Here is a 111,389-nt window from a genome sequence, read left to right on the forward strand (position 1 = left end):
CTGCGCGACGGCCCCGGCTGGTCGTCGTGGCGCACGCCCACCTGCCAGTCCCAGAAGTCCGCGACCATGCGCTGGTAGAGCAGTTGCACCTCGTTGTCGGTGGTCGGGCCACCGGCATCGCGCTCGCCCTCCAGCTTCAGGCGCAGCTTCTGGTAGTCGGTGCCGTACCAGCCCTGGGCCTCCCAGCCCAGGGCCTGGTCGTTGCCGTGGAAGCGACTTTCCAGGCGCTGGATCAGCAGCGAGCCCAGGGGCATGTCGTCCATCTCGGCGCCGTGCGCGGGCAAGGCGAGGCCCAGGGTCGCCGCGCAGGCCACCGTTGTCATGCGTTTCATGGCGGTTCCTCAGAGGCTGGCGCTGGCGGGAGCCGGCTCGACGATGACCTTGCGCATCATCCCGGCGGCCATGTGGTAGATCAGGTGGCAATGGAAGGCCCATTCGCCCAGGGCGTCGGCGGGCACGTCGACATCCAGGGTGCTGCCCGGCGCCACGCTGACCACGTGCTTGAGCGGGTTGAAGCGGCCGTTGCCCTTGTCCAGTTGCATCCACATGCCGTGCAGGTGCATGGGGTGGGTCATCATGGTGTCGTTGACGAAGCGGATGCGCACCCGTTCGCCGTAGGTCAGGCGGATCGGCTCGGCCTCGGAGTACTTCTTGCCGTCGATGGACCAGAAGTAGCGCTCCATGTTGCCGGTCAGGCGGAACTCGATCGTGCGGTCCGGCGCGCGGTAGTCGGCGTACGGGCGCATGGCTTTGAGGTCCGCATACACCAGCAGGCGGTTGCCCGGCTCGGCCGGCTGCGGCGTCAGCCCGCTGCCGGGGGCGTAGTCGGACTTCGGTGAGGACATGGCCGAATGATCCATGCCAGCCATCTGCGAATGGTCCATGCCCTGCATCTTCGAGTGATCCATTCCCGCCATGCTGGAGTGGTCCACCCCGGCCATGTCCGCCCCCGCCGCGTCAGCGCCCTGCCCCGCCATCGCCATGCCACCGTGGTCCATGCCCTCATGGCTCATGCCCATGTCGGCCATGCTCAACAACGGCCGTTCGCGCAGCGCCGGTACCTCGGCCTGCAAGCCGGCGCGCGGCGTCAGGGTGGCTCGGGCATAGCCGCTGCGGTCCATGGCTTCGGCGAAGAAGGTGTAGGCGCGGTCTTCCTGCGGCTGGACGATCACGTCATAGGTCTCGGCCACGGCGATGCGCAGCTCGTCCACCGTCACCGGCTGCACGTCGTTGCCGTCGGCCTGCACCACGGTCATCTTCAGGCCGGGGATGCGCAGGTCGAAGTAGCTCATGCCGGAACCGTTGATGATGCGCAGCCGCACGCGTTCGCCAGGCTTGAACAAGCCGGTCCAGTTCTGCTCGCTGTCCTGGCCGTTGACCAGGAAACGGAAGCCGGCGATGTCGGCGATGTCCGTGGGCGTCATGCGCATGCCGCCCCAGTCCAGGCGGTCGCGCAGGGTCGCCATCACGCCATTGGCGCTGGCATCGGCGATGAAGTCGCCCAGGGTGCGCTGGTTGCGGTTGTAGTAGTCGCTCTGTTTCTTCAGGTTGGCGTATACGGTTTCCGGCCGGGTGTCGTGCCAGTCGGCCAGCAGCAGGGTGTACTCGCGGTCGTAGCGGTACGGCTCGCGCGCCTTGGGCTCGATCACCAGCGGGCCGTAGAGCCCCTCGATTTCCTGGAAGTCGCTGTGGGCGTGGTACCAGTAGGTGCCCGACTGCTTCACGGTGAAGCGGTAGGTGAAGGTTTCGCCGGGCTTGATGCCGGGGAAGCTGATGCCCGGCACGCCATCCTGGGTATAGGGCAGGATCAGCCCGTGCCAGTGCAGCGAGGTGTCGCGATCGAGGGTGTTGGTGACACGCAGCTCGACATCCTCGCCCTCCTTGAAACGCAGCTCCGGCGCGGGCGTGCGGCCGTTCACCGTGAGCGCCTTGCGGGCGCCGTCGGACAGCCTCAGCTCGCCTTCGCCGATGGTCAGGTCATACACGCCCGCCTGCACCGTCAACGGTGCCAGCAGCAGCGCCCCCAGAACCCATTCCCTTGCGCGGTTCATCGTCTACGCGCTCAGGGCTTGACGGTCAGTTTGCCGACCATGCCGGCCTGATAGTGCCCCGGAATGTTGCAGGCGAACTCCAGGCTGGTGGCCTTGCTGAAGGTCCAGGTCAGCTCGGCGGTCTTGCCCGGCTCCACCAGCACGCTGTTGGGGTCGTCGTGCTTCATCATCTGGCCCATCGGCTGGTCGCCATGGCCCATCTTGCTGTGGTCCATCTGGCTCATGTCGTGCTGCATGCCGGTGGGGGTGAGCATTCCCGAGTCCATCATCTGCTGCATTTCCTTCTGGTGGCCGGCGTGCATGGCGGCGCTGCCCAGGTTGAATTCGTGCAGCAGGCTGCCGGTGTTGTGGATGACGAAGCGCACGGTCTCGCCCGGCTTGACGTCGATGCTCTCGGGTTCGAAGAACATCTCGCCCAGCTTGATCTCCACGGTGCGGGTGGCCTGGGCGGCCTTGGCCGGCTTGCCGAAGTCGTAGGCATGCCCGGCATCAGCCAGGGCCGGCAGGCTGATGGCGGCGGCGAGGCCGAGGACGGAAGCGTGCAGCAGATGACGCAGGGACATGGCGAATCTCCTCTCTAAGACGATGACCATGGTCGCTGGCGGCGCCTGAGGCTTGGCTGTCAGGAAGATTACAACTCTGTCAGCTTGGCGCCGGCGCGCCCGCGGCGGGGTATAAGGAGGGCGAAAAAAAGCCCGCCAAAGGGCGGGCAAGGGGCACCACAATGAAACGGATTCAGCAGGCCTGGCGCGCCTTGGCGGCCTGTTCCTGCATGCGCTGGAAGGTGATGTCCCCTCCGCCGTCGGCCAATGCCGGCGCGGCGGGGAACAACAACACGGCAAACAAGAGGGAAATGATCAGGTGCATGGCGGACTCCTCGATGGCGCTGGACAATGAACACGCCGCCAGAGTGCAACCCCGAGCCTGTCAGCGCGCTGACCGCCCCATTACCCTGATGACAGCTGCGCCCCGTGCGCGCCCATGGATACCCGGATGAAACTCCTCATCGTCGAAGACGAACCGCGCATCGGCCATTACCTGCAGCAGGGCCTGAGCGAGGCCGGCTTCGCCGTCGACCTCAGCGCCGACGGCGACGAAGGCCTGCAACTGGCGCTGGCCGGCGAGCACGACCTGCTGATCCTCGATGTGATGCTGCCCGGCCGCGATGGCTGGCAGATCCTCCAGGCGCTGCGCCAGACCGGCAGCGCTGTGCCCGTGCTGTTCCTCACCGCCCGCGATGCCGTGGAAGACCGCGTGCGCGGCCTGGAGCTGGGCGCCGACGACTACCTGGTGAAGCCTTTCGCCTTCGTCGAACTGCTCGCCCGCGTGCGCACCCTGCTGCGCCGCGGCGGCCAGCAACTGCAGGAAACCACCCTGCAACTGGCCGACCTCGAGCTGGACCTGCTGCGCCGCCGCGTGCAGCGCGCCGGCAAGCGCATCGACCTGACCGCCAAGGAGTTCGCCCTGCTGGAACTGCTGCTGCGCCGCCACGGCGAGGTGCTACCCAAGTCGCTGATCGCCTCCCAGGTGTGGGACATGAACTTCGACAGCGACACCAACGTCATCGAAGTCGCCATCCGCCGCCTGCGCGCCAAGGTCGACGACGACTTCCCGCAGCGTCTGATCCATACCGTGCGCGGCATGGGTTACGTGCTCGAAGAGCGCGACGCATGAGCGCGCGCCTGTCCCTGGGCCTGCGCCTGAGCCTGCTGTTCGCCGCCTGCACCGCCGCCGTGTCGCTGCTGGCCGGCGTCCTCTTCAGCCGCGCCAGCGAGGCGCACTTCATCGAGCTGGATCAGCAGTTGATGGCCGGCAAGCTGGCGATCTTCCGCGACGTGCTGGGGGACGTTCGCGGCCCGGCGCAACTGGCACCGCATACGGCGGAACTGCGCCGCGAGCTGGAGCGACACCCCGACCTCGGCCTGCGCCTGCAAAGCGCCGACGGCGCCGTCTGGTTCGAGCAGCGCCCGGCAATGAACATGGCCAACGGCGAGGAGCCGTCCTTCCGCGAATTGCAGGCGCCGCTGGATGCCCGGCAAGGCGACGGCGCGCAACTGACGCTGATCCTCGACATCACCCATCACCAGCACTTCCTGCAACGCATGCAGCGGCTGATCTGGCTGACCATGGGGTTCTCCGCGCTGGCCACCGCCCTGCTCGGTGCCTGGGCCGCCCGCGCCAGCCTGCGCCCGCTGCGGCGCATGACCGAAGTGGCGGCGCAGGTCAGCGCGCACTCGCTGACTACCCGCCTCGACGCCGGGCAGATGCCGCAGGAACTGCGCGGCCTGGCCGGGGAGCTGAATGCCATGCTGGCGCGCCTGGAAGAGGCCTTCCAGCGCCTGTCGGCCTTCTCCGCCGACATCGCCCACGAGCTGCGCACGCCGCTCACCGGGCTGCTGACCCAGACCCAGGTGGTGCTGTCGCGCTCGCGCGGTCTGGAGGACTACCGCGAGGCGCTGCACGGCAACCTGGAGGAACTGGAGCGGCTGACCGCGATGGTCAACGACATGCTGTTCCTGGCCAAGGCCGACCACGGCCTGCTGACGCCCAGCAGCCAGCCCCTGGCGCTGGCCGGCGAGGTGGACGAGCTGCTGGAGTTCTACGCGCCGCTGGCGGAGGAGAAGGCGATCCGCCTGGAGCGCGACGGCGAGCTCACCGTGCAAGGCGACCGCGCGCTGCTGCGGCGGGTACTGGCCAACCTGCTGGACAACGCACTGCGCTTCACCCCGGACGGCGGATTGATCCGCGTGCGCCTGGAGCCGGGCCGCCTGAGCGTGGAGAACCCCGGCCGGGAAATCCCCGCCGAACGCCTGCCGCGCCTGTTCGACCGCTTCTACCGCGCCGACCCGGCCCGCCGCGAAGGCCAGGGCGAACATGCCGGGCTGGGCCTGGCGATCTGCCGCTCCATCGTCCGTGCCCATGGCGGGGAGATTCGCTGCGAATCGACGCAGGGGCGGACGCGGTTCGTCATCGAGTTTCCCGTTTAAGAGCCCCTCACCCTAACCCTCTCTCAGAGGGAGAGGGGACTGTACGGCACAGGTGGAAACCAAGGTATCAGCCGGCACGCGCGGCTCCCTCTCCCTCCGGGAGAGGGCTGGGGTGAGGGCAAGCCAGTGCAGCGAGGTTCCAGCTGACCAAGAAAAGGCCCCAACCGGGGCCTTGTTCATCCGCGCAACGCGCCGCTCACTGGCGCATGCCGCGCCCGCTCACCAGCAGGCGCACGCAGAAGACGTACAGCACCACCGTCGCCACCAGCATGAAGATCACCGCCGTGCCGATGCGGATGTCGGACACGCCGAGAATGCCGTAGCGGAAGGCGTTGACCATGTGCAGGATCGGGTTGGCCAGCGACACGGTCTGCCAGAACGGCGGCAGCAGGCTGATCGAGTAGAACACCCCGCCCAGGTAGGTCAGCGGCGTCAGCACGAAGGTCGGGACGATGGAGATGTCGTCGAAATTGCGCGCGAACACCGCGTTGACGAAACCGCCCATGGAGAAGATCGCCGCGGTCAGCACCACCACCAGCACGGTCACACCGATGTGGTGGACCTGCAGGTCGGTGAAGAACAGCGACAGCAGGGTGACGATCAGTCCCACCGCCAGCCCGCGCAGCACGCCGCCGCAGACGAAGCCCAGCAGGATGGTGTGCGGCGACACCGGCGAGACCAGCAGTTCCTCGATGTTGCGCTGGAACTTGCTGCCGAAGAAGCTCGACACCACGTTGCCGTAGGAGTTGGTGATCACCGACATCATGATCAGCCCCGGCACGATGTACTGCATGTAGGTGAAGCCACCCATGTCGCCGATCTGCCGGCCGATCAGGTTGCCGAAGATGACGAAGTACAGAACCATGGTGATCGCCGGCGGCAGCAGCGTCTGCGGCCAGATGCGCAGGAAGCGGCGGACTTCGCGGTAGACGATAGTGTTGAGGGCGACCCAGTTGGCGCGCAGTTCGCTGCTCATACCGCCACCTTCGACAGATTCTTCTCCACCAGCGACACGAACAGCTCCTCCAGCCGATTGCTCTTGTTGCGCAGGCTCAGCACCTGGTGGCCCAGGGCGTTGAGCTGGACGAACAGGCCATTGATGCCCAGCGACTTGTCCACCTGCACTTCCAGGGTGTGGTCATCCACCAGCCGCACGGGGTAGCCGTCCAGCTTCGGCGCCTCGCTCAGGGTGCCCTGCAGGTCGAGGTAGAAGGTCTCCACGTGCAGCTTGCTCAGCAGCTTGCGCATGCTGGTGTTCTCCACGATGGTGCCGTGGTCGATGATCGCGATGTTGCGGCACAGCTGCTCGGCCTCCTCCAGGTAGTGCGTGGTGAGGATGATGCTGATGCCTTCGCCGTTGAGTTCGGTGAGGAAGTTCCACATCGAGCGGCGCAGCTCGATGTCCACCCCGGCGGTGGGTTCGTCGAGGATCAAGAGGCGCGGCTCGTGCACCAGCGCGCGGGCGATCATCAGGCGGCGCTTCATGCCGCCGGAGAGCTCGCGGGAGGCGGAGTTGCGCTTGTCCCACAGGCCCAGCTGGGTGAGGTACTTTTCGGCGCGGCCCTTGGCCACGCTCATGGGGATGCCGTAGTAGCCGGCCTGGGTGACGACGATGTCGAACACCTTCTCGAACTGGTTGAAGTTGAATTCCTGGGGCACCACGCCCAGGCAGCGCTTGAGGCCGTAGGGGTCCTTGTCCAGGTCATGGCCGAACACGTTGACCGTGCCACTGGTCTTGTTCACCAGGGTGGAGAGGATGCCGATGGTGGTGGATTTGCCGGCGCCGTTGGGGCCCAGCAAGGCAAAGAAATCGCCCTCGGCGACGTCCAGATCGATGCCCTTGAGGGCCTGGAAGCCGTTGCCGTAGGTCTTCGTCAATTGACGGATGGACAGCGCGGAACTCATGGGTATTCCCGTTGCAAGTCGGTGGAAAGACAGCTGTCTTTGGAAAAAAGGCCTGCTTGATAAGGGTATGCCGCGAGGATTGCAACCGCCGCGGCGCGCGCAGACAGGTCAGGTCAGTGCGGTCATCACCGCGTCACGGTAGGCCGGGCGCGCCTTCAGGCGTTCGTACCAGGCCGCCAGGTGCGGCTGCGCCGGGCGCTCGATGGGCATTTCGAACCAAGCATAGATGAAGCAGCCCAGCGGAATGTCGCCGATGCCGAATTGTGCGCCGGTGAGGTAGGGCTGCTGCGCCAGGGTCGCTTCGGGAATGGCCAGCAGGTTGGCGCAGGTGTCGATGGCCGCCTGGATGGCCGCCACGTCACGCTGCTCCGGCGGCGTGCGCACGGTTCCCCAGAACACGGTGCGGAACGGCGTCGCCAGGGACGAGGTGGTCCAGTCCATCCATTTCTCGGCGCTGGCGCGTTGTTGCAGGTCCTGCGGGTAGAGCTGCGGCGCGTAGCGCGCGGCGAGGTAGCGGACGATGGTGTTGGACTCCCAGAGGACGAAGCCCTCGTCCTCCAGGGTCGGCACCACACCGTTGGGGTTCAGCGCGCGGTAGGGCGCGTCGTTGACGACGCCGAAGGCGCCGCCGGCGTCGATCCGCTCGTAGGCCAGGCCCGCCTCTTCCGCGCACCAGAGCGCCTTGCGCACATTGGAGGAATTCTTCCTGCCCCAGATCTTGAGCATGCTGCGCCTCTCTTGTCGTTGTCATCGAATGAAGGCACGACCTGAAGGCGTGACTTCGGATGACGGCACCCTACCGACAACAGCGCCAGGAAAAAAGACTCATCGACTGATGGTCACTATCGATTGCGTTCATGTGGGCGCTGGCGTTCACGCCTGGACCGCTTCGCTGCGCAGGTCACCCGCGGGCAGCGCGTCGTCGCCGGTGAACAGGTGCGGGTAGCACTGCTTGAGGTAGCCGAAGAAGAACGCCTCGGGCACGTCGGCGAACTGGCCGTGGTCGCGCAGGTATTCCATGTGCCGCTCGCCGTCGCGGTTGAACGGGTGGAAGACGCTGTCGGTGCGCCCGTCGAACTCCAGCGGCAGCACGCCGAAGGCCTCGCACAGGCCCAGGTCGAAGGCCGGCGTGGCCTTGACCCAGCGCCCTTCGAGGAACAGCTCGGTGTAGCCGTGCATGGCGAACACCTCGCTGCGCAGCAGCTCCAGCAGGCGCGGCGTGGCCAGGTGGTTCTTCACATCGGCCAGGCCGATGCGCGCGGGGATGCCGCAGTGCCGGGCGCACGCCGCCAGCAGCGTGGCCTTGGGCACGCAGTAGGATTGCCCGGCCTGCAGCGCGTGGCTGGCCTTGAGGGTCTGCGGGTCGCGGCTGAACACATAGGGGTTGTAGCGCACCGTGTCGCGCACCGCGTAATACAGCGCCACCGCCTGCTGCAGCGGCGTGGCACCGTTGCCGCGGTGATTTAGAGCGAACTCGATTACCCCGGGGTGGTCACTATCCACGAAGCGGCTGGGTGTGAGGTATTGCTGCATGGCGTTGTCTCCGGGCGGTCATCCGTGATGGCGCCCACAGTCTAACCAGCGCCGGCATCCGCCCGACACGGCGATCCGGCCAAGCTGTCCGGCCATGCGGCCATCGGTCCGATTCGCCCAGCTACGCTTTGGGTGCATGGTGAAGGGAGTTCCCGCTGGAAATACCTGCCGCTGTGTTCGCGCACGTTCGTCACCAAGCCCGCCGCGGCCTGCGGTCGCCGGGGCTGGCTGTCATGGAGGAATCCGCATGCTGCTCGTCTGGTTACTGGTTCTGATCCTCGGCGTCGCCTGGCTCGCGCATCGCCGCGCCGCGCCTCTGAAAGCACTCGGCATCGTCGCCGTGTACCTGGTTCTGATGAGCCTGTTCAGCCATGCCCATGGCTGGATGGTGCTGTTGTGGCTGCTGTGGGCCGTGGTCGCGGTAACCCTGCTCGCCACCGACCTGCGCCGCAGCCTGTTCACCTCGTGGCTGTTCGCCTGGTTCAAGAAGACCCTGCCGCCGATGTCCGAGACCGAACGCGAGGCCATCGAGGCCGGCACCGTGTGGTGGGACGGCCAGCTGTTCAGCGGCCGTCCGGACTGGCACACCCTGCTGGCCTACCCCCGCGCACAGCTGACCGAGGAAGAGCAGGCCTTCGTCGATGGCCCCACCGAACAGCTCTGCGCGATGATCAATGACTATCAGGTCGGCAAGGACATGGACCTGCCGCCCGAAGCCTGGGCCTACATCAAGAGCCAGGGCTTCTTCGGCCTGATCATTCCCAAGGAATACGGCGGCAAGGGCTTCTCCGCCTTCGCCCACTCCCAGGTGGTGATGAAGCTGGCCACCCGCAGCGGCGACCTCGCCTCCACCGTGATGGTGCCCAACTCCCTCGGCCCGGCCGAGCTGCTGCTGCACTACGGTACCGATGCCCAGCGCCAGCGCTACCTGCCGCGCCTGGCGACCGGCGAGGAGATTCCCTGCTTCGCCCTGACCAGCCCGCAGGCCGGTTCCGATGCCGGCGGCATGACCGACGTCGGCGTGGTCTGCAAGGGCCAGTGGGAAGGCGAGGAAGTCATCGGCCTGCGCCTGACCTGGGAGAAGCGCTACATCACCCTCGGCCCGGTGGCCACCCTCCTCGGCCTGGCCTTCAAGTGCCATGACCCGGACCACCTGCTGGGCGAGCAGGAGGACCTGGGCATTACCCTGGCGCTGATTCCCACCAGCACCCCCGGCGTGCAGATCGGCCGCCGCCACGTGCCGCTGGGCGCTGCCTTCATGAACGGCCCGAACTCCGGCCAGGACGTGTTCGTGCCGCTGGACTGCATCATCGGCGGCCAGGAGATGATCGGCAAAGGCTGGATGATGCTGATGAACTGCCTGTCGGTGGGCCGCTCCATCTCCCTGCCGGCGGTGGGCACCAGCGCCGCCAAGGCAGGCAGCTACGTCAGCGGCCGCTACGCCCAGGTACGCGAGCAGTTCAACGTGCCGCTGTCGGCCTTCGAAGGCATCCAGGAGGCCCTCGCACGTCTCGGCGGCAACGCCTGGATGATGGACAGCGCGCGCATCCTCACCGCCAACGCGGTGGACCTGGGCGAGAAGCCCTCGGTGCTCTCGGCGATCCTCAAGTACCACCTCACCGAACGCGGCCGCGAGTGCATCGCCCACGCCATGGACATCCACGGCGGCAAGGGCATCATCCTGGGCCCGAATAACTACCTGGGCCGCTCCTGGCAGGCCGCGCCGATCTTCATCACCGTCGAGGGTGCCAACATCCTCTCGCGCAACCTGATGATCTTCGGCCAGGGCGCCATCCGCTGCCATCCGTACGTGCTCAAGGAGATGGAACTGGCCCGCCGCGAGGATCAGGACCAGGCCGAACGCGAGTTCGACGAACTGCTGCTGAGCCACATCGGCTTCGCCGTCAGCAACGCCGCCAGCAGCCTGCTGCTGGGCCTGGGGTTGGGCAGCTTCGACCAGGTGCCGGGCGACCGCATCAGCCGCCCCTATTTCCGCGCCCTGAACCGCCTCGCCGCGTCCTTCGCGCTGCTCGCCGACTTCAGCATGATGCTGCTCGGCGGCGAGCTGAAGCGCCGCGAACGCCTGTCCGCGCGTCTGGGCGATGCGCTGAGCCACCTCTACCTCGCCTCCGCCGCGCTCAAGCGCTACCACGACCTCGACAACCCGGACTACCTGCACCCGCTGCTGCACTGGGCCATGGAGGAAAACCTGGAGAAGGCCGAAGCCGCGCTGGCCGACCTGATCGACAACTTCCCCAACCGCGCCTTCGCCTGCCTGCTGCGCGTACTGGTGCTGCCCCTGGGCCGTCGCCACCGCGGCCCGAGCGACGCGCTCGACGCCGAGATCGCCCACATCCTCGGCCGCCCGCTCAGCGACCCGGCGCTTCAGGCCATCCTCGCCGGCGCGCACCTGCCCACCGGCGAGGACGATCCGGTGGCCAAGCTCACCTACGCCTACGACCAGCTGGCGGCGGCCGCCCCCCTGCAGAAGAAACTGCACAAGGCGCTCAAGGAGCACGGCGTGCATCCCAAGCCGGGGCAGTCCTCCATCGATGCGGCCCTCGAGGCGGGCGTGCTGGAAGCGGCGGAAGCGCAAACCCTGCATGCCGCCGAACGCGCACGCCGCGCGGTGATCGACGTGGACGACTTCTCCAAGGAAGAACTGGCCGGCAAGGCCGAGTGACGAGCCGCTTTCACGCACGGGGCGCCTTCGGGCGCCCTTTTTTTCTCCGACGCACAGCCATGCCGGCGCGGGCGTTCGGGTGCACACTGAAGGCATCACCCCGCGGAGATGCGCACATGCGTCGAGTCCTTCTCTTCCTGCTCGCCCTGCTGGCCGGCAGCGCGCAAGCCGACCCCTGGCTCTACCCCAGCCGGCCGCGCCCGGCGCCGGCGCCCAGCCCGGTCATCGACCCGATCCAGCAACAGCAGGACAGCCTGCGCCGCCAGCAGCAGTTGCGGCAGAACCAGCTGGACAGCCAGCGTCTGAACTACGAGGACCAGCGCCTGCAACGGCAGCAGCAGGACCTGCAGCGCCAGCAGGATAACCAGCAGCGCTGGAACGCACAGCGCCGCCAGAGCGACCAGATGATCCAGCGGCAGAAGACCGAGCTACAGCAACAGCAGCTGCAACAACAGCAGCGCCTGCTCGACCAGCAGCGCCAGCAGATCGACAACCAGCGCCGGCAGATCCAGATGCGCCCACTCCGCTGATCGCGCCGGCGGCAGCAGCGGCGAAACCCGATATACTCCCCGGCCGTTCGTACACAGCTCCAGAGGAATCCCATGGCCAGCGCCTATCTCGACCACCACATCGCCCTGCTCAACCACCTGCGCATGATCCTTGGCGCCCTGGGCGAAGCCGAGCAGGTTCCCGAGGACAACCACGGCCTGTTCCTCGAACGTTTCGACGAGCTGCTGGTGGAACTGCCCCGCGACCCGGAAGGCGCGCAGTACCTGGGCCAGGATCTGATCAGCCAGATCTTCCACCGCTACCCGCAGATCGCCCACTTGATCCCGCGCGACCTGCTGTGGTTCTTCGGTGGCGACTGCCTGCACTACATGCCCGACGAGGAGCTGCAGATGTACCAGCAGCTGGACGAACGCCGTTTCGAGGCCGAGGAAAATGGCGAGGCCTTCGACTGGAACCGCGAGAAGCAGCTGCTCGCCCTGCCGGACGACACGCCCAAGCACTAACCCCGCACCAGCATTCAAAAAGCCCGCAGATGCGGGCTTTTTCATGGGCGATCGCCAGCATTTCGCGGCTGAGCGCCTGACGCCTCCGCAGCAACCTCCCGTCGCCAGGCGACCCGCGCAAACCCGCACCGCGCCTGTGCTGCGCGCTCCACCTGGGCCGAAACTCCCAGGCTGCCTGGGAGTATCGGCCGATGCGCGTTCCCCGGGCCGTCCTCATAGTCGTGGCATGTAGCAGTAAAAGGCCAGCAGTCGAGGGCTGGCCGCCACGCATGGACATGCTCGGGAGAACATCATGACCCTCCATAAGAAGATTGCGTCGCCAACGCGCCCCACCGCAGATGACAGCAGCACCCTCTTTGTCACCACCGACCAGAACGACTATGCCCCCGGCAGCACCGCCATCATCACCGCCAGCGGCTTTGCCGCCGGCAGTACCGTGAAGATCGAGGTGGACCACGCCACCAGCCCCGGCGCCGACGGCGTGTGGGGCACCGCCGATGACGTGCTCAATACCAGCGCGGGCGCCGGCCACGACCCGTGGTACGTGACCGACGGCGGCGCCGGCGACCTGGACGGCCAGGCCAACGGCAGCATCACCACGTCCTGGTACGTGGACCCGGACGACTCCGCCGGGGCGCGCTTCCTGCTCTCCGCTTCCAGCGACAACGCCTCCACGACCGCCACCTTTACCGACGCCGGCCCCACCGTGACGGCAACCGGCGTCAGCGTCTCGCTGGACGAAACCGCCGGCCTGCAGAACGCCACGGCCACTCCCAGCCCGGCGGGCGACGCCGATGACAACGACATTCTCCTCGCCGCCCTGCCTGCCGCGTTCACCGCGCGCCTGTCGGCCCTGGGCGCCGGCACTGCCTCGGGCGCCGCGCTGAGCGGCTATACCGGCGCGGTCGGCAACACCGGCAGCAACGCCTTCACCATCAGCTCCGCGCCGGGCGGCGCCATCACCGACATCCTCTTCACCGGCAGCGGCGGCGCGCCGCTCAACGGCCTCGACAGCGGGCTGGACACCCTCGCCGGGCAGGACATCCTTCTGTATACCGACACCACCAACAACAACGTCCTCGTCGGCCGCGCCGGCGGGCCCGCGGGCCCGCGGGCGCCATCGTGTTCGCCGCCTACATCGAGGAAACCGGCTCGCCCGTCAGCGGCGGCAAGATCTGGACCGTCGAATACCAGCCGCTCAAGCACCCGGACGGCAGCAATGCCGACGACGCCCTGAACCTGCTGAACAAGGTCTACATCGGCACCAGCCAGGACCTGACCTTCAGCCTGGCCAACGCGCCGTCCGGGCAGAACCTGTTCCTGATGTTCACCACGGCGACGCCGACCACGGTGAATGACAACGGCGTGGTGCGCATCACCGACCCGACCATCATCGCCACCGGCAAGGACCCGGCCAACCAGTCCACCGGCGCCAACATCACCACCGGCGACACCATCAACACCAGCCAGGCCGGCGGCCCGACCACCTTCGGCACCAACAACCAGATGATCGTCGAGCAGGAAGGCATCCGCTTCACCTTCGTCACCGGCGCCCGGCAGGACGTGACCATTCCCAACCTGGACCAGAACGAAGCGGACGTCGAAGCCAACGTCGACTTCACCCAGATGTTCAACGCCAAGACCGCCAGCTTCGATGTGGTGCAACTGCAGAGCGGCAAGAGCGCGGTGGTCAAGATCAGCGCCTTCAGCACCGCCGTCGAGTCCGGCACCGCCTTCATCGACGGGTATGGGAACGATGCGCCCATCGCCATCACCAATGTCCGGGTCCTCAACAGCAGCACCGGTGCGGTACTGGAGAACTCCAACGGTTCGGCCAACGATCCGGGCATCGTCATTACCATCACTGGTGGCGTGGCGACCATCACCGGCGTGCTGGCCGGCTACAAGATCGAGTACACCACCACGGCGGAACACAACCGCGTGCTGGTCGAGAACGGCGCGGCGGTCGGGGCCAAGGGCAATGACCACGCGGCCTTCGACATCGGCGGCTTCAAGCTGCTGCAGGTGTCCACCGCCACAGCGGAGATCGGCTCGAAGATGGTCTTCGAGGATGACGGCCCGAGCATCGGCACCACCGGCACCGAGCCCACGCTGACGGTGGACGAATCCGCCCTCGGCACCGATGCCTCGCAGAGCTTCGCCGCCAACTTCACCTCGTCCTTCGGCGCCGACGGCGCGGGCACCCTGACCTACGCGCTGAGCGTGATCGCCGGGGCGTCCGGGCTGGTCGACACCGCCACCGGTGAAGCCGTGAACCTGTCGATGAATGGTGCCGTGGTGGAAGGCCGCACGGCCTCCAGCAATGACCTGGTGTTCACCGTCAGCGTGGCCGCCAACGGCACCGTGACGCTGGACCAGATCCGCGCCGTGGTGCATCCCGATGCCAGCGACCCGGATGACTCGAAAACCCTGGCCTCCGACGACCTGGTGAAACTCACCGCGACCAAGACCGACGGCGACGGCGACAGCGCCCAGGCCACGCTGAACATCGGCCAGAACCTGGTGTTCAAGGATGACGGGCCGACCGTCAGCCCCGCTGGCACGGAGCCGGTGATGACGGTGGACGAGTCGGATCTCACGACCAACTCGCTGCAGGGCTTTGCCGCCAATTTCACCTCCTCGTTCGGCGCCGACGGCGGTGGCACTGTCACCTACACCCTGGGCTGCGTCTCCGGGGCCTCCGGGCTGACCGACACCACCACCGGCCAATCGGTGGTCCTCTCGCTCAACGGCAACGTGGTGGAAGGCCGCTGCGCCGTGAGCAACGACCTGGTATTTACCGTCAGCGTGGCCGCCAATGGCGACGTCACCCTCGACCAGTTGCGCGCCATCGTCCACGCCAACGCCAACGACCCCGATGACTCACGCACCCTGAGTTCGGACAGCCTGGTCACCCTGACCGCCACCGTCACCGACAAGGAAGGCGACAGCACCCAGGCCACGCTGAACATCGGCCAGAACCTGATCTTCAAGGATGACGGACCGACCATCGGCACCACCGGCACCGAGCCGACATTGACGGTGGACGAAAGCGACTTCACCACCAACGCGACGCAGAACTTCGCCGCCAACTTCAGCCCCAGCTACGGCGCCGACGGGGCCGGCGCGACCCCGGTGAGCTACGCCCTGAGCGTCATCGCCGGCGCCTCCGGGCTGGTCGACACGGCCACCGGCCAGGCGGTCAACCTGTCGCTCAACAACGGGGTGGTGGAAGGCCGCACGGCCGTCAGCAACGTGCTGGTGTTCACCGTCAGCGCGGCCAGTAATGGCGACGTCACGCTCGACCAACTGCGCGCCGTGGTTCACGCCAATGCCAGCGACCCCAACGACAGCCGCACCCTCAGCGCGGACAACCTGGTGAAACTCACTGCGACCGCCACCGACAAGGATGGCGACACCGCCCAGGCGACCCTGAACATCGGGCAGAACCTGGTGTTCTACGATGACGGCCCGTCGCTGGCCTTCGGCAACATCGTCGGCACCGGCAGCACCCTGGCGCAGACCGGGTACTGGGACCACGGCTTCGGCGCTGATGGCAGTGGCGCGGCGGGTCTGGATATCGTCCTGAGCAACGGCCAGTTCACCCTGGTGCGGCCCAACGGCACGACCACAACCGGCACCGGCACGCTCACCGAGCAATCGCCGTCGCCGGACGTCAACGGCGCCTACCACTTCGCCGGCACGCTGACCGGCGACTTCGACAACAACGCCGGCACGCCCAACACCAGCGTCGACTACACCCTGACGGCCCTGGCCGATGGCACCTACACCCTGGACCTGGTGCAGGGCTTCAGCTCGACCCTGGTGCTGAGCACCGCCAACGGCTCGCTCGGCGCCGGCGGCCCCGACCCGGTGCAGACGCTGACCATCGGCACTGACGCCGTGGTCTTCTTCGCGGCCAAGGCACTGGCGCCACAAACGGGCGCCAACAGCATCCTCACCGGCATCGGACAGGGCGCGACCGACCCGACCGAAGCACAGTTGCAGACCAACCCCCTGCCGTCCTACATCGACGACCAGAAGGCCCTTAACGTCAGCACCTCCGGCATCGGCGTGAAGAACAACGTGCTGCAGGGCAGCGGCGCCGGCATCACCGCCGGTGACGACAGCTTCGTCGCCAACCCGCAGACGTTGCTGACCTCGGTGAAGGTGTTCATCGACAACTCGGTGGGCGGCTACGATCCGACCTCGGAATCGCTGTACTACGTCGCCTACTACGACGACGGCACGACGTCCGGCGCACCGATCAAGGTGCTGGCGGGCAACCTGCAGAGCGAGGCCGGCGGGCAGAAATCCTTCACCGTGCAGACGGCCGCCGGCAAGATGATCGACGCCATCCAGCTGACGATGGCCGAGGGCATGGTGAAGATCCCGACCATCCAGTTCATCCGCCAGGTCGAGAACCTCGCCAGCGACGTCAAGCTGGCGTTCAACGCCACTGTGACCGACAAGGACGGCGACGCGGCGACCAGCGCCTTCACCGCCAACCTGTACGCCAACAAGGCCGCCGGCGGGACCTTCGACTACGTGCTGGCAGGGCTGAGCGGAACCCGGGAGGCCTTCAACGTCGATCTGGCGCGCACCGAGAACAAGTACCAGGTCACCGGCTTCGACACGGCCGGCCAGCGTGACAAGCTGGTCCTCAATGGCGACGCCGGCTCCACCGTGCAGACCATCGACAACAGCGGCGCCGACAGCGTCGTGAGCATCCACGAGACCGGCGGGCAGATCACCACCATCACCGTGGTCGGGGTCGACATCCTCAACACCGACATCGTCCACGGCAGCGCTACCTGATTCGCACGCGGGAAAGAGGCGGGGGCGGTGTGGAAACCGCCCCCGCCTCGTTTTTTTCCGCTGCATGCCCGCCACCCCGGCAAACGGCCGCTCACTCGTTGCGCAGCGCCGTACCGTTGCCCTGCGGCGCCCGGTCCAGTTCCACCCAGGCGGATTCCGGCGGCTCCTCGCTGCTGGCCAGGCCGTGCTTGAGGGCATACATCAGCAGGTCCATGCGGTTGATCAGGTCGAGCTTCTGGTAGATGTTGCTCAGGTGGTTGTGCACCGTGTGCTCACTGATGCCCAGGCGCTCGGCGATGCTCATGTACTTGGCGGAGGGGTCTTCGACGATGGCGCTGATCAGTTCCCGCTCGCGCAGCGTCAGCCGGGCCTGCTTGGCCTGCTCGCGGTTGCACCGAAGCGGCACATGGCCGTTGGCCGCGTAGCCGGAAAGCCCGCCGGCCCAGGCGCGATCCAGGCCGATATCGCGATGGTGGACGTTGACGATGGCCTGGATGATCGACTCGGTCGGGTCTTCCGCCAACACGATGCCGCGGGCGCCGGCGTCGATCGCCTGGGCGACCGGCACCGACTCGTACAGCCCCTTGAGCACCAGCACCTTCATCCGCGCGCTGCGGGTCAATTCGCCCACCACCTCCAGCGGGTCCAGGGCATCGGGAAAGAAGCTGAAGAACACCACGTCGGGGCGCTGCTGGTCGGCCAGGTCCAGGGCGTAGGTGTAGGTCGTGGCCTGGCCGCTGACCTCCATGTGCGGTTTTCGGGCATTGATCAGGTCGTGCAGGCCGATGAGAACGAGTGGGCGGCAATCGATCAGCATCACCCGTATCGGTTTCTTCTGGTCAGACATGGCGTGCTGCCCCCCTCTGCAAACGAACGCGCGCTCCTTTGCCTGGACGTCTTCACCACCGGGCTACGGCGGTTGGCAGCAAGACGGAAGCGGCGACAGGTGTGAACGGTGCCAGCCGCGGAGCTGGCCGATGAGGACTGCCTTGGCGCGGGGCGATCTTCCGCCGCCCGCCCGACGGCCATTTCCCGTGCTCGGGAACTGCCCGTGAGGCGGCCTGGACAGGAATGAACAAGACCACGTTGCACATGACGCTGTGCTCCCTCGCCGGTCACCTGAGTCTAGGCCAGGCCGCTGCGCTTCCCGCCGTGCCGCCTGTCGATCAGCGGTTCGATTTCACGGCGAGCGGTCACCTGCGCCCTCCCCGAGGAAACCTGGAACTTCAGCAAAATCATAGGCCTGGCGGCGTCGGTAGCGGGACGTGAGCCCTGCCCCGCTGCGGCCGGGCTCGTCAATTAAACGACGAATGGACAGGAGGCCGCCAGGCATAGCCAAAATACCGTCACACCAGGCACATCAAGGCGAATACCCGCGCGCAAGGACGCCCGCGCCCGAGCCAACCGCTCGGGTGCGGGAACCAGGAAAGGGAATGCTCGGCTGAGGCGCGCAAAAGGCCCCCGCGCCCGCTCAGGGGCGCGGGAAATCCTCGCTGGCACTGCCAGCGCCCAGCCAGCCATTGACGCTCTGCACGCTCTCGATCGGGGGCTTGCCCGCCCAGCGATTGAGGGTGAACACATTGCTGAGGAACTCGTACTGCGTCTTGAGCAGATCCCGCCGGGCACGGAACTCGTTGCGCACCGCAGCCAGCACATCCACCGCATTGACCATGCCGTAGCCCAGGGCCTTTTCCGCCGACTCCCGCGACGTGTGCGCCGAGGCCAGCGCCAGGCGGTTGGCCTGGATCTTCTCGCCGTTGGAGTTGGCCGTGAGGTAGGCGCTGGTGATCTCCTTGACCACCCGCCGACGGATTTCCTCCAGTTGCTCCTCGGCCACCAACTGGTCCTGGTACAGGCCGCGCACCCGCGCGGAGGTGGAGCCGCCGCTGTAGATCGGCACCTGCAGGCCGACCCCGGCGACGTAGCTGTCGGTGCGCGGCGCCAGGGAGTTGTTGTAGCCCTCGTTGGTCTGCTGCGCGCTGAGGTTCAGGCTCAGCGTCGGATAGTGCCCGCCCTTGCCGCTGCGCAGCGCCGCCTCCGCCGCTGCGACGCTACTTTCACGCGCCTTGAGCGCCGGGTTCAGGGCGATGCCGTCGCGCACCCAGTTGTCCAGGCTCCGCTCGGTCATCTGCAGGCGCACATCGTTGCGCACCCGGCTGAGTCGCTCCTTCACCGGTCGGCCGACGATCTCCGCCAGCGCCTCGCGACTGATGATCGCCTGGTTGCGCGCCTCCAGTTCCTGCGCGGCCAGCAGGTCCACCCGCGCCTGCAGATCGAGCTGGTCGGTGACCAGGGCCAGTTGCCTGGCGTACAGCGCGTTGACCCGATCCAGGCTTTCCTGGGTGGTACGGCGTTCGGCGATCACCAGTTCGAGCTCGTCCTCGGCGGCCAACGCGGTGAAGTAACGCCGCGCCAGCTCCACCGTGGCTTCCGCCTGGGCGTCCAGCGCCTCGGATTCGGACTGCAGGGCCATGCTCTTGAACTTCTGGTAGTTCTCCCAGGCCGCCTTGTTGTACAGGTACTGGCGCAGCACCAGGCTGTAGTTCTCGCTGTCGTAGCTCTCGTCGATGAAGTCGTTGCGCTGGTGGATCTGGTTCGTTCCGGCGTTGAGCGACAGCTGCGGCAGGAGCACGCCCATGGCCTCGCGCTGGTACTCCTTGCCCGCCTGCGCATGGGCGAAGGACGCCAGTATTTGCGGGTCTTCCAGCCGCGCCTCGTGGTACAGGTGCAGCAGGTCAGTACCGTCTTCGGCCATGCTGACGCCGCCGGGCCCCACCGCAGAGGTCTGCGCCAGCGCGACGCTCGCCGCCAGCATCAGCGCGCCGACCAGCCCACGTGAAGATGCACCCATGGTCACTCCTCGATCATCGATTGGGAGAGGGCGTTGCGCGCCGGCTGCATCAGGTACTGCAGCAAGGTGCGTTGCCCGGTGATAATCAGCACGTCCGCCGGCATGCCCGGCAGCAGCTTGCGCTCACCCAGCGCGCGGGCGCCTTTCTCGGTGACCCGGACCCGCGTCAGGTAATAGGCCGCGTTGGTCTTTTCGTTGACCAGGCGATCGGCCGACACATTGATGACCTCGCCCTCGATCACCGGCGTGGTGGCACTGTTGAAGGCGCTGAAGCGAATATCGGCGCGCTTGCCGATGGCCACGCGGTCGATGTCTACCGGCGGCACCTGGGCCTCGATGACCAGCTCGGACACCGACGGCACGATGTCCAGCAGCGGCGTCGCCGGCCGCACCACCCCGCCCACGGTGTGCACCGTCATGCCGATCACCATGCCGGCATCGGGCGCGCGGATGACGATGCGGCCAAGACGGTCCTGCAGCGACGAGCTTTTCTCCCGCAGGTCGTAGAGGCGCGTCTGCACCTCGGCCAGTTGCTTGGCCACCTCGGAGCTGAAGTCCTTGTCGATCTGCAGGATCTGCAGCTGCGTTTCGTTGATCTGCAGGCGCGTGCGGTTGATGGTGGAGCGGTGATCGGCGATTTCCGCGCGAATCATCCCCAGCTTGCGCTGCTGCTCCAGCAGGCGCTGCTTGTCGACATAGCCCTGCTTGAGCAGGTCGGACAGCTCGCCGATCTCGGCGCTGTAGGAACTCGCCAACTGCTGCTTGGCGCCGATCATCGATTCCAGCCCGTCGATCTGCTGGTTCAGTTGGCCGATGCGCTCGCGCAGCACCGAAATCTGCCCCTGCCGCGAGCCCTGGCGGGCGTTGAACACCTGCGTTTCGCTCTGCCGCGCCTCTTCGCCACGCGGGCTGGCCAGGTCGCCGACACCGACGAAGTCGATCGCCGCCCGGGCGTCGCGCTCGGCCTTCAGTCGCGCCTCCATGGCCTGGGCGGCAAGCAGCTGGCTGCGGGTCATGTCGAATTCGAAGCGCAGCTGGGCGTCATCGAGCACGATCAGCGGGTCGTCGCGTTTGACGATGTCGCCGTCATGCACCAGCACCTGTTTGACGATACCGCCCTCGGGGTGCTGCACCGTCTTGCGGTAGGCCTGCACGGTGACCACCCCCGGCGCGTACACCGCGCCGTCCAGCGGCGCGAACGCCGCCCAGGTGCCGAACAGGCCGAAGGTCAGGGCGACGATGGCCAACCCCAGGCGGCGGACCTTGAGGTCCGATACCGGCAGGTCGGCGAAGCGTTCAACGGGGAGACTGGGCATCGGCGTCTCCCTTGTGGGTATCGACCGGCGCGATGCTCGCGCCGGCCGGCATCGGCCGTTGCGGCACCTGGGGCTGCTGCCGGGCAGTCAGCTCGGCCAGCACCTGGTCGCGGGAGCCGTAGAGCGTGACGGTGCCGTCGTTCATCAGCATCAGACGGTCGAGCTGGGACACCAGGTTGGTGCGGTGGGTGATGACGAAGACGGTCGCGCCGCTCTGCTTGATCTGGTGGATCGCCGCCGCCAGGGCGCGGTCACCGACGTCGTCGAGATTGGAATTGGGCTCGTCGAGCACGATCAGCCGCGGGCTGCCATACAGCGCACGGGCCAGGCCGATGCGCTGGCGCTGCCCGCCGGACAGCATCAGCCCTTCGCTGCCGATGACGGTGTCGTAGCCATCGGGCAGCAGCAGGATCATCTCGTGGACGCCGGCGATCTTCGCGGCCTGGATGACCTTCTCCGCATCCACCTCGTTGAAGCGGGCGATGTTCTCGCCGACGGTGCCCTCGAACAGCTCGATGTCCTGGGGCAAGTAGCCGACGTGGGGGCCGAGGTCGTGCTTGTTCCAGGTGCTGATGTCCGCGCCGTCCAGGCGGACCACTCCGTGCAGCGGCGGCCAGACGCCCATCAGCGCCCGTACCAGGGTGGACTTTCCCGCCGCGCTCGGCCCGATGATGCCCACCACGCAGCCGGCCGGCACGCTGAAGCTGATGTTCTTGATGATCGGCGTCAGCGAGCCGGGCGCCGCCACCACCAGGTTCTCCACCTGGATATGTCCCTGGGGCGCCGGCAGCGGCATGCGCTGCGGTTGCGCCTGCTGCTTTTCGAGGATGTCGTTGAGCCGGTTGTACTGCGAACGGGCCGAGATTAAGCCCTTCCAGCTACCGATGATCAGGTCCAGTGGCGCCAGCGCGCGCCCCAGCAGCACGGCGCCGGCGAACACCATGCCCGGACCGACCTGGTGGTCCACCGCCAGGTAGGCGCCCAACCCCAGCACCAGCGACTGCACCAGCAGGCGGAAGGTCCGGGAGATCGTGCTGATCACCGCGCCCTTGTCGCTGGCCAGTGACTGCAACAGCAGCACGCTGCGCTGCCGCGCACCCCAGCGCTCCATCAGCGTTTCCAGCATGCCCATGGACTCGATGACTTCGGCATTGCGCAGGTTCTTGGTGGTGTGGAGCGTCGCCGCGATGTGCTCCTTGTTGGCCTGCGCCAGCGCGGGTGCGGTGAGCTTTTCGTTGATCACCGCCAGCACCAGCAGCAGCACGGCGCTACCCACCGCCACCCAGCCCAGCCACGGGTGGAAGACGAACATCACCGCAATATAGATGGGCAGCCAGGGCGCATCGAAGAAGGCGAACAGACCGCTGCCGGCAAGGAACTGGCGCAGGCCGGTCAGGTCATTGAGCGGCTGCGCCGAGGCATCCATCCCGCCGCTGTGCAGGGCGCGCTGGAAGCTGGCCTTGTAGACCTGGCGACTGAGCAGCACATCCAGCCGCGTGCTCACCCGCACCAGGATGCGCGAGCGTACCCACTCCAGCGAGCCAAGCGTGATCACCAGCAGGCTCATGATCAGCGTCAGCATGGTCAGCGTGGTCAGGCTGCCGCTGGTGATCACCCGACCGTACACCTGCAGCATGTAGAAGGTCGGCACCAGCATCAGCGCATTGATGAACAGGCTGAAGAAACCCACGAACAAAAAGCTCTCGCGGCAGGCCTGCAGCGCGCTTCGGAGGCTTTGTTGGGGAATGCTTAGCATGGAAACCTCTGCGGGAGAGGCCAACCTGAGTGGAGCTTAGATCACCGCCAAGGCGGCTGTGCGGCCAATGGCCATGCCACCTCCGATGCGGCGCAACGGGTGTGAAAAACGTGTGAAAAAACGGCCGCCGCCACGCCTCGACGCCGTCGAATAACGGGCAGCGCAGCGCTCTGCGACAAGGGTTCACCCTATCCAGGGCGGGTTCGGCTCGCGCGCGCAAAAATCCGATCACCGGTTTGCCGGCGGCACGTGCCCTGGACATGAAAAAGCCCGCGTGGCGCGGGCTTTTTTTCAGCGGGTGGCCATCAGCGTTCGCTGGCCTCGCCTTCTGCCTCTTCCTTCTCCGGGAACAGCAGGCTGGCGACGATCCCCGCCGCCAGGACCACCAGCACCACGACCAGGCTGGTATTGGCATCGATGCTGTAACCGTGGTGGAACAGCTGGTCGGTGGCGTTCAGCGCCAGCTTCGCGGCGATGAAGAACAACAGCACCACCACGGCCTTCTCCAGGTGCACCAGGTAGCGCTTGAGCGCTTCGAGCACGAAGTACAGCGTGCGTAGGCCGAGGATGGCGAACAGCATGGCGGAGTAGACGATCAGCGGCTCGCGGCTGACGGCGATCACGGCCGGCACCGAATCGAAGGCGAACAGCACGTCCGACACCTCGATCACCACCAGGCACAGGAACAGCGGCGTGGCGAACAGCGCGCCCTTGGCAGCCAGGCTGATGCCCTGGTTTTCCGGCTTGCGTGCCTCGCGCTCGAGTTGCTGGCGGGCCACGAAGAAATGGCCGCCCAGCAGCTTCGGCCACACCGGGAAGAGTTTCTTGGCGAAGCGGTAGGCCAGGTGTTGGGAGTAATCCTCTTGCTCGTCATCATCGCCGCCGCCGCGGAGCATCATCACGCCGGTCCAGGCGACGATCAGGCCGAAGACGATTTCCACCCAGGGGCCGAAGGTCAGCAGGCCGGTGCCGATGGCGACGAAGATGGCGCGGAACACGATGGCGCCGAGAATGCCCCAGTACAGCACGCGGTGGCGCAGGCCATCCGGCATCTTGAACCAGGCGAAGATGGCGATGAAGACGAACAGGTTGTCGACGCTCAGCACCTTCTCCAGCGTGTAACCCGTCAGGAACAGGCTGGCCACCTGGGCGCCGTGCTGGATATAGAGGAAGCCGGCAAAGCCCAGGGAGATCGCCACCCAGAAGATCGACCAGACCACGGCGTCCTTGAGGCTGATCGGCTTGTTGTCGCGGTGCGTCGCCATGTCCAGCAGCAGCGCGGCGAGCGCCAGCCCGACGAAGACCGCCATGGTCAGCGGAGGGAAGCCAATGTGTGTCTGTTCCATGATTACGGTTCTCGAAAAGTAAAAGGCAGCCGGACCGAGCCGGCGATGAGTCGGGTCAGGCGGCCGGGCGGGTCGGCTTGGAAAGTCGTCGCCAGCGCGGATGGAAGGCCCGCCAATGCGGGTCCTGGGCAGCGTGCAGGAGCGCGTGGTCGCCGGCGGTGTCGCCCCAGGCGCGCAATTGGTAGGCGCTCAGCGGCCCGTACTTGGCCTGCAGGCGCAGCACCTTGTTCTCGCCCCGGCAGTTGCCGCCGAGCAGGCGACCGGTGAGCTGCCCATCGACGACCTCCAGTTCCGTGCCGATCAGCCTCACGCCCAGGCGCGCGGCGAAGGGCCGCAACACCAGAGCCGGCGACGCCGAGCAGAGCGTCACTTCGGCGCCCGTGCGCAACTCGGCGGCGACGCCGCGGACGCCCTTGGCGCGCAGCAGGTAATCCCAGATGAACCGGCAATAGGCGTCGGCCTGGCCGGCCAGCCATTGCACATCGACGCCGCGAAGAAAGACCTCGATCAGACGGGCCTTGAGCTCATCGCGACTGAGTCGGCGCAACACAAATGCCAGGCTCGGCAGCGTGAGAAGCGCCAGGCGGCGCAGGAAGCCGAACGTGCCGAAGGCGAACCACAGGAACGGCAGGAAGCTGTCATGCCGCGTCAGGGTGCCGTCGAAGTCGAACACCGACAGCACGGCGGCCTTGCCCGCCGCCGACAACCGATCCTGGCAACCCGACTGAGGGCGATTCAGCAACTCCAGCATCCGCGTAACCACCTCACCGGCGCGATCACAACTGCTCACCTGCGCCGCCAGGCAGCGGCGCGATGAGCCCCTCTTCCCCGCAGCGCGGGGGAGCGCTGGCATTCTCGGTTGCCCGTGCGGGCAGACAAACGGGATTAACCTCTGCGCGGCGTCGGAATTTTCTTTAATTCCGGCGCGCGAAGGACTTCGCACCGCCGTGGCGAAGCGCGATCAACCGACGTAGGGACACACGGCCGGCAACGGCCGCCGGTTTGGCAGGGTGGTATTGGAGAAGTCGGAACGTGGCGGCGGGATTTTTTCCGCACAAACGAAAACGCCGTCCTGATGGACGGCGTTTCGATTCTGGAGCGGGAAACGAGACTCGAACTCGCGACCCCGACCTTGGCAAGGTCGTGCTCTACCAACTGAGCTATTCCCGCATTGACTTGCTGTAGCCTTCGGCGCTCGCCTCAGGCTAACGAAAACGCCGCCTTGACAGGCGGCGTTTCGATTTGGAGCGGGAAACGAGACTCGAACTCGCGACCCCGACCTTGGCAAGGTCGTGCTCTACCAACTGAGCTATTCCCGCAGTAACTTGTTGCAACCTTCAGCTTTCGCCGAAGGGTAACGCCATTTCATCTTTCGTTCACCGCCGTGGCGATGATCGAGAATCTGGAGCGGGAAACGAGACTCGAACTCGCGACCCCGACCTTGGCAAGGTCGTGCTCTACCAACTGAGCTATTCCCGCAATGGCGTCCCCTAGGGGACTCGAACCCCTGTTACCGCCGTGAAAGGGCGGTGTCCTAGGCCACTAGACGAAGGGGACGCGGCCCGGAACTTAACATCTTTCCGACTTCGACGTTCCGGCAAGTTCTGCGTTTCGCGTCGAAGTGGCGCGCATTCTAGGGACGCTTTGAAAGGTCGTCAACCCTTCAAAGAAATATTTTTTAAATCAAAGACTTCTGAGTAAAAACTGAGCTGGCGCTATCAGCAGTATCACTAAGACATTACACTCGGGGAAAAACATCCGGAGCACTCCACGGTGTCGCCAATCGTCATTACGGTCCTGGTTCTTGTCGGTATCGCCCTGCTGGTCGCCATCGGCTACATCAACCACATGGTGGAAAACCGCAAGCTGGAGCAGGCACGTCTGAAGGCTGATCTTTCAGACCGCTGCCGTCGCTGCGCAGATGTTTCCGAATCCCTGCCCGGCCAGTTCATGTCGCCTGCGCTGAAGCTTCTGCTGAGCAGTTTCGAGCTGAGCCTCAGCGAGCGCCTGCTCGCCGTCGATAAACAGAACGCCGGGCTGAAGCAGCGCATTGCCGAATTGCGCCCGCTGGTAGCCAAGGGCGAAGCCATTCCGGTGAAGAACCCGCCGCAGCCGATCCTCACCGAGGCCAAGGCCAAGGACGTGCGCTTCCTCTTCGAAGCGCTGCACGCCCAACTGACCCGCTGCGCCCAGGACAACATGCTGCCGCGGGTCGAGGCGCAGAAGTGGGTGAAGGAAATCCGCCACCTGCTCACCCTCCTCCATATAGAGTTCTTCGGCAACCTCGGCCAGCAGGCGCTGCAGCAGGGCCAGCCACGCCAGGCGCGCCTGGCGTTCGAGCGCGGCGTGCAGTACCTGCAGAAGCAGCCGGAAATCGGCCGCTACCAGGCGCAGTTGCGGCAGATGGAAGCCCAACTGGCCCAGGCCAACGCCCTGGTGCTGGAAACCTCGCAGCCTGCCCCGGATGAGCAGAGCGAACTGGGTGACGGCCTCAAGGCGCTGGACGAAGACGATATCTGGAAGAAGAAGAACCTTTACGACTGATCCACCGTCGAACCCACTCCGGCCACCTTCGCCCCAGGAGCCTTGCATGAGCCTCGTCGTCTTCGGCGCCCCGCTGTCCCCCTTCGTTCGCAAAGTCCGCCTGTTCGCCGCTGAAAAAGGCTTCGACTACCAGTTGGAGAACGTCAATCCGTTCAACCAGCCGGAGTGGTACCGCGAGCTCAACCCGCTGCGCCGCGTGCCGGCGATCCGCGATGGCGACTTCACCCTCGCCGACTCCAGCGTCATCTGCCATTACCTGGAGGACCGCGACCCGCCACGCCCGCCGCTGTGTGGCGAAAGCGCCCAGGCCCGGGCGCGGATCAACTGGCTGGAAAAATACGCCGACTACGAGCTGGCACCGCTGACCACCTTCACCGTGTTCCGCAACCGCCTGCTCAAGCCGCTGATGGGCAAGGTCTGCGACGAAGTGGCGGTGAAGGGCGCGATGCAGGAAAAGCTGCCGGAGCACTTCGACTACCTGGAGAAGTCCCTCGGCGAGCAGCAATGGTTCGTCGACAACCGTTTCAGCCTTGCCGACATCGCCATCGCCTGCCAGTTGGTAAACCTGCGCCACGGCGAGGAACAACTGGACGCCCAGCGCTGGCCCCGGCTGGCCGCGCACTTCGAACGCACGCTGGCGCGCCCTGCCCTGGCCGAGATCGTCCAGGGCGAATTGCAGATCATCGCCAAGATCATGGCCAAGCGCTGAGCGGATCCCACGCCAACAGCCGACGGCGTCATCCGCTCCTGCAGGGACTGCACGGCGTTACAGAAGGCGTAGGAGCGGACTCCGTCCGCGATGGTTCGCATCGCTCCGGCCACCCGCGCGACCCCATGAAAAGCCCCGCCGAGGCGGGGCTTTTGCTTACCGGCACACCCTCAGCAGTCGGATAGACGCAGGAATATCTCCGCCAGGCGCTCGATGCCGGCCTGGTCCTCTTCGCTGAAACGGCCGACCTTCGGGCTATCCAGGTCCAGCACGCCGATCAGGCGGCCATCCTTGACCAGCGGCACCACCAGCTCGCTATTGGACGCGCTGTCGCAGGCGATGTGCCCAGGGAAGGCGTGCACGTCCTCGACGCGCTGGGTTTCACGGGTGCGCGCCGCGGCGCCGCACACGCCCTTGCTGAAGGGGATGCGCACACAGGCCACCTTGCCCTGGAATGGGCCGAGCACCAGCTCTTCGTTGCGGTTCAGGTAGAAGCCGGCCCAGTTCAGGTCCGGCAGCTCATTGAACAGGAACGCGGAAAACTGCGAGGCGTTGGCGATGAAGTCGTGCTCGTCGGCGAACAGCGACTCCGCCTGGGCAGCCAGCAGCGCGTAGCCACCCAGGCCGGCGCCGGCCTGTTGCAGATCGATCATGGGGTATCTCCTTCCAGCAATTGTCGGCCCACCCAGTAGCGGGCGAATTGATAGGCACAGCGGCCATTACGGTTGCCGCGTCCGAGCGCCCAGCGGATGGCTTCCTTCTCCAGCGTCTCGTCCCAGGCCAAGGCGGCAAGGCCGGACTTGTGCGCGAGCACCTCGACCCAGTGGCGCACCACCTCGAGGAAGTGCTCCTGGGTAAAGGGATAGAAGGACAGCCACAGGCCGAAGCGGTCGGACAGGGCGATCTTGTCTTCGACGGCTTCGCTGGGGTGCAGTTCGCCGTCGACCATCTTCCAGTTCTCGTTGTCGCTCTGCTTCTCCGACACCAGGTGGCGGCGGTTGGACGTGGCGTACAGCAGGACGTTGTCCGGCGCCTGCTCCAGCGAGCCGTCGAGCACGCTCTTGAGAACGCGGAAATCCCCCTCGCCGGCATCGAACGAGAGGTCGTCGCAGAACAGCACGAAGCGCTGCGGCAGGCCCTGTATCTGTTCGACCACACGGGGCAGGTCGGCCAGGTGGTCGCGCTCGATCTCGATCAGGCGCAGGCCCTCGCCAGCCAGTTCGGCCAGCAGCGCGCGCACCAGGGAGGACTTGCCGGTGCCGCGGGCACCCCACAGCAACGCGTGGTTTGCCGGCTGGCCAGCGACGAACTGCCGGGTGTTGCGCGTCAGCTGCTCGCGCTGGCGGTCGACGCCCAGCAGGTCATCCAGGCGCAGGTCGAGGCTGACCTTCAGCGGCTGCAGGTAGCCGCTGCGGCCGTCCCGGTGCCAGCGCGCGGCCAGGCAGTGCTGCCAGTCCAGCGTTTCACGCACGGCAGGCAGCAACGGCTCCAGGCGCGCCATCAGTGCTTCGGCGCGGGCAAGAAAATCGTTCAGACGGGAATCCACGCGAGTCTCCAAGTTCTCTGGGGCAATTCGCCAGGTACGGGCCGGGAATGACTTCGCCTACGGGCTATCCCGACAGACGGTTCCGATGGGCTATGCTACGCCGCAGGAAAGCTTCCGCGAGGCGACACTCCGCACCCATGGATATTGCGCTCACACATCGCCTCTCGTTCAAGCAGGCCAGCCTGACGGTGCTGGTGGCGTTCATCCTGGGCACCTTGCTGAGCCTCATCCAGGTAGGCGTCGATTATGCCAGCCAGGACGCCTCCATCAACCGCGAAGTGCGCGCCCTGCTGGACGTCAGCCACAACCCCGCGGCGCGCATCGCCTACAACATCGACGCCGAACTGGCCCAGGAACTGGTGGTCGGACTGTTGCGCTCGCCCGCGGTGATCCGCGCCGAGATCATCGACAACGCCAACGTGCCCCTGGCCAGTGCCGACCGGCCACCGGCGCAAAGCAGCCTGCGCGGGCTGAGCGACTTCCTCTTCGGCCAGCAGCGCACCTACGAGGAACCGTTGTTCGTCGACCATGCGCCAGCCGAATCCCTGGGCGTTCTGCGCCTGGAGATCGACACCTTCGTCTTCGGCAATGACTTCCTGCGCCGCGCCGGGGTGACCCTGATCTCCGGCTTCGTGCGCAGCCTGATGCTCTCGCTGATCCTCCTGGTGCTCTTCTACGCGCTGCTGACCAAGCCGCTGGTGAGCCTGATCGAGGCCCTCTCCCGCCATGACCCGCGCTCGCCATCGCGCCTGCGCCTGCCCTGCCCGCGCGGCCACGAGCGCGACGAGATCGGTGTGCTGGTGGAGGTCACCAACCGCCAGCTCAACCGCATTTCCGTGGAGATGGAACAGCGCCGCGAGGCCGAGGACCGCCTGACCCAGTACCTGGAAGAGCTGGAAAGCATCGTCGCCGCGCGCACCGCCGAGCTGAAGGCGGCCAACGCGCGCCTGACCCTGTCCAATCAGGAACTGGAACAGGCGCGGCAGACCGCTCTGGCCATGGCCCAGGCGCGCGGCAGCTTCCTGGCCAACATGAGCCATGAGATCCGCACGCCGCTCAACGGCCTGCTGGGGATGCTCGGCCTGGCGCTCGACGGCCCGCTGACCGCCGAGCAGCGCCAGCAGCTGTCCATCGCCCACGACTCGGGCAAGGTGCTGGTGGAGCTGCTCAACGACGTGCTCGACCTGTCCAAGTTCGAGGCCGGCCAACTGGAGCTGGAGCAGATCCCCTTCGACCTCGGCACCCTGGTGGAAGACACCGCCAGCCTGCTGTCGCAGAACGCCGGCCCGGCCGTGGAACTCACCTGCCTGATCAGCCCGCAGCTGCCCGCCCAGCACTCCGGCGACCCGACACGGGTGCGCCAGGTGGTCAGCAACCTGCTGTCCAACGCGCTCAAGTTCACCCGCTTCGGTCGCGTGGACGTGCGCGTAGAACCCCTGAATCAAGGGGTGCGCATCAGCGTGCGCGACACCGGCATCGGCGTGGCGCCCGAAGCGCTGCAGAAGATCTTCCAGCCCTTCACCCAGGCCGACGCCGGCATCGCCCGCCAGTACGGCGGCACCGGGCTGGGCCTGGCGTTGACCCGCAAGCTCTGCGAAGCGATGCACGGCGAGCTGAGCGTGACGTCGGACCCGGGCCTGGGCAGCGAATTCGTCGTCACCCTGCCCTTGCAGACACTGGAGCCTGCTCAACCGTTGGCGAAGCTCAATGGCAGGCTGATCGTGCAATGCGCCGCCAGCAGCGGGCTGGCGGCGCTGCTGCAGAACTGGCTGCCGGAATGGGGAGTGGACTACCAGCGCCTGGACATCGACGCCAGCCTGGCCGGCGTAGAGCTGGACGCCCTGCTGTCGGACTGCCCGGATTGCCTGGTGGTGCTGCGCCAGAACGTCACCCGGCCGGTGCTGCTGGTGACGGCCTATGGCAACTTCCTCGAACCGGAACTTGCGCAGCGCCTCGCCCCGCTGCGGCAACTGGCACGGCCGTTGTCCCGCGCGGTGCTCTACCAGGCGCTGAAGCAGGCCTTCGAACACCAGCCGCTGCCCTCGTCGACCAGCGAGGGCGCCGCCGCGCAGGAACAGTTCTCCGCCCGCGTACTGCTGGTGGAGGACAACCCGGTCAACCAGCTGGTCGCCCGCGGCCTGCTGCAGAAGCTGGGTTGCCAGGTGGGCATTGCCATCAACGGTGAAGAGGCGCTCAAGCAGCTCGACGGCGCCGAATTCGACCTGGTGCTGATGGATTGCAATATGCCGGTGATGGACGGCTACCAGGCCACCCGGGCGATCCGCGAGAGCGGCCGCTGGCCGGAGCTGCCGGTGGTTGCGCTGACCGCCAATGCCCTGCCGGAGGAACGCGAACGCTGCCGCGCCGCCGGCATGGACGACTACCTGGCCAAACCGTTCCACCGCGACGAGCTGGCGGCCATCCTCGAACGCTGGGCCGGGCCGCGCGCGCGCGCCTGAGTCAGGCGTCCAGCTTCGACAACTGCAGCAGCAGGCTGTCCAACTGCTCGCGCAGGCCGTCGGTGACGCCCAGGTCAATGCCGCTGCGGCAGAGCAACTCCTCGCGCAGTGGCAGCACCTTCTCGCGCAGTGCAACGCCGTCCGGCGTCAGCCCCAGGTGCACCTCGCGCTCGTCGTGCCGGGCGCGGCGGCGCTGCACCAGGCCCAGTTGCTCCAGGCGCTTGAGCAGCGGCGTGAGGGTGCCGGAGTCGAGCATCAGACGCTCGCCGAGCGCCTTCACCGACGGCTGCGACGGCGGCTCGGCCTGCCATTCCCAGAGCACCAGCATGGCCAGGTACTGCGGGTAGGTCAGGCCGAGCGCCTCGAGCATCGGCCGGTAGCCACGGATCACCGCGCGGGACACGGCGTACAGGCGGAAGCACAACTGGTTGTCCAGGTGCAGCTCGGCCGGCAGGGATACAGCGTCGTTCATCACAGCAGCGCTTCGATCTCGGCGGAAAGTTGCTCGGGCTTGGTGGTCGGAGCGAAACGCTTGACCAGCCTGCCGTCCTGGCCGATCAGGAACTTGGTGAAATTCCACTTGATGCCCTGGCTGCCCAGCAGGCCGGGGGCGCGCTTCTTCAGCTGCACATAGAGCGGGTGGGCGTCGGCGCCGTTGACGTCGATCTTCTTGAACAGCGGGAAGCTCACTCCGAAGTTCAGCTCGCAGAACTGGGTGATCTCCCCTTCATTGCCTGGCTCCTGCTTGCCGAACTGGTTGCAGGGGAAGCCGAGCACCACCAGGCCCTTGTCCTTGTATTGCTGCCAGAGCTTCTCCAGCCCCTTGTACTGCGGGGTGAAGCCGCACTGGCTGGCAGTGTTCACCACTAGTAGGGCCTTGCCGCCGAAGTCGGCGAGGGTTTTCTGTTCGCCCTTGATGGTGGTCACGGGAATGTTCAGCAGTGCGTCGCTCATCGGACATGGCTCCGGGAAGTGGGAAACCCAAGAGTAGTGATCAATTAAATTGCACGCAATTCAATTGATCACGAATCACCCAGCAAAATGACACGACATGGATTCCCGTGTAGGAGCGGGCCATGCCCGCGACCGGCCGGCAGGCCGGCATCAACTCGCGCCGACAGGTATCGTTCATGGATTTCAGCGGACTTTGTCCGCTGATCGCGGGCATGGCCCGCTCCTACAGTGGAATGCCACGCACACCAAAGAAAAGGCCCGCTCGGTGGCGGGCCTTGGGATCACGCTTTGGGCACCAGCTTCAAGGATGCCGAGTTGATGCAGTAGCGCAGCCCGGTCGGCCGCGGGCCGTCGGGGAAGACGTGGCCCAGATGCGCATCGCACTTGCCGCAGCGCACTTCGATGCGGTGCATGCCGTGGCTGAAGTCTTCCAGCTCGCGCACCACCTCACCGTTCACCGGCTGGAAGTAGCTCGGCCAGCCACTGCCCGAGTCGTACTTGGCATCGGAGTCGAACAGCGCGGTGCCGCAGCACACGCAGTGGTAGATGCCGGGGGTCTTGGTGTCGTGGTATTCGCCGGTGAAGGCGCGCTCGGTGCCCCCCAGACGGCAGACATGGAACTGCTCGTCGGTCAGCTCTTCGCGCCAGGAGTCCAGGGGTTTTTCCAGCTTTTCCATCGATCTGCCTCCATTAGCAAAAAAATGCCCACTCCCTCTCTTTTCCGGGAATCGGGCCGCACGTATGATGCGCGTGGTTAACGTCAGGTTCAGAATCTGCCGCACAGAGACGTTCTCGCGATAGAAAAGCCTTAAAAACTCTACCTTTTCGAGAAATACACTGTTTTCCTGCCGATTTTCAGGATCGATACCAGGGAAAAGCACTTCCGAACCCACTATTTGACGCCAGTCTGTCACCCGCGTTACAGCCTGCCAAGTCGCCGGCCGCGGACTATTTCGGAATCCCAGATCATGCAGGTCACCAAATCGAACAAGCTCGCCAACGTCTGCTATGACATCCGCGGGCCCGTGCTCAAGCACGCCAAGCGCCTGGAAGAGGAAGGCCACCGCATCCTCAAGCTGAACATCGGCAACCCGGCGCCGTTCGGTTTCGAGGCGCCGGACGAAATCCTCCAGGACGTCATCCGCAACCTGCCCACCGCCCAGGGCTACAGCGACTCCAAGGGCCTGTTCAGCGCGCGCAAGGCGGTGATGCAGTACTACCAGCAGAAGCAGGTGGAAGGCGTCGGCATCGAGGACATCTACCTGGGCAACGGCGTATCCGAGCTGATCGTCATGGCCCTGCAGGCCCTGCTCAACAACGGTGACGAGGTGCTGATCCCGGCGCCGGACTACCCGCTGTGGACCGCCTCGGTCGCCCTCTCCGGCGGCAAGCCGGTGCACTACCTGTGCGACGAGCAGGCCGGCTGGTTCCCCGACGTTGCCGACATGCAGGCGAAGATCACCAGCAACACCAAGGCCCTGGTACTGATCAACCCGAACAACCCCACCGGCGCGGTCTACTCCAAGGAAGTGCTGCTGGACATCGTCGAACTGGCGCGCCAGCACAACCTGGTGATCTTCTCCGACGAGATCTACGACAAGATCCTCTACGACGAGGCCCAGCACATTTCCACCGCATCCCTGGCGCCGGACGTGCTCTGCCTGACCTTCAACGGCCTGTCCAAGTCCTACCGCGTGGCCGGCTTCCGTTCGGGCTGGATCGCCATTTCCGGTCCCAAGCACAAGGCGCAGAGCTATATCGAGGGCCTGGATATCCTGGCCAACATGCGCCTGTGCGCCAACGTGCCGAGCCAGCACGCCATCCAGACCGCGCTGGGCGGCTACCAGAGCATCAATGACCTCGTGCTGCCGGGCGGCCGCCTTCTGGAACAGCGCAACCGCGCCTGGGAACTGCTCAACGACATCCCCGGCGTCAGCTGCGTCAAACCCATGGGCGCGCTCTATGCCTTCCCGCGCATCGACCCGAAGGTCTGCCCGATCCACAACGACGAGAAATTCGTCCTCGACCTGCTCCTGTCCGAGAAGTTGCTCATCGTTCAGGGCACCGCGTTCAACTGGCCCTGGCCGGATCACTTCCGGGTCGTTACCCTGCCCCGTGTCGATGATCTGGAACAGGCCATCGGGCGCATCGGCAACTTCCTGAAAAGCTATCGCCAATAACTCATCGCCAGTGAAACCCAGCGCATCAATGGACCTGCAGATCGACGATTTCTGCATTTAGCACTCTGAAAGCCCTGTAACCCTTGTTTTACGGGGATTCTCCCCTTGGTTTGCGTAGAGTATTTGCGTAGAGTGGTGCGTGGACTAGCCCCTTTACGCAAGGCTTTACGCAGATGCCCAAGCAGCCCCCGAAGTACAACCCGCAATCGAACAACCTCGTCCTTCGGGGCACGATTTGGCATGCACGCATGGATGTGCCGTCTGATGCCCGCAATGCTTTCGATCCTCCCCGCAAGGTTCTCTGCAAAAGCCTAAGGACTGGCGACAGCCACGAAGCCAAGAAACGCGCTCGACACCAGCTTTCGGCATGGTGGCAAAAGATCGACACCTTCCGGGCAAGCCGGAAATCCACTGATGAGTGGCATATGGAAGTCGCGGGCAAGGTCGCCAACCTCACGGAGCTGACAGACAAGCTATTTGCAGACGTTGTGCTTCGTGGAGACCCCAATCCAGCAGACCAGTTGATCGACCTGGGATTAGATGGCGTTCGGGAGAAGTGGCTTGAGCATCCCGTTCTCAATCACGTCTACCGTCACATAGTGCAAGCTGGTCGGTACTCAGAAGACGATTCAATTCGTGCACCTGCGCTTTGGCTGTCTGTAGAGACCGACCCAGTTAAGCGCTTGCGGATGCTGCTTAGCGTGCTGAAAGAAACGTTCCTCGACCTCTACCCTGATCGAACAACGACAGAGAAGAATCAAGCTGCCTTCATCGTAGAGGACCCAACATCCTATAAGCCAAAGTCGCCCATCACGAAGAAATTGCAGGAGGAGTTCAAGGCCCACCTTCTCCTGAAGGTGAAGGCATCTTCTGTAACATCCTACACTTTGAAACTTCAGACGTTCTCAGAGTGGCTAACCGCATCCGGTAAACCTATTACGTTCCTATCGGTTGCTGAGTTTCTTAACGCAACGTCTGATAACGCCAACACCCGCCGCTCTTACGTCTCTGCGCTATCTAAGTTCCATAAGTGGGCACTGAAATACAGTCCACAGTACAGCTCCCAATTCTCTGCCAATGACAAACCTTTTGCGGAGCACGAACACGATGACCGTGGAGACGGAAAGGGCGATAAATGGAAAGTGTTCACGAAAGAAGAAGTAGAGAAACTACACGCTGAAGCAGCCAAGAATGAGGATACTGACCTAGCCGATTTGATTATGCTGGCTGCATATTCGGGATGCCGTATATCAGAGCTTGCCAAGCTTCGCGTTAGCCTTGTAACCATTGCCGATAATCAGCCGTATAGCTTCCGTGTTGAGGATGCAAAATCTAAAGCAGGCAATCGAGAGATCCCAATACACTCGGCATTACTACCGATGTTCCGTAAGCGACTTGCCGCACCATACACACCTAATGAATTCCTATTCCCTGGACCTGATCGCCTAACAGGGAACCTTCGTATCCCAGTGCTAAGCGAACGATTTACGAAGCTAAAGAAGTCACAAGGCTTTACAGACCTGCACTGCTTCCACTCTATCCGCAAGACAACAACATCCGAACTTCTCCAGAAAGGTGTCAACCCAGATTACATACCGTTCATTATTGGTCATGCGACTGGAAAGTTAACATTCGACGTGTATACGGACGGCATATCAATGGACCAAAAGGTCGAGGCGATATCAAAACTATCGTTCAACTTCTCAACCAACTCATAGGAACTAAGCTGCAAGAGCCTATTCTACAAGGAAAGTTGCTCTTAGTTGTAATTAACTCTTGACTTATTACAACTTATGGCTTATACTTGGGTTGTAAGGTTATAAAAGTTTCTTGCTTTCCCTTAACATCTTTCCCTCCTGGCAACGTTACTCCTTAGTTGCTGGTCCGCTGACTACGGCAATACTCATCCTCCGTTGTCGTAGCTCAGCACTCTAATTCAAAGTATCACAAGGTTATCGTCTCTTGGGAGATTGGCGCTGACCTTTGCCTCTGCTTCCCGTGGCAGGTGATATCACGGGCTCTAATTCCTTTTCCTTAATCAAAGTTGGGAATGCGCCCAAGGTTCCGCAAGACCTCATAGCCATAGCCGAGTGGTGGGCATCATCGGCGTCCTCCCGCAACGTCTCCATGCGTGAATGCTGCCTAGCCGTGCAGTGCGGATACGGCCACCTCATATCTTTAAGGCCCCTTGACGGGGCCTTTCTTTTGCTCAACCAAAACTCAAACTCTTTAATTAACTCATAGAGGATATTTTCATGCGTAAAGTTTACCGTATCGCCTGCCATTGTTGCGGCGACCTATTTTTCACCCGTTCGATTCTTTCTAAGTTCTGCTCCAAACGTTGCAGCAACAAAGCCTTTAGAAGTAAGGCCACTCCAACTCAGTCCGACCTACAGAAGTTATTCGAACAGCAGAACGAAATCAGTGCTGCTGATATTGAACAGCAGGACGTAGCATGACTTACTTTATCGTGCACCGTGACCACAACGTTATACTTGGTACGGCTGATGTTGTATACGCTAGCTTTAATAGCTACTACGTAGAAGCAAATGAAGCCCAAGTTGAGGCTTACGAGAAACTAGCAGCCACTTTACCAACCGATCATTATGTTGAGCTTTCCGATATTATTCGACCATCTCGACAACCTAAATCACAATCAGAAGGACATAAGCCAGCAACTCCAGAGTTTAGGAAGTCCATTGCCGGCATGTTCAGGCAAAAAGGAAAATAATATATGACCCAGAAATATGTTTACGGCAAAGATGTTCTAGAGTTTGATCTGTACAAGTTCGATCAGAGTAAACTACAGGCGGTTATTCAAGATCATGAATCCCGATACTTGAACGGTGTAACAACATTTGTTGAGGACGGGTTAGCTGCCAACCTAAACTTCCGCGAGAGTCCCTTCAAAGTTGCTTTACCTAAGCTGCTAGAACTGCATGACCTTGGCTACACGCTCCGTCTCGATAAGTACGCTGATGTTGTCGATGGGGTGGTTGATGTGACCTTGCGGAAGCCTCAGCACATCATCGATGCCGAGTTGATCGAGGTTCGCCGGGTAGCGGCTGATCGCTACGAAGCTGACCGTTATGCGCTCAATGCCGCCGAGACAACCCGGCAGGTTGAGATTTCCCTCGCCCGAACTGCTAGAGATGCCGAGAAGCAGCGCCAGCTTGCCGAGCAGAAAGCAGCAGCGGAAGCTCGTGAACGTGCGCTTGCAGAGCTGCGTGCTGAGTACCATCCCGCCTAGTCGTCATTGACAAATTCTATCAGACATGCAATGATGGCCGGCATCCCTTGAACACCAACCCGCCCGGACAACTTCGAAATGAAGCACCTGTCTGCGTGGGTATTGTGCCGCCTGAAGAAATGTAAAACACACAAGGAGACCTAAATGAAATGCTCAAGTTACGACTGACTCCAGCAACGTATGCCGCGCTGCTCGCCCAAGCAAAGGCAACTGGCGTCAGCCTTGCCGCTTTGATATCGAACCTGCTGGACACCATCACCCAAGGGGAAATGCCCATGCACCAGATGACCGAACACAACACCCACAATCTCTACCAAGGAGAATTTAATGACCAATGTAGTAGCCCTGGACCGCTCCACTGATACAGAACAACAAGCAATCGCCAAGCTCCGCGAGCGATTCGTTCGCGTCCCCTCCAAAACGCCTAATCCTGCTTACCGTGATCTGCTGACGGGCATAGTCCAGTCCGATCCCGGCGTGCTGCTTGCCTACTATCGCAAGCAAGGCGGCACCAAGCTCAAGGAAGGCGCCCCGCTCCCCCTTACGGTTGTCATGGGTGACAGCTTCCTGCCCGGCGCCCCCCGCATCCTTTCTGGCGACCTACTAAATCTTTGGACACCGCCCGACCTACAGCCGTCAGGTGCTCGCGTCACCAAGGAGCAAGTGGCCCCATTCGTTGAGTTCATGGAACGATGGTTCCCCGTCCAAGAAGAGCGGAAATACATGTGGCAATGGATCGCTCACGCTGTCCGCTATCCACATCACCGCATCACCACCACGCCGCTGCTACGCTCGGATCACGGCACCGGTAAAGGTTTCTTCGCGGAATACCTCATGGCCGGCCTGCTGGGTGAGAAGAGTGTGGCGAACACCGGCCTAAAAACCGTTGTGGGCGACTTCAACGAGATTCTTGAAGGTAGAACCTTCGTCGTGATCGATGAGCTGTATAAGGACGGCACTGCCACTGCCAACGCGCTCAAGTCCATTCAGGGAAACCAAACGATCAGCCTGAATCGCAAGCATCAGCCTGTTGTCACCATCAAGAACTACATCAATTTCATCGTCACCAGCAATGACACGGTGCCGCTGGACCTTGAACCTGACGACCGCCGTTTCTGGGTTCCACAGTTCATCAAGCACAAGGTAGATGGCAGGGAGACTGCCCATTTCATCAATGCCACGCTTCGCCCCTGGCTGGGGGGTGGCGGCTTCCAATTGGTGCGTGATTATCTGGAACAGCTCAATCTGACTGATTTCTACCCCACATCTCCAGCGCCGATGACTCCAAGCAAACAAGAGATGATCGGTCTGAACCCGAAGGAAGAGTTAGCCGAGTTCGTCGCGGATCAGATCGCGGACGCCCACGTGGTCAAAGCGGCAGACATCGTGCTCGCGTATAGGCTGGACACTGAACAGGATGTGTCTCAACCCGCCGTCACAAAGGAACTGCTGAACAAGGGTTGCAAGAAGAAAAGAACAGATCGCGGTGCATTGTGGATCACGCCAAAAGGTCTGGAGGCTGGTCTGTCACCAACTTCTCCGGCTGGCGAGTTGCACAAGGCTTATGGAGGCTGACGGGTCTGACGGGTGACTGACGGGTCTACAGAAAACCCGTCAGCCCTGCAGACCACGTAATCCGTGGGCTACAGCGATACACTGACGGGTCTGACGGGTTTACATCGTCTTTTTATTATTAGGTGTCACAGGTTCTATCTCACGCAGGATAAGCGAAGCGAATCCGATGGGCGTGAGTAGAACAAGCGAGCACGAAAGGCGTAGCCGTGTGCGTAGCTTGGTGAGGTGAGACGCGCAGTAAAGTACCCACAAGATTCGTCTGAGGGTTTCTCCCCCGCCTATCAAAATTCCCTCACAGTATCTATTCGAGAACTATTCTCATTACATAAGCCCACCGATTGCCGGTGGGGCTTCTTGCTATCTGGATTTCCCTACAGTCCCTGTTCATGCGTCCTTCGCACGATGGGGGCTTAGCAAACTTCCCTCGTGCACGTGCAAAAGTAGGAATTCCTACCGATTCTTCAGAATCCACACTACTGATCACTTTTTGATCTGCACGGAACTGCGTATCTGTGGGAATTTCCCACGGTTTCCCAAAACACCATTTCTGGTGGTTTACCGGCTCCGTATTCTTTTGGCCTTACCCTCAGGACCACAATTCAATGAATACAAAAAGGTAGAGAAATCCGTATTCAATAGGGTTGCTTTGAATTGTGAATACAAGTATCGTAGCAACATCTAGAGTCAAATGAATACAGAGGGGCACGAAATGGCAAAGGTCGGATACGTTCGCGTTAGCTCGGTTGACCAGAACACGGAACGTCAACTTGACGGTGTGCAGTTGGACAAGGTGTTCACTGACAAGGTGTCTGGTGCTACCACTGATCGTCCCCAGCTTCACGCCATGCTCGATTACGTTCGGGAAGGGGATGTGATCGTTGTTCACTCGATTGATCGCCTAGCGCGTTCTCTGGTCGATCTGCTGGCACTGGTACAAGGTCTTACTACTCGTGGTGTGCATGTCCACTTCCACAAGGAAAATCTGGTCTTCACTGGCGAGGCTAACCCCACTCAGGACCTGATGTTGAACATCATGGGTAGCGTTGCACAGTTCGAACGGACAATGATCCGTGAGCGCCAGCGTGAGGGCGTAGCTAAGGCTAAGGCCAAAGGTGTCTACAAGGGCCGTGTTAAGACAGTAGATGACGAAGCTATCCGTTCATTGGTTGCATCTGGTGTGTCCTACCGCAAGGCTGCTGAACAGTTGGAAGTCAGCTTGAGCACTGTACAACGCGCAATGAAAGCTGCCTGACCCTTCTGATTCATCCCTCAAGCCTCCTTCGTGGAGGCTTTTGCATATCTGGTGCTAGCCAATCCTCAACAATCGCTGCTACAGCCTCTGGGATGCTCTGTATTGCACGATCAAGCAGAGGCAGTACCTACCCACTAGGGTAGTGGATATTTTGTTTTTAAAGCCTCCTAGACCCATTCCTGAGCCCTTGGGCATTAAGCACCGACCCGCATACGGACGGATATTTTCCCAGACTCACGAAGCGGCTAGCTTAACTTTTACCAAGTTGATGAAAGCGGAGCAGGCGACGAGCATGAACTTCGCATCCTCAAACTTAATGTTTGCTTCATCTAACATGCCGTGTCGAATTCCATCCTCGTCAGAGGCGTATCCATAGAGACTGGTAAATGCGCTCTTTAGCGAACGATGTAGTTCTATCTTTTCTTCTAACTTCTTCAGAAGCTGTCCCAGCGTCCCTTTCTCACCGAGAGTATTCTGTGCGAGGCTTTCAACTGCACTAATCGATTCTTTGATGGAATTTCGGTAATCAGGTTTATCTCGATCAGATAAGAATTCCAACGCTCTTATCATGTGAGTTTTGTCCCCACTACTAGCTCCACCTATCGCCTGCTCGATTTCGTCGACCTCATGCTGCTCTGTAATCCTGACAATTTCTTTTCCGACGAACCTGTAAGCCGAAACTTCCTTTTCTAAAACCTTGTTGCACCTATCGACTAGCGTCTGATAGCTCGAACGAAACTCATAGTTCTGGACAACAAGTTCGAGGAAGTCATAAACGGAATTCCATGGGCACTCGAAGAAATTCGACCTAATCTTACCGTAGATTTCGTCCCACTTATTTCCACGAGCATCCAATGCCTTTCCCAAGTATGAAACCCAGATAACACTGGTAAGGTTTCTTATCCTTCGGTTTTCTGTAGAGCTGAAGTACCTGCTCCTGTCGTAACGACTCCACACAACCTCTATGAGAGCATTCCACAAGCCTATCCGCAGCGGCATGTCCATTGAGTCAATCTGGACGATATCTTTTGGAACTACATATCCATATTTTTCAGAAAACCCCATCCCCTATTTCCTCATCCCAATATTGTTGCAACGACAGACGCCACAGATACAGCGATTGCGATCCACGCTAGTGTGGTAGCGTGCCGAGCCCTGCTATCTTCAGCCTGCAAGCTAGCCAGCACGGATGCTAGAAGTGGGAAGTTAACGCAGTGCCGATCATTGCCAGCCTTCAGGGTGAAAAATGCGATACTGGCTCCATCTGGACGCTGGTAGCCGTACTTTTGCTCAAGGTGAAAATACAATCGGCCAAACACGATATCGCCGTCCACCCTGAGTCGATCAGCAATCTTCTGACAATTAATAGGAACGAAAACCTTACTCTCCCTGTCGTTCTCAGCACCCCGCGAAAACGAAGAGAACTCTCGATAATACTCTTCGTAAATTATCTGCAAGACATCCAAATCCGTTGGGACTCTCAACCTTACCCCCTACCTTTAAGCTCAGTGAAAAACAAATCCACCTCAGCCAAGTAAGAATCAGCGAAACTGAAGAACTTCTGCCTTGATCTCGTGACGAGCGTTTTCTGGGACTCCTCGTTAAACCCACAGGGATAGACCTCATCTCCAAGCAATGCCTTCTCTAACAGCATGTCGATTGAACTCAACTTACCGAGCAATGAAAGAAGCTCTATATTTCTCGCATCACTAGAAATCCAACCAACATTACCAGACTCGGATTTCCTTGTTTGAATCAGGCTGTGACAAGTAAATTTACAGCGAGACAATCGCTCCCTTATAATCTCAAGCCTAATTTTATCCGACTCGTCAGAAAGCAATGCCTTAAGCTCGCCCACCGACACTAGAGTGATATTGCTTAGCTCAGAAAATCGCAACGCACCACTCTGAAATCCCTTTTCCGATACAATAACTCCACGATCAGCGCCTACGTCACTAACAATAGATTGGAGTGCAGCAACCTTTTCCTTTGGAACCTTGGTATTCCAACATTTGCACTCAACTACCCAGCTACAATCTATTCCGTTTTTCTTGAAGGTTACGTAGACATCTATTCGATGCTCACCACGAACACCAATCAAAGTTTTTTCCACCACAGCCGCACAGCCGGCGGCTCGGAATATCTCAGCTGTACTCTCCTGGAACTCTCGCCAATTCACTTCATTTCCTTATGCGTAGTGTGCCGTGGCATTGACGCATCAGTAGATGCCCAGACCTGAGTAGGCTGGACTGATGGCCAGATGCTAACAGCAATCATCAGCCAGATAGGAGGCGTAACCGGAGCAAGCGACGGATACACCGTCTGGACGACCGCCATGCTTGCCGGAATGGGACGTCACGCTATAGATGCATCACCTGAAAATGGTAGAGTCCGCCAGCGCAACGAGCGGAGCTTTGCGTAGAGTTTTGCGTAGAACAAAGAATCACAAATCAATGTAAGCTATTGATTTTTAAGGCGTTAGAATTGGACTTACAAATCGACGATTTCTACAAGGACGCCGCCTCGGGCCTGCTGACGCTCTACCAGGCCTTCCCGCGCAAGATCGCCCTCTATGTCGAGGACCTGATCGGCCGGGAAGAGCCTGACGAGTTCGGCCTGCCCAGTACGCGCCACCAGAGTTGCCTGGGCGCGTTGCTGTGGCTGGCCGACGAAGGCTACCTGCGCTTCGAAGCGACCATTCGCTACGAGGCGCTGGACCAGGCCGTGCTCAGCGAAAAGGCCTTCATGCGCCTGACCCGCATCGTCCCCCACGCCGTGCGCGACGGCGAGGAACTGCCGCCCAGCGTGCGCCGCGACCAGGCCACGCTGGCCAACCAGCTGCGCGAGGCGCTGGCCGCCCGGCACGGGGAGCGCATCGCGCGGCTGACCCGTCTACTCTTCGAGAGCGAGCCCGGGCGCCTGTAATCCGGGCAGGCGACACAAGTTGAAATAGTCCCCGAGTTGAATCGCCTGGGGGCCAACCGTATATACCCCGCATACTATTCAGCGATCCCGTGCGCTACTGTGCCCGGCGATCCGGAAAGCCGCGTTCCCAGGCGGTTTTCCCCAATGTCACCGTGAGGAGAAGCTTTACGCCATGATGCGCATCCTGTTGTTCCTGGCCACCAACCTGGCAGTTCTGGTGATCGCCAGCATCACCCTGAAACTGCTCGGCGTGGACCGTTTCACCGGCCAGAATTACGGTAGCCTTCTGATTTTCTGCGCCGTGTTCGGCTTCGCCGGCTCCCTGGTTTCGCTGTTCATCTCCAAGTGGATGGCGAAGATGAGCACCGGCACCGAGATCATCAGCCAACCGCGCACCCGCCACGAACAGTGGCTGCTGCAGACCGTCGAAGAACTGTCCCGCGAAGCCGGCATCAAGATGCCGGAAGTGGGCATCTTCCCTGCCTACGAGGCCAACGCCTTCGCCACCGGCTGGAACCGCAACGACGCGCTGGTCGCGGTCAGCCAGGGCCTGCTCGAGCGCTTCTCGCCTGAAGAGGTGAAAGCCGTGCTGGCCCACGAGATCGGCCACGTGGCCAATGGCGACATGGTCACCCTGGCGCTGATCCAGGGCGTGGTGAACACCTTCGTGATGTTCTTCGCGCGCATCTTCGGCAACTTCGTCGACAAGGTGATCTTGAAGAACGAAGACGGCCCGGGCATCGGCTACTTCGTCGCGACCATCTTCGCCGAACTGGTCCTGGGTATCCTCGCCAGCATCATCGTCATGTGGTTCTCGCGCAAACGCGAATACCGTGCCGACGAAGCCGGCGCCCGCCTGGCCAGCACCGGCGCGATGATCGCCGCGCTGCAACGCCTACGCGCCGAACAGGGCGTACCGGTGCAGATGCCGGATTCGCTGCAGGCCTTCGGCATCAACGGCAACCTCAAGCACGGCCTGGCTGGCCTGTTCATGAGCCACCCGCCGCTGGAAGACCGTATCGAAGCCCTGCGCGCCGCTGGCCGCTGAGTTTCAAGGCAATAAAAAAGGGCGGCCCACGGGCCGCCCTTTTTCATGCCTGCAACTCAGCCGCGACGCAGTGCGAACACCACCTCGTCCAAATGGCCGACGCCACGCTTGAGGAACTTCGGGTTTTCCGCCAGCACGTCGAGGCGCTCCACCTCCTCCACGCTCCACGCGGGGGCAAACAACCCGCGCACCTCCTCCGCCAGCACGGCGAACGGCGGGCCGTCCATTTCCGCCTGCGGGTATTCCAGGCTGACCAGCAACCCCCGCGCCTGCTGCGGCAGGATGCGCTGCAGATGCGCCGCGTAGGCCGTGCGCAGGTCCGGTGGCAGGGCGATCAGCGCGGCGCGGTCATACAGCCCGCTGCAGCCCGCCACCTGCTCGGCGCTCACGTCGAAGAAGTCGCCCTGGAGAATCTCCAGGCGCTCGTAGCTGTAGCGGCGCAGCGCTCCCTCCGTGCTGACCTGCGGGGTCACCCCCAGTTCGGCGAAGAAGTCCACGGCGGCACGCTCGGCCAGTTCGACCCCCAGCACGCGATACCCCCACTGCGCCAGCCAGAGCATGTCCAGGCTCCTGCCGCACAGAGGCACCAGGACCTGCGAATCCTCGGGCAGCCCGAGGTTCGGCCAGTGCCGTTGCAAGCCCGGATTCACCGCCTGCTGATGGAAACCGATTTCATTGCGCGCCCAGCGCGACTGCCAGAATTCATGTTGCATAATCACCTGCTCATACACTGCGCAACGCGCGGGGCAGCAGCCAGCGCCACCAGGCGCCGCGCCGCTCGCGCTGACTCTCTCCGGCGTCGAGGATTTTCAGCCGCACCTGGTCACCGCGAACCCGCTGCACGCAGATCTCGGTACCATCCTCCAGACGGAGGCAGTCGCCGATTTCGAGCATTAGGATTTGTTCGACTTGCTGCATAGCTGAATTCGCCATTCGCTTCGGAAATTTCCGCAAACTCTAACGCATCGTCCGACTGACATCCCGGCGAAGTGCTCTATGGCGCTCCACTCCCTGAGTCTGGAACCGAGTTGGCACTTCTGCGGGGAAGCAATCGGGGTATCAAACGCGGCGAATGCATCGCCATTTACGATCATTACTGTCAAAAACCTATACTGGTTTTCGATCTTTAGCCGCGTGAACATAGAGGCATCCCCGTAGCGAGGTTCGCCATGCTCCCTGCCCTGTTCATCTCCCACGGCTCCCCCATGCTGGCCCTGGACCCCGGCGCCAGCGAGGCGCCGCTCAAGCGCCTGGCGCACGAACTGCCGCGCCCGAACGCCATCCTGGTGGTTTCCGCCCACTGGGAAACCCCTGACCTGCGCGTCACCGCCTCTCCCCAGCCCGACACCTGGCACGACTTCTATGGCTTTCCGCCAGAGCTGTATGCCGTGCAATACCCGGCCAAGGGCTCGCCGGAGCTGGCCCAGCGCGTCGTCGACCTGCTGGCCGACGACGGCCTGCCGGCCAGCCTCGATGCGGAGCGCCCGCTCGACCACGGCGCCTGGGTGCCGCTGAGCCTGATGTACCCGGCCGCCGACATCCCCGTCGTGCAACTGTCGTTGCCCAGCCGCCTGGGTGCGGCCGTGCAGCAGCGCATCGGCCGTGCCCTGCGTGCCCTGCGCGAGGAAGGCATCCTGCTGATCGGTTCCGGCAGCATCACCCACAACCTGGGCGAGCTGGACTGGCATGCCGGCCCCGAGGTCATCACCCCCTGGGCCAAGGTCTTCCGCGACTGGATGGTGGCCCGCCTGCAGGCCGACGACGAAGCCGCCCTGCTCGACTATCGCCAGCAGGCGCCCCACGCGGTACGCAACCACCCACGCGACGAACACCTGCTGCCGCTGTACTTCGCCCGCGGCGCCGGCGGCCCGGCGATGACGGTGGAGCACGCCGGCTTCACCCTCGGCGCGCTGGGAATGGACATCTACCGCTTCGGCTGAGCACTGCCGTAGGAGCGAGCTTGCTCGCGAACAAATTCCCGGCAGCGCCGTCATCAAGCGGTTCGCGAGCAAGCTCGCTCCTACAGAAAGCGGCCAGGTGCCGAAGGGATTTCCCCGGAAACGAAAAAGCCCCGCCAAGGCGGGGCTTTTTCATGGGCGGGAGACTGACGAATCAGTCTTCGCGGTAGCGGCGCAGGCGCAGCGCCTTGCCGGCGACGCGGGTATCCTTGAGCTTGGTCAGCAGTCGGTCGAGGTTCTCTTCCGGCAGCTCGATCAGGCTGAAGGTCTCGCGGATCTGGATGCGGCCGATGGCCTCGCGGGACAGGCCGCCCTCGTTGAGGATGGCGCCCAGCAGGTTCTTCGCCTGCACGCCGTCACGGGCGCCCAGGGCGGTACGGCAACGGGCCTTGCCTTCCGACGGCGGAGCCATGGTGCGGGGTGCGCCGCTGCGCTCCGGACGGTCGCCGCGCTCGGGGCGATCGCCACGTTCGCTGCGCTCGTAACGGTCGGTGCGCTCACGCGGGGCGGCCGGGGTCAGCGGCTGTTCGCGGCGGACCGATTCCAGGTCCAGCGCCTTGCCTTCGGTCAGCTTGGCCAGCAGCACGGCGGCCAGGGTATCCATGTCGGTACCCAGGCGGCGGCACAGCTCGTCACGCACGGCGCCGCGGCTGGCAACGGCGTTGGCCAGCAGCGGTTGCAGGCCGGTGGCCAGGCGGTTCAGGCGGGCTTCGAGCACGGTGTCGGCGTCCGGCAGGCGAACTTCGCCGACCTTCTGACCGGTCACACGCTCGATCACCTGCAGCATGCGACGCTCACGCGGGGTCACCAGCAGCAGGGCGCGGCCTTCACGACCGGCACGGCCGGTACGGCCGATACGGTGTACGTAGGATTCCGGGTCGTAGGGCATGTCCACGTTCAGGACGTGGGTGATGCGCGCCACGTCGAGGCCGCGGGCGGCGACGTCGGTGGCGATGACGATGTCCAGCGAGCCGTCCTTCAGGGACTCGATCACGCGCTCACGCTGGGCCTGCGGCATGTCGCCGTTCAGCGCGGCGGCACGGTAGCCCTGGCGCTCGAGCAGCTCGGCGATGTCCAGGGTAGCCTGCTTGGTGCGGACGAAGCCGATCAGCGCGTCGAACTGCTCGACTTCCAGCAGACGCAGGATCGAGGCCGGCTTCTGGTCGGCGTGAACCATCAGGTGCGCCTGCTCGATGCGGGCGACGGTCTGGGTCTTGGCAGCGATGCGGACGTGCTTGGGTTCTTTCAGGTGGCGCTCGGCGATGCTGCGGATCGAGGCCGGCAGGGTCGCGGAGAACAGCACGCTCTGGCGGCTGGCCGGCATGGCTTCGAAGATCACTTCGAGGTCATCCATGAAGCCGAGCTTGAGCATTTCGTCCGCTTCGTCGAGCACCAGGCTCTTGACGGTGGACAGCAGGTTTTCGTCGCGACGCAGGTGGTCGCACAGGCGGCCCGGCGTGGCGACCACGACCTGGGCGCCCTGGCGCAGTGCCTTGAGCTGCGGGCCCATGGGCGCGCCGCCGTAGACGGCAATGACGCCGACGCCCGGCATCTGCTTGGAATAGGTTTCGAACGCGGTCGCAACCTGCAGGGCCAGCTCGCGGGTCGGCACCAGCACCAGTACCTGCGGTACGCGGCGGCTCGGGTCGATCTGCGACAGCATCGGCAGCGCAAAGGCAGCGGTCTTGCCGGTCCCGGTCTGGGCCTGGCCAATCATGTCGTGGCCTTCGAGGATCACCGGGATCGACTGGGCCTGGATCGGCGAGGGTTCTTCATAACCGACAGCGGCGATGGCAGCGAGAACATTGGGGTGAAGACCGAGCGCGGCGAAGCCGGCGGTTTCCTGGGTCATGGGTTTTGCCTCTAAATACATCCGCAAAGACCCAAGAGCCGAGCTGCGCATGCCCTGTACGACAATGAAGTCACCCAGGCAGCTGGAAGCGGGGATTTGCGAAATGAAGATTGGAAGAATGCGTCAAGGAAGTCCGCACTGCGGACACATAGACCGAGCGTGAAGCTGCGGAAAAATGCGGGATCCGAAACGAGGCCAGCGTTTGGCCGGCGCGTATCATACCGGAAAATCCTGACCAATGTGTTTCTTTTCGGAACATGGCCGGCGAACGGTCATTGCGTAGACAATCCCGCCACTGCCGGCTATACCCTGCTGGCCACCTGTCCGGAGCCCTACCGATGACCGCCAGCAGCGAACCGCGCATCACCGTCGAACGCCAGGACCACGTCCTGCTGCTAGGGCTGAACCGGGTCGAGAAGCGCAACGCCTTCGACCTGGACATGCTCACCCAACTGGTCCAGGCCTTTGGCGACTACGAGCGGGACGATGACCTGCGCTGCGCGCTGGTGTTCGCCCACGGCGACCACTTCACCGCCGGCCTGGACCTGGCCAACATCGGCGAGACCTTCCGCACCGGCTGGACCATGCCGGAAGGCTCGGCCGACCCGTGGGGCACCTTCGGCGGCCGACGCCTGACCAAACCGTTGCTGGTGGCCGCGCAAGGCTACTGCTTCACCCTGGGCATCGAGCTGATGCTGGCCGCCGACATCAACCTGTGCGCCAGCAACGCGCGCTTCGCCCAGCTCGAAGTGCAGCGCGGCATCTTCCCCTTTGGCGGCGCCACCCTGCGCATGCACCAGGTGGCCGGCTGGGGCAACGCAATGCGCTGGTTGCTCACCGGCGACCCGTTCGATGCCCACGAGGCCTACCGCATCGGCCTGGTGCAGGAAGTCACCGCGCCGGAGGAACTGATGCCCCGCGCCCTGTGGCTGGCCCAGCGGGTCGCCGCCCAGGCGCCGCTGGGCATCCGCGCTACCCTGGCGTCGGCGCGCCGCAGCCTGGACGAGGGTGAGGAAGCGGCGGCGCGGCTGCTGCCCGCCATGGCCAGCGAACTGCTTTCCACCGAGGATGCGCAGGAAGGTTTGAACGCCATGCTCGAGCGCCGCGAAGGCCGATTCCAGGGCAAATGAGCGCCCGCGCAAAACGCAAACGGAACGCTCGTGCGAAAAGCGCTATATCCAAGGTATTAGAAATACTGGCAAAACGGTCTTAATTCTTTAGTTTTCCCTTAAAAATCAGATAGTTATTTTTCACAAAACGACTATATACAAGTTCCAATTTCGCGCCTGAAAACAAACCTCTAGAACTGACTCCAGAGCAGCTCAGTGGCTCGCCGGATACCGACCGGGACGCACGCTGACTGACGTTCTCATGGAGGAATTCGATATGTCTGGCCCGATCCGCGTTTTCGCACTTTCCCTTCTCGTTGTTGCCCTGTCGCTGCAAGGTTGCAGCAGCCACGGTGGTAGCAGTCACCACCGATCTTCCGATAGCAGCTCCACCGATGACGGCTCCGGCTCGGGTGGCAGCGGCGGCAGTGGTAGCGGCGGCGATGGCTCCGGCGGCGGAACCGACGGCAGCGGTGGCACTGGCGGCACCGGTGGCACGGGCGGGACGGGCGGCACCGATGGAACAGGCGGTACCGGCGGGACTGGCGGCACCGGAGGAACCGGCGGAACGGGTGGCGGTGGCGACGGCACGGGCGGCGGCGAAACTCCCGGCGGTGGCACCACGCCCCCGGCCAGCACTACCGGCAACATCCTGACCAATACCGGCGAAGCCGTCTCCAATGTCGGCGACACCGTGGGCACCGTGGGCGGCGTGGTGAAGAACGTCGACCTGCCGATTCTGGGCGATGGCGTCACCCAGAATGCCGGCACCCTGATCCAGGAAGTCGGCGCGGGCGTCGACAGCGTCGGCACCGGCGTCACCAATGGCCTCGGCCAGCTTGGCAACAACCCCAACGCGCTGGGCACCACCGTCGCCGGCGCCACCGGCCTGGTCAGCCACACCGGTGGCGCGGTCAGCAGCCTGGGCGACACCGTGGCCGCCATCGGCGATGCACCGGTGCTGGCCAATACCCCGCTCAACGGCCTGACCGGCCAGGTGGGCGGCCTGGTGGACGGCGTTGGCGGCAAGATCACCATGCTCGGCGACTCCCTCAGCGGCGCGGTCACCACCGGCCCGCTGAGCCAGCTCACCACCCAGCTCAGCGGCACCACCGCCGGCCTGGTGGGCACGGTGGAAGGCACCACCCGGAGCGTCGGCTCCGTCACCGGCCTTGGCACCCCGGTGAACAACCTGTTGACCACCGTCGGCGGCGTTGTGACCCAGACAGGCAACCAGGTAGCCACGGCGAATCCCGCCCTGGCCCCGGTCGGCGGAGTCGTCAGCGATGTGGGTCAGGCAGTCAGCGCCACCGGCGGCCTGGTCAATGGCAGCACCGCCGGCGGCGGCCTGCTCGGCAGTGTGACCGGCTCGCTGGGCGGCGCCACCGGTAGCACCAACCCGGTGGGCGGCGTGGTGAGTGGCGTGACCGGCGCGGTCGGCGGCCTCACCGGCTCGCTGGGCGGCGCCACTGGCAGCACCAACCCCGTGGGCGGCGTGGTGAGCGGCGTGACCGGCGCCGTGGGCGGCCTGACCGGCTCGCTGAGCGGCGCCACCGGCGGCAGCAACCCGGTAGGCGGCCTGGTCAACGGCGTCACTGGCACCCTGAGCGGCGTGACCAGCGGCCTCACCGGTAGCGGCGGCCTGGTGGCCGGGGCAGGCGTAGGCGTGGGCAGCACCACCCAGGGTTCCGGGGTGGCGGTCGGCGCCGGCGCCGGTACGACTGGCGGTACCAGCGGTCAGGGAGGCCTGCTGGGCAATACGCTGGGCGCCGTGGGTGGCGCGCTGGGTGGTGTGACCGGCGGACTGGGTGGTGGATTGGCGATCGGTACGCCCAAGCAATAATCCGAATTACACCCATACTGTGATAACCAGGAGCCACCCACGGCTCCTGGTCCTTTTATCGAAGTCGGTCTCATGGAGGAGCCAGATGCGCAAACTCGCTGTCCTGCCCCTGTTGTTGGCTGCACCTTTCGCCTGGGCCGAGCGCCCGATCCAGCTTCCCGGCTCCGATATCGAACAGACACTCCCCCGCCCCAACCTCCCCACCGGCGACCTTCGCCCCACCGCTCCCAAGGTCAAGGCTCCCGAACCCTCGGCCAGCCAGCCCGGACAAATTCTCCAGCAACGCGTCCGCATCAAGCGCATCGAGCTGGCCGGCGGCAAGCACTACCCCGTCGACACCTGGAAACCCCTGCTGGAGCCGCTGACCAAGCGCACCATCCAGGTCAGCGAACTGGTGGCCGCGGCCAAGGCCATCACCCAGCGCTACCAGGACGACGGCTACTTCATCTCCTTCGCCTACGTGCCCAACCAGGACTTCCGCAACGGCGTCGCGCGGATCGTGCTGGTCGAAGGCCACATCACCCAGGTCCGCTCCGCCGGTGACCTGGGCGTGCACCAGATGCGCGTGGACCGCTGGATCGAAAAGCTGAAAGCGGAGAAGCCGCTGACCCGCGAGAGCTTCGAGCGCTTCAGCGTGCTGATGAGCCGGGTGCCCGGCATGCAGATGGCCATGGCGCTCAACCCGCCCACCACCAACGACGGCGGCGCCGTGCTGGAGCTGGCCGGCAAGCAGAAGCGCTTCGACACCGGCATGAACCTCGACTCCCGGCGTGGCGAGCAGCGAGGGCTGTTCAACGCCGAGGTGATGTCCCTGCTCGGCTGGGGCGAGCAACTGCAATTCAGCTACCTCTACCCGCCGGGCGACGATCACGAGTACTACCGCGCCTGGAACTACAGCCAGCTGCTGGGCGACAACGGCCTGCAACTGCTGGCCGGCTACAGCAAGTACAACTCCCGCCCGGGCGAGAACCTGCGCCTGGCCAGCGGCCTGGAGTTCGAACGCAAGCGGCAGAACGAGCGGGTCAGCGCCGGCCTGGGGATTCCCCTGGTGCTGCGCCGCGACCTGACCTGGGACCTCAACCTGCGCGGCTACACCGTCAACGACACCAGCACCTACGACCTGGTCTACCCGGCCATCCCCTTCCGCATCGAGCAGAAGAGCAAGCTGCGCGTGGTGGGCATTGAAAGCGTCGTCCAGCAGTTCGCCGAGAAGCGCGTGCGCGCCGGCAGCGTGGCGGTGTACCAGGGGCTCAACGGCATGGGCGCGGAGGCGCCGGAGCCGATCAAGAAGAATTTCACCCGCCTGCTCGGCTACGGCGCGCAACAGGACAAGTTCGGCTCCAACTGGCAGGGCGTGGTGACCGCCGCCTTCCAGTGGAGCGACGACGTGCTGCCCGATTCCGAGCAGGTCACCTATGGCGGCGCCAATTTCGGCCGCGGCTATCCGGACGACCAGGCCAGCGGCGACAAGGGCTGGGGCGCCTCCTACGAGGTGAACTACTCGTTCCTGCGGCAGAGCACGGTGCTCAACCAGATCCAGCCCTACTTCGTCGTCGACACCGCGCGCACGCGCTACAACCAGGACGGCCTGATCGAGAACAAGCTCGGCTCGGCGGCGCTGGGCGTGCGCTTCTCCGACCGCAAGCACTACCTGGTGTCGATGGAAGTGGCCAAGCCGTTCGGCGACCGCCCGGCTGACAACAACGAGCGCAGCCCGCGGCTGAACTTCGCCTTCAGCTACCAGATTCCCTGAGGTTGCCCTCGGTGCCGGGTCACTGCGCGGGCCGCAGTGACTCGATGTAGGTGCGCAGCGAGTAGCCCAGCGTCGGTTCGAGCTGGCCGACGCGCTTCTTCAGGCCGCGAAGGTTCAGCTCCTGGTCCAGTGCGGCGGGCACAAAGACGATTACGTTGCCCTCCGGCACCGGGCATTCCCAATAGTGCCGGTTGAAGCGCCCGCGCAGCAGCGCGGCGCCCAGCGGCCGGCCATCGTCGGTGCTCCACTGGTTGATCACCAGCCAGCCGCCCGGCCGCAGCCGCTCGCGGCAGGCACCGAGGAAATCCCAGCCGATGTGCGCTGGCGCAGGTCCGGTGTCGGTATACAGGTCGAGGAAGATCAGGTCCGCCGGCTCGCACCCGGCCAGCTCCTGCACCGCATCGCCGATGCGTAGGTTCAGCCGCTCGTCTTCCACCAGCCCCAGGTGTTCGCGGGCCAGGTGCGGAATCGACGGGCGCAGCTCGATGGCCTCCACCTCTTCCAGCGGCAGGTACTTCAGGCAGGCCTGGGTCAGGCTGCCGGCACCAAAACCGAGGAACAGCGCGCGGCGCGGGCGCGAATGGCACAGCGCGCCGACCAGCATGGCGCGGGAGTAGTCGTACTCCAGCCAGCTCGGGTCGCCCATCAGCACGCAACTCTGCTCGACCTCGTCGCCGAATTCCAGGTAGCGGAAGGCGCCGCTTTCCACCACGCGGATCACGCCGAAGTCATCGCGCTCCTCGACGATCAGCCGCTCTTCGCCCAGCGGCGCATCGCTCAACAGTTCCTCGCTCACGGCCGGCTCCGCGCAGACACGGCGGTGACAATGCAGCCCGCCGACAGCGGCGAACGGCACGGATTGCCATTGAAATACAGGGGCTCGCCCACGCAATAATCCTTCGAATCAAGACGGCCAACCACCACCGGGTCGGCAAAGCCGCAAGAATAACAGCCCACGAGGCACAACCGAGCATGCGCCAGCGCAACGCCCTTCGCGATTCCACCCAGCGGCACCCATTCCCCTCGACCTTCCCCGCCCAGTGCGCCCCGGCGTACTGCGCGGGCGGCTGATCGCACGCCCGGTTTCGCCGGCCTGCCTTGCGCCACCACAGCGTTCCCCTGGACACGGACGTCCCCCCTCTTTGCCCGGCAGCCAGCCGCGCGCGGCCAAGGCCGAGCTGATACCATCGGCGGATACCGTCCACAGCCGCGAAGACCCGCCGATGAGCCTGCCCTGGAGCCCCGATAGCTGGAGAAGCAAGCCGATCCAGCAACAGCCCGCCTACCCCGATGCCAACCGCGTGAGCGAGGTCGAGCGCACCCTGGCCAGCTTCCCGCCGCTGGTGTTCGCCGGCGAGGCCCGCGAGCTGCGCCGGCAGTTCGCCGAGGTCACCGCGGGCCGCGCCTTCCTGCTGCAGGGCGGCGACTGCGCCGAGAGCTTCGCCGAATTCTCCGCGGCGAAGATCCGCGACACCTTCAAGGTGCTGCTGCAGATGGCCGTGGTGATGACCTTCGCCGCCGGTTGCCCGGTGGTGAAGGTCGGGCGCATGGCCGGGCAGTTCGCCAAGCCGCGCTCCTCCGGCGATGAGACCATCGGCGGCGTGACCCTGCCGGCCTACCGCGGCGACATCGTCAACGGCATCGGCTTCGACGAGAAGAGCCGCGTGCCGGACCCGGAGCGCCTGCTGCAGGCCTACCACCAGTCCACCGCCTCGCTGAACCTGCTGCGCGCCTTCGCCAACGGCGGCTTCGCCGACCTGCACCAGGTGCACCAGTGGAACCTCGATTTCATCGCCAACTCGGCGCTGTCCGAGCGCTACCAGCAACTGGCCGACCGCATCGACGAGACCCTCGCCTTCATGCGCGCCTGTGGGCTGGACACCGCGCCGCAGCTGCGCGAGACCAGCTTCTTCACCGCCCACGAGGCGCTGCTGCTGAACTACGAGGAAGTCTTCATCCGCCGCGACAGCCTCACCGGCGGCTGGTACGACTGCTCGGCGCACATGCTGTGGATCGGCGACCGCACCCGCCAGCTCGATGGGGCCCACGTGGAGATGCTGCGCGGCGTCGGCAACCCCATCGGCGTGAAGGTCGGCCCGAGCATGGACAGCGAGGAGCTGATCCGCCTGATCGATATCCTCAACCCGGACAACGAGCCCGGCCGCCTCAACCTCATCGTGCGCATGGGCGCGGACAAGGTCGGCGACGGCCTGCCGCGCCTGATCCAGACCGTGCAGCGCGAGGGCAAGCAGGTGCTGTGGAGTTCCGACCCCATGCACGGCAATACCATCAAGGCTTCCAGCGGCTACAAGACCCGCGATTTCGCGCGCATCCTTGCCGAGGTCCGGCAGTTCTTCGAGGTGCACCAGGCCGAAGGCAGCTACGCCGGCGGCATCCACATCGAGATGACGGGGCAGAACGTCACCGAGTGCATCGGCGGCGCGCGGCCGATCACCGAGGACGGCCTGAGTGATCGCTACCACACCCATTGCGATCCGCGCCTGAATGCCGACCAGTCGCTGGAGCTGGCGTTCCTCATTGCGGAAACGCTGAAGCAGGTTCGGCGCTGAATCCGACACAGCGCTCAGACCCGTCCTAAAGCCACTTCCCTTGGTTGACGCTCCCGGGATGTCTTCCTAGAGTGAGCGCCCTTTCGGGGGCGCCCGCCTCCCACGGATTTCGTCAACCAAGGAAGAAACCATGACCCTCCACCGTTCCCTGCTCGCCCTGCTCATCGGTGCCAGCGCCGCCCTCGCCGGCTGCCAGAACATGAACACCGACAACCTCGTGCAATCGGGCATGCTGGCCATGAAAGCCGCCACCCTGAGCGACGCCGAGATCAAGCAGGTCGCCGACGAAGCCTGCGCCAAGCAGGACGCCGAAGCCACCATCGCTCCCGCATCCAGCGCCTACACCAAGCGCCTGGACAAGATCGCCGCCGCCCTGGGCAACCCGCTCAGCGGCACCAACGTCAACTACAAGGTCTACCTCACCAGCGACGTCAACGCCTTCGCCATGGCCAACGGCTGCGTGCGCGTGTACTCCGGCCTGATGGACCTGATGAACGACAACGAAGTGGAAGGCGTGCTCGGCCACGAGATCGGCCACGTTGCCCTCGGCCACGTGAAGAAGGCCACCCAGACCGCCTACGCCACCGCCGCCGCGCGCACCGCTGCCTCGGCCGCCGGCAACAGCGCCGTCGCCGCCCTGTCGCAGTCGCAGCTGGGCGAAATCGGCGAAGCCCTGGTCAACGCGCAGTTCTCCCAGTCCCAGGAATCGGCTGCGGACGACTACTCCTTCGACCTGCTGAAGAAGCGCGGCATCGCCCTCGAAGGCCTGGCCAGCGCCTTCGACAAGCTGGCCAAGCTCAGCGGTGGCAAGGAAAGCAGCATGTTCGACTCGCACCCTGGCTCGCAGCAGCGCGCCGACCACATCCGCCAGCGCATCGCCAGCGGCAAGTGATCCCAGGCGGGCCTCTTCGGAGGCCCGTTCGTTTTCAGGCCTGCGCCAGCAACCCCTGCAGCCGCGCACCGGACGGCCGCCGGCAATTCACCGCCACCTGCGCAAGCCCGAGCCACCGGGCCATCTCGCCCAGTTGCTGCGCCAGCGCGGCGTGCCCCTCCTCGCTCAGGCCCTTTTCCTCTTCATGCACGGCATGCACCACCAGCGTTCCGCTGGCGCGATCGGAGCGCAGGTCGACCCGCGCGGCCAGGTGCTCGTCGAACAGGAACGGCAGCACGTAGTAGCCGTACACCCGCTTGTGTTGCGGCGTGTAGATCTCCAGGCGGTAGCGGAAGTCGAACAGCCGCTCGGTGCGGGCACGTTCCCACACGAGTGAATCGAAGGGCGACAGCAAGGCGCTGGCGCGTACCTTGCGCGGGATCACCGGGTCCGCCAGGCAATAGGCCGGCGCCTGCCAGCCCTGCACCTGCACGGGCAGCAGTTCGCCCGCCTCTACCAGTTCGGCCAGCCGCGCCTTGCTGTCGGCAGGGTCGAGGCGAAAGTAATCGCGCAGATCCTTCTCGGTGGCAACGCCCAGCGCCTGCGCCGAATGCAGCAGCAACTGGCGCTGCGCCTCGTCTTCGTCCAATTCGGGCTGTTGCAACAGGTCCGCGGGCAGTACCCGCTCGGGCAAATCGTACAGGCGCTCGAAACCGCGTCGCCCGGCCACCGTCACCTCTCCCGCGGCGAACAGCCATTCCAACGCGTGCTTCTCATCGCTCCAGTCCCACCAGGGGCCGGCCCGCTCTGCGCGGGTGGTCAGGCTGCCGGCGCCCAGCGCGCCCTGCTCGCGCACGGCGTGCAGCACCCGCTGGATCACCGCTTGCTGCTCGCGGCCGAAGCGCGCCAGTTGCTGGTAGATCCCCTGGCCATGCGCTGCGCGACGCATGCGCCAGCGCATCAGCGGGTAGAGCTGCAGCGGCAGCAGCGATGCTTCATGGCCCCAGTATTCGAACAGGCGGCGATATCGCCCGCCGCTCCAGGCTGCCTCTTCCAGCAGCGTCGGCGAATACTGGCCCAGGCGCGAGAACAGCGGCAGGTAGTGCGAGCGCACCAGTGCGTTCACCGAGTCGATCTGCAGCACACCCAGGCGCTCCAGCAGGCTGCGCACATGGCGGCGCTGCACCTCGCCGGCTGGCTTGCGCACGGTAAAGCCCTGGGCGGCCAGGGCCAGCCTGCGGGCCTGCTTGAGGGACAGGGATTCGACGATCGGCATCGCGGCCTCCAGGTCGGGACGAGCCCTAGAGCCTAACCGCAATCGCTGCGCCTGGCTGCATCAGGCGGGTTCGCCCAGACGTTCCGGCCTGGGGAAGGGACGCGCGAAGGTGAAGACGTCCGCCGAGGGGCCCTGCAGCCGCAGGCGCTCCAGGCGGTCGCGGGCCATGGCCACGTCCGGCAGTTCATCGACCGATAGCCACCAGAGCGCGAGGCTGGGCGCGGGCAGGCGCTCCATCCAGTCGCGCTTGCTGCGCAGGACCTGCAGGTGCTCGCCGGCATAGACATAGTCCTTGAGCGCCTCCACCGATTCCCACACCGACAGGTTGACGATGATCAGCGGGTCCTCGAAGACGCGGATGGAGGTGGCATCGCCCTCCTCCGTCTGCAGGCGCCAGACGAACCCGGGGCTGCGCTCGGCAAGGGCATTGATGTGGTCGAGCTGGTCGACGAAGCCCTTCATCAGCGGGTGATCCAGCGGGGCGCGGGCCTTGGCGATGTTGACCTGGGCGAGGTGGTAACGAGCGGACGACGAATTCAACGTCAGGGCTTCCTTGTCATGGTTGTCAACGCAAGCGCGGGCGGCACGGCGAGGGTCCGTGCCGCCCGGCGGGTTCAGCGACGAACATCGTCCATCCAGAACGGACGCTCGATTTCTTCGAGGATATCGGCACGGCTCAAGCCGATGTCCTTGAGTGCTTCATCGCTCATGCTCGCCAGCTCACGGCGCTGGCGCGCCAGCTCCTGCCAACGCAGGAAGCGCTGTACCACGCGTTTCCATAGCGACACGGTTGTGCCGTTGTGGGCAGAGGCTTTGTGGACATGGTAGGACGCTGCTACGAAACCAAGTTGACCTTTCATCATGCTTCCCTCCCTGTGGGGTTGGATGCAGTTTCCCGCTCGCGCTAAGATCAATCCAACGAATCATTCTTATGCGACTCATCTCGGAGATTGATGAATGAGCAGCTTTCCCAGCATCGACAGCGAACTGCTGCGCACCTTCGTCGCCATCGCCGACCACGGCGGCTTCACCCGCGCGGCCGAGATGGTCAACCGCACCCAGTCGGCGGTGAGCATGCAGATGAAACGCCTGGAGGAAGACGTGCTGGAGCGCAGCCTGTTCGAGCGCGACGGCCGCCAGGTGCGGCTGACGCCCGAGGGGCAGATCCTGCTGGGCTACGCGCGGCGCATCCTGCGGCTGCAGGGCGAGGTGTTCAACACTTTCCGCCAGCCGCACATGGTCGGCTCGGTGAAGATCGGCACGCCGGATGACTACGTGATGCGCTTCCTGCCCAGCATCCTTTCGCGCTTCGCCGAGGCCTACCCGCTGGTGCAGGTGGAAGTGCACTGCGAATCGTCGGCGCAACTGCTGATGCGCAACGACCTGGACCTGTCCATCGTCACCCGCGAGCCGGGCACCGAGATCGGCCAGTTGCTGCGCCAGGAATCCTTCGTCTGGATGGCAGCCGAGAGCTTCTGCCCGCAGGAACAGCGCCCGTTGCCGCTGGCGATGTTCAACACCGCCTGCTTCTGCCGCGCCTGGGCCTGCAATGCGCTGGAAGCGATGGAGGTGGACTACCGCATCGCCTACAGCAGCCCGAGCCTGTCGGCGCTGTTCGCCGTGGCCAGCGCGGGGCTGGCGGTCACGGCGCAGCTGCAGAGCCTGCTCACCGGCAACCTGCGCATCATCGGCGAAGACGAGGGCCTGCCGGTCCTGCCCACCGCCAGCATCGTGCTGCTGCGCGGGCAGAAGATGACGCCGGTGACCGACAAGCTGGCCGAATACATCGTCGAGGGCTTCCGTTCGTAAGGCGGCTCAGCGCACCGCCAGCAGCACCGCGCAGACGATCAGGAAGGCACTGAAGGCCATGCGCAACTGGCGCTCGGGCAGAGCGTGGGCCAGGCGCACGCCCCAGGAAATGCTCAGCAGGCCGCCCAGCGCCAATGCACTGCCCATGCGCCAGTCCACATGGCCGTGCACGGCATAGGTCGCCAGCGCCACGCCCGTGCTCGGCGCCGCCAGTGCCAGGGCGAGGCCCTGGGCGATGACCTGGGTCAGACCGAAGACCGAGGTCAGCACCGGCGTCGCCAATACCCCGCCACCGACACCGAACAGCCCGCCCAGCGACCCCGCCCCCAGGCCCAGCACCCCCATCCACGGCAAACCGTAGCGCGGCGTGCTGCTGCCCTCGGGCACGCGCTGGAACAACCGCACCAGCAGGTAGAGCGCCAGCAGGACGAGGAACACCACGAAGGCGGTGCGCATGCTGCCGGCGTCGAGGTTGACCGCAATGCTCGACGCGAAGAACGCGCAGACCAGGCCGGTCAGCGCCAGCACGCCGGCCTGGGCAAAATCGATGCGGTTGCGCTGGTGGTAGCGCCAGATCGCTAGCACAACGTTCGGCACCACCATTACCAGCGCCGTGCCCTGCGCCAATTGCTGATCCAGCCCGAACAGCACGCCCAGCGCCGGAATCGCCAGCAGCCCGCCGCCGATGCCGAACAGCCCACCCAGGCTGCCCAGGATGACGCCAAGCAGAAAGTCCACAACCAGGTCCCACATCACGCACCTCCACGACTGTGCGTCCATGCTAGAAAACCGTGGCTGGATGGGAAACGCAAAGCGCAGCACAATGGCTTTGCCTTTTTCGCATAGCGAACTTGCCCCATGAATGTTTCCGGCCTCGAAGACCCGCTCGACCTGTATCTGGACGTGCTCGAGCACGGCAGCTTCTCCGCCGCCGCGCGCCTGCGCCAGCTCACGCCCTCCGCCGTCGCGCGGCGCATGGATGCGCTGGAGCAAGGACTCGGGTCGACCCTGCTGGTGCGCAGCACCCACCAGGTGCGCGCCACGCCAGCGGGCCTGGCGTTTGCCGAACGCGCCCGGCGGATCGTCGGCGAACTGCGCCAGGCGCGGGCCGAAGCGGTGTCCCTGAGCACAGCGCCGGAAGGGCTGATCCGCATCGATGCACCGGTGCCCTTCGGCCGCCGCCACCTGGCTCCGGCACTGGCCGACTTCCTCACCGCCAACCCTGGCCTGGATGTGCAACTGCGGCTGATCGACAGCTTCACCGATACCCGCGGAGAAAACCTCGGCCAGGTCGACCTGGTCCTGCGCATCGGCACCCTGCCCGACAGCCGCCTGGTCGCGACGCGCCTGGCGGCCATGCGGCGGATCGTCTGCGCCAGCCCCGCCTACCTGGAACACTACGGCACGCCGGCCTCGCCATCGGCGTTGCCCGATCACGTCGGCCTCGACTGGGAAGGCCTCGCGCCGCCGCTGGCCTGGCGCTTTCTCATCGATGGCAAGCTGCAGCACCTGCGGCCGCGCCGGCTGCGCATGACCGCCAACAACGCCGAGACGCTGGTGGAAGGCGCCCTGCAAGGCCTCGGGCTGGCCCACCTGCCGACCTGGCTGTGCAGCGAGTACCTGATCAGCGGCCAACTGGTGCCGCTGTTCTGCGAGAACGGCCTGCCCGAGCCGGAGCCCGGCGTCATCCACGCATTACGTCTGGAGCGTGGCACGCACCCGCGCAGCGAGCGCCTGCTGGCCTTCCTGCTGGAGCGCTTTGGCTTTCCACCGCCCTGGGACGCGGCGCTGGCGGAAGCGCTGTTCAAGAATTAACCATCGCGCTAAATTAATGCGCAATCACCTCTTCGCTTCGAGCGCGAGCCAGGAGCACGCCATGACCCAGCAAGACCCGACCTGCGAAGCCCTCAAGCTGGATAACCAGCTGTGCTTCGCCCTCTACTCCACGTCCCTGCAGATGACCAAGGTCTACAAGCCGCTGCTGCAGGAACTCGGCCTCACCTACCCGCAATACATCGCCATGCTGGTGCTGTGGGAGGAAGACGGCATCACGGTGGGCGAAATCAGCGCGCGCATGCTCACCGACCCCGGCTCCCTCACTCCACTACTCAAGCGCCTGGAGGCCGAAGGGCTGATCACCCGCACCCGCAGCCAGGCGGACGAACGCGTGGTGCAGCTTCGCCTGACCGAAAAGGGCCGCGACCTGCGCCGACAGGCGGAGCGCATTCCGGCCTGCATCCTGGCCAGCAGCGGGCTAACGTTGGACAGTCTGAAGCGCCTCCAGGAGGAGCTGGTCGACCTGCGCGGACATCTGCAAGCCCCGTAAACCGGGGCTTATGCCAAAGCTGCAGGTTCTTTAGTCAGAAATCTTCCAATAATTATCTTGCGCACTAAATTAAATAGAACTAACTTTCACCTCACGAACTGCTTAGCGCACCAAACTTTAACCAACCAGACATTCACAGCCAGACACTCGGAGACACACCATGCAAACCATCAAAGCCCTGTACACCGCCACCGCTACCGCCACCGGAGGCCGCGACGGCCGCGCCGTCTCCTCGGACGGCATCCTCGACGTGAAACTGAGCACCCCGCGCGAACTGGGCGGTGCGGGCGGTGAAGCCACCAACCCGGAACAACTGTTCGCCGCCGGCTACTCGGCCTGCTTCATCGGCGCCATCAAGTTCGTCGCCAGCCAGAGCAAGAAGCAGATCCCGGCGGACGCCTCGATCACAGGCAAGGTCGGCATCGGCCAGATCCCCGGCGGCTTCGGCCTGGAAGTGGAGCTGAACATCAACCTGCCAGGGCTGGACCAGGCAGAAGCCGAAGACCTGGTTGCCAAGGCCCACCAGGTCTGCCCCTACTCCAACGCGACCCGCGGCAACATCGATGTACGCCTGAACGTCAGCGTCTGACCTCTCCAGGTCGCAGAAACGAAAAAGCCCGGCATCAGCCGGGCTTTTTTGTGTCTCGAATCAGGCTCAGGCCTTGACGCGGGACTTGTACTCGCCAGTGCGGGTATCGATCTCGATGGAGTCGCCGATTTCGCAGAAGGCGGAAACCTGGACTTCAGCACCGTTCTTCAGGCGAGCGGTCTTCATCACTTTACCGGAGGTGTCGCCACGGACAGCCGGCTCGGTGTAGACGATTTCGCGAACGATGGTGGTCGGCAGTTCGACGGAGATGACTTTATCGTTGTAGAAGACCGCTTCGCAGACGTCGGTCATGCCGTCTTCGATGAAGGTCAGCACGCCTTCCAGGTCGCCTTTCTCGATTTCGTACTGGTTGAACTCGGTGTCCATGAAGACATACAGCGGGTCGGCGAAGTACGAGTAGGTCACTTCCTTGCGATCGAGGATGATCGGCTCCAGCTTGTCGTCGGCCTTGAACACGGTCTCGGTGCCGGCACCGGTCAGCAGGTTCTTCAGCTTCATCTTGACGACCGCGGAGTTACGGCCGGATTTGTTGAACTCGGCCTTCTGGATGACCCAGGGGGCGCCATTGATGTTGGCAACCTGGCCAGCGCGGAACTCTTGTGCGGTTTTCATACGATTATCCGATTGGATTGGAGACAAAAAACAGGGGCCATATCATAGCCAATTTGTATAAAAACGCACCAGCCCCGCGGCAAGATCGGTTTGTTCGGTCAATCGGCGCTGCCAATCGCCAATCCACGTCGCCCATTCCGGCATCCGCTTCTCCAGCGCTCGCCAAGCCTTGCCCGCATCGCCCCGGCCGTTCCAGGCGCTCCAGAAGGCGACCAGGTCCGCCCGCAGTGACTCGTCCAGCCCCTCACCGAACAGCGCCAGGAAGGCATCGAGTTTTTCCAGGTGGACCTCTTCATCCTGCGGATAGATGTGCCAGACGAACGGCCGCCCCGCCCACTGCGCGCGAACGAAGGAGTCCTCGCCGCGCACGGCGTTGAAATCGCAGCTCCACAGCAACAGGTCGTAGTCTTCCTGGCGCACGAACGGCAACACCTGCACGCGCAACGATTCGCGCCGGACCTGCTCGCCGACCGCCAGCGATTTCCCGGCCCAGCGCTGGACGTCCGCCAGCACCCTGCCCTCGGGCACCAGCAGCAGCGTTGGCTCGGTGCCGGCAGCCACTGCATCCAGCCAACCGGCCAGCGCGGCATTCTCATAGGCAAACAGAGAGATGCGCCGCTCGTTCGCGCGCGGCTGCACGCCGAGGCCTTCGAGGAATCGCAGGCTGGCAGCCGGATCGGCCTGGAAGGCATCGCGCCGGGCGATCAGATCACTCTCGCGCAGCAGGCCACCGGTGGCCGGCGTGAAACCGGGGAAATAGAAGTACTTCTGCAGACCGCTGGCCTGCATCGACGGCAAGCCGTGGCAGGACTCCACCCACGGCTCGGCGCTGAGGTATTCCAGGTTCAGCCACAGCGACGGCCTCTGGCGACGCCCCATGGCTTCTATATAGGCAGCCGGCAGTTCGCAGGCGAACGCTTCGATGACCACGTCCGCTGCGGTGGCTCCCTGCCAGGGCCTGGGCCACAGGCACACATCGACCTCCGCTTGCCGTTGCGACACGGCGGCGCCATCGGCCTCGGGGCAGATACGCACGAAGGCTGCGAGGTCGTCGACCCACAGGCGCACCGGCTGCCGATGTTCCTCCGCCAACTGCCGGGCCAGCCGCCAGGTGACGCCGATATCGCCGTAGTTGTCGACTACGCTGCAGAAGATGTCCCAGCTCGCCATGCGCGTTCCTACGTACCAGAGCCTGTCTCAGAAGGCGCCAGTGTACCCGCGATCCCGACCATGCTCCTTAAGCCGATGAATCCGTTGGAAAAAATTTTCAAAAAAGATTTGCCAAGGAGGAAACCTTTGAGTAAAGTGCGCGCCTCGACAGACACAGCGCTGTCGAGAAATCTGGTGAGGTGTCCGAGCGGTTGAAGGAGCACGCCTGGAAAGTGTGTATACGAGAAATCGTATCGAGGGTTCGAATCCCTCCCTCACCGCCAGATTCATGAAAAAGCCCGGCTAAGCAATTAGCCGGGCTTTTTCGTTTCCGCTTCACACTTTCTTCACCGATAGCCGCTAGTTGCAAGTTGTCAGTTGGACAACTGCACAACGCCGACTAAACAGTTGTTCGACCATTGTCGACACTCTTTCGACAGCTTGGTTCCGAAACCCGAAAGCGGCGCTGCACCCGCCTGATAGCCTTTGGCAGTGCGCCTTTGCCAGATTGGACAGTTTTTGCCCAAATCGGCCTCGCACTAGTGCTAAGAGCAGGCCTAACATGAAAAAAAAGTGCTGTACTTGCGCTTGGTCAGTTTACTTACTACAAGTAATGAGTACTATGTAGTCCGGCTAATTTCCCAGTCATGGGAGATTGCTTTTAATGGAAATGTCCACCTTAAGGGGAACACGATGAACAACGTTCTGAAATTCTCTGCTCTGGCTCTGGCTGCTGTTCTGGCCACCGGTTGCAGCAGCCACTCGAAAGAAACCGAAGCACGTCTGACCGCTACTGAAGACGCCGCTGCTCGCGCTCAAGCCCGTGCCGATGAAGCTTATCGCAAGGCTGACGAAGCTCTGGCCGCCGCTCAGAAAGCCCAGCAGACCGCTGACGAGGCTAACGAGCGCGCCCTGCGTATGCTGGACAAAGCCAGCCGCAAGTAATAGATCTTCGGATCTGTTCGAAAAAACCGACCCCTCGGGGTCGGTTTTTTTATGCCTGCCGTTTGCGGCCCAGCGCGATCGGCAGGCAACAAAAAGCCCGCTCGACCGGTGACGGTCGGCGGGCTTTTCGTTGAGGGCCGGTGGATTACTGCAGCGGCACGGCGTCCTGGTCGACAGTGGCGGCAACCGAACCGCCCTGCACTTGCGGCTGGGCGATGGCGACGGGCAGGCCGTCTTCGGCAGCGACCACTTCACGCACCACGTTCCAGTCCATCTGCATCTGGCTGGCAATGTCCTCGCGCTTGAGCAGGGCGTTGATCACCGCGGTGTGCTTGTCGACCACCGACGGGTCGCCGTTGTCATCGATCGGCGCGTGAGCCTCGAGGTAGATCTTGCCTTCGCTGCGGCCGAACTTGTACGGCTCGTTGATGATGCGCACCTTGGTGCCCACCGGGATCATCGAGAACAGCTGGGTAACGTCCCAGTTGTACATACGGAAGCAACCGTGGCTGGTGCGGGTGCCGATACCGAACTTCTTGTTCGAACCGTGGATCAGGTAGCCGTGGAAGCCCAGGCTCATCTTGTACGGGCCCAGCGGGTTGTCCGGGCCCGGCGGCACCACGGTCGGCAGCGGGTCGCCATCGGCGGCGTGCTCGGCGCGGATCGACGCCGGCGGGTACCAGGCCGGGTCCTTGGTCTTGGCGATCACGGTGGTGCTGCCCACCGGCGAACCCCAACCCTCTCGGCCGATGCCCAGGGCGTAGGTGTAGACGACGTTCTTGTCCTTGGGGAAGTAGTACAGGCGGTACTCGGCGAGGTTGATCACCACCCCTTCACGCGGGCCCGGGGGCAGGACGAAACGGGTCGGAATGATGATCTCGGTGCCCACGCCCGGCAGCCAGGCGTCGACGCCCGGGTTGGCGGCGATCATCTCGGAGTAGCCGAGGCCGTATTTCTCGCCGAGATCGGCGAAGGTGTCTTCGTACTTGGCCTTGATCACCTGGACCTGGCCGACGATATCGTCACCCGGTGCCGGCAGCGGCAGTTCAATGGCGGAAACGGGGCCGGCCGAGAGCAGCGCGGCGAGGGACAGCGAGCAGGCGGCAATGACGCGCGACAACATCCGAGGATCCTTGACGAGGGCAATGAGCAAAGGGTGATCAGTTTACCACCGCAAGCCCCGTCAACGGGAGATGTCAGATGAGCCAGGAACTGCGCGCGCCGCGCTTTTCCTCATCCAGTTGTTTCAGGCAGGCCGCGCAGATGCGTCGATCGCGCAACAGCGGTTTTTCGGCGCCGCGCCACAGCGGCTGGGCCGGCAGCAGGCTGCCGCAGAGCGTGCGGTCCGCCGGGGTCCCCAGTTCCAGTTGGCGTGCCACCAGGTGCACCCGGACCTCGCGGCAGGCGAACAGATCCAACTGCTCATCGGGCTCGATCAGTTGGTAGGCGAAGAGGGTCCAGGCGGGGCGCGACATAGGGGGTTCCAGAAGGGTGCGCAAACATAGCCGAAAGGCCGGGCGCGGGGAAGCCTCGATTCTGCCGTTTATCAACGCGGCGAGTGATCAGAGTAGCGGCTTGAGCGTCGGCCACACGTTATCCAGCAGTCTGGGCTGCGCCGCCACCGCCGGGTGGATGCCGTCAGCCTGCATCATGTCCTGCACGCCGCCCACCCCGTCGAAGAAGAACGGCACCAGCGCGATCTTCTGCTCGTTCGCCACGCTCTGGAAGACCTGGGCGAAGGCATCGGTGTAGCGCTGCCCGTAGTTGGGCGGCAGGCGCATGCCCAGCAGAACGACCCTGGCGCCCGCCTGCCGCGACTGCTGAACCATCGCATTAAGATTCTGTTGCAATTGCGCCGGCGCCATTCCGCGCAGGCCGTCGTTGCCGCCCAGCTCGATCACCACCAGTGCCGGCTTCTGCTCCGAAAGCAGCGCCGGCAGCCGCGCGAGGCCGCCGGCAGTGGTGTCGCCGGAGATCGACGCATTCACTACCCGGTAGTCGAAACCCTGCTCCTTCAGGCGCTTGTCCAGCAGGTTGACCCAGCCCTGGCTGGTATCCAGCCCCAAACCGGCGCTGATACTATCGCCGACGACCAACAGCGTCTGCGCCGCGGCCTGCTGCGTGATCAGAAGCAACGCCAGGCAGCCGCCCATTAGCCATGCACGCATCGGATTCTCCATGAGCGAACGCATTCTCACCGCGCGGAACCTTAGCAAGGTTGTTTCCAGCGCGGAAGGCAAGCTGACCATCCTCCACGACCTCTCCCTCGACCTCGCCCGCGGCGACAGCCTCGCCATCGTCGGCAGCTCCGGCTCGGGCAAATCCACCCTCCTGGGCCTGCTCGCCGGGCTGGACCTGCCCAGCGGCGGGGAGATCGTCCTGCTCGGCCACGCCCTCGGCAGCCTCGATGAAGACCAGCGCGCCCGCGTACGCGCCGCCCACGTCGGCTTCGTCTTCCAGTCGTTCCAGCTGCTCGACAGCCTCAATGCACTGGAGAACGTCATGCTGCCGCTGGAGCTGGACGGCCGCAAGGACGCCGAACAGCGCGCCCGCGAGTTGCTGGAGCGGGTCGGCCTGGGCCAGCGCCTGACCCACTACCCGCGCCTGCTCTCCGGTGGCGAGCAGCAGCGGGTCGCCATCGCCCGCGCCTTTGCCGCCGAACCGGACGTGCTGTTCGCCGACGAGCCCACCGGCAACCTCGACACCCACACCGGCGAGCGCATCAGCGACCTGCTCTTCGAGCTGAACCGCGAGCGCGGCACCACGCTCGTGCTGGTGACCCACGACGAACGCCTCGCCCACCGCTGCCAGCGCCACATCCGCCTGGAAAGCGGCCACCTGATCGACCACGTCGAACCCTGACGGACCCGAGCCGATGAAGCCATTGTCGCTGCCCAACCTGTTCCGTCTGTCCCTGCGCCAGCTGTGGCGCGAGGGCCGCAGCGGCGAACTGCGCGTGCTGTTCTTCGCCCTGCTGGTGGCGGTGGCGGCCAGCTCCGCCATCGGCTATTTCAGCGCGCGACTCAACGGCGCCATGCTGGTGCGCGCCGCCGAATTCCTCGGTGCGGACCTGGTGCTCACCGGCACCCAGCCGGCGCAACCACAGCAGATAGACAGCGGCCTCGCGCTCGGCCTGCAGCATGCGCAGAGCGTGGAATTTTCCAGCGTGGTCGCCACCGACAACGGCATCCAGCTGAGCAGCGTCAAGGCGGTCGGCGAGAGTTACCCCTTGCGTGGCGCATTGAAGAGCGCGCCCGCACCGCTGGAGCCGGAAGTCGAAGGCGGCCGCCCGGCGCCAGGCGATATCTGGGTCGAATCACGTCTGCTGGCCAGCCTCGACCTGAAGATCGGCGACAGCGTCGACATCGGCCGCAAGCCCCTGCGCATCGCCCGCGTGCTGACCTACGAGCCGGACCGCGCCGGTGACTTCTACAGCCTCACCCCGCGCGTGATGATGAACCTGCAGGACCTGGACGCCACCGGCGTGGTCCAGCCCGGCAGCCGGGTGCGCTACCGCGACCTGTGGGGCGGCCCGCACGACGCGCTGCAAGCCTACCGCGGCGCCATCCAGGGCAAACTGGCCGCCAATCAGGAGCTACAGGACGCCCACCACGGCAACCGGCAGATCGGCGACGCCCTGGGCCGCGCCGAGCGCTACCTGAATCTCGCCAGCCTCGCCGCCGTGCTGCTCGCCGGCGTGGCGGTGGCCCTGTCGGCCAACCGCTTCGCCACCCGCCGCTTCGACGCCAGCGCCCTGCTGCGCTGCCTGGGCCTGTCGCGCCGCGAGGCCCTGCTGTTGTATGGCAGCCAGTTGTTCGCGCTGGGGCTGGTGGCGAGTATCGCCGGCGCCTTCCTCGGCTGGCTGGCGCAACTGGGCCTGATGCAGCTGCTGGGCAACCTGCTGCCCCCGGAAATCCCCGACGCCGGCATCGTCCCCGCGCTCGCCGGAATGGCCACCGGGCTGGTGGCGCTGGCCGGCTTCGCCCTGCCGCCGCTGGCAGCGCTGGGCCGCGTACCGCCGCTGCGCGTGCTGCGCAGCGACCTGCTGCCCGTGCCGATGCGCACCTGGGCCGCGTACGGGTGCGCCCTGCTGGCCCTCGGCCTGATCATGTGGCGCCTGAGCCTCGACCTGAAACTCACCCTCGCCCTGCTCGGCGGCGGCGCCGTTGCCGCGGTGGTCCTCGGCTTCATCCTGCTGCTGGCCCTGCGCGGCTTGCGCCGTGCACTGCAGGGTGCAAGCCTGCCGTGGCGCCTCGGCCTCGGCCAGTTGTTGCGCTACCCGCTGGCGGCCGCCGGGCAGAGCCTCGCCTTCGGCCTGATCCTGCTGGCCATGGCCCTGATCGCCCTGCTGCGCGGTGAGTTGCTGGACACCTGGCACTCCCAGTTGCCGCCCAACGCGCCGAACCACTTCGCCCTGAACATCCTGCCGGCCGAGAAAGAAGGCTTCGAGCAGCGGGTAAAGGCGCTGTCGCCCCATGCCGAAGACCTCTACCCGATGGTGCCCGGCCGGCTGGTGGCGGTGAACGGCAAGCCCGTGCATGCCATGAACGAAGACATCCGCAGCGAACGCGCCCTGCAGCGCGACCTCGGCCTGACCTGGTCGGCGCGCCTGCCCTCGGGCAACCGCATCGTTGCCGGCGACTGGTGGCACGCCGGCCAGAAGAACGAACTGCCGGGCGTCTCGGTGGAAGAGAAGCTCGCCGGCAATCTCGGCCTGAAGGTCGGCGACCATTTGAGCTTCACCGTCGCCGGACAGACCCGCGAAGCGCAGATCCGCAGCCTGCGCGCGGTGAAGTGGGACAACTTCCAGCCGAACTTCTTTATGGTCTTCGAGCCCGGCACCCTGACCGACCTGCCCGTGACCTACCTGACCAGCTTCTACCTGCCGGCCAGCCAGGAACGCCAGCTGATCGAACTGGCCCGCGCCTACCCCACCGTCACCCTGCTCCCGGTGGACGCGCTGCTGGCGCAACTGCGCAGCATCCTCGACCAGGTCACGCTGGCGGTGGAGTACGTGCTGGTGTTCGTGCTCGCCGCCGGCTTCGTGGTGCTGTTCGCCGGCCTGCAGGCCACCCTCGATGAGCGCCTGCGCCAGGGCGCCCTGTTGCGCGCCCTGGGCGCCGAACGCGGCCTGCTGATGCGCACACGGCGCAGCGAGTTCGCCCTGCTCGGCGCGGTCAGCGGATTGCTGGCGGCGCTGGGCTGCGAACTGATCAGCTACCTGCTCTATCGATGGGTGTTCGACCTGCCGTGGAGCCCGCATCCCTGGTTGCTGCTGCTGCCGGTGCTGGGCGCGCTGCTGGTGGGCGGCGCCGGGTTGCTCGGCACGCGCCGCGCGCTCAACGTGAGCCCATTGCGCCTGCTGCGCGAGAGCTGATCGGGTAGACTGCCCCGATCACTCTCTCCGCACTGGATGCCATGAGCCGCTATCGTCCGCCCCGCCCCGCCGGTACCCCGCTGATCACCCCCGAAGGCGAAGCGCGCCTGCGCGCCGAACTGCATGAACTGTGGAACGTGCGCCGGCCCCAGGTGACGCAGTCGGTCAGCGAGGCCGCCGCGCAGGGTGATCGCTCGGAGAATGCCGAATACACCTACGGCAAGAAGATGCTGCGCGAAATCGACAGCCGCGTGCGCTTCCTGCGCAAGCGCCTGGAAAACTGCAAGGTCGTCAGCGAGCGGCCGGCCGACCCGAACAAGGTCTATTTCGGCGCCTGGGTCACCCTGGAAGACGAAGAAGGCGAGCAGGCCCGCTACCGCATCGTCGGCCCGGACGAGCTGGACTTGCGCAACAACCACATCAGCATCGACTCGCCGCTGGCCCGCGCCCTGGTGGGCAAGGAACTGGACGCCGAGGTGATGGTGCGCAGCCCCTCCGGCGAGAAGCTGTGGTTCGTGGTGGAAATCGAGTATCCCTGAGGCACATGCGTGCAGGAGCGAGCTTGCTCGCGAACCCGCCCAGCGTGGGCGCTGCCGGTGAATCCGTTCGCGAGCAAGCTCGCTCCTACAGAATGATCAGAGCGGCGGTGGGCGGCGGGTGATCAGGCCTTGGCGGGCGACACGGGTGAGTTCGTGAACCGCGGACTCCAGTTGCTCGGCCACCGGCGACTGGACGACGGCAAAGTCGAAACTGTCGCTGGGGAAGCGCGCCAGATCGGCAAAGGTCTCGGCGAACTGGATCAGGAAAGTGCGCGAGCCGTTCCAGCGCTTGGGCCAGCCATCGAGGTAACGGACGAGGGTGGGCTGGTGATTGCCGCCCAGGAGGATCTTCGGATTGCGACGCACCAGCCCGGTGGTGATCGGGGCCAGGCGCAGATGCGGGTTGGGACAGGTCATGGTGTCTGGTCTTCCACCTCAAAGGTCCTGCTGGACGCGGCGAGAGGCACACCGAACCAGCGCTTTAGCGGTATTTCGATGTCAGCCATGGCTGCATCCGCGCCCCGCAAGTTGCTACTTAAATCGGCGCTGAGCGGCATCCTAGAGAAGGCCCGGCAGCACTGTCAAGGAGACCCGAATCGATGACCACGCCACCCTTGCGGCTGTTCTTCGCGCTGCCCTGCCCGCCCGCGCTGGCGGCGCAGATCTGCGCCTGGCGCGACACCCTGCCCCTGGACGGCCAGCCCGTAGCCCAGGCCAACCTGCACCTGACCCTGGCTTTTCTCGGCTCGGTGCCGCGCGGCCGCAAGGCGGAACTGCGCGCCATCGGCGAGCGCCTGCCGCGCCAGGGCTTCGAGCTGGAACTGGACCACGTCGCGCGCTGGGGCAACGGCATCCTGCATCTCGCACCGAGCCACATTCCCGCCGCCCTGCATGAGCTGGTGCAGGCCCTGCGCGAAGCGCTGCGAGCCGGTGGGTTCGAGGTCGAGCAGCGCCCCTTCCATCCGCACATCACCCTTGCCCGCCACGCCCATCACACACCGGCGGCGACCGCCTCCTTCCTGCTGCCCGCCCGGGCGGTCACCCTGTTCAGTTCGGAGAACAGCCCCAGCGGCGTGCGCTATCGCGCCATCGGCGAGTGGCCGCTAGACGGCGCCTGAGCGAGCCGCCCATTCGCTGGCGTAATCCAGGAAGCGGCGCAGACCGGCCGTGGGGTACTTGTCGATGTGCAGCGCGCGGAAGAAGGTGCGCCGCAGCGGCCCCAGCGGGTTGCCCAGACGCACCAGCTCACCGCGTTCCAGCTCCGCCTGCACCACGCGCTGCGACAGGCATCCGATGCCGCATCCGCTGCCCACCAGGTGCTTGATCGCCTCGGCGTTGCTGACCTCCAGAGGCGCGTCGACGCTGCCCAGGCGCGGCAACACCTGCTGCTCGAAGGTCACCCGCGTGCCCGAACCGGCCTCGCGCAGCACCCAGCGCGCCGCGGCCAGATCCCTGAGGGTGACGCGCTCGGCCAGCGCCAGCGGGTGGTCCGGCGCCACCACCAGCAACAGCTCATCGGCCAGCCAGGGCGTGAGCTGGATCTGCGGATGCTGGATCGGCGCCTCGATGAAGGCCACGTCCAGGCGAAACTCGGCCAGCGCCTCGATCACCCCACCGCTGTTGGCCACCTGCAGCTCCAGGCGGCTGTCGGGTAGCTCGCCAAGAAAGCCGGCCATGACCTGCGGTAGCAAATACCCGCCAATGCTGCGGCTGGCGCCCAGGCTCAGTTGCACGGGCGCCGATTCGAACAGGCTTTCCAGCTCGGCGCTCTGCGCCAGCAGTGCGCTGGCCTTGGGGTAGAAGGCGCGGCCGTTGTCGTTAAGCGCCAGGCGCTTGCCGCTGCGGTCGAACAGGCGCGTGCCGAGGGTACGTTCCAGCTCCTGCAACGCCTGGCTGGCGGCGGATTGCGAGAGCGCAATGCGCGCGGCCGCCTGGGTCACGTTGCCCAATTCGGCGATCGCGGTGAAGGTCGCCAACTGGCGAAGGGTGAGGCGCGGGCCCATATCGATAAAACCGGTCAACCCAATAAGAACAATCCGTTTTTACACTAAGCGGGGCGGCGGCACCATGGCTTCACCTTATACAAGGAGCCTGCAATGAACGCCCTTCGCCGCCCGCCCTACTACCTCCCCGGCGCCCTGCTCTGCCTGGCCATCGCCTCCGGCTCCCGCCAGCTCATGGAAATCCCCGCACTGCAGCACCTGGGGCTCGGCAGCCTGACCCTGGCGATCCTCATCGGCCTGCTGGCCGGCAACCTCGGCCTGGCCCGCTTCGGCGGCATCCGCCCCGGCATCGACCTGTCGCGCCAGCAACTGTTGCGCCTGGGCGTGGGGCTCTATGGCCTGCGCCTGACCTTCCAGGACATCGCCGCCCTCGGGCCAGCCGCGCTGATCATCGATGTATTGATGGTTGCCAGCACCCTGACCGTGGCCTGGTGGATCGGCGAACGCTGGCTCAAGCTGCCGCGCGAAAGCGCCCTGTTGATCGGCGCCGGCAGCGCCATCTGCGGCGCCGCCGCGGTGATGGCGAGCAGCCCGGTGCTCAAGGCGCGGGCCGAGCACACCGCCGTCGCGGTGGCCACCGTGGTGCTGTTCGGCACCCTGGCGATGCTGCTGCACCCGCTGATCTACGCCGCACTGCCCCATCTGTTCGGCAGCGAGCAGGCATTCGGCGTGTTCACCGGCTCGACCATCCATGAAGTCGCCCAGGTGGTCGCCGCCGGCCGCGCCATGGACCCGGCCGCCGCCGACGCCGCCTTGATCAGCAAGATGCTGCGCGTCCTGCTGCTGGCCCCGGCACTGCTGATACTTGGCCGCGTAGGGTGCGCCGAAGCCGCCGAGCCGGGCGCCCGGCGCAAGCTGCACATTCCCGGCTTCGCCGTGCTGTTCCTGCTGGTGACCGGTCTTCGCTCGCTGGGCTGGGTGCCGCAAGGCTGGCTGGCGCCGTTGCAGCAACTGGACGACGTGATGCTCGGCATGGCGATGGCCGCCCTCGGCCTCGCCACCCGCCTGGGCGACCTGCGCAAGGAAGGCCCCAAGCCGCTGCTGCTGGGCGCCGGGCTGTTCGTCTTCCTGCTGGTGGGCGGCGGCTTGATCAATGGCGGCGTGCAGTACCTCTTCCATTGATAGGAAACCCGTGCAGGGATGAGCAGGCTCGCTCCGCACAAGGGACAAAACGAAAAATGCCGGGCAATACCCGGCATTTTGCTCTTCGTAGGAGCGAGCTTGCTCGCGAACCGCTTGATGCCGGTGCGGCCGGAGGCACTGTTCGCGAGCAAGCTCGCTCCTACAGATATCCCGTGTAGCAAACGAAAAAGCCGGGCAATGCCCGGCTTTTTCAGGGATGACGTCCGTATCAGCTGGACAGCTTGCGGTCCAGGGAGAACGGGCCGGCGCCGCTGATCAGCAGCGCGACGCTGATCATGATCAGGGTGAAGGCATATTCGAAGCCGTTGGCGGTGATGAAGAAGCCGTTGGCCAGGTGCACGCTGAACACGGCGACCAGCATGGCCACGATCAGCGGGATGCTCGCCAGGCGCACCAGCAGACCGAGGACCAGGGCCAGACCGCCGAAGAACTCCGCGCTGCCGGCCAGGGTCGCCATCAGGTAGCCAGGAGTCACGCCGAGGGATTCCAGCCAGCCCGCCATGCCTTGCAGACCCGGGCCACCGAAGGCACCAAAGAGCTTCTGCGAGCCGTGAGCCATGAAGGTCAGGCCGGTGGTGATACGCAGCACCGCGATGCCAGCGCCAGCGTTGGTGGTCAGGATGGATTTGATCAGCGAGTTCATGGTGCGTCCTTATGGGAGGCTCTGGTGAGAGCGAAGGGTTGCGTAGGAAGTAGATGACAACCGTGGTTGCTTGGCGACCAATATATCCAGTTTTTCCGATATCAAAAGCGCAAAATCGCGCTAATAACTATCGAACAAACCGATTACTTCTTGATTGCCGCCACGCTCTCACGTGGCTCCAGGCCATCACGTTCCCGCTGATATGCAAGATAGTACTTGTTGACGCTGCTGACGTAGTTCACCACGCCCATACCCAGTTGTTCGGCGGCCACGCGCTCGACCTGGAAGAACCACTGGTTGGGGTTCAGGCCCTGGCGCTTGGCCTCGGCGCGCAGGCTTTGCACCCGCTCGGGACCGGCGTTGTAGGCAGCAAGAACGAAGGCCATGCGGTCCCGTTCGTTGATGCGCGGGCTGGAGAAGAAGCGCTTGCGCAGCATCGCCATGTAGCGGCTGGCGGCCTGCACGTTGTTCTCCTTCTGGTGCACGGTGTTCACGCCCACGGCGCGCGCGGCCGCCGGGGTGATCTGCATCAGCCCGGTGGCGCCGCCGGCGCCGCGCGCGCCGGCATCGAGGTTGGATTCCTTGAAGGCTACGGCGGCCAGCGCCAGCCAGTCGACCTTGCTCTGCTCGGCGTAGCGCTGCAGCGTCGGGCGCACGGCTTCCAAACGCTTGCGATCCGGCACCACCAGCGGATTGCGCACCTGGTAGGCGCGGCGGTAGAGGCGCTGGAACGCCACGTCCTGGTCCGCCGGCGCACGGTAATCCTTGAGGAAGCGGTTGACGCTGGCCTGCAGCATCGGTGCATCGCGGCGCACGTACCAGGTCATCGGCTCGCTGTTGTCCAGCACCAGGTGGCGGTCGACGCGCAGCTTGGTGAAGACCTTGGCCCAGCGCTCGGCGATGGGCTGCTCGACCACGGTGTAGTTGAAGATGCCGGCCTGGACCATCTCCAGCACATCCTCCACGGCCAGCGAGGAATCGGTCCATTCCAGCACCAGCGGCGCCAGGCGCTTCTGCGCCAGGCGTTCGTTGACCTTGCGCACGGCCTCGCCGGCGGCGGTACCGGCCGGCAGGGTGATGGTGCGGCCGGCGAGTTGCTCCAGGCGCACGAACTTGCGGTTGCCCTGCTTGGTCACCAGCACCAGCGGCACGTCGGCCTTCCACGGCAGGCTGGGACTGACGTTCTGGCCATCGCGCGCCAGCAGGACTTCCCCGGGCGCGACCAGATCGCCTTCGCCGCGCTGCAGCGCGCCGAGCAATTGATCCTTGGCCTTGGGAATGAATTTGACGGTGAGCGGCTTGCGCCCCGGTGCGCTGTCGTTGAGGTACTGCTCGAAGGCACGCAGCCGGCGGTACTCGACACCGATGGGTTCGCCCTTGATTTCGCCGGAGCTGTTGCGGCTCTGGTTGACCAGCACCCGCAGGGTGCCGCCCGAACGGATGGCGGCCAGGTCGCGGGCGCCACTGCTTTCCTGCTCCCAGTTTTCCGGCTGGGCGGTCAGGCGCGCAGCCGCCGGCAGTGGCGTCAGGGCCACGAGGCACAGCAGTAGCAGCAACAGTCGGGTCATCCAGCTCTCCAGGGGTCGCACTCGGCGGCGGGCCGGTTAGAGTGCGGTTTCAGCCGGGGGTTCCCGACCGCCAAGGGCGCGCAAGACTCTCACAGGAGGGACTCAATACCAACCCGAAACTTCCGATAGATCTTCGGAATGCTCCACAACCTGTTGTTTTTCAAGAATTTTCGCTCAAAAAGCGGTATTTGCTATGCTCCGCTTCCGAACAAAAGGAAGAAAAATGCAACTGATCGACATCGGCGTCAACCTCACCCACCCAAGCTTTGCTTCGGAACGTGAAGCGGTCCTCGCACGCGCAATCGAGGCTGGCGTGACGCAGATGGTGCTCACCGGCACCCGCCTCGACGACAGCGAACAGGCCCTGGAACTGTGCCGGCAACTGGACGACGAACAACGTCTCTACTGCACCGCCGGCGTCCACCCGCACGAGGCCAGCCACTGGGTCAGCGGCAGCGCGAAGGTGCTGCGTGGCCTGCTGGCCGAGGAGCGGGTGAAAGCCGTGGGCGAGTGCGGGCTGGACTTCAACCGCGACTTTTCGCCGCGCCCGCAGCAGGAGAAGGCTTTCGAAGAACAGCTGGGCCTGGCGGTGGAGCTGCAGTTGCCGGTGTTCATCCACGAACGCGACGCCGGCGAACGCCTGCTGGCGATCCTCAAGGAGTTCCGCGACCGACTCCCCGCCGCGGTGGTGCACTGCTTCACTGGCGAGCGCCGCACACTCTATTCCTACCTCGACCTGGACCTGCACATCGGCATCACCGGCTGGATCTGCGACGAGCGCCGCGGCACTCACCTGCAGGAACTGGTGCGGGAAATCCCCCAGGGCCGGCTGATGCTGGAAAGCGACGCGCCGTACCTACTGCCGCGGACACTGCGCCCCAAACCCAAGAATGGCCGCAACCAGCCCGCCTATCTGCCCGAAGTGCTGGCCTGCGTGGCCCAGCACCGCGGCGAGAGCGCCGAGCAGGTGGCCCACCACACCACCGCCTGCGCACGACGGTTCTTTGACCTGCCAGAAATTTGAACCGGCTCTCAAGATCGCCCTTCCGCCGCCGATACGTCGAAAGCGGAAGGTGGGTTGATTCCCATCAATGGCCACCTTCATCCTTTTCACGAGAATAATGGCGCCTTGCCACTGTTCGACCGACAAGAAGAGAGTTATGGCCGCCTGGATCCGCGATATTTCCCTCAAGTACAAGTTCTGGGCCGTCAACGCGGTCGCTTTCGTCACCACGCTGCTGCTGGTGCTGTTCGCCATGCACCAGGAGCTCGATGGCCGCAACCAGCAGGCGCGTCAGGGCGCCGAAGCCCAGGCGCAGTGGCTCAAGAGCTGGCCGGCCGGCTCGGCGCTGCCGGCTTCGCCGAATCTCGTCGGCTTCGCCAGTGGTAGCGCGCCGCAGATCGCCGGTATCGACGGCTCCGCCCTCGCCCGCGCCAGCGGCTGGGTCGACCTGCAGGGTGCGCAATCCCGCGCCGGCACACTCGCCGGCGCCTATGTGCAGGACCTCGGCAATGGCCAGCGCGTCGCCGTGCTCGCCCCCGGTGCCGATTTCTGGACGGTGTTCGAAGACCGCGCCCTGCCCTTCGCCGGCGCCGTGCTGGTACTGATGCTGGCGCTGCTGGCCGCCTCGCAACTGCTGATCCGCTTCATCCTCACCCACCTGCTGACCCTGCGCGACGTCATGCTGCACGTGGAAAAGAGCGGCGACCTGGCCGCCCGCGTGCCGCTGGAAAGCCGCGACGAAGTCGGCCAGATGGCCACCGCGTTCAACGCCATGCAGGCCGGCTACCAGCGTGTGGTGGGCACCGTCGCCCAGGCCGCCGGCCGCCTCGACGAAGGCGCGCGCAGCCTCGCCAACAGCATGGGCCAGGTGCGCCAGGGCATGCTCGGCCAGCAGAGCGAGACCGACCAGGCCGCCACCGCCATCAACGAGATGTCCACCACGGTTCACCACATCGCCCAGCACGCCGCGGATACCCGCGACCAGTCGCAGGAAGCCGACCGCCTCGCCGGCAACGGCCAGCAGGTCGTCAGCCGCGTCGGCCAGTCCATCGCCGGGCTGTCCCAGGGCGTGCAGCAGACCGCCGAGATGATCCAGCAGCTGGCCCAGGACAGCCAGAAGATCAGCAGCGTGGTCAGCGTGATCCATGGCATCGCCGAACAGACCAACCTGCTCGCCCTCAACGCCGCCATCGAAGCGGCCCGTGCCGGCGAGATGGGCCGCGGCTTCGCGGTGGTAGCCGACGAAGTGCGCAACCTCGCCAAGCGCGTACAGGACTCCACCGACGAGATCACCCAGATGATCAACGCCCTGCAGTCGGGCACCCGCGATGCCGTGGAGTTCATGCAGGAAAGCTCGATCAAGGCCGACGGTTGCGTCGAAGAGGCCCGGGAAGCGGGCGAAGCCCTGGCGGCCATCGCTTCGGCGGTGGCGCTGATGCGCGAGAGCAATACGCAGATTGCCGTGGCCGCCGAACAGCAGAGCCAGGTCGCCGAGGAAATGACCCGCTCGGTGGTGGGCATCCGCGACGTCACCGAGCACACCGTGCAGCAGACCGTCGATTCGGCCCGCACCAGCCATCAGCTGGCAGACCTCGCCGGCGAGCTCAGCCGCGCCATCCGCCAGCTGCGCCTGTAATACCTATCGCCCGCATAGCCTGCGCCCATTGGCGCGGGCCTTGCGGCAGCACCTAGACTGCTGGCATCCCGCCCGCCTGCGCTCAGGCGGGCTTCTCAGTCTCGGAGCTTCGCCATGGGCAAACGTCACCCCAACCTCCTCGCCTGGCAGTGGCAGGGCTACGCCGCCAACCACCGCAATCCCACCAACCTCGCGCTGCACATCATCGCCGTGCCGCTGTTCATCCTCGGCGCCCTGACGCTGCTCAGCGGACTGTTCGGCCTGAGCCTGTCGGCGATCCTGCTGGGGGTGATCGGCATGGTGGCCTCGCTGGCCATCCAGGGCCGCGGCCATAAACTCGAAGCGCAGGCCCCCGAGCCCTTCGACGACCGCAAGGATGCCGTGGGGCGCCTGCTGGCCGAGCAGTTCGTCACCTTCCCGCGCTTCGTCTTGAGCGGCGCCTGGTGGCGCGCGTGGCACCAACGCAAGGGCTGATCGCAGGCGCGGCATTTCGGCCATTCAAGTCGCAGGCGGGTTCGCCGATATAATCGTCGAGATTTCGTCACGAGCTGTTGAGATGTCGGCTTTTCGTCATTTTATTGGCATTTTTGCCTGCCTGTTTCTTGTCGCAACCGCGTCTCGGCCCCGGAACCGGCGGCCGAGCGCAGCGTGCTGACCGTTGCAGTGAAAGGCCAGCCACAGCTCGCGCGGCACTATCGCCTGCGCGACCTGGCCGCACTGCCGCAAACCGAACAGCGCTCCATGCTTCCCGACGAAACCCGTGTGTACCGCTGGCAGGGCGTGCGCCTGAGCACCCTGCTCGCCGGCCTGGAACGCGGACGCGCCCAGCACCTGCGGGTCGAGGCGCTGAACGACTATTCCGCGCTGATTCCGCTGAGCGACCTCGACGCCTTCGAGCCGATCCTTGCCTACCGCCGCGACGGCCACACCCTCGGCATCGCCGAACGTGGCCCGCTGTTCGTCATCTACCCGATGCTCGATCACCCGCCGCTGCGGACCCAGGTCTACTTCAACCGCACCGTCTGGCAGGTAAGCCGCATTACCCTGGAGTGATCGCCGTGCCCCCGCAGCCACCCAGGCGGCGCCGTCGCCGCCTGACCGTCATCATCCTCAGCGGCCTGATCGTGGCGCTGACCGTCGGCGCCGGCGCCGCGCTGCGGATGGTGCACCAGCACGTCCGCCAGTTGGCCCATCCCGACGCCCACAGCGAGCTGTGGCAGGCCTACCAGCTGCGCGCCGAGCTGGAACGCTCGCTGGCGACCGCCCGGCAGGTGCTCGCCGGCCAACGCGACAGCGATGCCCTGGCGACACGCGTCGAGGTGCTCGCCAGCCTGCTGCCGCCGCTGCGCAGCACGCCGGTCTATCGCTACCTGGTGGTGCCGCGCCCGGAGGTGCAGGCAACGCTGGAGAAGATCCAGCGCCTGAGCGATGCCTGGCTCGTGCGCGCGCCCTGGGGCCAGCCGGAGGCCGCCAAGCGGCTGGCCGGGGACATGCTGCGGGACCTGCCGCCGCTGCTGGAGCCGGCCCACGACGTGGTGGTGGCGACCAATATCGCCCTGACCAACTACATGGACGCCGAGCGCCAGGACCTGCAGCACGCCTTCAACCTGCTCGCCTGGGTGCTCTTCGGCCTGGGCCTGTGCAGCGTGCTGCTGGCCCTGCGGGTGATCGCCAACTCGCGGCGCAAGCAGTTGCTGACCCAACGCCTGCACGACCTCAACCAGTCGCTGGAGCAACGCGTCGACCAGCGCACCCAGGAGCTGAGCGAGCGCAAGGCGCTGCTGCGCTACATCCTCGACACCAGCCCCAGCGACGTGGCGCTGCTCAGCGACGAGGATTCCCGCGCCCACTACGTCAGCCCCCGCCTGCTGCAGCGCACCGGCGTGCGCCCGGACGAGCCCTTCACCCTGCACCGGCTGTTCGACGACCCGGATGAGCAGGCGCGCTTCCGCCAGTCCCTCGCCGAGCATGGCCAGCTGGACAGCTGGGAAACCCGCCTGGCGGGCAACCCGTCGTACTGGGCAATCGTCTGGGCACGGAAGATGGAAGTGGACGGCCGCCCCGCCTCGCTGGTCTGGAGCTTCGACATCAACCAGCGCAAGGCCATGGAGCAGGAGCTGCGCCTGCTGGCCACCACCGACCCGCTGACCGGCCTGCAGAACCGCCACGCCTTCGTCAAACGTGGCGTCGCCCTGCTCAAGAGCGCCCAGCGCTACGAGCGCCAGTGCGCGGCGCTGATGCTCGACATCGACTTCTTCAAACCGATCAACGACACCCACGGCCATGCCTTCGGCGACGCCGTGCTGCAAGCCGTGGCGAAGGAACTGACCCAGGGCTTGCGCGAAGTGGACCTGCTGGGCCGCCTGGGCGGCGAGGAGTTCGCCGCAATCCTGCCGGAAACCGACCTGCAGCAGGCCCTGCAGGTGGCCGAGCGGGTGCGCCACAATGTGCAGGCGCTGTCCTTCACCAGCGAAGACGGCAGCCGCGTGCGCCTGACCCTGAGCATCGGCGTGGCCGTTCGCCGCGACGGCGAGCTGCGCCTGGAAGACCTGCTCGCACGCGCCGACCGTGCGCTGTACCGGGCCAAGGCGGGCGGGCGCAACCGCACGGAAACCGCGCCCGGCGTCTGAGCCTGCGGCCGTTAACCGAAGATCGTCACCGTCTGCCGGCCGATGGCGAGCAACTGTCCGTCGGCCGACCAGGTCTGCGCAGCGATATGGCCATAGCCGTCGCGGGCATGCTCGATGGTCGCCAGGTACTGGCACCAGCCGTTGGCCGGCAAGCGCGGCAGCGGCTGGACGAACTCCACGGTCCAGGTCAGCGAACTGGAGGGCGCCGGCGATTTCAGGTGCGGCAGGTTGGCCGGCGGCCAGGCGTCGATCAGCGCCAGCAGGTGGCTCACTTCCATCGGCTCATCGCCCACATCGTCACCGCGAAAGCGCATCCAGCCGCCCATCTCGCGCTCGCGGCTGGCGGAGAACGGCATGTGCCCGACCGCCCAGCGCATGGCGATGTTCTGGGTGAAGGCCGGCATCAGCTTGCGGATGTAGGGCAGTTCCTGGCAGTCCTCGACGGGCTTGAACGCCGGCGGCGGCAGGCCGTCCACCTGCACGCTGGACTCGCGCGCCACGCCGAAGCTGCCCTGGGCCAGCACCACCACCTGGCCGTTCTGCACGGCGCGGCAGAACACCTGGCTGACCGACTTGCCCTCGCGCAGGACCTCGGCCTCGAAACTCACCGGCACCTCGACTTCGATGGGGCCGACGAAAGTGATGGCCAGCGAACGCACCGGGCGCCCGGCTTCGGCCACCGCCGCCATGGCCTCGTAGGCCAGCGCGGCCACCAGGCCGCCGAAGCTGGCGCGACCTTGCGCCCAGGTGGCGGGAATGACGATGGAGAGCGGCGCAGCGCGCACCGCCTTGAGCATTTCGCTGAAGGACATGGACGACTTCCCTGAGGCTACTGGGTAGAAAGTGCAGGCGGCGATCTTAAGGGCGCCAGCGCTGACGGCAAACCATCCAAAGCCTTGTTCCCGCCGGTAAATGCCTTGCCATCAATGGCCGCTATGCAGCGCCTTCTGCAGGGCCTCCAGGCTCTCGTCGGCCAGCCGCTCGGCCAGGTCATGGCGGGCGTTCCAGTGGGGCTGCAGCGGCATCAGGTCCAACTCGCGCTCGCTGCGGATCAGCCACTGCTCGTAGTCATGCCACTCGCCCAGGGCCGCCTGGGCGTCCTTCAGCGGCGCCAGCAGGCGCTGTGGCACGGCGGATTCCCGGGGATAGGCCTCCAGCGAATAGCGCACCCGCTTGATCAGCAGTCGCAGGCGATGGCGGTCGTGGGCCGGATCCTTCAGCGCCTCGCGCAGCTTCTGCCACTCCTTGGCCAGACGCTTTTCCACCTTGCCGTGCAGGCCCTTGAGCACACCGTGGCGCTCGGCGGTGCGCCACAGCTGCGGCCAGCCGTCCAGGCGCAGCATCAGGCGTTCCCACTGCGGGCTGGCGAGCAGCGTGGCGTAGCCGGAAATCAGCGCCGGCCGGCGCAGCGCCGCGGCGCGCTCGTAGCCTTCGGCTTCGAGCACCGGCAGCAGCACCTCCAGATCGCGCAGCGGGCCGCTGAGCCGGCCCATGTCGCCCAGGGCCTGTTCCAGCTCGTCGATGCCGGGCATCCCGCGCACCGGGTGCAGGAGGCTGCGCAGGCGGCGCACGGCAATGCGCAGGTCGTGCAGCGCTTCGGGGTCGGACTCGGCCTTCAGGCGGGACGACGCGGAGAACAACGCGACCTCCTGCTCGATCAGATGGCTCACCAGGTAATCGCAGAAGGACGTCACGGCAGGCTCCACTCAGAGGGTGAACTATCAGGTTAGCCCCCACCCACGCACCGGCAAGGGGGCGCGATGTCACGTTCCGTTTCAGCGCGTGCGGCGCAAGCGCCACGGCAGCTCGCGGCGCAGACGCGCCAGGTGCGCGCGCAATTGCGCAGGCGAGGCGGCCGCGCCGCCATAACGCTGGGCCTCGAACGCCTGGAGGAAGTTGCCGATCGCCTGGGCATGGGCCGGCAGCACCCCGATCGCGCGCCGGCAGAAGTCCCGCGCCCCCTCCCCCGGCCGGCGCTGTATGCCCAGCGGCGCCAGCATGCGTTCGAAGCGCTCGAAGCTGCGCAGTTGCGCATCGGCGGAGCGTCGCCAGGGCTTGAACAGCAGCAGCGCCAGTGCGCCCAGCAGCAGTGCACCGCCCCCCACCAGCAACGCACCGATCCATTGCCGGTCCAGGCCGCCGAACCAGCGCTTGAGCATGTCGCCCTGCTGCTCGGCCTGGTAGCCCAGCACCCAGCGTTGCCAGCCGTAGTTGATGTCGTCCCAGGCCATGCGCAGCTGGTTGAGCAAGGCGAACTGGCGGTAGCGCAGCGGCGAGAACGGGTCGGCCTCGAGGAAGCTGCCTTCGCGGCTCATGGCGGCTTCCAGCCCTTGCTCGATACGCTCGGGCGACACCGCACCGGTGGGGTCGACCCGCGTCCAGCCCTGGCCACGCTGCCAGTATTCCACCCACGCATGGGCGTCGAACTGGCGCACCGCCAGGTAATTGCCCGACGAGCTCGCCTCGCCACCCTGGTAACCGGTCACCACCCGCGCCGGGATGCCAGCCGCACGCAGGACGAAGGCCGTGGCGCCGGCGTAGTGCTCGCAGAAGCCGGCACGGGTCCCGAAGAGGAAACCGTCGATGCGCTCCTCGCCAACCCCTGGCGGCCGCAGCGTGTAGTGGAACGGCTGCTCGCGGAAGGTGCGCAGCATCGCCTGCACCAGTTCCGCCGGCTGCCGATAGCGCTCGCGCAATTGCTTCGCCCAGGCGCGGGCCTGCGGATTGCCGCCCTCGGGCAGGGTCAGGTTGATGCGTTGCGCGCGGGCGCCATCGTCGGGCTCGAGCAACGCTTCCGGCCAGGATGTCGCACGGTACAGCAGCCCCTGGCGCACCGGCTGGCGGCGCTCCAGGTGGAAGTCGCTCATCAGGCGCGCATCGTCCAGGCTGCTGCGCGCCACATCCAGGGCAAACAACCACGGCCGACCGTTGGGCTCCATGATCACCTGGTATTGCAGGGGCTGGCCCTGCGGCCGCCATTGCGGCAGGGCGTCGGCACGCTGGTAGGCGGTGCTCCAGCGCACGCCATCGAAGCGCTCCAGCGTCAATGCGCGCCAGTAGAGCTGCGCACGCGGCGGCGGGCTGCCGTCGAAACTCACGCGAAAGGCCAGCGCCGGCGACTGGCTCAGCTCCACCATATCGCCCGGCGCCATGCTGTCGCTCAGCCCGGTGGTGGACTGCTCGCCCGGCATCGGCAAGGACCACAGCGGGCCGATGCGCGGGAACAGCAGAAACAGCAGCAGCATCAGCGGCAAGGCTTGCAGCAGCAGGCCGCCGGCCAGGCGCAGGGTGGCCATGGGGCGCGCGGCGAAGCTGCTCTGCTGCAGGCCGATGGCCGCCGCCAAAAGGGCCAGCACGGGGAGCAGGCTGAAGGCGGCGGCGACGATGTCGTCCTGGAACAGGTAACTGGTGGTCACCGCGAAGAAGCCCAACAGGATCAGCACCCACGCATCACGGCGGGTCTTGAGCTCCACCAGCTTGACCACGAACGCGGCGATCAGCAGTACCACGCCGGCGTCGAGGCCGATCAGCGAACCGCGGGAAAACCACACGCCCACCCCGGCCGCTGCCACCAGCGCCAGCTTGGCGACGCCGCTGGGGTAGTTGGCGCGCATGCGGAACACCTGGACGCGCCACGCCGCACACCCCAGCCAGAGGGCGACGATCCACACTGGCAAGTGCTCCAGGTGCGGAAGGATCACCACTGCCTGGGCCACCAGCAGCCAGGTCAGGGCCACCCGCGGAATCGGCTGGACGGCCGTGGCGCTGGCGCCGCTCATCGTTTCGTCCCGTGCAGCGCCAGGGCACGCAGGCAGGCATCGCGGTGGGCGTCATCCACGCCCACCGCCAGTTGCGCATCGGGCAGGCGCAGGCCGAACGGCTGCTGGCGCAGCGACAGTTGCAGGACCCAGAAGCACAGCCGCGACAGCCGCCCCTCGGTGTCGCCGCCCAGGCTGTTGAAATCCAGCCAGACATTGCGCCCGGCGAGCGCGGAGAAATCCTTCACCAGCAGGCCCTGGCCACGGGAATAGGCCTTCCAGTGCAGCCGCCGGCGCGAGTCCCCCGGCTGGTAGGGCCGCAGCCCCTGGTAATCATCGACGCCACGCCCACTGGGGCGCACGCCCTCCTCGTCGTGTTCGGCAGGCCCGCTTTCCAGTGGCAGGTCGGCGGGCTGCGGATGCGGGTAGACCAGCACCGACTGGTCCAGGTCCACCCAGCTCCAGGCCACCAGCAACCCCAGCGGGAAGCGGCTTTCCACCCGCAGGCGACCGGGGCGCAGCCAGCCGCGCCGATCCGCGGCCAAAGTGAGGAGCAGCTCCTGGGCGTGGTCGGCCGCCACGTCGGCAAACTGCAGGTGCTGGCTTTCCCAGCCCAGGCCGATGGCTTGTCGCGGGCGCCCTTCACCTTCCAGGCGCACACGGAACGCCGCCTGCTCGCCGACGAACACCGGCGCTGCGCCAAGCGCGGTCAGACGCAGGCCGCCGAGGTTACGGTAGGTGTGCAGGATGGCAACAATGAACAGCGACAGCAGCAGGAAGGTCAGGCCGTAGGCCAGGCTGTTCTGGTAGTTGATCGCGGTGAGCAGCATCAGCAGCAGGGCGACGCCGAAGGCCATGCCCTGCTGGCTGGGGATGATGAAGATGCGCCGCTGGTTGAGCTGCAGCGACGGAGACGGCGGAATGCGCCGGGCGATCCAGCTCTGCCACAACGGTCGGACCCTGACGAGCATGGCAGCCCCCTCAGAGCGCCGGGACTTCGCGCAGCAACCACTGCACCAGCGCACCGCCGCCATGCCCGGCCGGGTCGGCCTGGTCGCGCAGGCGGTGGCCGGCCACCGAGGGCAGCACGGCCTGCACGTCCTCCGGGATCACATAGTCGCGCCCGGCCAGCAGCGCCCAGGCACGCGCCGCCGCCAGCAGCGCCAGGCTGCCGCGTGGCGAGAGGCCGAGGGCGAAGGCCGGCTGGGTCCGTGTGGCTTCCACCAGGCGCAGCACGTAATCCACCAGCGCATCGCTGGCACGGACCGCCAGCACCTCGCCCTGCAAGGCCTGCAACTCCTGCGGATCGAGCATCGGTTCCAGGCGCGGCAGCAGGTCGCGGCGCGCCTCACCCAGCAGCAGGGCCTTTTCGGCGGCGCGGCCGGGGTAGCCCAGGGAAAGACGCATGAGGAAACGGTCGAGCTGGGATTCGGGCAGGGCGAAGGTGCCGCCCTGGGTCACCGGGTTCTGCGTGGCGATCACGAAGAACGGCTCGGGCAGCGGCCGGGTCGCGCCCTCGATGGTCACCTGCCCTTCCTCCATGGCTTCGAGCAGCGCGCTCTGGCTCTTGGGCGTGGCGCGGTTGATCTCGTCGGCCAGCACCAGCTCGGAGAAGATCGGCCCCGGATGGAAGACGAACTGCCCGGTGTCCTTGTCGAACACCGAGGTGCCCAGCACATCGCCGGGCAGCAGGTCGGAGGTGAACTGGATGCGCTGGAAGCTCAGGCCCAGCACCCGCGCCAGGGCATGGCTGAGGGTGGTCTTGCCCATGCCGGGCAGGTCTTCGATGAGCAGGTGCCCCCGGGCCAGGAGACAGGTGAGCGCCAGTCTTACCTGCACTTCCTTGCCGAGCAGGACCTGATCGACTGCCTTCAGACAATTCTCCAGCTTGGCGTGCATCCTGACCCTCTCTTCCCCGGAAAACTCCGATCCTACTGGTCCAGGACGGCGCATCAAAGGCTTCGACACATTTAGTCCGCAATCTGTGATCCACCGCGCCTAGCGCCCCAGCAGACGCTCCATCAGCCAGCTCGACGCCGGCCCCAGGCTGCGCCGCCGGGACCAGATCACATCCACCGCCACCCGGCGCGGCCACCCGGCGACTTTCAGCTCCTGCATACGCCCGCTGGCGAAGCGTCCTACCATCCAGCTGGGCAATTCGATCCAGCCGAAGCCCAGCACCGCCATGTCCAGCAACAGCAGGTAGTTCGGTGCGCTCCAGCAACGGCCGCCGAGCAGCGGCGCGGCGTCGTCCAGGTAGGTGTTCAGGCGCAGCGCACGGTAGGCCAGCAGGTCCTCGCGCTCCACCCGCGCGTGGCTGGCCAGCGGATGGTCGCGGCTGACGAACAGCCCGAACTCCGCCTGCTCGCTCAGGGTCGCCGAGCTGATGTCCGGCGGATAGTCCTTCTGCGCGGCGAGCAGCCCCAGGCTGGCGCGCCCCTGGACCACCAGGTCGAGCACGTCGCTGTCCTCGGCGATCAGCCATTCGAACTCCAGGTCCGGGTAGCGCGCATCGATCTCCGCCAGCCGCGCCTCGAATTCGGCGGACTGGTAGGTGTCCGACATCGCTAGGGTGACCCGTGACTCCAGACCGCCGACGAGCTGATGCGCCAGTTGGCCGAGGCGGTCGCTGGCCATCAGCACTTCCTCCACCCGCCCGAGCAGAGCGTGCCCGGCCTCGGTCAGCTGCGGCTGCCGGCTGCTGCGGTCGAAGACGGTCAGGCCGAGGTCGATCTCCAGCCGGGCGATGGCTTCGCTGATGGTGGACTGGCTCTTGCCCAGCTTGCGCGCGGCAGCGCTGAACGAGCCGAGGCAGGCGGCCTCGGCGAAGGCCTGTAGGGACTCGGGGGAATAGTGCATGGCGGCGGCCCAATTATCGGTTAAGCCGATGGTATCCAACTTAGATCCAGCCGGTCGACCGATGATAATGGCGCCGGACCGACGGAGTCGGCCTGTATTCTTTCGTACTGGAGCACACCATGAGCCCGACTAAAACCCTGAAAGAACGGATGTTCCACGCCGTGCTTTTCGAACTGCTGGCGGTGGTCATCTGCGCACCGACACTGGCCTGGCTGATGGACAAACCCCTGGGCCACATGGGCGCGATGACCCTGATGTTCTCGGCCATCGCCACCGTGTGGAACATGCTGTTCAACGCCGCGTTCGACCGCGCGCAGCGGCGCATGGGCTTCGCCCGCACCCTGCCGGTGCGGCTGCTGCATGCCTCGCTGTTCGAGCTGGGCCTGATCGTCCTGCTGGTGCCGCTGGCCGCCTGGTGGCTGTCGGTGAGCCTGCTGCAGGCCTTCATCCTCGACATCGGCCTGGTGCTGTTCTTCCTGCCGTACGCGCTGGTGTTCAACTGGGTGTACGACGTGGTGCGCGAGCGCTGGGTGGGTCAGGCGGCGATGGCGCAGGCGAACTGACCTCGCGTTCGGACGCTGATGCTCGATGTAGGGCGCATAACGCCTCCAGCGTCATGCGTCCGACACCTGTAGGAGCGAGCTTGCTCGCGAACCGCCCAGCTCCCCCGGCTGCCGGGAAACGCGTTCGCGAGCAAGCTCGCTCCTACGAAAAGCAAAAAGCAAAAAAGCCCGCAGCAATGCGGGCTTTTTCGTGTCCGGCGTCTTCTCAGTGCAGAGAAAGCACTCAGGCCAGGCTGGCGGCAATCTCCGCCAGGGCCTTGGCCGGGTCAGCGGCCTGGCTGATCGGGCGGCCGATCACCAGGTAGTCGGAGCCGTTGTCCAGCGCCTGGCGCGGGGTGAGGATGCGGCGCTGGTCGTCCTGGGCGCTACCCGCCGGGCGGATGCCAGGGGTGACCAATTGCAGCGCCGGGTGCGCGGCTTTCAGCGCCGGCGCTTCCTGGGCGGAGCACACCAGGCCGTCCATGCCGGCCTTTTGCGCCAGGGCCGCCAGGCGCAGCACCTGCTCCTGGGGCTCGACATCCAGGCCGATACCGGCCAGGTCCTCGCGCTCCATGCTGGTCAGCACGGTGACGCCGATCAGCAGCGGCTTCGGGCCATTGAAGGCCTCGAGGGTTTCACGGCAGGCGCTCATCATGCGCAGGCCGCCGGAGCAGTGCACGTTGACCATCCACACGCCCATCTCGGCGGCGGCGCGCACGGCCATCGCGGTGGTGTTGGGAATGTCGTGGAATTTCAGGTCGAGGAAGACTTCGAAGCCGCGTCCGTTCAGGGTTTCGACGATCCCGGCGGCGCAGCTGGTGAACAGCTCCTTGCCCACCTTCACCCGGCACAGCTTCGGGTCCAGCTGGTCGGCCAGCGCCAGCGCGGCTTCGCGGGTGGGGAAATCCAGGGCGACGATGATCGGGGTCTGGCAGGCGGACATGGTCTCTCTCGCGGGTATCGAAAAAATCGGCGCGCATTGTCGCAGAAACGCGCCAACTTCCGTAGCCCGCCCGGCAGGATTGCTGCGCCGGCGACTCGCGGCCGGCATCGCCACACGCGCCGCGGTGGCGCACCCGAACGGGACGTGCGCCGGCGCCTCGCACCGCTTCGAAGCAGGCGAACCGGTGGCGAATGTTCACGAAACGACGCGAACGGGCGGTTTGCGACCGGGTTCCGGCGACTGGCACGGCCACTGCACGAACGCTCGGGTCGTGTCTTTCATCCTCTTTCGGGCATTCTCTCTGGAGACGTCGCATGAGCACGCAACTCAAACCCACCCTGGGCACCCTGCACCTGTGGGGCATCGCCGTGGGGCTGGTGATTTCCGGTGAATATTTCGGCTGGAGCTATGGCTGGGGCGTCGCCGGCACCCTGGGCTTCCTGGTCACCACCCTGCTGGTGGCAACCATGTACACCTGCTTCATCTTCAGCTTCACCGAGCTGACCACCGCCATCCCCCACGCCGGTGGGCCCTTCGCCTACAGCCGTCGCGCCTTTGGCGAGAAAGGCGGGCTGGTGGCCGGGTTGGCCACGCTGATCGAGTTCGTCTTCGCCCCGCCGGCCATCGCCATGGCCATCGGCGCCTACCTCAACGTGCAGTTCCCCTCGCTGGATCCGAAGCACGCGGCGGTTGGCGCGTACCTGATCTTCATGACCCTGAACATCCTGGGCGTCAGCATCGCCGCCACCTTCGAGCTGATCGTCACCGTCCTCGCGGTGGCCGAGCTGCTGGTGTTCATGGGCGTGGTGGCACCGGGCTTCAGCTTCAGCAACTTCGTGATCAATGGCTGGGCCGGCTCGGACAGCTTCGGGGGCGCGGCCATCGGCGGGATCTTCGCGGCGATTCCCTTCGCCATCTGGTTCTTCCTCGCCATCGAGGGCGCGGCCATGGCCGCCGAGGAAGCCAAGGACCCGAAACGCACCATTCCCAAGGCCTACGTCAGCGGCATCCTCACCCTGGTGGTGCTGGCCCTGGGGGTGATGCTGTTCGCCGGCGGCGCGGGCGACTGGAAGGCCCTGTCCGGGATCAATGACCCGCTGCCCCAGGCCATGAAGATGGTAGTGGGCGAGAACTCCGGCTGGCTGCACATGCTGGTGTGGATCGGCCTGTTCGGCCTGGTGGCCAGCTTCCACGGCATCATCCTGGGCTACTCGCGGCAGTTCTTCGCCCTGGCGCGAGCCGGCTACCTGCCCCGCGGCCTGGCCAAGCTGTCGCGCTTCCAGACGCCGCACCGGGCGATCATCGCCGGCGGCCTGGTGGGCATCGCGGCGATCTACAGCGACGGGCTGATCGCCCTGCAGGGCATGAGCCTGACCGCCGCGATGATCACCATGAGCGTGTTCGGCGCCATCGTCATGTACATCATGAGCATGCTCAGCCTGTTCAAGCTGCGCCGCAGCGAACCCGACCTCGAGCGCAGCTTCCGCGCGCCGGGCTTCCCGGTGGTGCCGGGCATCGCCCTGGCGCTGGCCGTGGTGTGCCTGGCGGCGATGGTCTGGTTCAACCTGCAGATCGCCGGGATCTTCCTGGGCTTCATGGCTGCCGGCTTCCTCTACTTCCAGCTTACCGCCGCCCATCGCGCCAGCGCCCCGGCGGACGCTATGCTGACGGGAGCCTGACAGCCACCCACTGCGTGCCGGCTTGCGCGGCCGGCACGCAGCCACCGGGACCTTCGCATGCCCTACCAGACCACCGTCGGTAGCCAGACCTACCGCTTCGCCGACCTCAAGACCCTGCTCGCCAAGGCCAGCCCGGCACGCTCGGGCGATGCCCTGGCGGGGCTCGCCGCCGACAGCTACGAGGAGCGCATGGCGGCGAAGATCGCCCTCGCCGACGTGCCGCTCAAACGCTTCCTCGACGAGGCGCTGATCCCCTACGAGGCCGACGAAGTCACCCGGCTGATCATCGACCGCCACGACGCCGCCGCCTTTGCGCCGATCAGCCACCTCACCGTCGGCGACTTCCGCGACTGGCTGCTGCTGGACAGCACCGACAGCGCCACGCTGTCGGCCGCCGCCCGGGGCATCACCCCGGAAATGGCCGCCGCGGTGAGCAAGCTGATGCGCAACCAGGACCTGATCCTGGCGGCGAAGAAGTGCCGCGTCGTCACGCGCTTTCGCAACACCATCGGCCTGCCCGGCCACCTCTCGGTGCGCCTGCAACCCAACCACCCCACCGACGACGTGCGCGGCATCGCCGCCAGCATGCTCGACGGCCTGCTCTACGGCGCGGGAGATGCGGTGGTCGGCATCAACCCGGCAAGCGACTCGCAGGCCACGCTGGTGCAGTTGTGGCGGATGATGGACGAGCTGCGCCAGCGCTTCGACACTCCCCTGCAGAGTTGCGTGCTCACCCACGTCACCTCGCAGATCCAGGCCATCGAGGCGGGTGCGCCGATCGACCTGGTGTTCCAGTCCATCGCCGGCACGCAGAAGGCCAACGAGAGCTTCGGCATCGACCTCGCCCTGCTGCGCGAGGCCCACGAGGCGGCGCTGTCGCTGGGGCGCGGCACGCTGGGCGACAACGTCATGTACTTCGAGACGGGCCAGGGCAGCGCGCTTTCCGCCGGCGGCCACCACGGCGTCGACCAGCAGACCTGCGAGGCCCGCGCCTACGCCGTGGCCCGCGAATTCCGCCCGCTGCTGACCAACACCGTGGTCGGCTTCATCGGCCCGGAATACCTCTACGACGGCAAGCAGATCATCCGCGCCGGGCTGGAGGACCATTTCTGCGCCAAGCTGCTGGGCGTGCCCATGGGCTGCGACGTCTGCTACACCAACCATGCCGAGGCCGACCAGGACGACATGGACAACCTGCTGACCCTGCTGGGTGCGGCGGGTATCACCTTCATCATGGGCATCCCCGGCGCCGACGACATCATGCTCAATTACCAGAGCACCTCCTTCCACGACGCGCTCTACCTGCGCAGCACCCTGGGCCTCAAGCGCGCCCCGGAGTTCGACGCGTGGCTGGCGAAGATGGCGATCACCGAGGCGTCCGGCCAGTTGCGCCCGATCGGCCGCGGCCACGACCTGCTGCGGACATTCTGAGGAGCGGCACGCATGGACCTGATCCAGAACGACCCGTGGGACGAACTGCGCGCGCATACCAGCGCACGTATCGCGCTGGGCCGCGTCGGCTCCAGCCTGCCGACCCGCGAGGTGCTGAAGTTCGGCCTGGCCCACGCCCAGGCCCGCGACGCCGTGCACCACCCGCTGGACTTCGCGGCGCTGCAGCAGGCACTGGCCGATGCGGGCTTTTGCGTACTGCGCGCCCGCAGCGAGGCGCCGGACCGCCAGACCTACCTGCTGCGCCCGGACCTGGGCCGCGCGTTGCACCCGGACAGCCAATGGCAACTCAAGGGCGAGCAGGTCGCCGCGGAGCTGGTCATCGTGATCGCCGACGGTCTCTCCTCCTTCGCCGTGCAGCAACACGCGCTGCCGCTGCTGGGCGCGCTGCGCGAGCGCTTCGCCACGGACTGGGAAAACACCCCGGTGGTGCTCGCCGAACAGGGGCGCGTGGCCATCGGCGACGGCATCGGCGAGGCGCTGGGGGCGAAACTCGCGCTGGTGCTGATCGGCGAACGTCCCGGCCTCAGCTCGCCGGACAGCCTCGGCCTGTACCTCACCTGGCAACCGCGCGTGGGGCGCATGGACAGCGAGCGCAACTGCATCTCCAACGTGCGCCCGGAGGGCTTGCCCTACGCGCTGGCGGCACACAAGCTCGCCCATCTGTTGCAACAGGCCCTGCGCCTGCGGGTGAGCGGCGTCCGGCTGAAGGACGACAGCGACCTGCCCGAAGCGATCGATCTGAACCGGCGCGCGCCTGACAAGGTCTGAATCACAGCGTATCGTGATGTTTTTCTGCCATTTGTCGGAGACGCGGCCATGCCCTGGTATGCCTGGTTGATCATTGCCCTAGCCTTGGGCTCCATCGTCGGCGCGCTGATGATGCTGCGCGATACCGCGAAGAAGCTCCCGCTCACCGAGGAGCAGCTCAAGCGCATCCACGAGCGCAATGCCCAGATGGATGCCCAGGACGCCGACGAGAAGCGGTGAAATTCGCCTAACTCGCTGACGCCTCAGCCAAAAACTGGTCGCAGCGATGGCCAGCGGCAGGCGAAATTGCCTAGACTGCGCCTCCCTTGATGGAGGAAAGAATGTTCAGGAAGCTCCTGCCGCTGCTGCCGATCCTGTTGTTGCTCTGCGGATTCGCGCTGGGTTTCGTGCAGCCGCTGGGGTTGCTGATCGGCGCGGTCTACGTCGCCTGGACCCTCTATGGCGAGCAGCGCCTGCCACACCTGCTCTGGTGGCTGGTGTGCCTGGTGCTCAGCATCGCCCTGGCCGCGCACCTGCTGCCGGGCACCACGTCCTGGACGCTGTGGCCGGTGCGCCAGCTCAGCCCCGACGCCCCCGTCTACGCCCTGCACCTGTCCTGGGACAAGGCCCTGGTTGGCGCGACCCTGCTCGCCTGGTGGCTGCGTCGTGACCCGGTGCCGACCGAGCGGCGCTCGCCGGACTTCGCCGCCATCGTCATCGTCACCACCCTGTTCGCCGTTCCGCTGGTCGCGGTGGCGGGCGGCCTGGTGGTGTGGAATCCGAAATGGCCGCCCGGCTTCTGGCTGTGGATGCTGGTCAACGTCTGCGTGATCTCGCTGACCGAGGAGGCGTTCTTCCGCGGCCTGCTGCAAAGCGAACTGGTGCGTCGCTTCGGCGGCGTGGCCGGGGTAGCCAGCGCCAGCGTGCTGTTCGGCATGGTGCACTGGCCGATCAACCCGCTGTTCGCCGTGGTCGCCGGTATCGCCGGCCTGGGCTATGGCCTGGCCTTCTACTTCAGCGGGCGCCTGCTGGTACCGGTGCTGCTGCACGCGGCCGTGAACTGCCTGCACCTGCTGCTGTTCAGCTATCCGTTGCGGATTATTTGACGCGCACGGAAATCCCCCTGTAGGAGCGGGCCATGCCCGCGATCGCGCGCTTTGCGCGCTCCTGCGAATAGGCGCTACAGGTCAGCGTTTGCCGGTGAAGTCCCATTCCGCCGCGCAGGATTTCGCGGGCATGGCCCGCTCCTACAAAGTGCGGAACCCCTCTCCGCCAGGGACGGGCATGGAAGAAGACAGCTGCTCCGACGCGCCCCTGATGGCGGGATGGCCTGTAGGAGCGAGCTTGCTCGCGAACCAAGCCCGTAGCGGCCGCAAAGACAATCGCGGACGGAGTCCGCTCCTACCGAACCTGAACGCGGCGTAGGAGCGGACTGCGTCCGCGATCAAATTCCCCCACCGCCGAACTCACTCGCGCATCACCAGCAGCAACGCCTGCTCGGCCAGCTCGTCCAGGGTCAGGCTGCCCTCGGGGCGGAACCAGGTGATGGACCAGGACAGCGCCCCGGTCAGGAAGCGCCGCAGGATGAACGGGTCGCCCTGGCTGTAGCCGGCACTGCGCGCCTCTTCCAGCACGTCCAGCCACATCTGTTCGTAGATGTCGCGCAGGCTGAGGATGTAGGTCTGGCCCTCCTCCGACAGCGACCGCCATTCGTAGACCAATACCGCCATCGCCTCGCCGGTGCCGCCGGTGATCGACTGCAATTCGCAGCGGATCAACGCCAGCAGCCGCTCGCGCAGGGTCGTCGCGTCGGCCAGCGCAGCGCGCATCAGGGCGGTGTTGTAGAGGATGGTTTCCTCCATCACCGAGCGGAGGATTTCGTCCTTGCTCTTGAAGTGATGGAAGATGCTGCCGGACTGGATGCCCACCGCGCTGGCCAGGTCGCGCACCGTGGTGCGTTCGTAGCCCTTGCTGCGGAACAGGTGCGCGGCCGTCTGCAGCAGTTTGCCACGGGCGCTCTCCGGGTCGGTGATCTGCCCGGTTCCGACCAGCTCCAGCAGTACTTCGCGGGCTTTGCGGTCATCCACGCTGTTCTCTCCCCATGGGGCCCATTGGCCGATCTGCTCAGGGCGAATCGTCGAAACGCCCCGCAAGTGCTTGTGTTGTTTGACGAAATGTAAGCCCGCAGGCCCCAACCAAGCAAGCGCTTGGCCATCCAAAGGTTGGGCCTGTGGTTCAGTCGGGGCTTTTCAACCAAGCGCTTGCTTGGTAATGTCGATCCATCACTCAGCGTCACGGGCAGAACAATGACGAGAACCGTACGTATCGGCTGTGCCTCCGCCTTCTGGGGCGATACCTCCACCGCCGCGGCCCAACTGGTGCGCGGTGCGGCACTGGACTACCTGGTCTTCGACTACCTCGCCGAAATCACCCTGTCGATCATGGCCGGCGCCCGCCTGAAGAATCCCGAGGCCGGCTACGCCACCGATTTCGTCGAGGTGATGACACCGCTGCTGGGCGAGATTGCCGCGAAACGGGTCCGCGTGATCAGCAATGCCGGCGGGGTGAACCCGCAGGCCTGCGCCAGCGCGCTGGCCGCCGCCTGCGAGAAGGCCGGCGTGGCGCTGAAGATCGCCGTGGTGCACGGCGACAACCTGCAACCGCGCTTGGGTGAACTGGCCAAGGCCGGCCTCCGCGAGATGTTCTCCGGCGCGCCGCTGCCGCCGATGTGCGTGTCGGTCAACGCCTACCTCGGCGCGCCCGGCATCGTTGCCGCGCTCGAGGCCGGCGCGGATATCGTCATCACCGGCCGCGTGGTGGACAGCGCGGTGGTCAGCGCCGCTCTGGTGCACGAGTTCGGCTGGGCCTGGAACGACTACGACAAGCTGGCCCAGGCCGCGCTGGCCGGGCACATCATCGAATGCGGCGCGCAGTGCACCGGCGGCAACTTCACCGACTGGGACAGCGTGCCGGACTACGAGCACATCGGTTTCCCCATCGTCGAGATGCAGGCCAGCGGCGACTTCGTGGTGACCAAGCCGCCGGGTACCGGCGGGCTGGTGACGTCGCTGACGGTGGGCGAGCAGATGCTCTACGAGATCGGCGACCCGCGCGCCTACCTGCTACCCGACGTGGTCTGCGACTTCACCCGGGTGCAGCTGGCCCAGGCGGGCGAACACCGCGTAGCCGTCAGCGGCGCGCGCGGCCTGCCGCCGACCGGGCAGTACAAGGTCAGTGCCACCTACCCGGACGGTTTCCGCTGCACCGCCAGTTGCCTGATCGCCGGCATCGACGCGGTGAAGAAGGCCGAGCGGGTCAGCCAGGCGATCATCGCCAAGACCGAGGAAATCCTCATGGAGCGCGGCTGGGGCCCGTACCGCGAGGTCAGCGTGGAACTGCTCGGCAGCGAGGCCACCTACGGCCCGCACGGGCGCCGCGGCGACACCCGCGAAATCGTGGTGAAGCTCGCCGTGCGCCACAGCCGCAAGGAGGCGCTGGTGCTGTTCTCCCGCGAGATCGCCCAGGCCGCCACCGGGATGGCGCCAGGCCTCACCGGCATCGTCGGCGGCCGCCCCACCGTGTACCCGGTGATCCGCCTGTTCTCCTTCCTGATCGACAAGGACAGCTGCGAGCTGGCCGTGGATATCGACGGTGAACGCCATTCCGCCGCGCTGCCCACCCTTGACGCGTTCGACCCGGCCGCACTGGCCGCCGACGTTCCGGTGGCGACCGCCAGCGGCCCCGCCCAGGCCAGCGTGCCGCTGGTGAAGCTGGCCGTGGCGCGCTCCGGCGACAAGGGCAACCACAGCAACATCGGCGTGATGGCGCGCAAGCCGGAGTACCTACCGTGGATCGCCGAGGCGCTGAGCGAAGGCGCGGTGGCCGAGTGGATGCAGCACGTGCTCGACCCGCAGACCGGCGGTGTCTGCCGCTGGCACCTGCCGGGCACGCACAGCCTGAACTTCCTGCTGGAGAACGCCCTGGGCGGCGGCGGTGTGGCCAGCCTGCGCATCGACCCGCAGGGCAAGGCCTTCGCCCAGCAGTTGCTGGAATTCCCGGTGGCGGTGCCGCAGCAGATCGCCGATCAGTTCCTGTAGGAGCGAGCTTGCTCGCGAACAGGTTCCGCTGCGGGGCTGGATTCGCGAGCAAGCTCGCTCCTACGAAGTGCCCGTACCTAGAACGATTGAGCAGGACGAAAACAACAATGAGCTACGACTCGATCTTCACACCCGGCCTGTTCGACGGCCAGACCATCATCGTCACCGGCGGCGGCAGCGGTATCGGCCGCTGCACCGCCCATGAGCTGGCGGCCCTCGGCGCCCACGTGGTGCTGGTCGGGCGCAAGGCCGAGAAGCTGGAGAAGACCGCCGGCGAAATCATCGAGGACGGCGGCAGCGCCAGCTGGCACAGCTGCGACATCCGCGACGAAGACGCGGTGAAGGCGCTGGTGGCGCAGGTCATCGCCGAGCGCGGGCCGATCCATCACCTGGTCAACAACGCTGGCGGCCAGTATCCCGCGCCGCTGGCCTCGATCAACCTGAAGGGCTTCGAGGCCGTGGTGCGCACCAACCTGGTGGGCGGCTTCCTGATGGCCCGCGAAGTATTCAACCAGACCCTCTGCAAAACCGGCGGCAGCATCGTCAACATGCTCGCCGACATGTGGGGCGGCATGCCCGGCATGGGCCACTCCGGCGCCGCCCGCGCAGGCATGGAGAACTTCACCAAGACCGCCGCCATCGAGTGGGGCCACGCCGGGGTGCGGGTCAACGCCGTGGCGCCGGGCTGGATCGCCTCCAGCGGCATGGACACCTATGAAGGCGCGTTCAAGGCGGTAATCCCGACCCTGCGCGAACACGTGCCGCTCAAGCGCATCGGCACCGAGTCGGAAGTCTCCGCCGCCATCGTCTTCCTGCTCTCCCCGGGCGCCGCCTTCATCAGCGGCAACACCATCCGTATCGACGGTGCTGCCAGCCAGGGCAGCCGCGCCTTCCCGCTGGTGAAGGGCAAGCCGGGGCAGAGCCGCTCCTACAACGGCTTCCACCGCGCCTATCTTCCCGATGTGCTGAAGGACCAGGAGTAAGCCATGCCGGTGATCGTCTCGGATATCGATCCCCAGGGCGACGATTTCGCCCGCAACCGCGAAGCCATGCTGGCGGCCGTGGCGAGCTTCCGCGAGGTGGAGCAGAAGGTGCTCGACAAGGCCGCCGAGGCCAAGCCCAAGTTCGACAAGCGCGGCCAGCTGCTGCCGCGCGAACGCCTGAACCTGCTGCTGGACCCCGGCGCGCCGTTCCTCGAAATCGCCTCGCTGGCCGGCTACAAGCTGCATGACGACAAGGACGGCACCCAGGCCGGCGGTGGCATCATCTCCGGCATCGGCTACATCGCCGGCGTGCGTTGCCTGGTCACCGCCAGCAACAGCGCGATCAAGGGCGGCACCATCTCCCCCACCGGCCTGAAAAAGACCCTGCGCCTGCAGCAGATCGCCTTCGAGAACAAGCTGCCGGTGGTGGCACTGACCGAGAGCGGCGGCGCCAACCTGAACTACGCGGCGGACATCTTCGTCGAAGGTGCGCGCGGCTTCGCCAACCAGGCGCGCATGTCGGCGGCGGGCATTCCGCAGGTCACCGTGGTGCACGGCTCGTCCACCGCCGGCGGCGCCTACCAGCCGGGGCTGTCGGACTACGTGGTGGTGGTGCGCGGCAAGGCCAAGATGTTCCTCGCCGGCCCGCCGCTGCTCAAGGCCGCCACCGGCGAGATTGCCACCGATGAGGAACTGGGCGGCGCCGAGTTGCACGCCCAGGTCGCCGGCACCGCCGAATACCTGGCGGAGAACGATGCCGACGGCGTGCGCCTGGCCCGCGAGATCCTTGCCGCGCTGCCATGGAACGCGCAGCTGCCGGCACGCCCGAAGAAGGAATGGGAGGCACCGCTGTACCCGGCCGAGGAACTGCTCGGCGTGGTCCCGGCGGACGCGAAGAAGCCCTATGACGTGCGCGAGATCGTCGCGCGCATCGCCGACGGTTCGCGCTTCCTCGACTTCAAGAACGAGTTCGACAGCCAGACCGTCTGCGGCCACCTGCACATCGAAGGCCATGCCTGCGGCCTGATCGGCAACAACGGCCCGATCACCCCGCAGGGCGCGGCCAAGGCGGCGCAGTTCATCCAACTGTGCGAGCAGAGCAACACGCCGATCCTGTTCCTGCACAACACCACCGGCTTCATGGTCGGCACCGAGTCCGAGCGCCTGGGCGTGATCAAGCACGGCTCGAAGATGATCCAGGCGGTGGCCAACGCCACAGTGCCCAAGCTCACCCTGGTCGTCGGCGGCTCCTACGGCGCCGGCAACTACGCCATGTGCGGCCGCGGGCTGGACCCGCGCTTCATCTTCGCCTGGCCCAACAGCCGCACCGCCGTGATGGGCGGCGCCCAGGCCGGCAAGGTGCTGCGCATCGTCACCGAGGAAAAGCACGCCAAGGAGGGCAAGGAGCCCGACCCGAAGATGCTCGACATGCTCGAACAGATGACCGCGCAGAAGCTCGACGCCCAGTCCACCGCGCTCTACGGCACGGCGAGCCTGTGGGACGACGGGCTGATCGATCCTCGCGACACCCGCGCGCTGCTCGGCTACCTGCTGGATATCTGCGCGGAGGCGGCCGCGCGGCCGCTCAAGGGAAATAGTTTTGGGGTAGCGAGGTTCTGACGGGAGTTCGGGAATACGGGCCAATGCCCTCTCCCCCCCCCTCTCCCTGAAGGGAGAGGGAGCCAAAGCGACCCGGCGTAAAGCGAACTTTCAGCTCGCTCCGTACAGCCCCCTCTCCCTTCAGGGAGAGGGCTGGGGAGAGGGCAAGAGATGAACGACTCAGGCTCAGGAGAACAACAACAATGATCTTCACCCAGGAACACGAAGAACTCCGCCGCACCGTCCGCAACTTCGTCGAGAAGGAGATCAATCCCTACGTCGACGAGTGGGAAAAAGCCGGCCACTTCCCCATCCATGACGTCTTCAAGAAAGCCGGCGACCTGGGCCTGCTGGGCATCTCCAAACCGGAGAAATTCGGCGGCATGGGCCTGGACTACAGCTACTCGGTGGTGGCCGCCGAAGAGTTCGGCACCATCCATTGCGGCGGCGTGCCCATGGCGCTGGGCGTGCAGACCGACATGTGCACCCCTGCCCTGGCGCGCTTCGGCTCCGACGAGCTGCGCGAGGAATTCCTCCGTCCGGCGATCGCCGGCGAGATGGTCGGCTGCATCGGCGTCTCGGAAGTGGGCGCCGGCTCCGACGTGGCGGGCCTGAAGACCACTGCGCGCAAGGATGGCGACGACTACGTCATCAACGGCAGCAAGATGTGGATCACCAACTCGCCGTCCGCCGATTTCATCTGCCTGCTGGCCAACACCTCCGACGACAAGCCCCACGTCAACAAGTCGCTGATCATGGTGCCGATGAAGACCAAGGGCATCAGCGTCAGCCCGCACCTGGACAAGCTCGGCATGCGCAGCTCGGAGACCGCCCAGGTGTTCTTCGACGACGTGCGCGTGCCGCAGCGCAACCGCATCGGCGCCGAGGGCGCGGGCTTCATGATGCAGATGCTGCAGTTCCAGGAGGAACGCCTGTTCGGCGCCGCCAGCGGCATCAAGGGCCTGGAGTACTGCGTCAACGCCACCATCGACTACTGCAAGGAGCGCAAGACCTTCGGCCAGGCGCTGATCGACAACCAAGTCATCCACTTCCGCATGGCCGAGCTGATGACCGAGATCGAGTGCCTGCGCGCCCTCACCTACCAGGCCACCGAGCAGTACATCCGCGGCAAGGACGTGACCCGCCTGGCCTCCATGGCCAAGCTCAAGGTCGGCCGCCTGGCCCGCGAAGTCACCGACGCCTGCCTGCAGTACTGGGGCGGCCAGGGCTTCATGTGGGAGAACCCGATTGCCCGCGCCTACCGTGACACCCGCCTGGTGTCCATCGGTGGCGGCGCGGACGAAATCATGCTGGGCATCATCTGCAAGCTGATGGGCACCCTGCCGGGCAAGAAGAAGGGCTGACGACGCTTTTGCTCTTGTGTAGGAGCGAGCTTGCTCGCGAACGGAGTTTCACTTGGCGTCGAGGTGCCATGCGGTTCGCGAGCAAGCTCGCTCCTACGAAGAGCCCACCGATACCGAATTGACGAGGACCCCGGCATGACCGAATTGCCGAACTGCGAAACCCTGCTGCTGGAACGTGACGGCGGCGTGCTGCACGTCACCCTGAACCGCCCGGACAGCCGCAACGCCATGAGCCTGGCGATGGTCGGCGAGCTGCGCGCGGTACTCGCCGGCGTGCGCGACGACCGTGCCGTGCGCGCCATCGTCCTGCGCGGCGCCGGCGGGCACTTCTGCGCCGGCGGCGACATCAAGGACATGGCCGGTGCCCGCGCGGCCGGTCCCGACGCGTACGCCGCGCTGAACCGCGCCTTCGGCGGCCTGCTGGAGCAGGCCCAGGCGCAGCCCCAGGTGCTGGTCGCCGTGCTGGAAGGCGCGGTGCTCGGCGGCGGCTTCGGCCTCGCCTGCGTCTCGGACATCGCCCTGGCGGCAGCCGATGCGCAATTCGGCCTGCCGGAAACCAGCCTCGGCATCCTGCCGGCGCAGATCGCGCCCTTCGTGGTCAAGCGCATCGGCCTCACCCAGGCCCGCCGCCTGGCGCTCACCGCCGCCCGTTTCGATGGCCGCGAGGCGCTGCGCCTGGGCCTGGTGCACGCCTGCGCGGACAGCGCCGAAAGCCTCGGCGAGCACCTGGCCGAGACGCTCGACCAGGTACGTCGCTGCGCCCCCGGCGCCAACGCCGCCACCAAGGCGCTGCTGCTGGCCACCGAGACCGAAGCCCTTGGCCCTCTGCTGGACGACGCCGCGCGCCAGTTCGCCGCCGCGGTGACCGGCGCGGAAGGCGCCGAAGGCACGATGGCCTTCGTGCAGAAACGCAAACCGAACTGGGCGCAGTGACTCACCGCGCACGCCAGACAACCCCCTCTCCCTTCAGGGAGAGGGATGGGGAGAGGGACAAAACCGCCATGCCCAGCTTCGACAAGATCCTGATTGCCAACCGTGGCGAGATCGCCTGCCGGGTGATCCGCACCGCCCACGACCTGGGCTACCGCACCGTGGCTGTGTACAGCGAGGCCGACGCCAACGCCCGCCATGTGCAACTGGCCGACGAAGCCGTGTGCATCGGCCCGGCCCCCGTGGGGCAGTCCTACCTGAAACCGCAAGCGATCCTCGACGCGGCGAAACGCACCGGCGCCGGCGCCGTCCACCCCGGCTACGGCTTCCTCTCGGAGAACGCAGACTTCGCCCGCGCCTGCGAGGCAGCCGGCATCGTCTTCATTGGCCCCGGTGTGGAAGCCATCCACCTGATGGGCAGCAAGCGCCTGTCGAAGATCGCCATGCTCGAGGCCGGCGTGCCCTGCATCCCCGGCTACGAAGGCGCGGAACAGGACGACGCCACACTCACCCGCGAAGCGCAGCGCATCGGCTACCCGCTGATGATCAAGGCCAGCGCCGGCGGCGGGGGACGCGGCATGCGTCTGGTGACGCGCAGCGAAGACCTTGCCGAACAACTGCGCACCGCGCGCTCGGAAGCGCAGAACGCCTTCGGCAGCGGCGAGCTGATCCTGGAGAAAGCCGTGGTGCAGCCGCGCCACGTGGAAATCCAGATATTCGGCGACCACCATGGCCACATCGTCTACCTCGGCGAGCGCGATTGCTCGGTGCAGCGCCGCCATCAGAAGGTCATCGAGGAAGCGCCCTGCCCGGTGCTCGGCGAGGAGCTGCGCGCCGCCATGGGCGAGGCCGCGGTGAAGGCCGCCGCCTCGGTGAACTATGTCGGCGCCGGCACCGTGGAATTCCTGCTGGACGCCAGCGGCGCCTTCTACTTCCTGGAGATGAACACCCGCCTGCAGGTGGAGCACCCGGTGACCGAACTGGTCACCGGTCAGGACCTGGTCGCCTGGCAGATACGCGTCGCCGAAGGTCACCCGCTGCCGCTGACCCAGGAGCAGATCCCGCTCAAGGGCCACGCCATCGAAGTGCGCCTGTACGCCGAGGACACCGGCCACGGTTTCCTCCCGCAGACCGGCCAGGTGCTGCGCTGGACGCCGCCGCAGCTCGATGGCATCCGCATCGACCATGGCCTGCGCGAAGGCCAGCCGGTCACGCCGTTCTACGACCCGATGCTGGCCAAGCTCATCGCCTACGGCGCCACCCGCGAGGAGGCCCGGCGCAAGCTGGTGCGCGCCGTCGAGGACTGCGTGCTGCTGGGTGTGACCGGCAACCAGCGCTTCCTCGCCAACCTGCTCAAGCACCCGGAATTCGCCGCGGGCAAGGCCACCACGGCGTTCATCGGCGAGCAGTTCGCCGGCGACTCGAGCCTGGCCCCGCGCCAGCCACAGGCACTGGAACTGGCCTGCGCCGCCGCCCTGCTCTACCAGGCCTCGGCCAGCGACCGCGCGCACCAGCCGGGCCTTTCCGGCTGGCGCAGCGCCGGCAGCGCGCCGTGGCGCTTCGCCCTCAAGCAGGGCGAGGAAAAGTTCGTCGTCGAGCTGGAGGTTCGCGAGCACGGTCCGCAGCCTTTACTGGTCGCGCGCGTCGGTGGCAGCGAGATCGGTCTGCGCCTGCTCGGCGAAGAAAACGGCGATGCCATCCTCGAAGCCGACGGCATCCGCCGCCGCCTGCCGTTCCACCGCGATGGCGCGCGCCTCTGGCTGTACGGCGCGGACGGTAACCTGGAGCTGCTTGACGTCACCCACGAGCCGGCCGGCGCCGCCGCCGGCGCGGGCTCCGGCACGGTGAAGGCGCCGATGGACGGCGCCATCGTCGACGTGCTGGTGGCCGAGGGCGCGCGGGTCAGCAAGGGCCAGCTGCTGCTGGTGCTGGAAGCGATGAAGATGGAGCACCCGCTCAAGGCCGGCGTCGACGGCGTGATCCGCCGGGTGCAGGTGAGCAAGGGCGAGCAGGTGAAGTCGCGGCAGTTGCTGGTGGAGGTCGAGGCGCTGGAGTCCGCCTGAACCTCTCATCCCCTCACCCCAGCCCTCTCCCCGAGAAGAGGGGGCCGATTGTGCCGGCTGAATGCACGGTTTCATCCTGCTCCGAACAGTCCCCTCTCCCTCTGGGAGAGGGTTAGGGTGAGGGCAGGCCCAGGCGCACCGGACATCAGCAAGCACATTTCACAGGAGCGGATTCATCCGCGATTCCGTCGACAACGACAACAAGAACACGGAGCCCCAACCATGTCCCTCAACGGCAAGACCCTCTTCATCACCGGCGCCAGCCGCGGCATCGGCCGCGAGATCGCCCTGCGTGCCGCGCGCGACGGCGCCAACATCGTCATCGCCGCCAAGAGCGCCGAACCCCACCCGAAACTCGAAGGCACCATCTTCAGCGTCGCCGAGGAAGTACAGGCCGCCGGCGGCCAGGCACTGGCCCTGCAGCTGGACGTACGCGATGAAAACGCCGTGCGCGAGGCGATGGCCAAGGCCGCCGGGCACTTCGGCGGCATCGACGCGCTGGTGAACAACGCCGGCGCCATCAAGCTGGTGGGCGTGGAGCGCCTGGAGCCCAAGCGCTTCGACCTGATGTACCAGATCAACACCCGCGCCGTGATGGTCTGCAGCCAGGCCGCGCTGCCCTACCTGAAGCAGAGCAAGGGCCACATCCTCAGCCTGTCGCCGCCGATCAACCTGGCCGGCAAGTGGTTCGCCCAGCACGGCCCCTACACCGTCACCAAGTACGGCATGAGCATGCTCACGCTGGGCATGCACGAGGAGTTCAAGAAGTACGGCATCAGCGTCAACGGCCTGTGGCCCAAGACCATGATCGCCACCGCCGCCATCGAATTCGAGCTGGGCAGCCGGGATGCCTTCAAGCGCGCCCGCACGCCGGCGATCATGGCCGACGCCGCCCATGCCATCCTCTCCAGCCGCGAGCGCGCCATCAGTGGCCGCCTGCTGATCGACGAAGACATTCTCCGCGAACAGGGCCAGAGCAATTTCGAGCAGTACCGCTTCGACCCCAGCGGCGGCAGCCTGGTGCCCGACCTGTTTCTCGATTGACCTCCACCCATCGCACCCCGGCCAACGGCGGATAACCGTAAACGGTTATTCGCCCTACGCCGTCATATCCACGTAGGGCGCATAACGCGGCACGCGTTATCCGCCGCATAGCCGCCAGCAGCGTGCCCCGCGGCGTTTACCAATCGACACAAACCCACCCTGGCTCTCCGACTATCCGCTCCTAGACTGCGATGAACGCTCCGCTGGCCGGTTTGCCGATCTGCCCGGCCATGCGCGCGCCCGGGCCATAGTCTGCCGCCAGGGAGCGGCCTAGAGTCGCGGCAGAGCGTCTGCACGCCAGACAACAATGACAATAAGGGCACGCGTCAATGACCCACGCCGACATCATCACCCCGACCCGCTTCCTGGCCCACCTGCCGGCCACCCTCGGCCGCGTACCCCGCATGCTGCGCGGGCTGTACTACACCGGCATACGTAACCGCGAGAAGAACCTCTCCCTGGGCTGGGCGCTGGAACGCGCCGCGCGCCTGTACCCGGACAGCCCGGCGCTGATCGACGAGCGCCGGCGGCTGTCCTACGCCCTCTTCAATGGCTGGGCCAACCGCCTGGCACGGGCCTTCCAGGCCGAAGGCGTGGGCCACGCCAGCGTGGTCGCGGTGATGCTGGAAAACCGCGCTGAACTCATGGTGGTGCTCGCCGCCCTGGCCAAGCTCGGCGCCATCGGCGCGCTGGTCAACACCACCCAGCGCGGCCAGGTGCTCAGCCATAGCTTGAACCTGGTCAAGCCCAGCCACTTCGTGGTCGGCGAAGAACTGCGCGAGGCGTTCGAGGACGTCCGCCCCGCCCTGGAGAACAGCGGCGGACGCTGCTACTGGATCGCCGACGGTGAAGACTCGGCCCAAGCCCCCGCCGGCTGGCAGAGCCTGATGCGCCTGGCCCAGGAGCAGGACTCCAACAACCTTGCCGAGACCGCGCGGGTGCGCCTGAAGGACGCCTGCTTCTACATCTACACCTCCGGCACCACCGGCCTGCCGAAAGCCTCGATCATGAGCCACGGCAAATGGATCAAGGCCTATGGCGGCTTCGGTCATTCCGGGCTCGGCCTGACCAATAGCGACGTGCTCTACCTGACCCTGCCCTGCTACCACAACAACGCCGTGACCGTGTGCTGGAGCGCCGTGCTGGCTGGCGGCGCGGCCATCGCCCTGCGCCGCCGGTTCTCCGCCAGCGCCTTCTGGAAGGACGTGCAGACCTACCAGGCGACCTGCTTCGGCTATATCGGCGAGCTCTGCCGCTACCTGCTCAATCAGCCAGAATGCGCGGAAGAGCGCGGCAACAGCCTGACCTGCATGATCGGCAACGGCCTGCGCCCGTCGATCTGGAACGAGTTCAAGGAGCGCTTCGGCATCGAGCGCATCACCGAGTTCTATGCCTCCAGCGAGGGCAACATCGGCTTCACCAATGTATTCAACTTCGACAATACGGTGGGCTTCTCGCCGGCAACCTACGCCATCGTGCGCTATGACCTGGAACACGACCAGCCAGTGCGCAATGCCCGCGGCTTCATGGAAAAGGTCGACAAGGGCGAGGCCGGCCTGCTCATCAGCGAGATCAGCGACAAGTGGCCGTTCGACGGCTACACCGACCCGGCCAAGAGCGAGGCGGTGATCTACCGCAACGTGTTCAAGGAGGGTGACGCCTGGTTCAACACCGGCGACCTGATGCGCGACATCGGCTTCAAGCACACCCAGTTCGTCGACCGCCTGGGCGACACCTTCCGCTGGAAGGGCGAGAATGTCTCCACCACCGAGGTGGAGAATGCCCTGGGCGCCTTCCCCGGTGTGGAGGATGCGGTGGTGTACGGCGTGGAGATCCCCGGCACCAATGGCCGCTGCGGCATGGCCGCGCTGCGCCTAGCCGACGGCGCCAGCCTCGACACGACGCAGCTGGCGGCGCATCTGGACCGCGAGCTGCCCGCCTACGCCGTGCCGCTGTTCCTGCGCCTGCTGGCCCAAGTGGAAACCACGGGGACCTTCAAGTACAAGAAGAACGACCTCAAGCGCAACGCCTACGATCCGTCAGCCGTGGCCGATGCGCTGTTCGTCCGGCTGCCCGGCGAGGCGGCGTACCGGCCGCTGGACGGCGCGCTGTTCGAGGCGATTCGGACGGGGGTGCATCGCTTCTGAGTGATGCTCACGCGCCGACCTGGGCGCTGCCAATCGCACCGGCGATTCTCTTCTCCGGCGGCCAGGGACCGCGTCCGGCACTGTTGCTTTTGTAGGAGCGCGCCGTGCGCGCGATCGCGGACAGAGTCCGCTCCTTCCTGATATGTCGTGCCGGGATGTGCCCTCTCCCCCGCCCTCTCCCTGAAGGGAGAGGGAGCTGTCCGTGCCGGCTGACGCTGAGGTTTCATCCTGCACCATACGGTCTCCTCTCCCTTCGGAGCGGGGCGCGCAGCCAGGGTTAGGGAGAGGGAAAAATCGTCAGCACGGGGCTTCAGATGAAAACAGTTGCTCCTACCTGATATGTCGTGCCCGGATGTGCCCTCTCCCCCGCCCTCTCCCTGAAGGGAGAGGGCGCTCTCCGTGCCGGTTGACGCTAAGGTTTCATCCTGCACCATACGGTCCCCTCTCCCTTCAGGGAGAGGGTTAGGGAGAGGGAAACACAGGCACGGACTTTCAGAAGAAGACAGCTGCTCCTACCTGAAATATCGCGCAGGGACATGCCCTCTCCCCCGCCCAGGCTACGCACCCCGCTCCGAAGGGAGAGGGAGTAGCCCGTACCGGCTGACGCCATGGACTCCTCCTGCACCGACCAGTCCCCTCTCCCTTCAGGGAGAGGGTTAGGGAGAAGGAAAAATCGCCAGCACGGGGCTTCAGATAAAGACAGTTGCTCCCACAAGGGAGCGGAGCAATCAGTTGCGGAACTGGAACTGCAGCTCGGCGCCGCGGATATCCGAGTGCCAGCTGTCATCGCCATTTTCACGCTCGTTGGGCTCGCGCTGGATCAGCCGGCCGCCCACCGCGAACGGGCTCGAGCCTGCTTTCTCGTCCTTCTGGCGGAACATCGGCGGCAGGATCGGTTTTTCTTCCTCCACCTCGCTCAGTGACTCATCCGGCTCCAGCTGATGCACCAGTTCCTTGGGCAGACGCAGGTCGAGCTTGACCGGCGGCAGCGCCTGCTTGACCACAGGGTCGACCGGTTTTTTCACCTGCGCCGGCGTCTTCGAAGGGGCCTTGGCCTCCGGCTTGATCGATGCCTCGACCGCCGGCGCCTTGGGCGAGGCCACGGCCTTGGCGGCAGCGGGCTTGGCTTCCGACTCGCGAGGCTGCTCGGCAGCTGGCTTGGGCGCGGGCGCACTGGCTGGCGCCGGGGCGGTTGCCTTGGGCGGTACAGCGGGAGCGGCCGGTACGGAGGGGGCCGGTGCCGGGGCTGGAGCGGCAACCTTGTCCTTGTGCTCGTCGCCACAGGCAGCGAGCAGCAAGGACAAACTGGCGACTACAACAATTCGGGACGTTTTCATGGAGCGGACCATCGGAAAAACCGCGCAATGCTGGCGCGTACGGCGTGGCGGAGCAAGCACCTGGCCATGACAAGCCGTTACGACCATCAGTCTGACAGACGGGGGCCGGAGCCGGCCTGTCATTGATCAAGGGTTGTCAGGCAATTCCTTCAGAGCCTTGTCGATATCCAGGGCCGGGAAGCGTTGCCGAAGACTCTCGCGCACTCGTTCAGCCTCCTCCTTCTGCCGCTTGTCCTGCAAGTCGCGCAGGCGCAACAAGCTGGCGCGTGGCTCGTCGACCTCTTCCGCCAGGGCTTGGAGCTTCCCCTGGGCCTGCGTGTCCGGCTTGCTCTGGGCATCGGAAAGCTCCCGAGCTGTTGCCTGTGCCTTGGCCTTGGCATTCTCCATGGCAATTTTCTTGCTCATCGGGGCAGGCTTGGCGAGCTCTGCCATCGAAGCGCCGGCTGCCGCGTCATCTCGCTGCGGCGCAGCCATGCTCGGCTCCGCCGCATAGGGCGCGGCGGCCGGGGCTGCCGGCGGCGCCATGGCCGGCGCAGGCGCAGGCATCATCGCCGGCGCCACTGGCGCGTCGAAGCGTTTCGGCGCCTCCTCGTAGGTGCGCAAGGTCAGGCTCAGGCCGATCCCCAGGGTCGCCAGGCCGGCCACGGCGACGCCCCAGCGCTGGCGGCTGCCGGCGCCCAGCAACCAGTGATGCAGGCGCAGGGCCAGAGACGGCGACGTGCTCTGCGCCTGGGCTCGGGCGGCGGCCAGGATGCGCGCGTCCACCTGCGCCGAGGGCTGCTCCTCGCTGTGCCGGCGGTAGTGCTCGAGCACTGCCTGCTCGCGCGGATCGCGGTTCATGGGTTCACCTCCTCGGTCACCGACGGGTCGGACAGCAACCGACGCAATTTCTGCAGCGCATAGCGCAGCCGGCTCTTCACGGTTTCTGCCGGCGTTTTCGTCAGCTCGGCAATTTCGCTCAGCTCCAGGTCGCCGTGGGCACGCAGGAGGAACACTTCGCGCTGCTCTTGCGGCAGTTCCTGCAAGGCGCCCTGCAGGCGCTGCTGGTCGCGGGCCAGGCTCAGTTCGCGTTCGGGGTCGACACCCTCGCCGTCCAGCGCCTCGCCATGCAGCTGCTCGTCGAAGCTTTCCTGTCGCCCAAGCTGGCGGCCCAGCTTGCGCCAATGGTCGATCAGGCGGTTGCGGCCGATCTGGTACAGCCAGGTCTTGAAGCTGGCCGCGCCTAGTGGCTGGCTGTCGCTGCGGATCAGGCTCAGCCAGGTTTCCTGGAACACTTCCTCGGCCTGGGCGGTGTCGCCGCACAGGCCGCAGAGGAAGCGGAACAGGCCCAGGCGATGGCGAGCGTAAAGCTCGCCGAAAGCTTCGGCGTCGCCGTGTCGATAACGCCGCAGCAACGCCGCGTCGTTTTCATCCGTGAGGGGTGTCTTCAACTTGCTCGATCCATTGCGGGGCGGGTGTCGGCTGGCGTCTCGCCAGTGGCCGAGTATCGCCGATGGCGCAGGCGCCGGGGTAGCGCGGTGGCGGGCAGGCGGAAGCTCGGGTGTGGCAAGCGGCACGGTGGCGGCCTCGTCGAGGGGTCAACTTCCTTGGACGAGGCGACGTGGGTAAACGGGTTAACGCCAATATCAAGCCGTTTACGTAGGAGCGGACTCCGTCCGCGATCGTATCCGGCAAGAGGCGGACCTATCGCGGACGAAGTCCGCTCCTGCGCAAGCCAAGCGCCTACGCGGCGATCAGTTCTTCCTGGCAAAGCTGGTTGGCCAGCATGCCGAGGGTCATGATCGCCCGCTCCGCCTCGCGGTCCCAGGGTATGCCACAGGTCAGGCGCAGGCAGTTGTTGAACTGCTCGGTGTTACTGAAGATCAGCCCCGGCGCAATGCTGATGCCCTGCTCCAGCGCCCGCACGTGCAGCTCCTTGG

General features: G+C 65.5%; 105 protein-coding genes, 5 tRNA genes and 1 pseudogene (2 of these 111 only partly in view). 56 read left to right on the top strand and 55 right to left on the bottom strand.

Going from position 1 to position 111,389, the window contains the following annotated elements; all coding sequences use genetic code 11:
• The 4 genes from ACNFIA_RS24640 to ACNFIA_RS24655 form a co-directional block, all read right to left on the bottom strand.
• On the bottom strand, nt 1-332 hold the 5' end (the start) of the coding sequence (locus tag ACNFIA_RS24640; protein WP_416789517.1) for a copper resistance protein B. It extends 376 nt beyond the left edge of the window; 332 of the gene's 708 nt are visible here — the first part of the coding sequence; the start codon lies at nt 330-332; its stop codon lies off the left edge, out of view.
• 9 nt (nt 333-341) lie between these two features.
• A complete protein-coding gene (locus tag ACNFIA_RS24645) occupies nt 342-2,051 on the bottom strand; it encodes a copper resistance system multicopper oxidase (protein WP_416789520.1) in 1,710 nt (569 codons plus the stop codon).
• A gap of 11 nt (nt 2,052-2,062) precedes the next feature.
• Nucleotides 2,063-2,614 carry a cupredoxin domain-containing protein gene (locus tag ACNFIA_RS24650; RefSeq protein ID WP_259755954.1) on the bottom strand — a complete coding sequence of 184 codons (552 nt, stop codon included), beginning with the start codon at nt 2,612-2,614 and terminating at the stop codon, nt 2,063-2,065.
• A gap of 172 nt (nt 2,615-2,786) precedes the next feature.
• Nucleotides 2,787-2,918, bottom strand: a complete 132-nt coding sequence (locus ACNFIA_RS24655) for a co-regulatory protein PtrA N-terminal domain-containing protein (protein ID WP_259755955.1) — start codon at nt 2,916-2,918, stop codon at nt 2,787-2,789.
• Nucleotides 2,919-3,044: 126 nt separating this feature from the next.
• Between ACNFIA_RS24655 and ACNFIA_RS24660 the strand changes: the two genes are divergently transcribed.
• Nucleotides 3,045-3,725: a heavy metal response regulator transcription factor gene (locus ACNFIA_RS24660; RefSeq protein ID WP_259755956.1), complete on the top strand. Its 681-nt coding sequence runs from the start codon at nt 3,045-3,047 to the stop codon at nt 3,723-3,725.
• Nucleotides 3,722-5,038 (top strand): heavy metal sensor histidine kinase, encoded by a 1,317-nt coding sequence (locus tag ACNFIA_RS24665; protein WP_416789525.1) that lies wholly within the window; start codon nt 3,722-3,724, stop codon nt 5,036-5,038. Before ACNFIA_RS24660 ends, ACNFIA_RS24665 begins: the two co-directional genes overlap by 4 nt.
• A 196-nt stretch (nt 5,039-5,234) precedes the next feature.
• Here the strand turns inward: ACNFIA_RS24665 and ACNFIA_RS24670 are convergent, their stop codons facing one another.
• The 4 genes from ACNFIA_RS24670 to ACNFIA_RS24685 form a co-directional block, all read right to left on the bottom strand.
• Complete coding sequence (locus tag ACNFIA_RS24670) at nt 5,235-6,014, bottom strand: ABC transporter permease (RefSeq protein ID WP_416789528.1); 780 nt, start codon at nt 6,012-6,014, stop codon at nt 5,235-5,237.
• The gene (locus ACNFIA_RS24675) at nt 6,011-6,943 is read right to left on the bottom strand and encodes an ABC transporter ATP-binding protein (RefSeq protein ID WP_259755960.1); all 933 of its coding nucleotides are present in this window, start codon (nt 6,941-6,943) and stop codon (nt 6,011-6,013) included. The genes ACNFIA_RS24670 and ACNFIA_RS24675 overlap by 4 nt, the downstream gene beginning before the upstream one ends.
• A gap of 108 nt (nt 6,944-7,051) precedes the next feature.
• Nucleotides 7,052-7,669, bottom strand: coding sequence for a glutathione S-transferase (locus tag ACNFIA_RS24680; protein WP_416789531.1), 618 nt, complete (start codon nt 7,667-7,669; stop codon nt 7,052-7,054).
• 147 nt (nt 7,670-7,816) lie between these two features.
• The gene (locus ACNFIA_RS24685; RefSeq protein WP_416789534.1) at nt 7,817-8,476 is read right to left on the bottom strand and encodes a transglutaminase-like domain-containing protein; all 660 of its coding nucleotides are present in this window, start codon (nt 8,474-8,476) and stop codon (nt 7,817-7,819) included.
• A 247-nt stretch (nt 8,477-8,723) separates the two neighbouring features.
• Between ACNFIA_RS24685 and ACNFIA_RS24690 the strand changes: the two genes are divergently transcribed.
• From ACNFIA_RS24690 to ACNFIA_RS24710, 5 genes are all read left to right on the top strand, one after another.
• Nucleotides 8,724-11,159: an acyl-CoA dehydrogenase gene (locus tag ACNFIA_RS24690; RefSeq protein WP_416789537.1), complete on the top strand. Its 2,436-nt coding sequence runs from the start codon at nt 8,724-8,726 to the stop codon at nt 11,157-11,159.
• A 116-nt stretch (nt 11,160-11,275) separates the two neighbouring features.
• The gene (locus tag ACNFIA_RS24695; RefSeq protein ID WP_416789540.1) at nt 11,276-11,689 is read left to right on the top strand and encodes a PA2816 family glutamine-rich protein; all 414 of its coding nucleotides are present in this window, start codon (nt 11,276-11,278) and stop codon (nt 11,687-11,689) included.
• A 72-nt stretch (nt 11,690-11,761) separates the two neighbouring features.
• Nucleotides 11,762-12,172, top strand: coding sequence for a PA2817 family protein (locus ACNFIA_RS24700; RefSeq protein WP_259755966.1), 411 nt, complete (start codon nt 11,762-11,764; stop codon nt 12,170-12,172).
• Between the two features lie 292 nt (nt 12,173-12,464).
• Nucleotides 12,465-13,409, top strand: coding sequence for a hypothetical protein (locus tag ACNFIA_RS24705; protein WP_416789543.1), 945 nt, complete (start codon nt 12,465-12,467; stop codon nt 13,407-13,409).
• Complete coding sequence (locus tag ACNFIA_RS24710; RefSeq protein ID WP_416789545.1) at nt 13,295-16,990, top strand: DUF5801 repeats-in-toxin domain-containing protein; 3,696 nt, start codon at nt 13,295-13,297, stop codon at nt 16,988-16,990. The genes ACNFIA_RS24705 and ACNFIA_RS24710 overlap by 115 nt, the downstream gene beginning before the upstream one ends.
• Nucleotides 16,991-17,081: 91 nt before the next feature.
• Here ACNFIA_RS24710 and ACNFIA_RS24715 read toward each other — a convergent pair whose 3' ends face one another.
• From ACNFIA_RS24715 to ACNFIA_RS24760, 10 genes are all read right to left on the bottom strand, one after another.
• Nucleotides 17,082-17,837 carry a response regulator transcription factor gene (locus ACNFIA_RS24715; protein ID WP_416789548.1) on the bottom strand — a complete coding sequence of 252 codons (756 nt, stop codon included), beginning with the start codon at nt 17,835-17,837 and terminating at the stop codon, nt 17,082-17,084.
• 624 nt (nt 17,838-18,461) lie between these two features.
• Entirely contained in the window at nt 18,462-19,841 is a 1,380-nt protein-coding gene (locus ACNFIA_RS24720; protein ID WP_416789551.1) for a TolC family outer membrane protein, read from the bottom strand.
• Nucleotides 19,842-19,843: 2 nt separating this feature from the next.
• Nucleotides 19,844-21,157: an HlyD family type I secretion periplasmic adaptor subunit gene (locus ACNFIA_RS24725; RefSeq protein WP_416789554.1), complete on the bottom strand. Its 1,314-nt coding sequence runs from the start codon at nt 21,155-21,157 to the stop codon at nt 19,844-19,846.
• Nucleotides 21,138-22,913, bottom strand: coding sequence for a type I secretion system permease/ATPase (locus ACNFIA_RS24730; RefSeq protein ID WP_416789557.1), 1,776 nt, complete (start codon nt 22,911-22,913; stop codon nt 21,138-21,140). The genes ACNFIA_RS24725 and ACNFIA_RS24730 overlap by 20 nt, the downstream gene beginning before the upstream one ends.
• Before the next feature lie 305 nt (nt 22,914-23,218).
• Nucleotides 23,219-24,259, bottom strand: coding sequence for a TerC/Alx family metal homeostasis membrane protein (locus ACNFIA_RS24735; protein ID WP_416789560.1), 1,041 nt, complete (start codon nt 24,257-24,259; stop codon nt 23,219-23,221).
• A 55-nt stretch (nt 24,260-24,314) separates the two neighbouring features.
• Nucleotides 24,315-25,010 (bottom strand): HAD-IB family phosphatase, encoded by a 696-nt coding sequence (locus ACNFIA_RS24740; RefSeq protein WP_416789563.1) that lies wholly within the window; start codon nt 25,008-25,010, stop codon nt 24,315-24,317.
• Between the two features lie 343 nt (nt 25,011-25,353).
• Nucleotides 25,354-25,429, bottom strand: a tRNA-Gly gene (locus ACNFIA_RS24745).
• Nucleotides 25,430-25,502: 73 nt separating this feature from the next.
• Nucleotides 25,503-25,578: transfer RNA gene (locus ACNFIA_RS24750), tRNA-Gly, on the bottom strand.
• An 84-nt stretch (nt 25,579-25,662) separates the two neighbouring features.
• Nucleotides 25,663-25,738 (bottom strand) — tRNA-Gly (locus ACNFIA_RS24755).
• Between the two features lie 2 nt (nt 25,739-25,740).
• Nucleotides 25,741-25,816 (bottom strand) — tRNA-Glu (locus tag ACNFIA_RS24760).
• A gap of 216 nt (nt 25,817-26,032) precedes the next feature.
• Here ACNFIA_RS24760 and ACNFIA_RS24765 point away from each other — a divergent pair.
• Together ACNFIA_RS24765 and ACNFIA_RS24770 are read left to right on the top strand one after the other, a co-directional pair.
• Nucleotides 26,033-26,803 (top strand): hypothetical protein, encoded by a 771-nt coding sequence (locus ACNFIA_RS24765; RefSeq protein ID WP_259755976.1) that lies wholly within the window; start codon nt 26,033-26,035, stop codon nt 26,801-26,803.
• 46 nt (nt 26,804-26,849) lie between these two features.
• Nucleotides 26,850-27,512, top strand: coding sequence for a glutathione S-transferase family protein (locus ACNFIA_RS24770; RefSeq protein ID WP_416789567.1), 663 nt, complete (start codon nt 26,850-26,852; stop codon nt 27,510-27,512).
• A gap of 170 nt (nt 27,513-27,682) precedes the next feature.
• Here the strand turns inward: ACNFIA_RS24770 and ACNFIA_RS24775 are convergent, their stop codons facing one another.
• On the bottom strand, nt 27,683-28,165 hold the full coding sequence (locus ACNFIA_RS24775) for a GAF domain-containing protein (RefSeq protein ID WP_416789570.1): 483 nt from the start codon (nt 28,163-28,165) through the stop codon (nt 27,683-27,685).
• Nucleotides 28,162-29,058, bottom strand: coding sequence for an ATP-binding protein (locus ACNFIA_RS24780; RefSeq protein ID WP_259755982.1), 897 nt, complete (start codon nt 29,056-29,058; stop codon nt 28,162-28,164). Before ACNFIA_RS24780 ends, ACNFIA_RS24775 begins: the two co-directional genes overlap by 4 nt.
• A gap of 92 nt (nt 29,059-29,150) precedes the next feature.
• On the opposite strand from ACNFIA_RS24780, the gene ACNFIA_RS24785 reads away from it, so the two are divergent.
• Nucleotides 29,151-31,517, top strand: coding sequence for an ATP-binding protein (locus tag ACNFIA_RS24785; RefSeq protein ID WP_416789574.1), 2,367 nt, complete (start codon nt 29,151-29,153; stop codon nt 31,515-31,517).
• 1 nt (nt 31,518) lies between these two features.
• On the opposite strand, the gene ACNFIA_RS24790 is transcribed toward ACNFIA_RS24785, so the two are convergent.
• The 4 genes from ACNFIA_RS24790 to msrB form a co-directional block, all read right to left on the bottom strand.
• The gene (locus ACNFIA_RS24790) at nt 31,519-31,989 is read right to left on the bottom strand and encodes a MarR family winged helix-turn-helix transcriptional regulator (protein ID WP_259755984.1); all 471 of its coding nucleotides are present in this window, start codon (nt 31,987-31,989) and stop codon (nt 31,519-31,521) included.
• On the bottom strand, nt 31,989-32,471 hold the full coding sequence (locus ACNFIA_RS24795) for a glutathione peroxidase (protein WP_416789578.1): 483 nt from the start codon (nt 32,469-32,471) through the stop codon (nt 31,989-31,991). Before ACNFIA_RS24795 ends, ACNFIA_RS24790 begins: the two co-directional genes overlap by 1 nt.
• A gap of 40 nt (nt 32,472-32,511) precedes the next feature.
• Complete coding sequence (locus tag ACNFIA_RS24800; protein WP_416789581.1) at nt 32,512-32,685, bottom strand: hypothetical protein; 174 nt, start codon at nt 32,683-32,685, stop codon at nt 32,512-32,514.
• Between the two features lie 67 nt (nt 32,686-32,752).
• Nucleotides 32,753-33,148, bottom strand: coding sequence for a peptide-methionine (R)-S-oxide reductase MsrB (msrB, locus tag ACNFIA_RS24805; RefSeq protein ID WP_259755987.1), 396 nt, complete (start codon nt 33,146-33,148; stop codon nt 32,753-32,755).
• Nucleotides 33,149-33,439: 291 nt separating this feature from the next.
• Between msrB and ACNFIA_RS24810 the strand changes: the two genes are divergently transcribed.
• The 8 genes from ACNFIA_RS24810 (at nt 33,440) to ACNFIA_RS24845 (ending at nt 40,728) form a co-directional block, all read left to right on the top strand.
• Entirely contained in the window at nt 33,440-34,651 is a 1,212-nt protein-coding gene (locus tag ACNFIA_RS24810) for a pyridoxal phosphate-dependent aminotransferase (protein ID WP_416789584.1), read from the top strand.
• A 173-nt stretch (nt 34,652-34,824) separates the two neighbouring features.
• Entirely contained in the window at nt 34,825-36,369 is a 1,545-nt protein-coding gene (locus ACNFIA_RS24815; RefSeq protein WP_416789588.1) for a tyrosine-type recombinase/integrase, read from the top strand.
• 537 nt (nt 36,370-36,906) lie between these two features.
• The gene (locus tag ACNFIA_RS24820; protein WP_416789591.1) at nt 36,907-37,110 is read left to right on the top strand and encodes a hypothetical protein; all 204 of its coding nucleotides are present in this window, start codon (nt 36,907-36,909) and stop codon (nt 37,108-37,110) included.
• A complete protein-coding gene (locus ACNFIA_RS24825; RefSeq protein WP_416789593.1) occupies nt 37,107-37,382 on the top strand; it encodes a hypothetical protein in 276 nt (91 codons plus the stop codon). The genes ACNFIA_RS24820 and ACNFIA_RS24825 overlap by 4 nt, the downstream gene beginning before the upstream one ends.
• 3 nt (nt 37,383-37,385) lie before the next feature.
• Entirely contained in the window at nt 37,386-37,901 is a 516-nt protein-coding gene (locus ACNFIA_RS24830) for a hypothetical protein (RefSeq protein WP_416789596.1), read from the top strand.
• A 149-nt stretch (nt 37,902-38,050) separates the two neighbouring features.
• Nucleotides 38,051-38,263 carry a hypothetical protein gene (locus tag ACNFIA_RS24835; protein WP_416789599.1) on the top strand — a complete coding sequence of 71 codons (213 nt, stop codon included), beginning with the start codon at nt 38,051-38,053 and terminating at the stop codon, nt 38,261-38,263.
• Nucleotides 38,229-39,476: a primase-helicase family protein gene (locus tag ACNFIA_RS24840; RefSeq protein WP_416789602.1), complete on the top strand. Its 1,248-nt coding sequence runs from the start codon at nt 38,229-38,231 to the stop codon at nt 39,474-39,476. Before ACNFIA_RS24835 ends, ACNFIA_RS24840 begins: the two co-directional genes overlap by 35 nt.
• A 709-nt stretch (nt 39,477-40,185) precedes the next feature.
• Nucleotides 40,186-40,728, top strand: coding sequence for a recombinase family protein (locus tag ACNFIA_RS24845; RefSeq protein ID WP_416789604.1), 543 nt, complete (start codon nt 40,186-40,188; stop codon nt 40,726-40,728).
• Between the two features lie 234 nt (nt 40,729-40,962).
• Here ACNFIA_RS24845 and ACNFIA_RS24850 read toward each other — a convergent pair whose 3' ends face one another.
• Nucleotides 40,963-41,793: an AbiJ-NTD4 domain-containing protein gene (locus ACNFIA_RS24850; RefSeq protein WP_416789606.1), complete on the bottom strand. Its 831-nt coding sequence runs from the start codon at nt 41,791-41,793 to the stop codon at nt 40,963-40,965.
• 421 nt (nt 41,794-42,214) lie between these two features.
• Nucleotides 42,215-42,907, bottom strand: coding sequence for a restriction endonuclease (locus tag ACNFIA_RS24855; RefSeq protein WP_416789608.1), 693 nt, complete (start codon nt 42,905-42,907; stop codon nt 42,215-42,217).
• Nucleotides 42,908-43,212: 305 nt separating this feature from the next.
• On the opposite strand from ACNFIA_RS24855, the gene ACNFIA_RS24860 reads away from it, so the two are divergent.
• Together ACNFIA_RS24860 and htpX are read left to right on the top strand one after the other, a co-directional pair.
• Nucleotides 43,213-43,653 carry a hypothetical protein gene (locus ACNFIA_RS24860; RefSeq protein ID WP_259755990.1) on the top strand — a complete coding sequence of 147 codons (441 nt, stop codon included), beginning with the start codon at nt 43,213-43,215 and terminating at the stop codon, nt 43,651-43,653.
• Nucleotides 43,654-43,825: 172 nt separating this feature from the next.
• Nucleotides 43,826-44,701 (top strand): protease HtpX, encoded by an 876-nt coding sequence (gene htpX, locus ACNFIA_RS24865; RefSeq protein ID WP_054909673.1) that lies wholly within the window; start codon nt 43,826-43,828, stop codon nt 44,699-44,701.
• A gap of 56 nt (nt 44,702-44,757) precedes the next feature.
• On the opposite strand, the gene ACNFIA_RS24870 is transcribed toward htpX, so the two are convergent.
• Together ACNFIA_RS24870 and ACNFIA_RS24875 are read right to left on the bottom strand one after the other, a co-directional pair.
• Complete coding sequence (locus tag ACNFIA_RS24870; protein ID WP_416789609.1) at nt 44,758-45,414, bottom strand: thiopurine S-methyltransferase; 657 nt, start codon at nt 45,412-45,414, stop codon at nt 44,758-44,760.
• A 10-nt stretch (nt 45,415-45,424) separates the two neighbouring features.
• Nucleotides 45,425-45,619 (bottom strand): hypothetical protein, encoded by a 195-nt coding sequence (locus tag ACNFIA_RS24875; protein ID WP_259755994.1) that lies wholly within the window; start codon nt 45,617-45,619, stop codon nt 45,425-45,427.
• Nucleotides 45,620-45,870: 251 nt separating this feature from the next.
• On the opposite strand from ACNFIA_RS24875, the gene ACNFIA_RS24880 reads away from it, so the two are divergent.
• Nucleotides 45,871-46,641: a DODA-type extradiol aromatic ring-opening family dioxygenase gene (locus tag ACNFIA_RS24880; protein ID WP_416789610.1), complete on the top strand. Its 771-nt coding sequence runs from the start codon at nt 45,871-45,873 to the stop codon at nt 46,639-46,641.
• A gap of 172 nt (nt 46,642-46,813) precedes the next feature.
• On the opposite strand, the pseudogene ACNFIA_RS24885 reads toward ACNFIA_RS24880, so the two are convergent.
• Nucleotides 46,814-48,546, bottom strand: a pseudogene (locus ACNFIA_RS24885) (DEAD/DEAH box helicase).
• Nucleotides 48,547-48,849: 303 nt separating this feature from the next.
• Here ACNFIA_RS24885 and ACNFIA_RS24890 point away from each other — a divergent pair.
• The 3 genes from ACNFIA_RS24890 (at nt 48,850) to ACNFIA_RS24900 (ending at nt 53,216) form a co-directional block, all read left to right on the top strand.
• Nucleotides 48,850-49,641, top strand: a complete 792-nt coding sequence (locus ACNFIA_RS24890; RefSeq protein ID WP_416789611.1) for a crotonase/enoyl-CoA hydratase family protein — start codon at nt 48,850-48,852, stop codon at nt 49,639-49,641.
• 256 nt (nt 49,642-49,897) lie between these two features.
• Entirely contained in the window at nt 49,898-51,463 is a 1,566-nt protein-coding gene (locus tag ACNFIA_RS24895) for a collagen-like triple helix repeat-containing protein (protein WP_416789613.1), read from the top strand.
• 85 nt (nt 51,464-51,548) lie between these two features.
• On the top strand, nt 51,549-53,216 hold the full coding sequence (locus ACNFIA_RS24900) for a ShlB/FhaC/HecB family hemolysin secretion/activation protein (RefSeq protein WP_416789615.1): 1,668 nt from the start codon (nt 51,549-51,551) through the stop codon (nt 53,214-53,216).
• Between the two features lie 19 nt (nt 53,217-53,235).
• Here ACNFIA_RS24900 and ACNFIA_RS24905 read toward each other — a convergent pair whose 3' ends face one another.
• A complete protein-coding gene (locus tag ACNFIA_RS24905; RefSeq protein ID WP_416789685.1) occupies nt 53,236-53,982 on the bottom strand; it encodes a spermidine synthase in 747 nt (248 codons plus the stop codon).
• A 457-nt stretch (nt 53,983-54,439) separates the two neighbouring features.
• Between ACNFIA_RS24905 and ACNFIA_RS24910 the strand changes: the two genes are divergently transcribed.
• Both ACNFIA_RS24910 and ACNFIA_RS24915 read left to right on the top strand, forming a co-directional pair.
• Entirely contained in the window at nt 54,440-55,786 is a 1,347-nt protein-coding gene (locus ACNFIA_RS24910; RefSeq protein ID WP_416789687.1) for a class II 3-deoxy-7-phosphoheptulonate synthase, read from the top strand.
• Between the two features lie 130 nt (nt 55,787-55,916).
• Nucleotides 55,917-56,678 carry a M48 family metalloprotease gene (locus ACNFIA_RS24915; protein WP_416789616.1) on the top strand — a complete coding sequence of 254 codons (762 nt, stop codon included), beginning with the start codon at nt 55,917-55,919 and terminating at the stop codon, nt 56,676-56,678.
• 34 nt (nt 56,679-56,712) lie between these two features.
• On the opposite strand, the gene ACNFIA_RS24920 is transcribed toward ACNFIA_RS24915, so the two are convergent.
• The 3 genes from ACNFIA_RS24920 to ACNFIA_RS24930 all read right to left on the bottom strand — a co-directional run bounded on the left by ACNFIA_RS24920 (nt 56,713) and on the right by ACNFIA_RS24930 (nt 58,793).
• Nucleotides 56,713-57,933, bottom strand: a complete 1,221-nt coding sequence (locus ACNFIA_RS24920; RefSeq protein WP_416789617.1) for a winged helix-turn-helix domain-containing protein — start codon at nt 57,931-57,933, stop codon at nt 56,713-56,715.
• Nucleotides 57,934-57,993: 60 nt separating this feature from the next.
• On the bottom strand, nt 57,994-58,473 hold the full coding sequence (locus tag ACNFIA_RS24925) for a DUF3291 domain-containing protein (RefSeq protein WP_416789618.1): 480 nt from the start codon (nt 58,471-58,473) through the stop codon (nt 57,994-57,996).
• A gap of 74 nt (nt 58,474-58,547) precedes the next feature.
• Nucleotides 58,548-58,793: a DUF1127 domain-containing protein gene (locus tag ACNFIA_RS24930; RefSeq protein ID WP_416789689.1), complete on the bottom strand. Its 246-nt coding sequence runs from the start codon at nt 58,791-58,793 to the stop codon at nt 58,548-58,550.
• Nucleotides 58,794-58,890: 97 nt separating this feature from the next.
• Between ACNFIA_RS24930 and ACNFIA_RS24935 the strand changes: the two genes are divergently transcribed.
• Nucleotides 58,891-59,742, top strand: coding sequence for a LysR family transcriptional regulator (locus ACNFIA_RS24935; RefSeq protein ID WP_259756009.1), 852 nt, complete (start codon nt 58,891-58,893; stop codon nt 59,740-59,742).
• Nucleotides 59,743-59,748: 6 nt separating this feature from the next.
• On the opposite strand, the gene ACNFIA_RS24940 is transcribed toward ACNFIA_RS24935, so the two are convergent.
• Nucleotides 59,749-60,495: a sulfite exporter TauE/SafE family protein gene (locus ACNFIA_RS24940; RefSeq protein ID WP_259756010.1), complete on the bottom strand. Its 747-nt coding sequence runs from the start codon at nt 60,493-60,495 to the stop codon at nt 59,749-59,751.
• Nucleotides 60,496-60,600: 105 nt separating this feature from the next.
• Here ACNFIA_RS24940 and ACNFIA_RS24945 point away from each other — a divergent pair, with 105 nt between their 5' ends.
• The 3 genes from ACNFIA_RS24945 to ACNFIA_RS24955 all read left to right on the top strand — a co-directional run bounded on the left by ACNFIA_RS24945 (nt 60,601) and on the right by ACNFIA_RS24955 (nt 62,657).
• On the top strand, nt 60,601-61,557 hold the full coding sequence (locus ACNFIA_RS24945) for a LysR family transcriptional regulator (protein ID WP_416789620.1): 957 nt from the start codon (nt 60,601-60,603) through the stop codon (nt 61,555-61,557).
• Nucleotides 61,558-61,618: 61 nt separating this feature from the next.
• Nucleotides 61,619-62,068: a MarR family winged helix-turn-helix transcriptional regulator gene (locus ACNFIA_RS24950; RefSeq protein ID WP_416789622.1), complete on the top strand. Its 450-nt coding sequence runs from the start codon at nt 61,619-61,621 to the stop codon at nt 62,066-62,068.
• A gap of 160 nt (nt 62,069-62,228) precedes the next feature.
• Nucleotides 62,229-62,657 (top strand): organic hydroperoxide resistance protein, encoded by a 429-nt coding sequence (locus ACNFIA_RS24955; protein ID WP_024764536.1) that lies wholly within the window; start codon nt 62,229-62,231, stop codon nt 62,655-62,657.
• 66 nt (nt 62,658-62,723) lie between these two features.
• Here the strand turns inward: ACNFIA_RS24955 and efp are convergent, their stop codons facing one another.
• Nucleotides 62,724-63,290: an elongation factor P gene (efp, locus tag ACNFIA_RS24960; RefSeq protein WP_090260808.1), complete on the bottom strand. Its 567-nt coding sequence runs from the start codon at nt 63,288-63,290 to the stop codon at nt 62,724-62,726.
• A 42-nt stretch (nt 63,291-63,332) separates the two neighbouring features.
• Complete coding sequence (gene earP / locus ACNFIA_RS24965) at nt 63,333-64,460, bottom strand: elongation factor P maturation arginine rhamnosyltransferase EarP (protein ID WP_416789625.1); 1,128 nt, start codon at nt 64,458-64,460, stop codon at nt 63,333-63,335.
• A 173-nt stretch (nt 64,461-64,633) separates the two neighbouring features.
• Between earP and ACNFIA_RS24970 the strand changes: the two genes are divergently transcribed.
• Both ACNFIA_RS24970 and oprI read left to right on the top strand, forming a co-directional pair.
• Nucleotides 64,634-64,723, top strand: a tRNA-Ser gene (locus tag ACNFIA_RS24970).
• 409 nt (nt 64,724-65,132) lie between these two features.
• Entirely contained in the window at nt 65,133-65,384 is a 252-nt protein-coding gene (oprI, locus tag ACNFIA_RS24975) for an outer membrane lipoprotei OprI (protein ID WP_017517003.1), read from the top strand.
• Nucleotides 65,385-65,529: 145 nt separating this feature from the next.
• On the opposite strand, the gene ACNFIA_RS24980 is transcribed toward oprI, so the two are convergent.
• The 3 genes from ACNFIA_RS24980 to ACNFIA_RS24990 all read right to left on the bottom strand — a co-directional run bounded on the left by ACNFIA_RS24980 (nt 65,530) and on the right by ACNFIA_RS24990 (nt 67,552).
• The gene (locus ACNFIA_RS24980) at nt 65,530-66,507 is read right to left on the bottom strand and encodes a L,D-transpeptidase family protein (protein WP_259756017.1); all 978 of its coding nucleotides are present in this window, start codon (nt 66,505-66,507) and stop codon (nt 65,530-65,532) included.
• 73 nt (nt 66,508-66,580) lie between these two features.
• A complete protein-coding gene (locus ACNFIA_RS24985; RefSeq protein WP_259756018.1) occupies nt 66,581-66,859 on the bottom strand; it encodes a hypothetical protein in 279 nt (92 codons plus the stop codon).
• An 87-nt stretch (nt 66,860-66,946) separates the two neighbouring features.
• A complete protein-coding gene (locus tag ACNFIA_RS24990; RefSeq protein ID WP_416789627.1) occupies nt 66,947-67,552 on the bottom strand; it encodes an arylesterase in 606 nt (201 codons plus the stop codon).
• Between the two features lie 10 nt (nt 67,553-67,562).
• Here ACNFIA_RS24990 and ACNFIA_RS24995 point away from each other — a divergent pair, with 10 nt between their 5' ends.
• The 3 genes from ACNFIA_RS24995 to greB are packed head-to-tail and all read left to right on the top strand — an operon-like array spanning nt 67,563 to nt 71,300.
• A complete protein-coding gene (locus tag ACNFIA_RS24995) occupies nt 67,563-68,246 on the top strand; it encodes an ABC transporter ATP-binding protein (RefSeq protein WP_416789629.1) in 684 nt (227 codons plus the stop codon).
• A gap of 13 nt (nt 68,247-68,259) precedes the next feature.
• Nucleotides 68,260-70,761 carry an ABC transporter permease gene (locus ACNFIA_RS25000; protein ID WP_416789631.1) on the top strand — a complete coding sequence of 834 codons (2,502 nt, stop codon included), beginning with the start codon at nt 68,260-68,262 and terminating at the stop codon, nt 70,759-70,761.
• Between the two features lie 41 nt (nt 70,762-70,802).
• A complete protein-coding gene (gene greB / locus ACNFIA_RS25005; RefSeq protein WP_259756023.1) occupies nt 70,803-71,300 on the top strand; it encodes a transcription elongation factor GreB in 498 nt (165 codons plus the stop codon).
• 96 nt (nt 71,301-71,396) lie between these two features.
• Here greB and ACNFIA_RS25010 read toward each other — a convergent pair whose 3' ends face one another.
• Nucleotides 71,397-71,717: a hypothetical protein gene (locus ACNFIA_RS25010; RefSeq protein WP_259756024.1), complete on the bottom strand. Its 321-nt coding sequence runs from the start codon at nt 71,715-71,717 to the stop codon at nt 71,397-71,399.
• Between the two features lie 182 nt (nt 71,718-71,899).
• Here ACNFIA_RS25010 and thpR point away from each other — a divergent pair, with 182 nt between their 5' ends.
• Entirely contained in the window at nt 71,900-72,418 is a 519-nt protein-coding gene (thpR, locus tag ACNFIA_RS25015) for an RNA 2',3'-cyclic phosphodiesterase (RefSeq protein WP_416789634.1), read from the top strand.
• Here the strand turns inward: thpR and ACNFIA_RS25020 are convergent.
• Entirely contained in the window at nt 72,404-73,303 is a 900-nt protein-coding gene (locus tag ACNFIA_RS25020) for a LysR family transcriptional regulator (RefSeq protein ID WP_416789636.1), read from the bottom strand. The two genes, thpR and ACNFIA_RS25020, sit on opposite strands and share 15 nt — an antisense overlap.
• A gap of 93 nt (nt 73,304-73,396) precedes the next feature.
• On the opposite strand from ACNFIA_RS25020, the gene ACNFIA_RS25025 reads away from it, so the two are divergent.
• The gene (locus ACNFIA_RS25025; protein ID WP_416789638.1) at nt 73,397-74,425 is read left to right on the top strand and encodes a YeiH family protein; all 1,029 of its coding nucleotides are present in this window, start codon (nt 73,397-73,399) and stop codon (nt 74,423-74,425) included.
• A 229-nt stretch (nt 74,426-74,654) separates the two neighbouring features.
• Here the strand turns inward: ACNFIA_RS25025 and ACNFIA_RS25030 are convergent, their stop codons facing one another.
• Both ACNFIA_RS25030 and ACNFIA_RS25035 read right to left on the bottom strand, forming a co-directional pair.
• Nucleotides 74,655-75,089, bottom strand: coding sequence for a DoxX family protein (locus ACNFIA_RS25030; RefSeq protein WP_045211483.1), 435 nt, complete (start codon nt 75,087-75,089; stop codon nt 74,655-74,657).
• A gap of 143 nt (nt 75,090-75,232) precedes the next feature.
• Complete coding sequence (locus tag ACNFIA_RS25035) at nt 75,233-76,657, bottom strand: transglycosylase SLT domain-containing protein (RefSeq protein WP_416789640.1); 1,425 nt, start codon at nt 76,655-76,657, stop codon at nt 75,233-75,235.
• A 223-nt stretch (nt 76,658-76,880) separates the two neighbouring features.
• Between ACNFIA_RS25035 and ACNFIA_RS25040 the strand changes: the two genes are divergently transcribed.
• The 5 genes from ACNFIA_RS25040 (at nt 76,881) to ACNFIA_RS25060 (ending at nt 81,926) form a co-directional block, all read left to right on the top strand.
• Nucleotides 76,881-77,681 (top strand): TatD family hydrolase, encoded by an 801-nt coding sequence (locus tag ACNFIA_RS25040; RefSeq protein ID WP_416789641.1) that lies wholly within the window; start codon nt 76,881-76,883, stop codon nt 77,679-77,681.
• 136 nt (nt 77,682-77,817) lie between these two features.
• A complete protein-coding gene (locus ACNFIA_RS25045) occupies nt 77,818-79,296 on the top strand; it encodes a methyl-accepting chemotaxis protein (RefSeq protein WP_416789643.1) in 1,479 nt (492 codons plus the stop codon).
• Between the two features lie 114 nt (nt 79,297-79,410).
• A complete protein-coding gene (locus ACNFIA_RS25050) occupies nt 79,411-79,770 on the top strand; it encodes an Mpo1-like protein (RefSeq protein ID WP_416789645.1) in 360 nt (119 codons plus the stop codon).
• Nucleotides 79,771-79,944: 174 nt separating this feature from the next.
• Nucleotides 79,945-80,349 (top strand): molybdopterin-dependent oxidoreductase, encoded by a 405-nt coding sequence (locus tag ACNFIA_RS25055; protein ID WP_259756035.1) that lies wholly within the window; start codon nt 79,945-79,947, stop codon nt 80,347-80,349.
• Nucleotides 80,349-81,926: a diguanylate cyclase gene (locus ACNFIA_RS25060; RefSeq protein WP_416789690.1), complete on the top strand. Its 1,578-nt coding sequence runs from the start codon at nt 80,349-80,351 to the stop codon at nt 81,924-81,926. The genes ACNFIA_RS25055 and ACNFIA_RS25060 overlap by 1 nt, the downstream gene beginning before the upstream one ends.
• 11 nt (nt 81,927-81,937) lie before the next feature.
• On the opposite strand, the gene ACNFIA_RS25065 is transcribed toward ACNFIA_RS25060, so the two are convergent.
• From ACNFIA_RS25065 to ACNFIA_RS25090, 6 genes are all read right to left on the bottom strand, one after another.
• Nucleotides 81,938-82,738: an acyl-CoA thioesterase gene (locus tag ACNFIA_RS25065; protein WP_416789646.1), complete on the bottom strand. Its 801-nt coding sequence runs from the start codon at nt 82,736-82,738 to the stop codon at nt 81,938-81,940.
• A gap of 111 nt (nt 82,739-82,849) precedes the next feature.
• Nucleotides 82,850-83,620: a CHAD domain-containing protein gene (locus tag ACNFIA_RS25070; RefSeq protein ID WP_259756039.1), complete on the bottom strand. Its 771-nt coding sequence runs from the start codon at nt 83,618-83,620 to the stop codon at nt 82,850-82,852.
• A gap of 81 nt (nt 83,621-83,701) precedes the next feature.
• Entirely contained in the window at nt 83,702-85,705 is a 2,004-nt protein-coding gene (locus tag ACNFIA_RS25075) for a transglutaminase TgpA family protein (RefSeq protein ID WP_416789648.1), read from the bottom strand.
• The gene (locus ACNFIA_RS25080) at nt 85,702-86,655 is read right to left on the bottom strand and encodes a DUF58 domain-containing protein (RefSeq protein ID WP_416789649.1); all 954 of its coding nucleotides are present in this window, start codon (nt 86,653-86,655) and stop codon (nt 85,702-85,704) included. The genes ACNFIA_RS25075 and ACNFIA_RS25080 overlap by 4 nt, the downstream gene beginning before the upstream one ends.
• Nucleotides 86,656-86,665: 10 nt before the next feature.
• Nucleotides 86,666-87,583, bottom strand: coding sequence for an AAA family ATPase (locus ACNFIA_RS25085; protein ID WP_259756043.1), 918 nt, complete (start codon nt 87,581-87,583; stop codon nt 86,666-86,668).
• A gap of 99 nt (nt 87,584-87,682) precedes the next feature.
• Nucleotides 87,683-88,543, bottom strand: a complete 861-nt coding sequence (locus ACNFIA_RS25090; RefSeq protein WP_416789651.1) for a LysR family transcriptional regulator — start codon at nt 88,541-88,543, stop codon at nt 87,683-87,685.
• 119 nt (nt 88,544-88,662) lie between these two features.
• Between ACNFIA_RS25090 and ACNFIA_RS25095 the strand changes: the two genes are divergently transcribed.
• Nucleotides 88,663-89,106, top strand: coding sequence for a multidrug/biocide efflux PACE transporter (locus ACNFIA_RS25095; protein ID WP_416789652.1), 444 nt, complete (start codon nt 88,663-88,665; stop codon nt 89,104-89,106).
• Nucleotides 89,107-89,329: 223 nt separating this feature from the next.
• Here the strand turns inward: ACNFIA_RS25095 and pyrF are convergent, their stop codons facing one another.
• Entirely contained in the window at nt 89,330-90,028 is a 699-nt protein-coding gene (gene pyrF / locus ACNFIA_RS25100; RefSeq protein WP_259756049.1) for an orotidine-5'-phosphate decarboxylase, read from the bottom strand.
• A gap of 314 nt (nt 90,029-90,342) precedes the next feature.
• Between pyrF and eat the strand changes: the two genes are divergently transcribed.
• From eat to ACNFIA_RS25125, 5 genes are all read left to right on the top strand, one after another.
• The gene (gene eat / locus ACNFIA_RS25105; protein WP_416789654.1) at nt 90,343-91,707 is read left to right on the top strand and encodes an ethanolamine permease; all 1,365 of its coding nucleotides are present in this window, start codon (nt 90,343-90,345) and stop codon (nt 91,705-91,707) included.
• Nucleotides 91,708-91,764: 57 nt separating this feature from the next.
• Nucleotides 91,765-93,138, top strand: coding sequence for an ethanolamine ammonia-lyase subunit EutB (locus ACNFIA_RS25110; protein ID WP_416789655.1), 1,374 nt, complete (start codon nt 91,765-91,767; stop codon nt 93,136-93,138).
• Nucleotides 93,139-93,150: 12 nt separating this feature from the next.
• Nucleotides 93,151-93,927 carry an ethanolamine ammonia-lyase subunit EutC gene (gene eutC, locus ACNFIA_RS25115; protein ID WP_416789657.1) on the top strand — a complete coding sequence of 259 codons (777 nt, stop codon included), beginning with the start codon at nt 93,151-93,153 and terminating at the stop codon, nt 93,925-93,927.
• Nucleotides 93,928-93,975: 48 nt separating this feature from the next.
• A complete protein-coding gene (locus tag ACNFIA_RS25120) occupies nt 93,976-94,146 on the top strand; it encodes a DUF2897 family protein (RefSeq protein WP_259756057.1) in 171 nt (56 codons plus the stop codon).
• A 101-nt stretch (nt 94,147-94,247) separates the two neighbouring features.
• Nucleotides 94,248-95,012, top strand: a complete 765-nt coding sequence (locus ACNFIA_RS25125; RefSeq protein ID WP_416789658.1) for a CPBP family intramembrane glutamic endopeptidase — start codon at nt 94,248-94,250, stop codon at nt 95,010-95,012.
• Nucleotides 95,013-95,372: 360 nt separating this feature from the next.
• Here ACNFIA_RS25125 and ACNFIA_RS25130 read toward each other — a convergent pair whose 3' ends face one another.
• Nucleotides 95,373-95,993 (bottom strand): TetR/AcrR family transcriptional regulator, encoded by a 621-nt coding sequence (locus tag ACNFIA_RS25130; RefSeq protein WP_259756059.1) that lies wholly within the window; start codon nt 95,991-95,993, stop codon nt 95,373-95,375.
• Nucleotides 95,994-96,212: 219 nt separating this feature from the next.
• Here ACNFIA_RS25130 and ACNFIA_RS25135 point away from each other — a divergent pair, with 219 nt between their 5' ends.
• The 8 genes from ACNFIA_RS25135 to ACNFIA_RS25170 all read left to right on the top strand — a co-directional run bounded on the left by ACNFIA_RS25135 (nt 96,213) and on the right by ACNFIA_RS25170 (nt 108,133).
• Nucleotides 96,213-98,003, top strand: a complete 1,791-nt coding sequence (locus ACNFIA_RS25135; RefSeq protein ID WP_416789660.1) for an acyclic terpene utilization AtuA family protein — start codon at nt 96,213-96,215, stop codon at nt 98,001-98,003.
• 107 nt (nt 98,004-98,110) lie between these two features.
• On the top strand, nt 98,111-98,986 hold the full coding sequence (locus ACNFIA_RS25140) for an SDR family oxidoreductase (protein WP_416789661.1): 876 nt from the start codon (nt 98,111-98,113) through the stop codon (nt 98,984-98,986).
• 3 nt (nt 98,987-98,989) lie between these two features.
• Nucleotides 98,990-100,606 (top strand): geranyl-CoA carboxylase subunit beta, encoded by a 1,617-nt coding sequence (gene atuC / locus ACNFIA_RS25145; RefSeq protein ID WP_416789663.1) that lies wholly within the window; start codon nt 98,990-98,992, stop codon nt 100,604-100,606.
• 182 nt (nt 100,607-100,788) lie between these two features.
• Nucleotides 100,789-101,949: a citronellyl-CoA dehydrogenase gene (gene atuD / locus ACNFIA_RS25150; protein WP_416789664.1), complete on the top strand. Its 1,161-nt coding sequence runs from the start codon at nt 100,789-100,791 to the stop codon at nt 101,947-101,949.
• A gap of 135 nt (nt 101,950-102,084) precedes the next feature.
• Entirely contained in the window at nt 102,085-102,882 is a 798-nt protein-coding gene (gene atuE / locus ACNFIA_RS25155; protein ID WP_259756066.1) for an isohexenylglutaconyl-CoA hydratase, read from the top strand.
• Between the two features lie 68 nt (nt 102,883-102,950).
• On the top strand, nt 102,951-104,942 hold the full coding sequence (gene atuF, locus ACNFIA_RS25160) for a geranyl-CoA carboxylase subunit apha (protein ID WP_416789666.1): 1,992 nt from the start codon (nt 102,951-102,953) through the stop codon (nt 104,940-104,942).
• Between the two features lie 222 nt (nt 104,943-105,164).
• Nucleotides 105,165-105,986, top strand: coding sequence for an SDR family oxidoreductase (locus tag ACNFIA_RS25165; RefSeq protein ID WP_416789668.1), 822 nt, complete (start codon nt 105,165-105,167; stop codon nt 105,984-105,986).
• Between the two features lie 329 nt (nt 105,987-106,315).
• Nucleotides 106,316-108,133 carry a long-chain-acyl-CoA synthetase gene (locus tag ACNFIA_RS25170; RefSeq protein ID WP_416789669.1) on the top strand — a complete coding sequence of 606 codons (1,818 nt, stop codon included), beginning with the start codon at nt 106,316-106,318 and terminating at the stop codon, nt 108,131-108,133.
• Between the two features lie 728 nt (nt 108,134-108,861).
• Here ACNFIA_RS25170 and ACNFIA_RS25175 read toward each other — a convergent pair.
• The 4 genes from ACNFIA_RS25175 to ACNFIA_RS25190 all read right to left on the bottom strand — a co-directional run.
• Nucleotides 108,862-109,470: a hypothetical protein gene (locus tag ACNFIA_RS25175; protein ID WP_416789671.1), complete on the bottom strand. Its 609-nt coding sequence runs from the start codon at nt 109,468-109,470 to the stop codon at nt 108,862-108,864.
• Between the two features lie 126 nt (nt 109,471-109,596).
• A complete protein-coding gene (locus tag ACNFIA_RS25180; RefSeq protein ID WP_416789672.1) occupies nt 109,597-110,310 on the bottom strand; it encodes a hypothetical protein in 714 nt (237 codons plus the stop codon).
• On the bottom strand, nt 110,307-110,900 hold the full coding sequence (locus tag ACNFIA_RS25185; RefSeq protein WP_416789673.1) for an RNA polymerase sigma factor: 594 nt from the start codon (nt 110,898-110,900) through the stop codon (nt 110,307-110,309). Before ACNFIA_RS25185 ends, ACNFIA_RS25180 begins: the two co-directional genes overlap by 4 nt.
• Nucleotides 110,901-111,192: 292 nt before the next feature.
• On the bottom strand, nt 111,193-111,389 hold the final stretch of the coding sequence (locus tag ACNFIA_RS25190) for a PLP-dependent aminotransferase family protein (protein ID WP_259756075.1). The gene runs 1,243 nt beyond the window's last position; the window shows 197 of its 1,440 coding nt (coding positions 1,244-1,440); its start codon lies beyond the right edge, outside the window; it ends in the stop codon at nt 111,193-111,195.

This window comes from Pseudomonas sp. NY15437 (genome assembly GCF_048068435.1).
GTDB classification, from domain to species: domain Bacteria; phylum Pseudomonadota; class Gammaproteobacteria; order Pseudomonadales; family Pseudomonadaceae; genus Pseudomonas; species Pseudomonas nitroreducens_B.

Excerpts from the sequence above, each read along its gene's own strand:
- ACNFIA_RS24645 (WP_416789520.1), bottom strand. The coding sequence starts at position 2,051 with ATGAACCGCGCAAGGGAATGGGTTCTGGGGGCGCTGCTGCTGGCACCG.
- ACNFIA_RS24650 (WP_259755954.1), bottom strand. The coding sequence starts at position 2,614 with ATGTCCCTGCGTCATCTGCTGCACGCTTCCGTCCTCGGCCTCGCCGCC.
- ACNFIA_RS24655 (WP_259755955.1), bottom strand. The coding sequence starts at position 2,918 with ATGCACCTGATCATTTCCCTCTTGTTTGCCGTGTTGTTGTTCCCCGCC.
- ACNFIA_RS24660 (WP_259755956.1), top strand. The coding sequence starts at position 3,045 with ATGAAACTCCTCATCGTCGAAGACGAACCGCGCATCGGCCATTACCTG.
- ACNFIA_RS24665 (WP_416789525.1), top strand. The coding sequence starts at position 3,722 with ATGAGCGCGCGCCTGTCCCTGGGCCTGCGCCTGAGCCTGCTGTTCGCC.
- ACNFIA_RS24670 (WP_416789528.1), bottom strand. The coding sequence starts at position 6,014 with ATGAGCAGCGAACTGCGCGCCAACTGGGTCGCCCTCAACACTATCGTC.
- ACNFIA_RS24675 (WP_259755960.1), bottom strand. The coding sequence starts at position 6,943 with ATGAGTTCCGCGCTGTCCATCCGTCAATTGACGAAGACCTACGGCAAC.
- ACNFIA_RS24680 (WP_416789531.1), bottom strand. The coding sequence starts at position 7,669 with ATGCTCAAGATCTGGGGCAGGAAGAATTCCTCCAATGTGCGCAAGGCG.
- ACNFIA_RS24685 (WP_416789534.1), bottom strand. The coding sequence starts at position 8,476 with ATGCAGCAATACCTCACACCCAGCCGCTTCGTGGATAGTGACCACCCC.
- ACNFIA_RS24690 (WP_416789537.1), top strand. The coding sequence starts at position 8,724 with ATGCTGCTCGTCTGGTTACTGGTTCTGATCCTCGGCGTCGCCTGGCTC.
- ACNFIA_RS24695 (WP_416789540.1), top strand. The coding sequence starts at position 11,276 with ATGCGTCGAGTCCTTCTCTTCCTGCTCGCCCTGCTGGCCGGCAGCGCG.
- ACNFIA_RS24700 (WP_259755966.1), top strand. The coding sequence starts at position 11,762 with ATGGCCAGCGCCTATCTCGACCACCACATCGCCCTGCTCAACCACCTG.
- ACNFIA_RS24705 (WP_416789543.1), top strand. The coding sequence starts at position 12,465 with ATGACCCTCCATAAGAAGATTGCGTCGCCAACGCGCCCCACCGCAGAT.
- ACNFIA_RS24715 (WP_416789548.1), bottom strand. The coding sequence starts at position 17,837 with ATGTCTGACCAGAAGAAACCGATACGGGTGATGCTGATCGATTGCCGC.
- ACNFIA_RS24720 (WP_416789551.1), bottom strand. The coding sequence starts at position 19,841 with ATGGGTGCATCTTCACGTGGGCTGGTCGGCGCGCTGATGCTGGCGGCG.
- ACNFIA_RS24725 (WP_416789554.1), bottom strand. The coding sequence starts at position 21,157 with ATGCCCAGTCTCCCCGTTGAACGCTTCGCCGACCTGCCGGTATCGGAC.
- ACNFIA_RS24730 (WP_416789557.1), bottom strand. The coding sequence starts at position 22,913 with ATGCTAAGCATTCCCCAACAAAGCCTCCGAAGCGCGCTGCAGGCCTGC.
- ACNFIA_RS24735 (WP_416789560.1), bottom strand. The coding sequence starts at position 24,259 with ATGGAACAGACACACATTGGCTTCCCTCCGCTGACCATGGCGGTCTTC.
- ACNFIA_RS24740 (WP_416789563.1), bottom strand. The coding sequence starts at position 25,010 with ATGCTGGAGTTGCTGAATCGCCCTCAGTCGGGTTGCCAGGATCGGTTG.
- ACNFIA_RS24770 (WP_416789567.1), top strand. The coding sequence starts at position 26,850 with ATGAGCCTCGTCGTCTTCGGCGCCCCGCTGTCCCCCTTCGTTCGCAAA.
- ACNFIA_RS24775 (WP_416789570.1), bottom strand. The coding sequence starts at position 28,165 with ATGATCGATCTGCAACAGGCCGGCGCCGGCCTGGGTGGCTACGCGCTG.
- ACNFIA_RS24785 (WP_416789574.1), top strand. The coding sequence starts at position 29,151 with ATGCTACGCCGCAGGAAAGCTTCCGCGAGGCGACACTCCGCACCCATG.
- ACNFIA_RS24790 (WP_259755984.1), bottom strand. The coding sequence starts at position 31,989 with ATGAACGACGCTGTATCCCTGCCGGCCGAGCTGCACCTGGACAACCAG.
- ACNFIA_RS24795 (WP_416789578.1), bottom strand. The coding sequence starts at position 32,471 with ATGAGCGACGCACTGCTGAACATTCCCGTGACCACCATCAAGGGCGAA.
- ACNFIA_RS24800 (WP_416789581.1), bottom strand. The coding sequence starts at position 32,685 with ATGCCCGCGATCAGCGGACAAAGTCCGCTGAAATCCATGAACGATACC.
- msrB (WP_259755987.1), bottom strand. The coding sequence starts at position 33,148 with ATGGAAAAGCTGGAAAAACCCCTGGACTCCTGGCGCGAAGAGCTGACC.
- ACNFIA_RS24810 (WP_416789584.1), top strand. The coding sequence starts at position 33,440 with ATGCAGGTCACCAAATCGAACAAGCTCGCCAACGTCTGCTATGACATC.
- ACNFIA_RS24815 (WP_416789588.1), top strand. The coding sequence starts at position 34,825 with ATGCCCAAGCAGCCCCCGAAGTACAACCCGCAATCGAACAACCTCGTC.
- ACNFIA_RS24820 (WP_416789591.1), top strand. The coding sequence starts at position 36,907 with ATGCGTAAAGTTTACCGTATCGCCTGCCATTGTTGCGGCGACCTATTT.
- ACNFIA_RS24825 (WP_416789593.1), top strand. The coding sequence starts at position 37,107 with ATGACTTACTTTATCGTGCACCGTGACCACAACGTTATACTTGGTACG.
- ACNFIA_RS24830 (WP_416789596.1), top strand. The coding sequence starts at position 37,386 with ATGACCCAGAAATATGTTTACGGCAAAGATGTTCTAGAGTTTGATCTG.
- ACNFIA_RS24835 (WP_416789599.1), top strand. The coding sequence starts at position 38,051 with ATGCTCAAGTTACGACTGACTCCAGCAACGTATGCCGCGCTGCTCGCC.
- ACNFIA_RS24840 (WP_416789602.1), top strand. The coding sequence starts at position 38,229 with ATGACCAATGTAGTAGCCCTGGACCGCTCCACTGATACAGAACAACAA.
- ACNFIA_RS24845 (WP_416789604.1), top strand. The coding sequence starts at position 40,186 with ATGGCAAAGGTCGGATACGTTCGCGTTAGCTCGGTTGACCAGAACACG.
- ACNFIA_RS24850 (WP_416789606.1), bottom strand. The coding sequence starts at position 41,793 with ATGGGGTTTTCTGAAAAATATGGATATGTAGTTCCAAAAGATATCGTC.
- htpX (WP_054909673.1), top strand. The coding sequence starts at position 43,826 with ATGATGCGCATCCTGTTGTTCCTGGCCACCAACCTGGCAGTTCTGGTG.
- ACNFIA_RS24870 (WP_416789609.1), bottom strand. The coding sequence starts at position 45,414 with ATGCAACATGAATTCTGGCAGTCGCGCTGGGCGCGCAATGAAATCGGT.
- ACNFIA_RS24875 (WP_259755994.1), bottom strand. The coding sequence starts at position 45,619 with ATGCAGCAAGTCGAACAAATCCTAATGCTCGAAATCGGCGACTGCCTC.
- ACNFIA_RS24880 (WP_416789610.1), top strand. The coding sequence starts at position 45,871 with ATGCTCCCTGCCCTGTTCATCTCCCACGGCTCCCCCATGCTGGCCCTG.
- ACNFIA_RS24890 (WP_416789611.1), top strand. The coding sequence starts at position 48,850 with ATGACCGCCAGCAGCGAACCGCGCATCACCGTCGAACGCCAGGACCAC.
- ACNFIA_RS24895 (WP_416789613.1), top strand. The coding sequence starts at position 49,898 with ATGTCTGGCCCGATCCGCGTTTTCGCACTTTCCCTTCTCGTTGTTGCC.
- ACNFIA_RS24900 (WP_416789615.1), top strand. The coding sequence starts at position 51,549 with ATGCGCAAACTCGCTGTCCTGCCCCTGTTGTTGGCTGCACCTTTCGCC.
- ACNFIA_RS24910 (WP_416789687.1), top strand. The coding sequence starts at position 54,440 with ATGAGCCTGCCCTGGAGCCCCGATAGCTGGAGAAGCAAGCCGATCCAG.
- ACNFIA_RS24915 (WP_416789616.1), top strand. The coding sequence starts at position 55,917 with ATGACCCTCCACCGTTCCCTGCTCGCCCTGCTCATCGGTGCCAGCGCC.
- ACNFIA_RS24920 (WP_416789617.1), bottom strand. The coding sequence starts at position 57,933 with ATGCCGATCGTCGAATCCCTGTCCCTCAAGCAGGCCCGCAGGCTGGCC.
- ACNFIA_RS24930 (WP_416789689.1), bottom strand. The coding sequence starts at position 58,793 with ATGAAAGGTCAACTTGGTTTCGTAGCAGCGTCCTACCATGTCCACAAA.
- ACNFIA_RS24935 (WP_259756009.1), top strand. The coding sequence starts at position 58,891 with ATGAGCAGCTTTCCCAGCATCGACAGCGAACTGCTGCGCACCTTCGTC.
- ACNFIA_RS24940 (WP_259756010.1), bottom strand. The coding sequence starts at position 60,495 with ATGTGGGACCTGGTTGTGGACTTTCTGCTTGGCGTCATCCTGGGCAGC.
- ACNFIA_RS24945 (WP_416789620.1), top strand. The coding sequence starts at position 60,601 with ATGAATGTTTCCGGCCTCGAAGACCCGCTCGACCTGTATCTGGACGTG.
- ACNFIA_RS24950 (WP_416789622.1), top strand. The coding sequence starts at position 61,619 with ATGACCCAGCAAGACCCGACCTGCGAAGCCCTCAAGCTGGATAACCAG.
- ACNFIA_RS24955 (WP_024764536.1), top strand. The coding sequence starts at position 62,229 with ATGCAAACCATCAAAGCCCTGTACACCGCCACCGCTACCGCCACCGGA.
- efp (WP_090260808.1), bottom strand. The coding sequence starts at position 63,290 with ATGAAAACCGCACAAGAGTTCCGCGCTGGCCAGGTTGCCAACATCAAT.
- earP (WP_416789625.1), bottom strand. The coding sequence starts at position 64,460 with ATGGCGAGCTGGGACATCTTCTGCAGCGTAGTCGACAACTACGGCGAT.
- oprI (WP_017517003.1), top strand. The coding sequence starts at position 65,133 with ATGAACAACGTTCTGAAATTCTCTGCTCTGGCTCTGGCTGCTGTTCTG.
- ACNFIA_RS24980 (WP_259756017.1), bottom strand. The coding sequence starts at position 66,507 with ATGTTGTCGCGCGTCATTGCCGCCTGCTCGCTGTCCCTCGCCGCGCTG.
- ACNFIA_RS24985 (WP_259756018.1), bottom strand. The coding sequence starts at position 66,859 with ATGTCGCGCCCCGCCTGGACCCTCTTCGCCTACCAACTGATCGAGCCC.
- ACNFIA_RS24990 (WP_416789627.1), bottom strand. The coding sequence starts at position 67,552 with ATGCGTGCATGGCTAATGGGCGGCTGCCTGGCGTTGCTTCTGATCACG.
- ACNFIA_RS24995 (WP_416789629.1), top strand. The coding sequence starts at position 67,563 with ATGAGCGAACGCATTCTCACCGCGCGGAACCTTAGCAAGGTTGTTTCC.
- ACNFIA_RS25000 (WP_416789631.1), top strand. The coding sequence starts at position 68,260 with ATGAAGCCATTGTCGCTGCCCAACCTGTTCCGTCTGTCCCTGCGCCAG.
- greB (WP_259756023.1), top strand. The coding sequence starts at position 70,803 with ATGAGCCGCTATCGTCCGCCCCGCCCCGCCGGTACCCCGCTGATCACC.
- ACNFIA_RS25010 (WP_259756024.1), bottom strand. The coding sequence starts at position 71,717 with ATGACCTGTCCCAACCCGCATCTGCGCCTGGCCCCGATCACCACCGGG.
- thpR (WP_416789634.1), top strand. The coding sequence starts at position 71,900 with ATGACCACGCCACCCTTGCGGCTGTTCTTCGCGCTGCCCTGCCCGCCC.
- ACNFIA_RS25020 (WP_416789636.1), bottom strand. The coding sequence starts at position 73,303 with ATGGGCCCGCGCCTCACCCTTCGCCAGTTGGCGACCTTCACCGCGATC.
- ACNFIA_RS25025 (WP_416789638.1), top strand. The coding sequence starts at position 73,397 with ATGAACGCCCTTCGCCGCCCGCCCTACTACCTCCCCGGCGCCCTGCTC.
- ACNFIA_RS25030 (WP_045211483.1), bottom strand. The coding sequence starts at position 75,089 with ATGAACTCGCTGATCAAATCCATCCTGACCACCAACGCTGGCGCTGGC.
- ACNFIA_RS25035 (WP_416789640.1), bottom strand. The coding sequence starts at position 76,657 with ATGACCCGACTGTTGCTGCTACTGCTGTGCCTCGTGGCCCTGACGCCA.
- ACNFIA_RS25040 (WP_416789641.1), top strand. The coding sequence starts at position 76,881 with ATGCAACTGATCGACATCGGCGTCAACCTCACCCACCCAAGCTTTGCT.
- ACNFIA_RS25045 (WP_416789643.1), top strand. The coding sequence starts at position 77,818 with ATGGCCGCCTGGATCCGCGATATTTCCCTCAAGTACAAGTTCTGGGCC.
- ACNFIA_RS25050 (WP_416789645.1), top strand. The coding sequence starts at position 79,411 with ATGGGCAAACGTCACCCCAACCTCCTCGCCTGGCAGTGGCAGGGCTAC.
- ACNFIA_RS25065 (WP_416789646.1), bottom strand. The coding sequence starts at position 82,738 with ATGTCCTTCAGCGAAATGCTCAAGGCGGTGCGCGCTGCGCCGCTCTCC.
- ACNFIA_RS25075 (WP_416789648.1), bottom strand. The coding sequence starts at position 85,705 with ATGAGCGGCGCCAGCGCCACGGCCGTCCAGCCGATTCCGCGGGTGGCC.
- ACNFIA_RS25080 (WP_416789649.1), bottom strand. The coding sequence starts at position 86,655 with ATGCTCGTCAGGGTCCGACCGTTGTGGCAGAGCTGGATCGCCCGGCGC.
- ACNFIA_RS25085 (WP_259756043.1), bottom strand. The coding sequence starts at position 87,583 with ATGCACGCCAAGCTGGAGAATTGTCTGAAGGCAGTCGATCAGGTCCTG.
- ACNFIA_RS25090 (WP_416789651.1), bottom strand. The coding sequence starts at position 88,543 with ATGCACTATTCCCCCGAGTCCCTACAGGCCTTCGCCGAGGCCGCCTGC.
- ACNFIA_RS25095 (WP_416789652.1), top strand. The coding sequence starts at position 88,663 with ATGAGCCCGACTAAAACCCTGAAAGAACGGATGTTCCACGCCGTGCTT.
- pyrF (WP_259756049.1), bottom strand. The coding sequence starts at position 90,028 with ATGTCCGCCTGCCAGACCCCGATCATCGTCGCCCTGGATTTCCCCACC.
- eat (WP_416789654.1), top strand. The coding sequence starts at position 90,343 with ATGAGCACGCAACTCAAACCCACCCTGGGCACCCTGCACCTGTGGGGC.
- ACNFIA_RS25110 (WP_416789655.1), top strand. The coding sequence starts at position 91,765 with ATGCCCTACCAGACCACCGTCGGTAGCCAGACCTACCGCTTCGCCGAC.
- eutC (WP_416789657.1), top strand. The coding sequence starts at position 93,151 with ATGGACCTGATCCAGAACGACCCGTGGGACGAACTGCGCGCGCATACC.
- ACNFIA_RS25120 (WP_259756057.1), top strand. The coding sequence starts at position 93,976 with ATGCCCTGGTATGCCTGGTTGATCATTGCCCTAGCCTTGGGCTCCATC.
- ACNFIA_RS25125 (WP_416789658.1), top strand. The coding sequence starts at position 94,248 with ATGTTCAGGAAGCTCCTGCCGCTGCTGCCGATCCTGTTGTTGCTCTGC.
- ACNFIA_RS25135 (WP_416789660.1), top strand. The coding sequence starts at position 96,213 with ATGACGAGAACCGTACGTATCGGCTGTGCCTCCGCCTTCTGGGGCGAT.
- ACNFIA_RS25140 (WP_416789661.1), top strand. The coding sequence starts at position 98,111 with ATGAGCTACGACTCGATCTTCACACCCGGCCTGTTCGACGGCCAGACC.
- atuC (WP_416789663.1), top strand. The coding sequence starts at position 98,990 with ATGCCGGTGATCGTCTCGGATATCGATCCCCAGGGCGACGATTTCGCC.
- atuD (WP_416789664.1), top strand. The coding sequence starts at position 100,789 with ATGATCTTCACCCAGGAACACGAAGAACTCCGCCGCACCGTCCGCAAC.
- atuE (WP_259756066.1), top strand. The coding sequence starts at position 102,085 with ATGACCGAATTGCCGAACTGCGAAACCCTGCTGCTGGAACGTGACGGC.
- atuF (WP_416789666.1), top strand. The coding sequence starts at position 102,951 with ATGCCCAGCTTCGACAAGATCCTGATTGCCAACCGTGGCGAGATCGCC.
- ACNFIA_RS25165 (WP_416789668.1), top strand. The coding sequence starts at position 105,165 with ATGTCCCTCAACGGCAAGACCCTCTTCATCACCGGCGCCAGCCGCGGC.
- ACNFIA_RS25170 (WP_416789669.1), top strand. The coding sequence starts at position 106,316 with ATGACCCACGCCGACATCATCACCCCGACCCGCTTCCTGGCCCACCTG.
- ACNFIA_RS25175 (WP_416789671.1), bottom strand. The coding sequence starts at position 109,470 with ATGAAAACGTCCCGAATTGTTGTAGTCGCCAGTTTGTCCTTGCTGCTC.
- ACNFIA_RS25180 (WP_416789672.1), bottom strand. The coding sequence starts at position 110,310 with ATGAACCGCGATCCGCGCGAGCAGGCAGTGCTCGAGCACTACCGCCGG.